The 112,764-nt window shown below is 71.3% G+C and carries 102 protein-coding genes, 1 tRNA gene and 12 pseudogenes (2 of these 115 cut by a window edge); 56 read left to right on the top strand and 59 right to left on the bottom strand.

The window, feature by feature from the left end; genetic code table 11:
- Positions 1 to 27, bottom strand: partial view of an NUDIX hydrolase gene (locus tag DNK56_RS18015; RefSeq protein ID WP_111335256.1) — the start only. 468 nt of this gene lie to the left of the window's left edge; 27 of the gene's 495 nt are visible here — the first part of the coding sequence; it begins with the start codon at positions 25 to 27; the stop codon falls past the left edge of the window.
- Positions 28 to 778: 751 nt separating this feature from the next.
- Here DNK56_RS18015 and DNK56_RS18010 point away from each other — a divergent pair.
- A complete protein-coding gene (locus tag DNK56_RS18010; protein WP_111335258.1) occupies positions 779 to 1,177 on the top strand; it encodes a hypothetical protein in 399 nt (132 codons plus the stop codon).
- Between the two features lie 596 nt (positions 1,178 to 1,773).
- Here the strand turns inward: DNK56_RS18010 and DNK56_RS18005 are convergent.
- Positions 1,774 to 2,286: pseudogene (locus DNK56_RS18005) on the bottom strand (IS5 family transposase); the annotation flags it as partial.
- A gap of 86 nt (positions 2,287 to 2,372) precedes the next feature.
- Between DNK56_RS18005 and DNK56_RS17995 the strand changes: the two are divergent.
- Positions 2,373 to 3,140 (top strand): transposase, encoded by a 768-nt coding sequence (locus DNK56_RS17995; protein WP_111334259.1) that lies wholly within the window; start codon positions 2,373 to 2,375, stop codon positions 3,138 to 3,140.
- A 553-nt stretch (positions 3,141 to 3,693) separates the two neighbouring features.
- Here DNK56_RS17995 and DNK56_RS17985 read toward each other — a convergent pair.
- A complete protein-coding gene (locus DNK56_RS17985) occupies positions 3,694 to 4,458 on the bottom strand; it encodes an IS630 family transposase (RefSeq protein WP_274543577.1) in 765 nt (254 codons plus the stop codon).
- A gap of 106 nt (positions 4,459 to 4,564) precedes the next feature.
- Between DNK56_RS17985 and DNK56_RS17980 the strand changes: the two genes are divergently transcribed.
- The gene (locus tag DNK56_RS17980) at positions 4,565 to 5,728 is read left to right on the top strand and encodes an IS4 family transposase (RefSeq protein WP_111329449.1); all 1,164 of its coding nucleotides are present in this window, start codon (positions 4,565 to 4,567) and stop codon (positions 5,726 to 5,728) included.
- A gap of 226 nt (positions 5,729 to 5,954) precedes the next feature.
- Here the strand turns inward: DNK56_RS17980 and DNK56_RS17975 are convergent, their stop codons facing one another.
- Together DNK56_RS17975 and DNK56_RS17970 are read right to left on the bottom strand one after the other, a co-directional pair.
- The gene (locus DNK56_RS17975) at positions 5,955 to 6,260 is read right to left on the bottom strand and encodes a helix-turn-helix domain-containing protein (RefSeq protein WP_158558450.1); all 306 of its coding nucleotides are present in this window, start codon (positions 6,258 to 6,260) and stop codon (positions 5,955 to 5,957) included.
- A gap of 551 nt (positions 6,261 to 6,811) precedes the next feature.
- Positions 6,812 to 7,975 (bottom strand): IS4 family transposase, encoded by a 1,164-nt coding sequence (locus DNK56_RS17970; protein WP_111329449.1) that lies wholly within the window; start codon positions 7,973 to 7,975, stop codon positions 6,812 to 6,814.
- Between the two features lie 106 nt (positions 7,976 to 8,081).
- Between DNK56_RS17970 and DNK56_RS17965 the strand changes: the two genes are divergently transcribed.
- Complete coding sequence (locus DNK56_RS17965) at positions 8,082 to 8,846, top strand: IS630 family transposase (RefSeq protein ID WP_274543577.1); 765 nt, start codon at positions 8,082 to 8,084, stop codon at positions 8,844 to 8,846.
- 553 nt (positions 8,847 to 9,399) lie between these two features.
- Here DNK56_RS17965 and DNK56_RS17955 read toward each other — a convergent pair.
- On the bottom strand, positions 9,400 to 10,167 hold the full coding sequence (locus DNK56_RS17955; RefSeq protein ID WP_111334259.1) for a transposase: 768 nt from the start codon (positions 10,165 to 10,167) through the stop codon (positions 9,400 to 9,402).
- Positions 10,168 to 10,253: 86 nt separating this feature from the next.
- Here DNK56_RS17955 and DNK56_RS17945 point away from each other — a divergent pair.
- Positions 10,254 to 10,766 (top strand): annotated as a pseudogene (locus DNK56_RS17945) (IS5 family transposase); the annotation flags it as partial.
- Positions 10,767 to 11,362: 596 nt separating this feature from the next.
- Here the strand turns inward: DNK56_RS17945 and DNK56_RS17940 are convergent.
- Positions 11,363 to 11,761 carry a hypothetical protein gene (locus DNK56_RS17940; protein WP_111335258.1) on the bottom strand — a complete coding sequence of 133 codons (399 nt, stop codon included), beginning with the start codon at positions 11,759 to 11,761 and terminating at the stop codon, positions 11,363 to 11,365.
- Positions 11,762 to 12,513: 752 nt separating this feature from the next.
- Between DNK56_RS17940 and DNK56_RS17935 the strand changes: the two genes are divergently transcribed.
- A complete protein-coding gene (locus DNK56_RS17935) occupies positions 12,514 to 13,008 on the top strand; it encodes an NUDIX hydrolase (RefSeq protein WP_111335256.1) in 495 nt (164 codons plus the stop codon).
- Between the two features lie 15 nt (positions 13,009 to 13,023).
- The gene (locus tag DNK56_RS36775; protein ID WP_446750462.1) at positions 13,024 to 13,578 is read left to right on the top strand and encodes a DUF6191 domain-containing protein; all 555 of its coding nucleotides are present in this window, start codon (positions 13,024 to 13,026) and stop codon (positions 13,576 to 13,578) included.
- A gap of 5 nt (positions 13,579 to 13,583) precedes the next feature.
- Here DNK56_RS36775 and DNK56_RS17930 read toward each other — a convergent pair whose 3' ends face one another.
- The gene (locus DNK56_RS17930) at positions 13,584 to 14,273 is read right to left on the bottom strand and encodes a TetR/AcrR family transcriptional regulator (RefSeq protein ID WP_241989923.1); all 690 of its coding nucleotides are present in this window, start codon (positions 14,271 to 14,273) and stop codon (positions 13,584 to 13,586) included.
- A gap of 260 nt (positions 14,274 to 14,533) precedes the next feature.
- Here DNK56_RS17930 and DNK56_RS17925 point away from each other — a divergent pair, with 260 nt between their 5' ends.
- Genes DNK56_RS17925 through dmpG form a run of 6 tightly spaced genes read left to right on the top strand, consistent with a single transcriptional unit; the run spans position 14,534 to position 20,788 of the window.
- The gene (locus DNK56_RS17925; protein ID WP_111335986.1) at positions 14,534 to 16,081 is read left to right on the top strand and encodes a bifunctional 3-(3-hydroxy-phenyl)propionate/3-hydroxycinnamic acid hydroxylase; all 1,548 of its coding nucleotides are present in this window, start codon (positions 14,534 to 14,536) and stop codon (positions 16,079 to 16,081) included.
- A 41-nt stretch (positions 16,082 to 16,122) separates the two neighbouring features.
- Positions 16,123 to 17,073: a VOC family protein gene (locus tag DNK56_RS17920; protein ID WP_111335252.1), complete on the top strand. Its 951-nt coding sequence runs from the start codon at positions 16,123 to 16,125 to the stop codon at positions 17,071 to 17,073.
- On the top strand, positions 17,073 to 17,930 hold the full coding sequence (locus DNK56_RS17915) for an alpha/beta fold hydrolase (RefSeq protein WP_111335250.1): 858 nt from the start codon (positions 17,073 to 17,075) through the stop codon (positions 17,928 to 17,930). Before DNK56_RS17920 ends, DNK56_RS17915 begins: the two co-directional genes overlap by 1 nt.
- The gene (locus DNK56_RS17910) at positions 17,923 to 18,771 is read left to right on the top strand and encodes a 2-keto-4-pentenoate hydratase (protein WP_111335248.1); all 849 of its coding nucleotides are present in this window, start codon (positions 17,923 to 17,925) and stop codon (positions 18,769 to 18,771) included. Before DNK56_RS17915 ends, DNK56_RS17910 begins: the two co-directional genes overlap by 8 nt.
- Complete coding sequence (locus DNK56_RS17905; protein WP_111335245.1) at positions 18,768 to 19,754, top strand: acetaldehyde dehydrogenase (acetylating); 987 nt, start codon at positions 18,768 to 18,770, stop codon at positions 19,752 to 19,754. The genes DNK56_RS17910 and DNK56_RS17905 overlap by 4 nt, the downstream gene beginning before the upstream one ends.
- Positions 19,751 to 20,788, top strand: coding sequence for a 4-hydroxy-2-oxovalerate aldolase (dmpG, locus tag DNK56_RS17900; protein ID WP_111335243.1), 1,038 nt, complete (start codon positions 19,751 to 19,753; stop codon positions 20,786 to 20,788). Before DNK56_RS17905 ends, dmpG begins: the two co-directional genes overlap by 4 nt.
- A gap of 58 nt (positions 20,789 to 20,846) precedes the next feature.
- Here dmpG and DNK56_RS17895 read toward each other — a convergent pair whose 3' ends face one another.
- Entirely contained in the window at positions 20,847 to 21,641 is a 795-nt protein-coding gene (locus DNK56_RS17895) for an IclR family transcriptional regulator (RefSeq protein WP_111335240.1), read from the bottom strand.
- Positions 21,642 to 21,708: 67 nt separating this feature from the next.
- Here DNK56_RS17895 and DNK56_RS17890 point away from each other — a divergent pair, with 67 nt between their 5' ends.
- Genes DNK56_RS17890 through DNK56_RS17875 form a run of 4 tightly spaced genes read left to right on the top strand, consistent with a single transcriptional unit; the run spans position 21,709 to position 25,584 of the window.
- Entirely contained in the window at positions 21,709 to 22,869 is a 1,161-nt protein-coding gene (locus tag DNK56_RS17890; protein WP_199563731.1) for a cupin domain-containing protein, read from the top strand.
- A 2-nt stretch (positions 22,870 to 22,871) separates the two neighbouring features.
- On the top strand, positions 22,872 to 23,699 hold the full coding sequence (locus DNK56_RS17885; RefSeq protein WP_111335235.1) for a fumarylacetoacetate hydrolase family protein: 828 nt from the start codon (positions 22,872 to 22,874) through the stop codon (positions 23,697 to 23,699).
- Complete coding sequence (locus tag DNK56_RS17880; RefSeq protein WP_111335232.1) at positions 23,696 to 24,334, top strand: maleylpyruvate isomerase N-terminal domain-containing protein; 639 nt, start codon at positions 23,696 to 23,698, stop codon at positions 24,332 to 24,334. Before DNK56_RS17885 ends, DNK56_RS17880 begins: the two co-directional genes overlap by 4 nt.
- 29 nt (positions 24,335 to 24,363) lie before the next feature.
- Positions 24,364 to 25,584 carry an FAD-dependent oxidoreductase gene (locus DNK56_RS17875; RefSeq protein WP_111335983.1) on the top strand — a complete coding sequence of 407 codons (1,221 nt, stop codon included), beginning with the start codon at positions 24,364 to 24,366 and terminating at the stop codon, positions 25,582 to 25,584.
- Positions 25,585 to 25,640: 56 nt separating this feature from the next.
- Here DNK56_RS17875 and DNK56_RS17870 read toward each other — a convergent pair whose 3' ends face one another.
- The 3 genes and pseudogenes from DNK56_RS17870 to DNK56_RS17860 all read right to left on the bottom strand — a co-directional run bounded on the left by DNK56_RS17870 (position 25,641) and on the right by DNK56_RS17860 (position 29,473).
- Positions 25,641 to 26,270: an SMI1/KNR4 family protein gene (locus tag DNK56_RS17870; protein ID WP_111335230.1), complete on the bottom strand. Its 630-nt coding sequence runs from the start codon at positions 26,268 to 26,270 to the stop codon at positions 25,641 to 25,643.
- Between the two features lie 1,319 nt (positions 26,271 to 27,589).
- Positions 27,590 to 28,231 (bottom strand): annotated as a pseudogene (locus DNK56_RS36770) (eCIS core domain-containing protein); the annotation flags it as partial.
- A gap of 252 nt (positions 28,232 to 28,483) precedes the next feature.
- Complete coding sequence (locus DNK56_RS17860) at positions 28,484 to 29,473, bottom strand: phosphotransferase family protein (RefSeq protein ID WP_111335225.1); 990 nt, start codon at positions 29,471 to 29,473, stop codon at positions 28,484 to 28,486.
- Positions 29,474 to 29,811: 338 nt separating this feature from the next.
- On the opposite strand from DNK56_RS17860, the pseudogene DNK56_RS17855 reads away from it, so the two are divergent.
- Both DNK56_RS17855 and DNK56_RS17850 read left to right on the top strand, forming a co-directional pair.
- Positions 29,812 to 29,951, top strand: a pseudogene (locus tag DNK56_RS17855) (DUF302 domain-containing protein); the annotation flags it as partial.
- 156 nt (positions 29,952 to 30,107) lie between these two features.
- A pseudogene (locus DNK56_RS17850) lies at positions 30,108 to 30,395 on the top strand (DUF302 domain-containing protein); the annotation flags it as partial.
- A 198-nt stretch (positions 30,396 to 30,593) separates the two neighbouring features.
- Here the strand turns inward: DNK56_RS17850 and DNK56_RS17845 are convergent.
- Entirely contained in the window at positions 30,594 to 31,184 is a 591-nt protein-coding gene (locus tag DNK56_RS17845) for a hypothetical protein (RefSeq protein WP_111335221.1), read from the bottom strand.
- Positions 31,185 to 31,926: 742 nt separating this feature from the next.
- On the opposite strand from DNK56_RS17845, the gene DNK56_RS17840 reads away from it, so the two are divergent.
- Positions 31,927 to 32,502, top strand: coding sequence for a hypothetical protein (locus tag DNK56_RS17840; protein WP_146610459.1), 576 nt, complete (start codon positions 31,927 to 31,929; stop codon positions 32,500 to 32,502).
- Positions 32,503 to 32,566: 64 nt separating this feature from the next.
- Here DNK56_RS17840 and DNK56_RS17835 read toward each other — a convergent pair whose 3' ends face one another.
- The gene (locus DNK56_RS17835) at positions 32,567 to 33,154 is read right to left on the bottom strand and encodes a TetR/AcrR family transcriptional regulator (protein WP_111335216.1); all 588 of its coding nucleotides are present in this window, start codon (positions 33,152 to 33,154) and stop codon (positions 32,567 to 32,569) included.
- Positions 33,155 to 33,226: 72 nt separating this feature from the next.
- Here DNK56_RS17835 and DNK56_RS17830 point away from each other — a divergent pair, with 72 nt between their 5' ends.
- Entirely contained in the window at positions 33,227 to 34,057 is an 831-nt protein-coding gene (locus DNK56_RS17830; protein ID WP_199563732.1) for a class I SAM-dependent methyltransferase, read from the top strand.
- Positions 34,058 to 34,138: 81 nt separating this feature from the next.
- On the opposite strand, the gene DNK56_RS17825 is transcribed toward DNK56_RS17830, so the two are convergent.
- The 4 genes from DNK56_RS17825 to DNK56_RS17810 all read right to left on the bottom strand — a co-directional run bounded on the left by DNK56_RS17825 (position 34,139) and on the right by DNK56_RS17810 (position 37,519).
- Entirely contained in the window at positions 34,139 to 34,615 is a 477-nt protein-coding gene (locus DNK56_RS17825; RefSeq protein ID WP_146610460.1) for a ricin-type beta-trefoil lectin domain protein, read from the bottom strand.
- Positions 34,605 to 35,267, bottom strand: coding sequence for a hypothetical protein (locus DNK56_RS17820; RefSeq protein WP_111335214.1), 663 nt, complete (start codon positions 35,265 to 35,267; stop codon positions 34,605 to 34,607). Before DNK56_RS17820 ends, DNK56_RS17825 begins: the two co-directional genes overlap by 11 nt.
- Positions 35,267 to 35,731 (bottom strand): DUF2199 domain-containing protein, encoded by a 465-nt coding sequence (locus tag DNK56_RS17815; RefSeq protein WP_241989973.1) that lies wholly within the window; start codon positions 35,729 to 35,731, stop codon positions 35,267 to 35,269. The genes DNK56_RS17820 and DNK56_RS17815 overlap by 1 nt, the downstream gene beginning before the upstream one ends.
- Positions 35,732 to 35,959: 228 nt before the next feature.
- The gene (locus DNK56_RS17810) at positions 35,960 to 37,519 is read right to left on the bottom strand and encodes an MFS transporter (RefSeq protein ID WP_111335211.1); all 1,560 of its coding nucleotides are present in this window, start codon (positions 37,517 to 37,519) and stop codon (positions 35,960 to 35,962) included.
- A 115-nt stretch (positions 37,520 to 37,634) separates the two neighbouring features.
- On the opposite strand from DNK56_RS17810, the gene DNK56_RS17805 reads away from it, so the two are divergent.
- The 6 genes and pseudogenes from DNK56_RS17805 (at position 37,635) to DNK56_RS17780 (ending at position 44,986) form a co-directional block, all read left to right on the top strand.
- The gene (locus tag DNK56_RS17805; protein WP_111335973.1) at positions 37,635 to 38,543 is read left to right on the top strand and encodes a TetR/AcrR family transcriptional regulator C-terminal domain-containing protein; all 909 of its coding nucleotides are present in this window, start codon (positions 37,635 to 37,637) and stop codon (positions 38,541 to 38,543) included.
- A 71-nt stretch (positions 38,544 to 38,614) separates the two neighbouring features.
- A complete protein-coding gene (locus tag DNK56_RS17800) occupies positions 38,615 to 39,139 on the top strand; it encodes a GNAT family N-acetyltransferase (RefSeq protein ID WP_111335208.1) in 525 nt (174 codons plus the stop codon).
- 119 nt (positions 39,140 to 39,258) lie between these two features.
- Positions 39,259 to 40,683, top strand: a complete 1,425-nt coding sequence (locus tag DNK56_RS17795) for a hypothetical protein (protein ID WP_241989922.1) — start codon at positions 39,259 to 39,261, stop codon at positions 40,681 to 40,683.
- A gap of 77 nt (positions 40,684 to 40,760) precedes the next feature.
- Positions 40,761 to 41,716: pseudogene (locus DNK56_RS17790) on the top strand (MerR family transcriptional regulator).
- Between the two features lie 385 nt (positions 41,717 to 42,101).
- Positions 42,102 to 43,163 (top strand): ATP-binding protein, encoded by a 1,062-nt coding sequence (locus DNK56_RS17785; RefSeq protein WP_111335205.1) that lies wholly within the window; start codon positions 42,102 to 42,104, stop codon positions 43,161 to 43,163.
- Positions 43,160 to 44,986, top strand: coding sequence for a vWA domain-containing protein (locus tag DNK56_RS17780; protein WP_111335203.1), 1,827 nt, complete (start codon positions 43,160 to 43,162; stop codon positions 44,984 to 44,986). Before DNK56_RS17785 ends, DNK56_RS17780 begins: the two co-directional genes overlap by 4 nt.
- Before the next feature lie 20 nt (positions 44,987 to 45,006).
- Here the strand turns inward: DNK56_RS17780 and DNK56_RS17775 are convergent, their stop codons facing one another.
- The 4 genes and pseudogenes from DNK56_RS17775 to DNK56_RS36020 form a co-directional block, all read right to left on the bottom strand.
- On the bottom strand, positions 45,007 to 45,852 hold the full coding sequence (locus DNK56_RS17775) for a helix-turn-helix transcriptional regulator (protein WP_111335200.1): 846 nt from the start codon (positions 45,850 to 45,852) through the stop codon (positions 45,007 to 45,009).
- Positions 45,853 to 45,944: 92 nt separating this feature from the next.
- Positions 45,945 to 46,700 (bottom strand): SDR family NAD(P)-dependent oxidoreductase, encoded by a 756-nt coding sequence (locus DNK56_RS17770; RefSeq protein ID WP_111335198.1) that lies wholly within the window; start codon positions 46,698 to 46,700, stop codon positions 45,945 to 45,947.
- Between the two features lie 221 nt (positions 46,701 to 46,921).
- Positions 46,922 to 47,221, bottom strand: a complete 300-nt coding sequence (locus tag DNK56_RS36025) for a hypothetical protein (RefSeq protein ID WP_241989975.1) — start codon at positions 47,219 to 47,221, stop codon at positions 46,922 to 46,924.
- A 139-nt stretch (positions 47,222 to 47,360) separates the two neighbouring features.
- Positions 47,361 to 47,774 (bottom strand): annotated as a pseudogene (locus DNK56_RS36020) (class I SAM-dependent methyltransferase); the annotation flags it as partial.
- A 116-nt stretch (positions 47,775 to 47,890) separates the two neighbouring features.
- Here DNK56_RS36020 and DNK56_RS17760 point away from each other — a divergent pair.
- Positions 47,891 to 48,478, top strand: a complete 588-nt coding sequence (locus DNK56_RS17760) for a TetR/AcrR family transcriptional regulator (protein ID WP_111335195.1) — start codon at positions 47,891 to 47,893, stop codon at positions 48,476 to 48,478.
- A gap of 173 nt (positions 48,479 to 48,651) precedes the next feature.
- On the opposite strand, the gene DNK56_RS17755 is transcribed toward DNK56_RS17760, so the two are convergent.
- A tRNA-Ala gene (locus tag DNK56_RS17755) sits at positions 48,652 to 48,725 on the bottom strand.
- A 101-nt stretch (positions 48,726 to 48,826) separates the two neighbouring features.
- Between DNK56_RS17755 and DNK56_RS17750 the strand changes: the two are divergent.
- A pseudogene (locus DNK56_RS17750) lies at positions 48,827 to 49,221 on the top strand (GNAT family N-acetyltransferase).
- A 108-nt stretch (positions 49,222 to 49,329) separates the two neighbouring features.
- On the opposite strand, the gene arsB reads toward DNK56_RS17750, so the two are convergent.
- The gene (arsB, locus tag DNK56_RS17745; protein ID WP_111335192.1) at positions 49,330 to 50,448 is read right to left on the bottom strand and encodes an ACR3 family arsenite efflux transporter; all 1,119 of its coding nucleotides are present in this window, start codon (positions 50,446 to 50,448) and stop codon (positions 49,330 to 49,332) included.
- A complete protein-coding gene (locus DNK56_RS17740; RefSeq protein WP_111335190.1) occupies positions 50,445 to 50,753 on the bottom strand; it encodes an ArsR/SmtB family transcription factor in 309 nt (102 codons plus the stop codon). The genes arsB and DNK56_RS17740 overlap by 4 nt, the downstream gene beginning before the upstream one ends.
- A 6-nt stretch (positions 50,754 to 50,759) precedes the next feature.
- Here DNK56_RS17740 and DNK56_RS34735 point away from each other — a divergent pair, with 6 nt between their 5' ends.
- Both DNK56_RS34735 and DNK56_RS17730 read left to right on the top strand, forming a co-directional pair.
- Positions 50,760 to 51,101: a hypothetical protein gene (locus tag DNK56_RS34735; RefSeq protein WP_146610461.1), complete on the top strand. Its 342-nt coding sequence runs from the start codon at positions 50,760 to 50,762 to the stop codon at positions 51,099 to 51,101.
- 815 nt (positions 51,102 to 51,916) lie between these two features.
- Positions 51,917 to 52,908 (top strand): annotated as a pseudogene (locus tag DNK56_RS17730) (IS5 family transposase).
- Here the strand turns inward: DNK56_RS17730 and DNK56_RS17725 are convergent.
- Positions 52,842 to 53,630, bottom strand: coding sequence for an acyl-CoA thioester hydrolase/BAAT C-terminal domain-containing protein (locus DNK56_RS17725; RefSeq protein WP_111335184.1), 789 nt, complete (start codon positions 53,628 to 53,630; stop codon positions 52,842 to 52,844). The pseudogene DNK56_RS17730 and the gene DNK56_RS17725 overlap by 67 nt on opposite strands.
- Positions 53,631 to 54,047: 417 nt before the next feature.
- Positions 54,048 to 54,728, bottom strand: coding sequence for an HAD family hydrolase (locus tag DNK56_RS17720; protein WP_111335181.1), 681 nt, complete (start codon positions 54,726 to 54,728; stop codon positions 54,048 to 54,050).
- Between the two features lie 533 nt (positions 54,729 to 55,261).
- Between DNK56_RS17720 and DNK56_RS17715 the strand changes: the two genes are divergently transcribed.
- The 10 genes from DNK56_RS17715 to DNK56_RS17670 all read left to right on the top strand — a co-directional run bounded on the left by DNK56_RS17715 (position 55,262) and on the right by DNK56_RS17670 (position 67,314).
- Positions 55,262 to 55,750 (top strand): Imm21 family immunity protein, encoded by a 489-nt coding sequence (locus DNK56_RS17715; protein WP_241989972.1) that lies wholly within the window; start codon positions 55,262 to 55,264, stop codon positions 55,748 to 55,750.
- Positions 55,751 to 56,272: 522 nt separating this feature from the next.
- Positions 56,273 to 58,273 carry an ABC transporter ATP-binding protein gene (locus DNK56_RS17710; protein WP_111335175.1) on the top strand — a complete coding sequence of 667 codons (2,001 nt, stop codon included), beginning with the start codon at positions 56,273 to 56,275 and terminating at the stop codon, positions 58,271 to 58,273.
- A gap of 148 nt (positions 58,274 to 58,421) precedes the next feature.
- The gene (locus DNK56_RS17705; protein WP_111335172.1) at positions 58,422 to 59,459 is read left to right on the top strand and encodes a phosphotransferase enzyme family protein; all 1,038 of its coding nucleotides are present in this window, start codon (positions 58,422 to 58,424) and stop codon (positions 59,457 to 59,459) included.
- Between the two features lie 212 nt (positions 59,460 to 59,671).
- Positions 59,672 to 61,186 carry an NUDIX domain-containing protein gene (locus tag DNK56_RS17700; RefSeq protein WP_111335170.1) on the top strand — a complete coding sequence of 505 codons (1,515 nt, stop codon included), beginning with the start codon at positions 59,672 to 59,674 and terminating at the stop codon, positions 61,184 to 61,186.
- A gap of 147 nt (positions 61,187 to 61,333) precedes the next feature.
- Positions 61,334 to 62,584 carry a protein-L-isoaspartate O-methyltransferase family protein gene (locus DNK56_RS17695; protein WP_241989921.1) on the top strand — a complete coding sequence of 417 codons (1,251 nt, stop codon included), beginning with the start codon at positions 61,334 to 61,336 and terminating at the stop codon, positions 62,582 to 62,584.
- Entirely contained in the window at positions 62,581 to 63,393 is an 813-nt protein-coding gene (locus DNK56_RS17690; protein ID WP_111335167.1) for a class I SAM-dependent methyltransferase, read from the top strand. The genes DNK56_RS17695 and DNK56_RS17690 overlap by 4 nt, the downstream gene beginning before the upstream one ends.
- Positions 63,390 to 64,775: a phosphotransferase gene (locus DNK56_RS17685; RefSeq protein WP_111335164.1), complete on the top strand. Its 1,386-nt coding sequence runs from the start codon at positions 63,390 to 63,392 to the stop codon at positions 64,773 to 64,775. Before DNK56_RS17690 ends, DNK56_RS17685 begins: the two co-directional genes overlap by 4 nt.
- Positions 64,776 to 64,845: 70 nt before the next feature.
- The gene (locus tag DNK56_RS17680; protein WP_241989920.1) at positions 64,846 to 65,490 is read left to right on the top strand and encodes a class I SAM-dependent methyltransferase; all 645 of its coding nucleotides are present in this window, start codon (positions 64,846 to 64,848) and stop codon (positions 65,488 to 65,490) included.
- A gap of 26 nt (positions 65,491 to 65,516) precedes the next feature.
- Positions 65,517 to 66,674 (top strand): NUDIX domain-containing protein, encoded by a 1,158-nt coding sequence (locus tag DNK56_RS17675; protein WP_241989919.1) that lies wholly within the window; start codon positions 65,517 to 65,519, stop codon positions 66,672 to 66,674.
- Positions 66,675 to 66,684: 10 nt separating this feature from the next.
- Positions 66,685 to 67,314, top strand: a complete 630-nt coding sequence (locus tag DNK56_RS17670; RefSeq protein ID WP_111335162.1) for a class I SAM-dependent methyltransferase — start codon at positions 66,685 to 66,687, stop codon at positions 67,312 to 67,314.
- Here the strand turns inward: DNK56_RS17670 and DNK56_RS17665 are convergent.
- Positions 67,294 to 68,433, bottom strand: a pseudogene (locus DNK56_RS17665) (flavoprotein). The gene DNK56_RS17670 and the pseudogene DNK56_RS17665 overlap by 21 nt on opposite strands.
- Before the next feature lie 28 nt (positions 68,434 to 68,461).
- Here DNK56_RS17665 and DNK56_RS17660 point away from each other — a divergent pair.
- Together DNK56_RS17660 and DNK56_RS17655 are read left to right on the top strand one after the other, a co-directional pair.
- The gene (locus DNK56_RS17660) at positions 68,462 to 68,836 is read left to right on the top strand and encodes an ArsR/SmtB family transcription factor (RefSeq protein ID WP_111335159.1); all 375 of its coding nucleotides are present in this window, start codon (positions 68,462 to 68,464) and stop codon (positions 68,834 to 68,836) included.
- A gap of 21 nt (positions 68,837 to 68,857) precedes the next feature.
- Entirely contained in the window at positions 68,858 to 69,367 is a 510-nt protein-coding gene (locus DNK56_RS17655; protein ID WP_111335156.1) for a GNAT family N-acetyltransferase, read from the top strand.
- On the opposite strand, the gene DNK56_RS17650 is transcribed toward DNK56_RS17655, so the two are convergent.
- From DNK56_RS17650 to DNK56_RS17630, 5 genes are all read right to left on the bottom strand, one after another.
- Positions 69,368 to 69,856: an NUDIX domain-containing protein gene (locus DNK56_RS17650; protein WP_111335154.1), complete on the bottom strand. Its 489-nt coding sequence runs from the start codon at positions 69,854 to 69,856 to the stop codon at positions 69,368 to 69,370.
- Positions 69,825 to 70,556: a hypothetical protein gene (locus DNK56_RS17645; RefSeq protein WP_241989918.1), complete on the bottom strand. Its 732-nt coding sequence runs from the start codon at positions 70,554 to 70,556 to the stop codon at positions 69,825 to 69,827. The genes DNK56_RS17650 and DNK56_RS17645 overlap by 32 nt, the downstream gene beginning before the upstream one ends.
- A gap of 311 nt (positions 70,557 to 70,867) precedes the next feature.
- On the bottom strand, positions 70,868 to 71,473 hold the full coding sequence (locus tag DNK56_RS17640) for a lytic polysaccharide monooxygenase auxiliary activity family 9 protein (RefSeq protein ID WP_111335151.1): 606 nt from the start codon (positions 71,471 to 71,473) through the stop codon (positions 70,868 to 70,870).
- Between the two features lie 236 nt (positions 71,474 to 71,709).
- On the bottom strand, positions 71,710 to 72,141 hold the full coding sequence (locus tag DNK56_RS17635) for an RNHCP domain-containing protein (protein WP_111335149.1): 432 nt from the start codon (positions 72,139 to 72,141) through the stop codon (positions 71,710 to 71,712).
- A gap of 19 nt (positions 72,142 to 72,160) precedes the next feature.
- Positions 72,161 to 72,541, bottom strand: a complete 381-nt coding sequence (locus DNK56_RS17630; protein ID WP_111335147.1) for an RNHCP domain-containing protein — start codon at positions 72,539 to 72,541, stop codon at positions 72,161 to 72,163.
- A gap of 556 nt (positions 72,542 to 73,097) precedes the next feature.
- Between DNK56_RS17630 and DNK56_RS17625 the strand changes: the two genes are divergently transcribed.
- Together DNK56_RS17625 and DNK56_RS17620 are read left to right on the top strand one after the other, a co-directional pair.
- Positions 73,098 to 74,330 carry an APC family permease gene (locus tag DNK56_RS17625; protein WP_111335145.1) on the top strand — a complete coding sequence of 411 codons (1,233 nt, stop codon included), beginning with the start codon at positions 73,098 to 73,100 and terminating at the stop codon, positions 74,328 to 74,330.
- A gap of 256 nt (positions 74,331 to 74,586) precedes the next feature.
- Positions 74,587 to 75,235, top strand: a pseudogene (locus DNK56_RS17620) (NAD(P)-dependent oxidoreductase).
- A 98-nt stretch (positions 75,236 to 75,333) separates the two neighbouring features.
- On the opposite strand, the gene DNK56_RS17615 reads toward DNK56_RS17620, so the two are convergent.
- From DNK56_RS17615 to DNK56_RS17575, 9 genes are all read right to left on the bottom strand, one after another.
- Positions 75,334 to 75,633: a DUF6342 family protein gene (locus DNK56_RS17615; RefSeq protein ID WP_111335142.1), complete on the bottom strand. Its 300-nt coding sequence runs from the start codon at positions 75,631 to 75,633 to the stop codon at positions 75,334 to 75,336.
- A gap of 203 nt (positions 75,634 to 75,836) precedes the next feature.
- On the bottom strand, positions 75,837 to 76,196 hold the full coding sequence (locus DNK56_RS17610) for a zinc ribbon domain-containing protein YjdM (RefSeq protein ID WP_111335139.1): 360 nt from the start codon (positions 76,194 to 76,196) through the stop codon (positions 75,837 to 75,839).
- A gap of 37 nt (positions 76,197 to 76,233) precedes the next feature.
- Positions 76,234 to 76,653, bottom strand: a complete 420-nt coding sequence (locus tag DNK56_RS17605; protein ID WP_111335137.1) for an ATP-binding protein — start codon at positions 76,651 to 76,653, stop codon at positions 76,234 to 76,236.
- Entirely contained in the window at positions 76,650 to 77,063 is a 414-nt protein-coding gene (locus DNK56_RS17600; RefSeq protein ID WP_241989917.1) for a pyridoxamine 5'-phosphate oxidase family protein, read from the bottom strand. The genes DNK56_RS17605 and DNK56_RS17600 overlap by 4 nt, the downstream gene beginning before the upstream one ends.
- The gene (locus tag DNK56_RS17595) at positions 77,060 to 78,703 is read right to left on the bottom strand and encodes a SulP family inorganic anion transporter (RefSeq protein ID WP_446750438.1); all 1,644 of its coding nucleotides are present in this window, start codon (positions 78,701 to 78,703) and stop codon (positions 77,060 to 77,062) included. Before DNK56_RS17595 ends, DNK56_RS17600 begins: the two co-directional genes overlap by 4 nt.
- Before the next feature lie 68 nt (positions 78,704 to 78,771).
- The gene (locus DNK56_RS17590; protein WP_111335955.1) at positions 78,772 to 79,113 is read right to left on the bottom strand and encodes an ArsR/SmtB family transcription factor; all 342 of its coding nucleotides are present in this window, start codon (positions 79,111 to 79,113) and stop codon (positions 78,772 to 78,774) included.
- Positions 79,114 to 79,336: 223 nt separating this feature from the next.
- Positions 79,337 to 79,993, bottom strand: coding sequence for a hypothetical protein (locus DNK56_RS17585; protein ID WP_111335132.1), 657 nt, complete (start codon positions 79,991 to 79,993; stop codon positions 79,337 to 79,339).
- A gap of 248 nt (positions 79,994 to 80,241) precedes the next feature.
- On the bottom strand, positions 80,242 to 80,664 hold the full coding sequence (locus DNK56_RS17580; RefSeq protein WP_146610462.1) for a hypothetical protein: 423 nt from the start codon (positions 80,662 to 80,664) through the stop codon (positions 80,242 to 80,244).
- A gap of 78 nt (positions 80,665 to 80,742) precedes the next feature.
- Entirely contained in the window at positions 80,743 to 81,582 is an 840-nt protein-coding gene (locus DNK56_RS17575; RefSeq protein ID WP_111335126.1) for a hypothetical protein, read from the bottom strand.
- 223 nt (positions 81,583 to 81,805) lie between these two features.
- On the opposite strand from DNK56_RS17575, the gene DNK56_RS17570 reads away from it, so the two are divergent.
- From DNK56_RS17570 to DNK56_RS17550, 5 genes are all read left to right on the top strand, one after another.
- The gene (locus DNK56_RS17570; protein ID WP_111335124.1) at positions 81,806 to 82,552 is read left to right on the top strand and encodes a phosphotransferase family protein; all 747 of its coding nucleotides are present in this window, start codon (positions 81,806 to 81,808) and stop codon (positions 82,550 to 82,552) included.
- A gap of 75 nt (positions 82,553 to 82,627) precedes the next feature.
- The gene (locus tag DNK56_RS17565; RefSeq protein WP_111335121.1) at positions 82,628 to 84,073 is read left to right on the top strand and encodes a hypothetical protein; all 1,446 of its coding nucleotides are present in this window, start codon (positions 82,628 to 82,630) and stop codon (positions 84,071 to 84,073) included.
- Between the two features lie 113 nt (positions 84,074 to 84,186).
- The gene (crtI, locus tag DNK56_RS17560; RefSeq protein ID WP_111335119.1) at positions 84,187 to 85,755 is read left to right on the top strand and encodes a phytoene desaturase family protein; all 1,569 of its coding nucleotides are present in this window, start codon (positions 84,187 to 84,189) and stop codon (positions 85,753 to 85,755) included.
- Positions 85,742 to 86,722 (top strand): phytoene/squalene synthase family protein, encoded by a 981-nt coding sequence (locus tag DNK56_RS17555; RefSeq protein WP_111335116.1) that lies wholly within the window; start codon positions 85,742 to 85,744, stop codon positions 86,720 to 86,722. The genes crtI and DNK56_RS17555 overlap by 14 nt, the downstream gene beginning before the upstream one ends.
- Entirely contained in the window at positions 86,719 to 87,753 is a 1,035-nt protein-coding gene (locus DNK56_RS17550) for a DUF5914 domain-containing protein (RefSeq protein ID WP_241989916.1), read from the top strand. Before DNK56_RS17555 ends, DNK56_RS17550 begins: the two co-directional genes overlap by 4 nt.
- Before the next feature lie 19 nt (positions 87,754 to 87,772).
- Here the strand turns inward: DNK56_RS17550 and DNK56_RS17545 are convergent, their stop codons facing one another.
- From DNK56_RS17545 to DNK56_RS17535, 3 genes are all read right to left on the bottom strand, one after another.
- A complete protein-coding gene (locus tag DNK56_RS17545; protein WP_111335111.1) occupies positions 87,773 to 89,323 on the bottom strand; it encodes an FAD-dependent oxidoreductase in 1,551 nt (516 codons plus the stop codon).
- Between the two features lie 109 nt (positions 89,324 to 89,432).
- Positions 89,433 to 90,665, bottom strand: coding sequence for a lycopene cyclase family protein (locus tag DNK56_RS17540; RefSeq protein ID WP_111335108.1), 1,233 nt, complete (start codon positions 90,663 to 90,665; stop codon positions 89,433 to 89,435).
- Between the two features lie 211 nt (positions 90,666 to 90,876).
- On the bottom strand, positions 90,877 to 93,003 hold the full coding sequence (locus DNK56_RS17535; RefSeq protein WP_111335105.1) for a cellulose binding domain-containing protein: 2,127 nt from the start codon (positions 93,001 to 93,003) through the stop codon (positions 90,877 to 90,879).
- Between the two features lie 464 nt (positions 93,004 to 93,467).
- Between DNK56_RS17535 and DNK56_RS17530 the strand changes: the two genes are divergently transcribed.
- Together DNK56_RS17530 and DNK56_RS17525 are read left to right on the top strand one after the other, a co-directional pair.
- Positions 93,468 to 94,565 (top strand): polyprenyl synthetase family protein, encoded by a 1,098-nt coding sequence (locus DNK56_RS17530; protein WP_241989915.1) that lies wholly within the window; start codon positions 93,468 to 93,470, stop codon positions 94,563 to 94,565.
- Positions 94,566 to 94,695: 130 nt separating this feature from the next.
- The gene (locus tag DNK56_RS17525) at positions 94,696 to 95,895 is read left to right on the top strand and encodes a geranylgeranyl reductase family protein (protein WP_111335102.1); all 1,200 of its coding nucleotides are present in this window, start codon (positions 94,696 to 94,698) and stop codon (positions 95,893 to 95,895) included.
- A gap of 10 nt (positions 95,896 to 95,905) precedes the next feature.
- Here the strand turns inward: DNK56_RS17525 and DNK56_RS17520 are convergent, their stop codons facing one another.
- Positions 95,906 to 96,532: a TetR/AcrR family transcriptional regulator C-terminal domain-containing protein gene (locus DNK56_RS17520; RefSeq protein WP_111335100.1), complete on the bottom strand. Its 627-nt coding sequence runs from the start codon at positions 96,530 to 96,532 to the stop codon at positions 95,906 to 95,908.
- 65 nt (positions 96,533 to 96,597) lie between these two features.
- Between DNK56_RS17520 and DNK56_RS17515 the strand changes: the two genes are divergently transcribed.
- Positions 96,598 to 97,827: a beta-ketoacyl-[acyl-carrier-protein] synthase family protein gene (locus DNK56_RS17515; RefSeq protein ID WP_111335097.1), complete on the top strand. Its 1,230-nt coding sequence runs from the start codon at positions 96,598 to 96,600 to the stop codon at positions 97,825 to 97,827.
- A 9-nt stretch (positions 97,828 to 97,836) separates the two neighbouring features.
- Here the strand turns inward: DNK56_RS17515 and DNK56_RS17510 are convergent, their stop codons facing one another.
- From DNK56_RS17510 to DNK56_RS17465, 11 genes and pseudogenes are all read right to left on the bottom strand, one after another.
- Positions 97,837 to 98,229, bottom strand: coding sequence for a VOC family protein (locus tag DNK56_RS17510; protein WP_111335094.1), 393 nt, complete (start codon positions 98,227 to 98,229; stop codon positions 97,837 to 97,839).
- 91 nt (positions 98,230 to 98,320) lie between these two features.
- Positions 98,321 to 98,467: pseudogene (locus DNK56_RS36015) on the bottom strand (hydrolase); the annotation flags it as partial.
- Between the two features lie 3 nt (positions 98,468 to 98,470).
- Entirely contained in the window at positions 98,471 to 99,031 is a 561-nt protein-coding gene (locus DNK56_RS17500; protein WP_111335092.1) for a putative immunity protein, read from the bottom strand.
- 4 nt (positions 99,032 to 99,035) lie between these two features.
- Positions 99,036 to 99,536 (bottom strand): hypothetical protein, encoded by a 501-nt coding sequence (locus DNK56_RS17495; RefSeq protein ID WP_111335089.1) that lies wholly within the window; start codon positions 99,534 to 99,536, stop codon positions 99,036 to 99,038.
- Between the two features lie 66 nt (positions 99,537 to 99,602).
- Positions 99,603 to 100,379: an alpha/beta hydrolase gene (locus DNK56_RS17490; RefSeq protein WP_111335086.1), complete on the bottom strand. Its 777-nt coding sequence runs from the start codon at positions 100,377 to 100,379 to the stop codon at positions 99,603 to 99,605.
- A 193-nt stretch (positions 100,380 to 100,572) separates the two neighbouring features.
- Positions 100,573 to 101,589, bottom strand: a complete 1,017-nt coding sequence (locus DNK56_RS17485) for a DUF3533 domain-containing protein (protein WP_111335084.1) — start codon at positions 101,587 to 101,589, stop codon at positions 100,573 to 100,575.
- Between the two features lie 231 nt (positions 101,590 to 101,820).
- A complete protein-coding gene (locus tag DNK56_RS17480; protein ID WP_111335082.1) occupies positions 101,821 to 102,675 on the bottom strand; it encodes an ABC transporter permease in 855 nt (284 codons plus the stop codon).
- Entirely contained in the window at positions 102,672 to 103,769 is a 1,098-nt protein-coding gene (locus DNK56_RS17475) for an ABC transporter ATP-binding protein (RefSeq protein ID WP_111335080.1), read from the bottom strand. Before DNK56_RS17475 ends, DNK56_RS17480 begins: the two co-directional genes overlap by 4 nt.
- Positions 103,770 to 103,858: 89 nt before the next feature.
- Positions 103,859 to 104,017 carry a VenA family class IV lanthipeptide gene (locus DNK56_RS35405; RefSeq protein WP_199563733.1) on the bottom strand — a complete coding sequence of 53 codons (159 nt, stop codon included), beginning with the start codon at positions 104,015 to 104,017 and terminating at the stop codon, positions 103,859 to 103,861.
- A gap of 46 nt (positions 104,018 to 104,063) precedes the next feature.
- Positions 104,064 to 106,721: a class IV lanthionine synthetase LanL gene (gene lanL, locus DNK56_RS17470; protein ID WP_111335078.1), complete on the bottom strand. Its 2,658-nt coding sequence runs from the start codon at positions 106,719 to 106,721 to the stop codon at positions 104,064 to 104,066.
- Positions 106,722 to 106,894: 173 nt separating this feature from the next.
- Positions 106,895 to 107,227 carry a helix-turn-helix transcriptional regulator gene (locus DNK56_RS17465; RefSeq protein ID WP_111335076.1) on the bottom strand — a complete coding sequence of 111 codons (333 nt, stop codon included), beginning with the start codon at positions 107,225 to 107,227 and terminating at the stop codon, positions 106,895 to 106,897.
- A gap of 97 nt (positions 107,228 to 107,324) precedes the next feature.
- Between DNK56_RS17465 and DNK56_RS17460 the strand changes: the two genes are divergently transcribed.
- On the top strand, positions 107,325 to 107,672 hold the full coding sequence (locus tag DNK56_RS17460) for an STAS domain-containing protein (RefSeq protein WP_241989913.1): 348 nt from the start codon (positions 107,325 to 107,327) through the stop codon (positions 107,670 to 107,672).
- 52 nt (positions 107,673 to 107,724) lie between these two features.
- Here DNK56_RS17460 and DNK56_RS17455 read toward each other — a convergent pair whose 3' ends face one another.
- Both DNK56_RS17455 and DNK56_RS17450 read right to left on the bottom strand, forming a co-directional pair.
- The gene (locus tag DNK56_RS17455; RefSeq protein WP_111335074.1) at positions 107,725 to 108,246 is read right to left on the bottom strand and encodes a hypothetical protein; all 522 of its coding nucleotides are present in this window, start codon (positions 108,244 to 108,246) and stop codon (positions 107,725 to 107,727) included.
- Between the two features lie 73 nt (positions 108,247 to 108,319).
- Entirely contained in the window at positions 108,320 to 109,711 is a 1,392-nt protein-coding gene (locus DNK56_RS17450; RefSeq protein ID WP_111335072.1) for a wax ester/triacylglycerol synthase domain-containing protein, read from the bottom strand.
- Between the two features lie 579 nt (positions 109,712 to 110,290).
- On the opposite strand from DNK56_RS17450, the gene DNK56_RS17445 reads away from it, so the two are divergent.
- Both DNK56_RS17445 and DNK56_RS17440 read left to right on the top strand, forming a co-directional pair.
- Positions 110,291 to 111,445: an SDR family oxidoreductase gene (locus tag DNK56_RS17445; protein ID WP_111335070.1), complete on the top strand. Its 1,155-nt coding sequence runs from the start codon at positions 110,291 to 110,293 to the stop codon at positions 111,443 to 111,445.
- Between the two features lie 67 nt (positions 111,446 to 111,512).
- Positions 111,513 to 112,764, top strand: the 5' portion of a protein-coding gene (locus DNK56_RS17440) for a PfaD family polyunsaturated fatty acid/polyketide biosynthesis protein (protein ID WP_111335068.1). It continues 332 nt past the right edge of the window; 1,252 of the gene's 1,584 nt are visible here — the first part of the coding sequence; its start codon is at positions 111,513 to 111,515; its stop codon lies beyond the right edge, outside the window.

Here is a 112,764-nt window from a genome sequence, read left to right as displayed (position 1 = left end):
TGAATGACGCAGTTTCACAGACGGCATCCGGACACGCTAGCGGGCGTGCAACCAGGCGCGATGTGATTGAACAGGCCCCAGCCCAGTAGCTCACCGATACCGACCAAGGAAGCTGAGCCAGAGCCCTAGCACCGCAGGGGGCTGCTCACCGCGTGCGTGTCAGCGGTCTGGGGATGTCGACTGTCTGTTCGCCGCGTACCCGCCAGCTGTGCGCACGATTGCTTCACATTTTCCACGTCACCAACGCGGCGCTCGGTGGCATGGTTGATCGACTGGCGAGCGCCGTGCCAGTACGTCTGCTTTTGGGGGGAATTTCTCATGCGTATCCGCACTGCTGTCGCTTCCACCGCCGTTGCTCTGCTCGTTCTGTTGGGTTCAACTGCGTGCTCAGCCTCTTCGGGCGACACGCCTGCATCCCCCAGTTCGGAGTCCACGAAGGACGGGGCCAAGCAGGAGCAGGTGTCCCAGAACGAGCCCGCAGTCGATCCTTCGAACTGTGCGGTTCCTTCCGAGGAGATGCCAGAGGAATGCGAGGTCCACCCGTCCTTCGCGGCGACCGAAGAGGGGGTCCCGGCCGAGGGGATGCCCACACCGGCGCCCAGCAACTAGGACACGACGGGCGGGCCGATTCATCGGTCCCCGCCCCTGCATCGGCTACACCCCACCTACGCTTCCGCCAGCTGCTTTCAGCCCTACGGCGATGTCTCTACGCGGCGGACCTGCTGGCCTCGACACGGGAGAGTGATACCAGCCTGTGGCATGGCCGGACTGGCTTCCGGTGGACGGTCAGCAGCAAGAGCGGAAACGCACGGAGCGGCTCAGCGACTTCGCCCCATCCCTGCGACGGCCTGGCCACCTCGAAGCTCTCGACGGCAAGCACAGGGGGGAGGAGGACGAGTGGGAGTTGTACTGGATACGGTTGCCGCTGATCGCCGCCCGCACGGGGGTCGACGAGGCGGTTGAACGGACCTGCGCCCACCCCGAAAGTGTTACGTGGTATGCGGCGGGGCACATCGCCGGGCTTCCTGCCGATGCCGGTCGCACAGAGGAAGCCGTCACCGTCCTTCAACGGCATGCCGACCGGAACAGTCATGACTTGGCTGGTTACCTCATCGGCCTCGGCCAGATCGACGAGGCCCTGACCGTTCTTCAGCAGCCCCGACCCCAACCGCCGTGATAGAGACGCCCCACCTGGGGTTGCAGGATCCCCCCATACTGAGGCCCTGCCCACCCGAGGCACGCCGGGGTAGCCACCCGTCGCCCGGCAAGATCGAGGATCGCGCGCGAGACCGCAGTTCTGACCAGGCCGGCATCTGTTGGCTCCCGCCATAGGAGGCAGCACATAGCGGAGCCCCATCTCAAATGGATCTCGCTGGGCTTGGTCCATCCACATCACCTGCCCCGGCAGGCCGAACCTTCGCATCCGTCACCCGCAGCACGACGGGCGTTCGCCGCCCGGGCAGAACCACCGAAGGACCCAGTCCCAGTTCTGTGCAAGGACAACGAGCCCCTGGACGCGCGGTGGCATTGGTAGCAGACTTCCAGCGCGACGGTCAGCAGCCGCTGAGACGTCAGAACGCCCGGTGTTACGGCCTGTCCGCTCAAAACATAGTAATGCCGCAGTCTGGGAACCCAGCGGCGGCATCTGTGCCCGCGATCAGGCGGGGGCGTCGGACTGTGACGACGTGGATTGCGGGTGGTCTGAGGCGTTTGGCGGCGGGCATCGGTTCCACGTGGATCGAGATGAACCCGGCTTAGGCCGTTTCTGTCGGATCATCGTGCTGACCAGATGAAGATGGCCACGACGTGGAGTTCGGCCAGGTAGACGGTGGCGGTCTTCTCGTAGCGGGTGTTGATTCCTCGCCACTGTTTGAGGCGGTTGATGCACCGCTCGACGGTGTTGCGCTGCTTGTATGCCTCACGGTCGAAGGCGGGTGGCCGGCCGCCGCAGCTGCCGCGACGGAGCCGGTGCCCCCGCTGGTCCGCTGGGACCGGGATGACTGTCCGGATTCCCCGTCGTCGCAGGTGCTCGTGGATGGCTCTGGAGGAGTACGCCATATCAGCAAGAACCACATCCGGCCTGGTGCAGGGACGTCCAATGCTACGGGGAATTCGGATCCGTGCCATCACGTCGATGAAGGCGGGCGCGTTATCGGCCTGCCCCGCTGTGACCAAGAAAGCCAGAGGCCGACAGTTGCCATCGGATGCAAGGTGGATCTTTGTTGCCCTTCCAAGAACCGAACTCCGCGGGTAGATCCATCCACGGAGATCCCGTGCGGTACTTCCAAGGGATGGCATTGGATGACCCGCCGTTGGTCACGCCACCTAAGGGTTGTCCCGTAACTGCTGGTCACGGGTGAGATGATCTTGCGGTGGCTGGTGTGATCACGGCGTCGGAGCCGTCCTGGATAGCCCCGTTCACCGGGCTGAGCCCTCGCCTGTTCGGCAAGCTGGTGACCGTACTGCGGCGCGAGGGTGCGGATGCGGTCCGCAGGGGCCGGCCGTGGAGCCTCCCGCTGGAGGACCGGGCTCTGCTGGTCGCGGCGTACTGGCGCACAAACTTGACGATGCGCCAGCTCGCCCCGCTCTTCGGGGTGTCCAAGTCGGCAGCGGACCGCATCATCGACCACCTCGGGCCGATGCTCGCGCTCCAGCCCCGCAAGCGGTTCGCCAAGGACACCGTCCTCATCGTGGACGGCACCCTGGTCCCCACCCGGGACCACACGGTGGCGGAGCAGTCCAAGAATTACCGGTACTCGACCAACCATCAGGTCGTCATCGACGCCGACACCCGCCTGGTCGTCGTGGTGGGCCGGCCGCTTGCCGGAAACCGCAACGACTGCAAGGCATGGGAGGAATCCGGCGCCAAAGCCGCCGTCGGCAGAACACTCACGATCGCCGACGGCGGCTATCCCGGCACCGGGCTCGTCATGCCCCACCGCCGACGCAAGGGCGAAGACCTTCCGGACTGGAAGGAAGCACACAACAAGTCCCACAAGCAGGTCCGCGCCCGCGTCGAGCACGTCTTCGCGCGCATGAAGACCTGGAAGATCCTCCGCGACTGCCGCCTCAAAGGCGACGGAGTCCACCACGCCATGCTCGGCATTGCCCGGATGCACAACCTCGCCCTCGCCGGATAGACGCACGGCCCGCACAACGGCCAACCACGCCCAAGGCGGCTCAGAGATCATTTACGGGACAGCCCTTACCACCTCTACGAGGAGTCCGGGCCGACAGCAAAGGCTCGATCCAGGCCCACTGGGCGTCAGTCAACACACCCGTACAACGCGGGCAGCCTTCGCCGCAACGCCTCAGAACCCGGCCACGGACTTGTCGAGCACGCCGCCCACGGCACCGTAGATGCTGCAGCGAACGGAGTGTCCGGCTCTGCGGCGGAGCCCGAACCCCACGAAGAACGACACTGTGAAGAGTCCGCCGAGGATCACCGCCACGACTGGGCCGTAGACGAAGTACACGACGCATGCGACGACAGCCCAGACCAAGAGAGGGAGGAGCGAACCACGCAACACTGCCCAGAACCTCACCTGCTCTGGGGCTCCAGGCAGGGTACGTTGACGCCACACCTCTATGTGGTTCCTGGTCGTACAGTTCTCACGCCGCATGGACCCATTACACCACTGGCTGGTCGCTGACCCGTAAGAAACGGCCTAGTGTCTTGTGATCCGGTTCGTGTCAGTTCGAGTTGTTATTGACGAGTTTCCTCACTCTGGTCGCGACGAGCCGGACCTTTGCGAGGATCTCGCCGGTGGTCGCGGTCCAGGTGAAGGGTTTCGGGTTCTGGTTCCAGGAGTTGATGTAGTCGCGGATCTGCTTGACCAGGACGTGGACACTGGAGAAGGTGCCGCGACGGATGGACTGCCGGGTGATGATCCCGAACCAGATCTCGATCTGGTTCAGCCAGGAAGAGCCGACGGGGGTGAAATGGAAGTGCACGTGAGGGTTCTTCTCCAGCCACGCCATCACGTCCGGGGTGGTGTGCGTGGACAGGTTGTCCAGCACGATATGGATCTCCTTGCCGGCGTGCGGTTTCACCACCTTCTTCAGGAAGGCCAGGAAGTTCGCCCCGTTCCGGTTCGGCTTGCATTCGCCGAGTACTTCGCCGGTGGCGATATTCAGCGCGGCGAACAGGTTCGTGGTGCCGTGCCGCACGTAGTCGTGGGTGCGCTTCTCGGTGGCGGCGAAGGCCACGGGCAGCACCGGCTGGGTCCTGTCCAACGCCTGCACCTGCGTCTTCTCGTCGACCGACAGGACGACAGCGCCCCCGGGCGGGTCCAGGTACAGACCGACGATATCGGCGACCTTCTCCGCGAACGCCGGGTCTTTCGACAGTTTGAAAGTGCCCGACCGGTGCGGCTTCAGGTTCTCCTCCCGCCAGACACGGGCGATGTAGTGGAAGGACACCTTGATGCCCTCGCGCCGCTTCAGGTGATCGGCCAGTGTGCGCGTGGACCCAACGTCGCTCGCTTAGTTCATGATCGCGTAGAGTCTCGGTCTTGTGCCGAGAGATCACATAGTTGGTGAGACGTACCCGGAGCGGGTCCGGATGGGGGTGCTGTCGCGTACGTTCACGCCCGAGCTGGTCGACTTCGTGGTCGATGAGGCGGGGGCGCGCGAGGAGCGGACCCGGTCGTTGCCGGCCCGGCTGATGGTGTATTTCGTCCTGACGATGTGGCTGTTCAGCGGTGACGGATACGGCCTGGTGCTGCGGGAGTTGGTGGAGCACTGGCCGCGCCGGGCGCGGGAGGTGTGGCGTCCGGCGCGCACGGGGTCTCTGACAACGGCGCGGGCCCGGCTGGGTGCGGGGCCGCTGCGACTGCTCTTCGACCGGGTCGCCGGTTGCACCGGCACTGCGGCCACGCCGGGGGCTTTCTGGCGCGGGCTGCGGCTGACCTCCATGGACGGCACACTGCTGGACGTTCCTGACAGCGAGGCGAACGCTGCCGCCTACACCCGTGCCTCCAACGGAAATCGGCCTGGACCGTACCCGCAGGTGAGGCTCCTCGCGCTGGTGGAGTGCGGCACGAAGGCGTTGATCGGTGCGGTCTTCGACTCCTTCGCCGTCGGCGAGCGCACCTTGGCCGCCCGCCTCCTGGTGCACCTGCGGGAAGGCATCCTGTTGATGGCCGACCGGGGCTTTCCAGCCTATGAGCTGTGGCGGGCAGCCGCGGTCACCGGGGCCGAACTCCTGTGGCGGGTCTCGGATTCCTTCACCCTGCGGCCGCATGAGGTTCTGGCCGACGGCACCTTCCTCACCCGCCTGAACGGGCCGCGCGGCGCCCGGATCACCGTGCGCGCCGTGGAGTACACCGTGGTCACCACCACGATCGGCGCGGACGGCGACAGTGAGGAGACCTCGGAGCTGTTCTGCCTGATCACCACGCTCCTGGACCCCGAGGCGGCACCCGCCGCAGAGCTGGCAGAGCTGTACACCGCCCGCTGGACCAGCGAGACGATCTTCAAGCACATCAAGATCGAACAGCGGGGAGGACGCACCGCGACCCTCCGGTCCAACAGTCCCGCCATGGTCGAGCAGGAACTGTGGGCCATGCTCTGCGTCTACCAGGCCGTACACGACCTGGCCGTGGACGCCGCCCACCACGCGAACCTCCCCGTCTCGCACATCAGCTTCAAGAACACCCTCGCCGCCGCCCGACGTTCCGTCGGCGCGGACTTTCCCCCCTCGGCAACTGGCCGCCAGGATCCGTGACATCCAGGCCGACCTGACCCGCGAGGCCGTCCGTCCCCGCCCCGGACGTGCCGCACCCCGCGCCACCAAACGCAGCACCACCGGATACCGCACCCTCAAACCGGACGAGCCCGCCACCACCAAGGTCACCCACACGATCAGCCTCTCGCTCTTCCCCGAAGAACGACGACCACGCAAGCCGCGGGCGAAGCCGAGACCCCTGCAACTCGCCCCGCAGGAAACGACGTCACCGACACTCAAAGACATGGCGACGGCCATCTAATAGAGTGACGTTGCGCGTGGACCAGTGCGACAGTCCCGATTCCGGTGGCGGAGTCATCCGCGTCAGCGCGATCACCCGGCTGCGGGTCTGCGGCGGCACCTGCTCCTTTCCGCCACCGCGCTTCCTTTCCACCAGGCCCGCCACACCGTTCTCCACGTACCGGGTCCTGGTGCGGTCCACCGTTCGGGCGGACACCCCCGCCAGTTCGGCGATGTCCTTACGGCGGCGGCCCTCGCCCGCCCACAACACGATGCGGGCTCGCAGAGCCACATCCGCAGTCACATGCCGGTCCGCCGCCAACGTCCGCAATTCCGCGGCCTGTTCCGAAGAGAGGTTCACACAGTGTCCAACGAACCAAAGAGCTTCAGGTGACATGAACCAGATCACAAGACACTAGGTCAAGACGTGTTTATGGATTACCGACGCATGGCGGTGCTTTCGCCGTCCGTGGATTTCGTGGGCACGTCGGCATCTGGGCTGCCCGGCATCGTTCACGACGTCCACAAGGCGCGTGAACACGCAAATCGTCGGTGCCCTCTCCGAGGCCAACGTCGCTCTATTAGATGGCCGTCGCCATGTCTTTGAGTGTCGGTGACGTCGTTTCCTGCGGGGCGAGTTGCAGGGGTCTCGGCTTCGCCCGCGGCTTGCGTGGTCGTCGTTCTTCGGGGAAGAGCGAGAGGCTGATCGTGTGGGTGACCTTGGTGGTGGCGGGCTCGTCCGGTTTGAGGGTGCGGTATCCGGTGGTGCTGCGTTTGGTGGCGCGGGGTGCGGCACGTCCGGGGCGGGGACGGACGGCCTCGCGGGTCAGGTCGGCCTGGATGTCACGGATCCTGGCGGCCAGTTGCCGAGGGGGGAAAGTCCGCGCCGACGGAACGTCGGGCGGCGGCGAGGGTGTTCTTGAAGCTGATGTGCGAGACGGGGAGGTTCGCGTGGTGGGCGGCGTCCACGGCCAGGTCGTGTACGGCCTGGTAGACGCAGAGCATGGCCCACAGTTCCTGCTCGACCATGGCGGGACTGTTGGACCGGAGGGTCGCGGTGCGTCCTCCCCGCTGTTCGATCTTGATGTGCTTGAAGATCGTCTCGCTGGTCCAGCGGGCGGTGTACAGCTCTGCCAGCTCTGCGGCGGGTGCCGCCTCGGGGTCCAGGAGCGTGGTGATCAGGCAGAACAGCTCCGAGGTCTCCTCACTGTCGCCGTCCGCGCCGATCGTGGTGGTGACCACGGTGTACTCCACGGCGCGCACGGTGATCCGGGCGCCGCGCGGCCCGTTCAGGCGGGTGAGGAAGGTGCCGTCGGCCAGAACCTCATGCGGCCGCAGGGTGAAGGAATCCGAGACCCGCCACAGGAGTTCGGCCCCGGTGACCGCGGCTGCCCGCCACAGCTCATAGGCTGGAAAGCCCCGGTCGGCCATCAACAGGATGCCTTCCCGCAGGTGCACCAGGAGGCGGGCGGCCAAGGTGCGCTCGCCGACGGCGAAGGAGTCGAAGACCGCACCGATCAACGCCTTCGTGCCGCACTCCACCAGCGCGAGGAGCCTCACCTGCGGGTACGGTCCAGGCCGATTTCCGTTGGAGGCACGGGTGTAGGCGGCAGCGTTCGCCTCGCTGTCAGGAACGTCCAGCAGTGTGCCGTCCATGGAGGTCAGCCGCAGCCCGCGCCAGAAAGCCCCCGGCGTGGCCGCAGTGCCGGTGCAACCGGCGACCCGGTCGAAGAGCAGTCGCAGCGGCCCCGCACCCAGCCGGGCCCGCGCCGTTGTCAGAGACCCCGTGCGCGCCGGACGCCACACCTCCCGCGCCCGGCGCGGCCAGTGCTCCACCAACTCCCGCAGCACCAGGCCGTATCCGTCACCGCTGAACAGCCACATCGTCAGGACGAAATACACCATCAGCCGGGCCGGCAACGACCGGGTCCGCTCCTCGCGCGCCCCCGCCTCATCGACCACGAAGTCGACCAGCTCGGGCGTGAACGTACGCGACAGCACCCCCATCCGGACCCGCTCCGGGTACGTCTCACCAACTATGTGATCTCTCGGCACAAGACCGAGACTCTACGCGATCATGAACTAAGCGAGCGACGTTGGGTCCACGCGCACACTGGCCGATCACCTGAAGCGGCGCGAGGGCATCAAGGTGTCCTTCCACTACATCGCCCGTGTCTGGCGGGAGGAGAACCTGAAGCCGCACCGGTCGGGCACTTTCAAACTGTCGAAAGACCCGGCGTTCGCGGAGAAGGTCGCCGATATCGTCGGTCTGTACCTGGACCCGCCCGGGGGCGCTGTCGTCCTGTCGGTCGACGAGAAGACGCAGGTGCAGGCGTTGGACAGGACCCAGCCGGTGCTGCCCGTGGCCTTCGCCGCCACCGAGAAGCGCACCCACGACTACGTGCGGCACGGCACCACGAACCTGTTCGCCGCGCTGAATATCGCCACCGGCGAAGTACTCGGCGAATGCAAGCCGAACCGGAACGGGGCGAACTTCCTGGCCTTCCTGAAGAAGGTGGTGAAACCGCACGCCGGCAAGGAGATCCATATCGTGCTGGACAACCTGTCCACGCACACCACCCCGGACGTGATGGCGTGGCTGGAGAAGAACCCTCACGTGCACTTCCATTTCACCCCCGTCGGCTCTTCCTGGCTGAACCAGATCGAGATCTGGTTCGGGATCATCACCCGGCAGTCCATCCGTCGCGGCACCTTCTCCAGTGTCCACGTCCTGGTCAAGCAGATCCGCGACTACATCAACTCCTGGAACCAGAACCCGAAACCCTTCACCTGGACCGCGACCACCGGCGAGATCCTCGCAAAGGTCCGGCTCGTCGCGACCAGAGTGAGGAAACTCGTCAATAACAACTCGAACTGACACGAACCGGATCACAAGACACTAGGCCGTTTCTTACGGGTCAGCGACCAGCCAGTGGTGTAATGGGTCCATGCGGCGTGAGAACTGTACGACCAGGAACCACATAGAGGTGTGGCGTCAACGTACCCTGCCTGGAGCCCCAGAGCAGGTGAGGTTCTGGGCAGTGTTGCGTGGTTCGCTCCTCCCTCTCTTGGTCTGGGCTGTCGTCGCATGCGTCGTGTACTTCGTCTACGGCCCAGTCGTGGCGGTGATCCTCGGCGGACTCTTCACAGTGTCGTTCTTCGTGGGGTTCGGGCTCCGCCGCAGAGCCGGACACTCCGTTCGCTGCAGCATCTACGGTGCCGTGGGCGGCGTGCTCGACAAGTCCGTGGCCGGGTTCTGAGGCGTTGCGGCGAAGGCTGCCCGCGTTGTACGGGTGTGTTGACTGACGCCCAGTGGGCCTGGATCGAGCCTTTGCTGTCGGCCCGGACTCCTCGTAGAGGTGGTAAGGGCTGTCCCGTAAATGATCTCTGAGCCGCCTTGGGCGTGGTTGGCCGTTGTGCGGGCCGTGCGTCTATCCGGCGAGGGCGAGGTTGTGCATCCGGGCAATGCCGAGCATGGCGTGGTGGACTCCGTCGCCTTTGAGGCGGCAGTCGCGGAGGATCTTCCAGGTCTTCATGCGCGCGAAGACGTGCTCGACGCGGGCGCGGACCTGCTTGTGGGACTTGTTGTGTGCTTCCTTCCAGTCCGGAAGGTCTTCGCCCTTGCGTCGGCGGTGGGGCATGACGAGCCCGGTGCCGGGATAGCCGCCGTCGGCGATCGTGAGTGTTCTGCCGACGGCGGCTTTGGCGCCGGATTCCTCCCATGCCTTGCAGTCGTTGCGGTTTCCGGCAAGCGGCCGGCCCACCACGACGACCAGGCGGGTGTCGGCGTCGATGACGACCTGATGGTTGGTCGAGTACCGGTAATTCTTGGACTGCTCCGCCACCGTGTGGTCCCGGGTGGGGACCAGGGTGCCGTCCACGATGAGGACGGTGTCCTTGGCGAACCGCTTGCGGGGCTGGAGCGCGAGCATCGGCCCGAGGTGGTCGATGATGCGGTCCGCTGCCGACTTGGACACCCCGAAGAGCGGGGCGAGCTGGCGCATCGTCAAGTTTGTGCGCCAGTACGCCGCGACCAGCAGAGCCCGGTCCTCCAGCGGGAGGCTCCACGGCCGGCCCCTGCGGACCGCATCCGCACCCTCGCGCCGCAGTACGGTCACCAGCTTGCCGAACAGGCGAGGGCTCAGCCCGGTGAACGGGGCTATCCAGGACGGCTCCGACGCCGTGATCACACCAGCCACCGCAAGATCATCTCACCCGTGACCAGCAGTTACGGGACAACCCTTAGGTGGCGTGACCAACGGCGGGTCATCCAATGCCATCCCTTGGAAGTACCGCACGGGATCTCCGTGGATGGATCTACCCGCGGAGTTCGGTTCTTGGAAGGGCAACAAAGATCCACCTTGCATCCGATGGCAACTGTCGGCCTCTGGCTTTCTTGGTCACAGCGGGGCAGGCCGATAACGCGCCCGCCTTCATCGACGTGATGGCACGGATCCGAATTCCCCGTAGCATTGGACGTCCCTGCACCAGGCCGGATGTGGTTCTTGCTGATATGGCGTACTCCTCCAGAGCCATCCACGAGCACCTGCGACGACGGGGAATCCGGACAGTCATCCCGGTCCCAGCGGACCAGCGGGGGCACCGGCTCCGTCGCGGCAGCTGCGGCGGCCGGCCACCCGCCTTCGACCGTGAGGCATACAAGCAGCGCAACACCGTCGAGCGGTGCATCAACCGCCTCAAACAGTGGCGAGGAATCAACACCCGCTACGAGAAGACCGCCACCGTCTACCTGGCCGAACTCCACGTCGTGGCCATCTTCATCTGGTCAGCACGATGATCCGACAGAAACGGCCTAAGCCGGGTTCATCTCGATCCACGTGGAACCGATGCCCGCCGCCAAACGCCTCAGACCACCCGCAATCCACGTCGTCACAGTCCGACGCCCCCGCCTGATCGCGGGCACAGATGCCGCCGCTGGGTTCCCAGACTGCGGCATTACTATGTTTTGAGCGGACAGGCCGTAACACCGGGCGTTCTGACGTCTCAGCGGCTGCTGACCGTCGCGCTGGAAGTCTGCTACCAATGCCACCGCGCGTCCAGGGGCTCGTTGTCCTTGCACAGAACTGGGACTGGGTCCTTCGGTGGTTCTGCCCGGGCGGCGAACGCCCGTCGTGCTGCGGGTGACGGATGCGAAGGTTCGGCCTGCCGGGGCAGGTGATGTGGATGGACCAAGCCCAGCGAGATCCATTTGAGATGGGGCTCCGCTATGTGCTGCCTCCTATGGCGGGAGCCAACAGATGCCGGCCTGGTCAGAACTGCGGTCTCGCGCGCGATCCTCGATCTTGCCGGGCGACGGGTGGCTACCCCGGCGTGCCTCGGGTGGGCAGGGCCTCAGTATGGGGGGATCCTGCAACCCCAGGTGGGGCGTCTCTATCACGGCGGTTGGGGTCGGGGCTGCTGAAGAACGGTCAGGGCCTCGTCGATCTGGCCGAGGCCGATGAGGTAACCAGCCAAGTCATGACTGTTCCGGTCGGCATGCCGTTGAAGGACGGTGACGGCTTCCTCTGTGCGACCGGCATCGGCAGGAAGCCCGGCGATGTGCCCCGCCGCATACCACGTAACACTTTCGGGGTGGGCGCAGGTCCGTTCAACCGCCTCGTCGACCCCCGTGCGGGCGGCGATCAGCGGCAACCGTATCCAGTACAACTCCCACTCGTCCTCCTCCCCCCTGTGCTTGCCGTCGAGAGCTTCGAGGTGGCCAGGCCGTCGCAGGGATGGGGCGAAGTCGCTGAGCCGCTCCGTGCGTTTCCGCTCTTGCTGCTGACCGTCCACCGGAAGCCAGTCCGGCCATGCCACAGGCTGGTATCACTCTCCCGTGTCGAGGCCAGCAGGTCCGCCGCGTAGAGACATCGCCGTAGGGCTGAAAGCAGCTGGCGGAAGCGTAGGTGGGGGTGTAGCCGATGCAGGGGCGGGGACCGATGAATCGGCCCGCCCGTCGTGTCCTAGTTGCTGGGCGCCGGTGTGGGCATCCCCTCGGCCGGGACCCCCTCTTCGGTCGCCGCGAAGGACGGGTGGACCTCGCATTCCTCTGGCATCTCCTCGGAAGGAACCGCACAGTTCGAAGGATCGACTGCGGGCTCGTTCTGGGACACCTGCTCCTGCTTGGCCCCGTCCTTCGTGGACTCCGAACTGGGGGATGCAGGCGTGTCGCCCGAAGAGGCTGAGCACGCAGTTGAACCCAACAGAACGAGCAGAGCAACGGCGGTGGAAGCGACAGCAGTGCGGATACGCATGAGAAATTCCCCCCAAAAGCAGACGTACTGGCACGGCGCTCGCCAGTCGATCAACCATGCCACCGAGCGCCGCGTTGGTGACGTGGAAAATGTGAAGCAATCGTGCGCACAGCTGGCGGGTACGCGGCGAACAGACAGTCGACATCCCCAGACCGCTGACACGCACGCGGTGAGCAGCCCCCTGCGGTGCTAGGGCTCTGGCTCAGCTTCCTTGGTCGGTATCGGTGAGCTACTGGGCTGGGGCCTGTTCAATCACATCGCGCCTGGTTGCACGCCCGCTAGCGTGTCCGGATGCCGTCTGTGAAACTGCGTCATTCAGTCCGCGCAATCATCCTCGACAAGGACGGGCGAGTCCTTCTCTGCCGGTTCGCGATTCCAGAGCCGACGGGAACCGTGGTGTGGGCCACTCCCGGCGGAGGGATCGAGCCGGGTGAAACGCCGCTTGCCGCGCTGAGCCGCGAACTGCAGGAGGAGGTCGGGCTTGCCGTCCCAGCCGATCCGCCGCACGTTTGGCACCAGGAAGTTGTGGCACCCGGACATGTCGAGGGATACGACGGCGTCATCAACGACTATTTCCTCGTACGCACTGCCGCATTCAAGCCGCGCGGAACCCTGTCCGACGACCAGCTCGCCGCAGAGTGCATCAGCGGTCTGAAGTGGTGGCGCCCTCACGAAATCGCGTCCTATGCCGGTTCGGACCTGTTCTCCCCGCGCGACCTCGCGTCTTCCCTGACGACGCTGATCACCGCCGGTACTCCGTCCCGGCCGATCCGGCTCGGCCTGTGAACAGGCACTTCCTGCATGGAGAGAGCTGGGCTCGCTTCCGCAGGGGCAAGGCGGCAACGTGAGGCGGCCTGCCTTCTAGAGACTTCGCCGTCACTGTGGTCGCGAGCTCCCGCACTATGGCCGGCGCTGGCAGGGATTCGCACTCACAGCGACGCGGCCGCCTCCGGGTATCGGACGAGTCTTCGTACCGGGCATCGGCTCGCATCGTTGGCCGGGTCATCGACAACGCTTCCCGGTGGTCGGCAGACTGTCGGGAAGACAGACGCCGACGCTGGGAGGCGACGTCCTTTGCTGTTGACGATCGGCGGTGTCGCCATCGCCCTGTGGCTTGTCCTCTTCATGTGGGTCGGCCGGCGTCGGCGCAAACATGGCGGTGGTGGAGCGTCGGCTGTGGAGACATGGGGCGAGCTCTTCCATCCATCGCAGCGTCATGTCCGACAAGAGCGGGAACGCCAACTCACCTGCCGAGACGACGCCGACTCCGGTGCGCCGCCCAACTCTGTCGACTTCGACTCCGGCAAGGCGTTCATCCGCCTCGGGCAGGGACGCGCGAGCAGGCCCGACGCGTAGTTAGGTCACCGGGTGGGCGCGCTGTCCAGGTTTGCCGTGTCCGGCGTTGTGCGTGCGAGGGATTCGCCGAGGGCCGCCACCGCGTCCGTGAGCTGGTCCATCGCATCGGTCAGGGAGCGGGACGGGTCGGCCTGCCAGGCGACGAACGCGCCGTCGAATCCGGCGATGGCGAAGTAGTCGAGGCGGTCGGCGACGGCCTGGGCGGTTTCGGGGCCGTAGGCGGCGAAGGAGTCGGCGATCATGCGGTTCATGTGGGCGCGGCCGTCACGCCGCACCCGCGCGATGATCGCCTCGACCTCGCCGGCCTCCGCCGCGTCCATGACCTCGGCGTTCATGACCAGGATCAGGTGCAGCCGCAGGAAGTCGGGGTGGGCGAGGAAGACCTCGCCGGTGCGCTGGAGGTACCAGCCGAGCCGCTCGCGGACGCCGCGCTCGCGCGGTGGGCGTTCCTGGGCCTTCGCCATGTGCTCGAAGAACGCGTGCGCGCCGCGCTCCATCACCGCGGACAGCAGCCCCGCCTTGGAGCGGAAGTGGTGGTAGACGGCGCTCTTGGGCACCCCTGAGACGCGGCTCAGTTCCGAGAGCGTCGTCGCCGCGAACCCGCGCTCGGCCATCAGGTGGGAGGCGGCCTCCAGGATCTCGTCCCGTGAGCGCCGTCCCCTGCGATTGCCGCTCTTGTCGCTCCTGGGTTCCACGCACCGAAGCATACCCAGGGGCGTGACCGGGGCAGTCCGGAGTCTTTGTCCGGGTATGCCGGGCGCTCGCGTGCCGTGGTTCCGCAGGGCTCGGCGGCCGGCCGAACCCTGAAGCCTAGGCGTCCGGGTTCGTTCCGCACGTTGATTCTGCTGTGCGGAATCCGTCCCGTATGCCCTTGACCGGGCTGTTTGGGGCGTGTGACAGTCCCCACTATTGGACTGAACGACCGGTCCAAAACTTGGACGGCAAGGAGGCCGCCATGCCCCAGAACTTCGACGCGGACGTCGCTGTCATCGGCTACGGCCCCACAGGGGTCGTCGGTGCTCTGACCCTCGCGCAGCAGGGCGCGAGCGTCCTCGCTCTTGAGCGCGACAGGGACATCTATCCGCGGGCCCGGGCCGTCACGGTCAACGACTGGACCATGCGGATCTTCCAGGGCCTCGGCATCGGCGCGCGCGTCGAGAAGGTCATCGACCCGCAGCGTGCGCTGCGCTGGGTGACCTATGACGGCGACGAGGTGATGCGCATCGAGCACCCGCCGTCGACGCTGGGGTCCGGCCCGCGCTTCTACAACATCTACCAGCCGACCATGGAGAGCGAGCTGCGCGCCTGCGCGCAGGACCGGAGCGAGCTGATCTCGGTACGCTACGGCGCCGAGGTGACGGAGATCGAGCAGGACGACTCCGGCGTCACGCTCACCACCACGGACACCGCGACCGGCGAGGTCACCCGCTACCGCACCCGGTACGCCGTCGCCGCCGACGGCGGCAGCAGCGCGACCCGGCAGCGGCTCGGCATCCCGCTGCTCGGCGACACCGGCGAGACGACCTGGGTGGTCATCGACTGCCGGGTCAAGCGCTGGTGGCCCGACCGCGACTTCCTCACCTTCTGGACGGACAAGGAACGCCCGGTCGTCGACATCGCCCTGTCGGCCGGCAACCACCGCTGGGAGATCCCGCTCAAGCCTCACGAGACCGAGGCCGACTTCCCGACCGCCGCCGAGGTGTGGCCGCTGCTGAAGGCGCTGGGGGTGAGTGAGGACGACGTCGAGATCCATCAGCACGCCTTCTACCGCCACCACGTGCGCATGGCCGAGACCTGGCGCTCGGGGCGCGTCTTCCTCGCCGGTGACGCCGCGCACCTGATGCCGCCGTGGGCGGGTGCCGGGATGCAGACCGGGATGCGCGACGCGCACAACCTGGGCTGGAAGCTGGGCCGCGTGCTCGCCGGACGGCTGCCCGAGTCCTGGCTCGACACCTACGAGGCGGAGCGCCGCCCGAACGCCGCGTTCTACACCTCGCTCGCGGTGCAGCTCGGCCGGGTGATCAAGCAGGAGATCTCCGACGACGAGCGCGCCGCGCTGTCCGCGCCGCCGCCGCAGGACCTGTGCACGCCGTTCGAGCCGCCGCTGACCGCACCGCCGGTCCTGGAGGCCGGCTGGCTGCGCGGCCCGCTCGGCGACACGAGCGTCGTCGGCCGGATGGTGCCCCAGCCGGTCGTCGGCGACACGGCGGGCCGGATGGCGCGCCTGGACGAGGTGCTGGGCGACGGGTTCGTGCTGTTGGGCGACGACGTCGACCCCTCGACGCTGCTGAGCGAGGAGGAGCGCCGGCAGTGGGACGCGCTCGGCGCTCGCTACCGGGCGGTGCGCCCGCGGAGCGCGTACACCGAGGGCCCCGACGAGCTGGTCGACCTGGAGGGCGTGCTCGGGCCCTGGCTGCGCCGGTACGGCGCCCGCGCGGTGGCCGTGCGCCCGGACCGCTTCGTCGCCGCCGCCGACGTCAGCGGGCTCGCCGTCCCGGCCTGAGCCCGCCACCACACCCCCGACTTTTCGAAGGAGAGCTCCCCATGAGCGGAGTCAAGGAACTCGCGTACGTGGTCTACGAGGTCAGTGACCTCGCGGAGTGGGAACACTTCGGTGTCGACCTGCTCGGCATGCAGCTCGGTGAACGCGGCACGGACCACTTCACCCTGCGTCTGGACGAGAAGGCGCACCGCTGGATCGTCACCCGGGGCCCGGCCGACGACCTGGTCGTCAGCGGCTACGAGGTCGAGGACGACGCCGGACTCGACGCGCTCGTCGCCCGCCTGCGCGCGGCCGGGCTCCGGGTCGAGGAGGGCGGTGCCGCGCTGGCCGCCGCCCGCCGGGTCGAGCGGGTCTTCACCACCACCGACCCGATGGGCAACCGTCTGGAGCTGGTCACGGGCCTCGCCGACGCCGCAACGCCCTTCGTCTCCGCCTCGCTGCTCGGAGAGTTCGTCACGGGCGCGGGCGGCGCCGGACACCAGGTGCTGCTGGCCCACGGGGTGAGCCGCGAGGAGTATCTGGCGTTCTACCGCGACCTGCTCGGCTTCCGGATCAGCGACATCATCGTGGAGGAAGTGTCCCCCGGCGTCGTCGCGGACCTGATCTTCCTGCACTGCAACGGCCGTCACCACTCGGTCGCGTTCGGTGACATGCCCTCCCCCAAGCGCACCCACCACTTCATGGTCGAGGTCACCGACATCCGGGACGTGGGCCTGGCCTACGACCGCTGCATGGACGCCAAGCAGCCGTTCGAGATGACGCTGGGGATGCACCCCAACGACGAGATGTTCAGCTTCTACGTCTTCACGCCGTCCGGGTTCTCCGTCGAGTACGGCTGGGGCGGGCTCATCATCGACGACGCGACCTGGCAGGTGCGCACCCTCGACCGGCTGCACAGCTGGGGCCACCGCCCGCCGGGTGTGGTGGCGGACCTCCTGGCCGCGGCCCCGCCCGCGCCGGGCACCGACGTACACGAAGGAGAACAGGGCTGATGGCACTCGTCAAGGAAGACATCGCTCGCAGCGTCAGGACCCCTGACTGGACGCTGCGCTACTACGAGGCAGGCTCCGGCCACCCGCTGGTCCTCCTGCACGGCAGCGGGCCGGGCGCGACCGGCTGGAGCAACTTCAGCGGCAACATCGAGGCGCTGGCCGAGCACTTCCACGTCTACGCCGTCGACATGCCGGGCTGGGGCGAGTCGGACCCGGCGACGGTGGACCGGCTGGACCATGTGGAGGCCGCGATCCAGTTCCTGGACGCGCTGGGCATCTCCCGGGCCGCGTTCGTCGGCAACTCCATGGGCGGCCAGACCTCGCTTCGCCTCGCCACCGAACACCCCGACCGGATCAGCCATCTGGTGACCATGGGCCCGCCGGTCGGCCGTATGCCGAGCCTGTTCGGCGCGGGCGGCGGTCCCTCCGAGGGCCTGAAGATCCTCATCGAGGCGTATCAGGACGCGAGCCCCGAGAACATGCGCCGGCTCGTCGAGATCATGTGCTACGACACGGCCCGCTTCGCCACCCCCGAACTGTGCGAGGCCCGTTCGCAGGCCGCGCTCGCCCGGCCCGAGCACCTGTCCAACTACGTGGCGGGGCTGCCGCACGGCGCGCCCCTGCCGCGCTGGGTGGACCCGGCCCTGCTGTCCGGAATCACGGTGCCGACGCTGCTCATACACGGCCGCGACGACCGGGTGGTGTCCTTCGAGAGCTCCCTCTTCCTGCTGGCGAACATTCCCGACTCGCGGCTCGTGCTGCTCAACCGCTGCGGGCACTGGGCGATGATCGAGCACGCCGAGGAGTTCAACCGGCTCGTCATCGACTTCGTGCGGGGGAACCCCGGCGATGAATGACATCCAGCAGATCCGGGACGCGGCCGCGCCGCCGCATCCGGGCGTCGTGGCCGCGGCCCGGCGGCTGACCCTGGCCGCCGCGAGCGGGGTGCCGTGCGCGCCGGTGCGGGACCTGATCGGCACGGCCGACACCGCGGTCGCGTACGCCGTGCAGCAGCGGATCGTCGCGGCCCGCCGCGCGGCCGGCGCCCGTGTCGTCGGCCACAAGATCGGGCTCACGTCCACGGCTGTGCAGCGGCAACTCGGCGTCGATCAGCCGGACTTCGGTCTGCTCCTCGACGACATGGCCTACGAGGACGGGGCGGTCCTGCCCGCGGCCGCGGTGCTCCAGCCGCGCGTCGAGGCGGAGATCGCGTTCGTCCTCGGCGCCGACCTCGCCGACGGCGACCTGACGCCCGAACGGGTGCGCGCAGCCGTGGCGTACGCGGTGCCCGCGCTGGAGATCTGCGGCAGCCGGATCACGGGCTGGGACATCACCCTGTCCGACACGGTCGCCGACAACGCGTCCGCCGGCGCCTTCGTCCTCGGCCGCGAACGTGTCGCGCCGGACGCGTTCGAGCCCCGTACGGCCGTGATGACGATGTCCGTCGACGGCCGGACGGTGTCCGAGGGCACCGGGGCCGACTGCCTCGGCGACCCGCTCGCGGCCGTGTCGTGGCTCGCCCGCACCGCGCGCGACCTGGGAGATCCGCTGCGGGCCGGCCATGTGGTGCTGTCCGGCGCGCTCGGCCCCATGCACCCGCTCACGCCGGGCGCGCGGGTCACCGCGGTGATCCGGGGACTCGGCACGGTCACCGCCGCCCTCGCAGAGGGAACGGCGTCCAGGGAAGGAACGGCATGACGACGCACACGAGCGGGGCCTCCCGCGCCAAGGTCGCGATCATCGGCTCGGGCAACATCGGCACGGACCTGATGATCAAGGTGCTGCGCACGTCGGAGCACCTGGAGATGGGTGCGCTCGTCGGCATCGACCCGGACTCCGACGGGCTGGCGCGCGCCCGGCGCATGGGTGTGCCGGTCACGCACGAGGGCGTGGACGGGCTGATCGCGCTGCCCGGCTTCGACGAGATCGGCATCGTCTTCGACGCCACGTCGGCGGGCGCCCACCGGGCCAACGCGGCGAAGCTGACGCCGCTCGGCAAGCACCTGATCGATCTGACGCCGGCGGCGCTCGGCCCGTACGTCGTCCCGGCGGTCAACCTGGACGCGTATCCGGACGCCCTGAACGTGAACATGGTGACCTGCGGCGGCCAGGCGACCATTCCGGTGGTCGCGGCGATCTCCCGCGTGGTCCCGGTGCGGTACGCCGAGATCGTCGCCTCGATCGCGTCCAGGTCGGCGGGGCCCGGTACCCGTGCCAACATCGACGAGTTCACGGAGACGACCTCGCGGGCGCTCGTCGAGGTCGGCGGCGCGGACCGGGGCAAGGCGATCATCGTCCTCAACCCGGCGGAGCCGCCGCTGATCATGCGGGACACCGTGCTGTGCCTCGTGGAGGCGCCCGATCCGGGTCTGCTCGCGAAGATCGAGGAGAGCGTCACCGCGATGGCCGCCGAGGTGGCCGCGTACGTCCCCGGCTATCGGCTCAAGCAGCGGGTCCAGATCACCCCGGTGCCGGCGGGCCAGCCGGTCGGGACGCTGCTGGCCGACGGCACGGCCGGCCGGCCCACCCATCAGGTGTCCGTGTTCCTGGAGGTCGAGGGCGCCGCCCACTACCTGCCGGCGTACGCGGGCAACCTCGACATCATGACCTCGGCGGCCCTCCGGGTGGCCGAGCGGATCGCCGCGCGAGCGGCACGCACCGGTGAGGTGACGACGCCATGAGTACCAGCATCTTCGTCCAGGACGTAACCCTGCGGGACGGCATGCACGCCGTCCGGCACCGCATCGCCCCCGCGGACGTACGCCGCATCGTCGCCGCTCTGGACGCGGCCGGCGTCGACGCCATCGAGGTCGCCCACGGCGACGGTCTGGCGGGCGGTTCCCTCAACTACGGTCCCGGTTCGCACACCGACTGGGAGTGGATCGAGGCCGCGGCCTCGGTCCTGGAGCGGGCCCGCCTCACCACGCTGCTGCTGCCCGGGGTCGGCACGATCCACGACCTGCGGACCGCGTACTCGCTCGGCGTGCGCTCGGTGCGGGTGGCGACCCACTGCACCGAGGCCGACATCTCGGCGCAGCACATCGCGGCGGCCCGTGAGATGGGCATGGACGTCTCCGGTTTCCTGATGCTCTCGCACCGCGCGGAACCGGCCGAACTCGCCGCGCAGGCCAAGCTGATGGAGTCGTACGGCGCGCACTGCGTCTACGTCACCGACTCCGGTGGCCGGCTCACGATGAAGGACGTGGCCGAGCGGGTGCGGGCCTACCGCGACGTCCTGGACGACGCCACCGAGATCGGTATCCACGCCCACGAGAACCTCTCCCTGTCGGTGGCGAACAGCATCGTCGCCGTGGAGAACGGGGTGCGCCGCGTCGACGCCTCGCTCGCCGGCCACGGCGCGGGCGCGGGCAACTGCCCCCTGGAGGCGTTCATCGCGGTGGCGAACCTGTCGGACCTGCGGCACGGATGCGACCTGTTCCGGTTGCAGGACGCCGCCGACGACCTGGTGCGCCCGCTCCAGGACCGGCCGGTCCGCGTCGACCGGGAAACCCTGACGCTGGGCTACGCGGGCGTCTACTCCTCCTTCCTGCGCCACGCGGAGATCGCCTCGGAGCGCTACGGCGTCGATGTCCGCGCCCTCCTGATGGAGTGCGGGCGCCGGGGCCTGGTCGGGGGTCAGGAGGACATGCTCGTCGATGTGGCGCTGACGCTGGCGGGGGACGGAGCGCCGGAGGCGGGGGCGGCCGGGATCTGAGGGTGCTCGACGCGGCACTCTCGTACGCCCCCTCGAACCCCGGCGCCCGTTCTGCGGGTCAGGCGTGCGCGGGGCCCGGGGGCGGATCGGCGAGCTCTCTCTCGACGGCGTGCGCCGCGGCCTCCAGGGTGGTGACCAGGGAGCGCAGGTGCTGCGGGTCGTAGCGCACGCTCGGCATCGAGACGGAGAGGCCGGCCAGCGCGGTGCCGTCCGGGCCGTGCACCGGGACGCCGACGGCGACGAGCCCGCGTTCGGAGCGTTCCCGGTTGACGGCGAAGCCGTTGCGGCGCAGGCGTTCCAGATCCTTGCGCAGTTGTTCCGGGTCCGGGCGGTCCGCCGGGTGGTCGCGTTCACCCTCGGAGCCGTAAACCGCCGTCAATTCCTCGTCGGTCAGTTCGGCGAGCAGCAGGAGGCCGGCCGTGGTGCGGTGCGCGGGGAAGACCATTCCCTCCCGTGACCCGACCCGGAGGGCCTGGCGGCACTCGACGCCGGCGATGAACCGCACGGTCTCGCCGGTGCGCACGATCAGGTGGGCCGTCTCGTCGAGCAGATCGACGAGGCGGCGCAGATGCGGGAGGCCCACCGTGCGCAATCGGGACACCAGCGACTGCGAGTGGCTGGCCAGTTCCAGTACCGGTCCCGCGCGGTAGACGCGGTCCTCGCCCTGCACGGCGAAGTCCCGGTAGACGAGCATGGCCAGGATGCGGTGGGCCGTCGACCGGGCGACCTGGAGGCGTTCGGCGAGCTGTGCCACGGTCGCGCCGCCTTCCAGTTGCAGGATGGTCGCGGCGCGCAGGGCGTGGTCCACGCTGGCGATCGGATAGGGCGGGGGCGTCTTCAGCGGCTTGTCCACGGCTCCTCCAGATTCTGTAGGGCAGAATCTACATGTTCTCTCAGCAGACATGGCGCAGGCTGAGGCTGTGACTGAGTCCTCTTCTCCCCCAGACATCGCCGAGGGCTCCCCGGTGCGGCTCCACGTCGTCGACACCGAGGGACAGCCCGAGGTCACCCCGGCGCTCCAGGAGCTGTACCGCGGCTTCGAGCAGGAACTGCTCGTCCCGCTGTGGACCGAGATCGGTGACCTGATGCCGGCCCACCCGCGCTCACGCGCCGTCCCGCACCGCTGGCGCTGGACCAAACTGCGGGAGCTCGCCGCGCAGGCCGGTGACCTGGTCCCGGTGGGTCGCGGCGGTGAGCGCCGGGCCATCGCCCTGGCCAACCCCTCCCTCGACGGGCGTCCCTTCGCCACGCCGACGCTGTGGGCGGCGATCCAGTACCTCATGCCCGGCGAGGACGCCCCCGAGCACCGCCACACCCAGCACGCCTTCCGCTTCGTCGTGGAGGGCTCCGGGGTCTGGACGGTCGTCGGCGGCGACCCGGTGCCGATGAACCGCGGTGACTTCCTGCCGCAGGCCGGCTGGAACTGGCACGCCCACCACAACGCCACCGCCGAGCCGATGGCCTGGATCGACGGCCTGGACATCCCGTTCCAGTACATCACCGAGGCGCAGTTCTTCGAGTTCGGCCGCGAGGAGATCGGTGACGCCGAGCGGATCACGCCCGACCGGTCCCGCTCCGAGCGGCTGTGGGGCCACCCCGGGCTGCGTCCGGTGTCGGCCGCGCCCGTCACGCCGGGCAGCCCGCTGCTGTCCTACAAGTGGCAGTACACCGACGCGGCCCTGCGCGACCAGCTGCTGCTGGAGAGGGAGGGCTTCGGCGGCACCGTGGAGCCCGGCCACGCCGCGGTGCGCTACACCAACCCGCACGACGGCTCGGACGTCCTGCCGACCATCCGCGCCGAGTTCCACCGGGTCGCACGCGGCGCCGAGACCGCGCCGGTGCGCGAGACCGGCTCGTCCGTCTACCAGGTCTTCGACGGCTCCGGCACGGTGACCGTGGGGTCGCGGTCCTGGAGCGTCACCCGCGGCGACCTCTTCGTCGTGCCGTCCTGGGAGCCGTTCTCCGCGAAGTCCGAGGCGGGCGACACCGACTCCGACTCCGGCGCCCTCGATCTGTTCCGTTTCTCCGACGCGCCCGTCTTCGAGGCGCTCAAGCTCCACCGCACCCGGAAGGACGCCTGACCATGAAGCTCGCCACCCTCCGCACCGCCGACGGCACCAGGGCCGTCCGCCTCGACGGCGACACCCTCGTCGACCTCGGCCACACCGACCTGGGCGGGTTGTTCGCCGAGGACGGCTGGCGGGAGAAGGCCGCCGCCGCGTCCGGCACCAGCTACCCGGTGGACGGCGCCGACTTCGCGCCGGTCGTCCCGAACCCCTCCAAGGTCGTCTGCGTCGGCCACAACTACACCAACCACATCAAGGAGATGGGCCGGGACCTGCCCGAGTACCCGACCCTGTTCCCGAAGTTCGCGGACACCCTGATCGGCGCGTACGACGACATCGTCAAGCCGCCCGAGACCGACGCGCTCGACTGGGAGGTCGAGTTGGCCGTCGTGATCGGGAAGCAGGTCCGCCGCGCCGACGAGCGGCAGGCCGCCGACGCCATCGCCGGCTTCACCGTCATGAACGACGTCTCGGCCCGCGACTGGCAGTTCCGCACCATCGAGTGGACCCAGGGCAAGATCTGGGAGGCGTCCACCCCGGTCGGCCCCTACGTCGTCACCCCGGACGAGGTCGGCGGTGTCCGCCCCGCCCTCGCGGTGAAGACGGTCGTCGGCGGCGAGGTCATGCAGCAGGACGACACCGGCACGCTGCTGTTCGACCCGGTGTTCCTGGTGCGCTACATCTCCACCGTCATCACCCTGCGGCCCGGCGACATCATCGCCACCGGCACCCCGGCCGGGGTCGGCAACGCCCGCGACCCGAAGGTCTTCCTGCTGCCCGGCCAGTCCGTGGTCACCGAGATCGCGGGGCTGGGCGCCTGCGCCAACAAGGTGGTCGGCGGATGAGCGCCACCACTGCCCGGACCCTCGCGGAAGCGCGCGCCTGGGCCCGTACCGGCACGGAGTTGATGCTCGACGCCGTCGCCGGCCTCGACGAGGCCGCCTTCGCCGCCCCCGGCCTGCTGCCGGACTGGACGCGCAAGCACATCGTGGCGCACACCGCCGCCAACGCCGATGCCCTGGGCAACCTGGTCCACTGGGCGGCGACCGGCGAGGAGACCCCCATGTACGCCTCCGCCGAAGAGCGCGCCGCCGGCATCGCGAAGGGCGCCGGCATGACGGGCGACGAACTGCGCTCCTGGCTGACGGCCTCCGCGCAGAGGCTGGCGGCGGGCCTGGACGGGCTCACCGAGGAGCAGTGGCGGCGCGCGGTCGTCACCGCGCAGGGTCGCACCGTCCCCGCCACCGAGCTGCCCTGGATGCGCGCCCGTGAGGTGTGCGTCCACGCCGTCGACCTCGGTACCGGTGTCGTCACCTTCGCCGACCTGCCGAAGGGTTTCCTGGCCGCGCTCGTGGACGAGGTCCGCGCCCGGCGCGAACTGCCCGAACTGCCCGCGGGCCCTCTTCCCGAGGTCGCCGCCTGGCTCACCGGCCGCCCCCACGCGCTCACCGGCGCCCCCGAACTCGGCCCCTGGCTCTGAGAGAGGTACACCCCATGTCCCAACCCGATGTGCTCGTCGTCGGCGGCGGCCTCGGCGGCCTGAGCGCGGCGTTCTCGCTGTCCCGCCAGGGCCTCGCCGTCCGCCTGCTGGAGAGCGCCCCCGCCTTCGGCGAGGTCGGCGCCGGTATCCAGCTCGCCCCCAACTGCACCCGCATCCTCGACGACTACGACCTCCTGGACGAGGCCGTGACCCTCGGCGTCGTCCCGGACGCGATGGTCATGCGCGACGCCGTCGACGGCGACGAGCTGACCCGCCTCGACCTGCGCCACCTGGAGAAGCGCTACGGCTACCCCTACCTCGTCATCCACCGCAGCGATCTGCACGGCCTGCTCCTGCGCGCCTGCGAACGCGCCGGGGTCGAGCTGATCAACGACGCCCACGTCACCTCGTACGAGAACACTCCGGACGGCGCCCGCGTGACCCTCGCCTCCGGCGCGACCCACGAGGCCGGCACGGTGATCGCCGCCGATGGCCTGCACTCCGTCGCCCGCAAGCTGTTCGTCGACGACCGGCCCGTCTCCTCCGCGTACGTGGCCTACCGCGGCACCGTCCCGGCCGAGCAGCCGCGCGTGCGGGCCGCCGACCTGGGCGAGGTCGTCGTGTACGTCGGCCCACGCTGCCACTTCGTCCACTACGGGCTGCGCGGCGGCGAACTGCTCAACCAGGTCGCCGTCTTCGAGTCGCCCAAGGCGCTGGCCGGGCAGGACGACTGGGGCACGCCCGACGAACTGGACGCCGCCTTCGCCGAGACGTGCGACTTCGTCCGGGACGGGCTGCCGTTCATGTGGCGTGACAAGTGGTGGCGGATGTTCGACCGCGACCCGCTGATGAAGTGGGTCCACGGCCGGATCGCCCTGCTCGGCGACTCCGCGCACCCGCCGCTCCAGTACATCGCCCAGGGCGCGATCATGGCCATCGAGGACGGCTGGGTGCTGGGCGAGCACGTGGCCCGCAACCGGGCAGCCGACGGCACGGTCGACTGGAACGCCGCGCTGGCCGCGTACGAGGCCGTACGCCCCGAACACTGCCGCCGGGTGCTGACCACGTCCCGGGCGTGGGGCGAGCTGTGGCATCTCGACGGTGCCGACCGCGAGCGGCGCAACGTCCTGCTGCGCGCCCGCGACACCTACGACTACTCCTTCACCGACTGGCTCTACGGCCCGACCGCCCTGACCCCGGACCAGGAACCGGAGATGTTCACACCCCTCCCGCTGCCCCCGGCGGAGTAGGAAGTCGCCGGCCGGGCCCCGCACCGTACGGAGAGAGCCGATCTCAGGCGCCGATCTCAGGCTGGGCCGGGCCGGAACATCGACAGGTCGACGTCGGGGAACAGGGTTTCCAGGGTGTGGCGGAAGGCGGCCACCTCGTCGTCGTCCTGGTTCTCGGCGCACAGCGAGCTGACCCATGACCAGCAGCCGCGTGCGGCGAAGGCACGGTCGAGGTATGCCGCGAAGCCGTATCCGGTGCGGAGGCTCCCTTCGCCGAAGATGTGCAGATACGTCTCGTCGGGTACGGACCCGTCCGGCTCCCTCATGAGGGCGCCGCAGGACTCGGGCACGAAGATGTCGAAGGGGAGGACGTGCCGGAACCGGGGGTCGGCGTCGAGGAAGCCGCGCGCGGGGCCCTGCAGGAACACTTCGCCGATGGGCTGGATGCTGATGGTCCCCGTGTCGCGGTCCCCGCGTGGCCCGTCCGGATTCAGGGTGTGCGCCCATTCCAGGTAGCAGCCGTCCATCTCCGCGTAGAACCGTGCCAGGTCCGGCGGGAGCGAGCCGCCGCAGGCGGTGGCCGCCGCTTGGAGGTCCGCCTCGGTGGCCGGGTCGGCGAGGCTCGTGTATCTGACCTCGATGCGCGGGTGTTCCCGCAATCCGTCGAGCATGGTGTGGAACCGCTCCCGGTATCCTGCTCCGGCCATCGGAAACCACCTCCTTCGTTCAGTGTTGCCTATCGGCGGCCGCTGGTGCGAATGGTGCCGGCGGCCACGCCCCGTGCTCGCTCCTCTTCCCGCAGTCCGGGGCTGATGAATTTGCAGTAGCTGGTGTACATGGCCGGAGTCAGCTGGTTCGCGTCGCGCCTCGCGCGGACGAATACCTCGCGCTCGCCGGCAGTCGGGCCGCCCCGCTGCATGGCCCATTCATCGATGTATCGGCTCCGGTTCTGGTCGGCGAACAAGCCCTGGAATCCGGCGGCATCCATGCCGTCCATGGCCTCGATCCTTTGCAGAGGATCACAGAGCTTGAAAATCTGCATGTTGGTGCGGGCGAGTTCCAGGCCGATGTCACCGAGATGGGCCAGGCAGTCCGAACCGGCCGCCAGGACGACGGTGTCCCAGTCCTGTCGGGGAACCAGGCGCATGATTGCCTGCAGGTGCGGTTGCGTCGGGACGGAGTAGAGCGGAGACATGATCATCTCCGCGAAGTCGCGCGGAGCGGTCAAGTATCCATGGTGGTTCGCCAATTGGAGAACGTCGACCGGCGCGAGTTGGCAGAGCACACTCGCCCGGGCCGCCGTGTCGAAGCTCTGGTAGATGCTGGGATAGTTGATCAGCATGTGCGGCTTCAGGGCTGCCGGGACAAGCTCGTAGGCCTGAGCCTGTTCCTGCTTGCTGGCATGCGGCTGGCCAACGGGTTTGAGCAGTGCGTCCAGGGCCGCCGGGGTCGCCACATTCTGCAGTACCTGCTGTTGCGCGGGGGTGAGCGCACCGGCGGGCTGGTCGATCCGTTCGTGCCACTGCTCTTTCCGCGGCCCGGGGGTCGTCGAGTTCTGCATGAGGCCCCATTCCATCCACATGTCGCTGGGGATGACGGAGGCGAAGTCGTTCGCGACGTTCGAACTGTTCCGGTACTGCACCCAGGTGTGCAGCCAGATCGTCTCGCCCTGCTCGACCGCGTTCTTCGCGCTCATCTCCGGGCCGGCCGACATGGAACTGTTGACGACCGCCGGCCCGGGGGCGAGGTTGTACGTCTTGTCCCCGGGCCCGCCGAGCCGCCCGTTCCACAAGTGCATGCGCACGGCGTTGTAGTGCGAGTTCTGCACCCCGGGGATGCGGTTCCCCAGCGTGTGCCCGGCCTGTCGCAGCTCCTGCCAGCCGAATGTGTCGACCGTCGGCTGGTTCGCGCTCGGGCCCAGGGGCTTCCCCGCGATGTTGTGCACCTCCACCGACTGCGCCCGGTGGTCCGAGTTCACGATCGGGTGATCGTGGGTGACCGCGCGCTGGACGGTCGGCGCACCGGCGGGCGTCGGCCCGGTCGCCCGCTGGACCGGCGCCTGCGCCGCCTGCCGCGGTGACGCCGAGCCGTCTTCGCGTCCTTGCGCCGTCGGCACCGGCCCCGCCAGGACCCGGTGCGCGTTCGCTTCCGCCTCCCGCTCGAATCGGTCGTTCGGGTCGCTCACTTTCAGCCCCGCGCCGTTGGTCGTGCCGGCGACCGGTCCGGAGCGCTGCTGGATGACATGGGTGAGTTCGTGGGCGAGGGTGTGTTTGTCCGCCCCGCCTTCGCCGATGACGACGTGGCTGCCGCTGGTGTAGGCGCGGGCGCCGACTTCGGCCGCGGATGCCCGCGCGGCGCTGTCGGTGTGGATACGGACGTCGGAGAAGTCGGCGCCGAGCCGGGCCTCCATCTCGCTGCGTATTGCGGAGCCCAGGGGGCTGCCGCCGCTGCGCAGTACGGCGTGGACGGCTGAACGCTGGACCGCGGGCCCACCGGGGACGCTGTGCTGATGGCCGCAATCAGCCCCGTGGGCATGCTGCTCCTGAGCCTGGCCCGTGCGCTGGACGGAGGGCGACTGGGCATAGGGGTAGCCGGAGAGCCGCAGCATTTGCACGACGGCGGCGTTGCCCGAGGTGCTCTGGAGCGCGAGGAGCCGGGTCGCGTCCATGAGCTCGGGTTTACGGGCTTGGGAGGCTCGGGACTCGGTGGTCCGGTCCGGGTGCTGCTTGTGCTGTGCCAACGGAGTACCTTTCAGGGGGCTGACACAACCCACGAGACCCGCCTTCGGCTTCTCGCCGCCAGGTCCGTGAGGGCACCGCTGAGGCACTGATCCTTGCCTGATTGTGTCGGTCGCTGGACGGCCCGAACGACTGGGTGTACGGCTGTCCCGTGTTCCTGGCTGCGGGCAGCCGATCGGGCTTCAGGCGTAGCGGGCGAAAAGTGCCTGGAGGTACCCCTCCAGACGCCTGGTCAGCAGGGCGGGGGTCAGATCGGTGCGGCCCACCTCGCGCCACGGTACGGCGACCTTCTCCGCGTCCGGAGCGAAGGCCAAGGCGTCCAGCAGACGCCAGTAGAGATGAGAAGCGTGGTCCTCGGCCAGCGTTCCTCCCGCCGCGACGTAGAGGTCGGAGAACCGCATGCCGGCGGAAACCCCGTGAAGGAGGGCGAGGGCTGTCGAGCAATGGGCCACGTCCAGGTCGGCCGGTCCCCACGAGGTCTCCACCCAGTCGACGACGCCGCTGATCCGCAGCCCGTCGCCGTCGCCGTCGCCGGTGAAGAGGACATTGCCGGGATGGAAGTCCCGGTGCAGGAAACAGGCCCGGTAGTCCGGCGGCTCCCGGCGGATCACATCCACGGCCCGTTGCCACAGCTCGGGCCGCTCGGTGTCCGCGGGCGGGCGCACCCGCTCGGGAGAGGTCCACGCCTGATAGGCGCGAGGCCGTTCCTGTGCGGTCACGGGCAGCCTGTGGATGCGTAGCAACTGGTGGGCGAGCAGTTCGGCACGCTGCTCGGCGCCCTCTTCGCCCAGGCGCACGGTCCCCGGCAGCATCGACATCAGCAGGGACGGACGGTCGCAGTACTGTGCCGTCGGGTCCACGGCCACCAGGGTGGCCGCAGGGACGTCCGTGCTGCCGAGCCGGCGCAGAACCGCTGCCTCGCGGATCAGCAGGCCCTCCGCGTGGCGAACGTAGAAGGGCTTGACGAAAGACCGCAGGACCAGCGACCGCCGACCGCCCGGCCCCCCGATGTCCAGCCGGCGCATTTCCGACGTCCAGCCGCCACGTAACCGCGTGACATCCTCGATGCGTTCTGCCTCGGAGAGCCCCTTCTCGACCCAGGCACGCGTCGCGCCCCAGACCTGGTCATCAAGATTGCTACCGGTGTGCTCGGTTCCCTCGCCCGCAGCCATGGGGGCGAGGCTACTCAATTGTTCGGCAGATGCCCTGGTCACCTCCCGTGGCCAACTCGCGGATCGGGCAAGGTCGAAGGCGCGTTGTTCGTGGAACGGCTGCCTGGTTCGAAGGCGGCGGGGGCTGTCCGGGGAAGCGGTTGGGGCGGGTGGCGTTGTGCGGCTGCCGGGCGCGGATCGACACCTCGACCGTGACGTTTCGCGCCGCTGTCAATGCCAAGCTCAAGCTGTGCCGAGCCTTACCCTCCGGGGGTAAGTACTGGAAGTCGTGACTGTCACGGCGCCGGGGGCCCTCGGGCTCGGAGGCACGCGTGGCAGAAGACGGAGGAGGCGCCCTGATGCCGTACGACCGCACAGTGACCGTCGAGGGACCTTTCGATCAGGTGCAGCAGAACGTCCGCAGCGCCTTGGCCGACCAGGGTTTCGGCGTCCTGACCGAGATCGACGTGAAGGCGACCCTCAAGGCGAAGCTAAGGGCTGTCCCGTAATCCCCGGTGGATCAGCGCGCGGCGTCAGATGCGGTGCATCGCAAGGCGGAGGGGCGTTCGCATACTGGACGTATTCGGACGTTCCGACAACGCAGCGAGGTGCCGTAGCTGTCGTCGTGCGCCCGCCGGGGATTACGGGACAGCCCTTAGATCACGACATGGAGCCCTATCTGATCCTCGGCGCCTGCAACCCTCCCCTGGCTCACCGGGCTCTGGAGGTAGACCGGTCCATCGGGCTGCTGCTGCCCTGCAACGTCGTCGTGCGAGCCGATGGCGACGAGGTGGTCGTCCAGGCCTTCGACCCCGAGGCCATGCTCACCCTCACCGGCCTCGACGCCGTCGCGCCCGTAGCCGAGGAGGCCGCCGGCCGGCTCGACGCCACCCTCGCCGCCGTAGAGGCCGCCGGGCGAAACCGCCAGGACGGCTCTGCTTGACGGTTCGACATGCGTACGCCGTACCAGGAGCCGTCCGAGCGCTGCGCCCGGTTCGGGACCAGGCAGTGGTCGTTGAGCAAGGGAAAGCCGCTCCGGTTGTCCACGCGCTGAGGGCCCGACGCACACGCTGTGAAGCCCCAGGCGCTGCTGGTCTGGGGCTTCCGGCACTGCATCTGCCGTGTGTTGCGGGGTGCGGCGTCAGGGGTGGACGTAGCCGACGACCTTGGCGGTGACGTCGGTGATCAGCGGACCGCATCCATCCGGTGCGCGTCCGGCGAACTCCAGAGTGAAGTGGTCTTCGCCGGCGATGAACTGGAGGCTCTTGTTGACGGCGGCGAAGCGGGGGCCGATGGGGGTGTAGGAGTCGCCGATGGGGTCGGAGGTGGGCGGGGGAATCACCTGGGCGCTGTAGGACTGGTCTCCCATGTCCCTGGCGCATGCGGGGTCGGTGTTGCGGGCGTGCTTCCAGGTGACGCTGACGACGGAGCCCTCATCCGCTTCGAAGTCCTGGGAGAGGGTTCCGGGGCCGATGTCGACGGCCTGGTAGGTGTACTGGGTGAGGGCGCGGCTGTAGAGCGTCACTCCGCCGTGCGGGGTGGAGGCGCCGACCTGCCAGGCGCCGAGGTTCTCGCCGTCCTCGTACTCCACGTAGCCCCCGGCCGGGGCGCTGGGGTCGGAGAAGGTGCCGTTCTTGATGAGGCTCCCGGCTGCTGCCGCGGGGGTGGAGGCGGTCGCCATGGCCAGGATGACGGCGCCCAGCAGGACGCCGAAGGATGTGTGCTTGTTCATGCGTGTCTTTCGTGTTCGGGAGGAAGGGACCGCGCCGCCGCGTCGGTGCGGCGGCCGTGGGGCGGGGTGCGCCCAGCCGGCCGGGAGCGGTGGCCGCGCTGGTGCTGCGGGCGATTGCCGGGCGGTCCCAGGTGACCAGGTCGTGGCAGCCGTTCAGTGGGTCATGCGGGCTGGGCTGGTGTGTCGCCGGACGTGATTGGCTTCCGGCGCCCGAGCGGGGCCGTGGTCAGTACGTCGGCGGGTCTCGGGCAGGCAGGTGGGGGCACCGGCCCTGCGGGCGTACGTCGTTGACGCCGCCGTGGTCCGCGCGAAGGGCCTGCGGCGGATGCCTGGCTTCCCGGCCGGCATCCGCCGCGCCGGGGTTGTTCAGCTGATACCGAAGACCGGGACGACCCGGCCGTGCCCCTCCGAGGGAAGGAACTCTTCGTTGCCGAGGTACTTGGCGGAGTACCCGCCGATCTCACCGGTGATGGAGGTGCCGATATCGCTGATGCTGCCTCCCTCGATGGTGGCGATTCCCCGTCCGTCTGTCTGCGACGTGCCGAGGTGCTCACCCGCGGCGCCGGCGTACCAGTCGATGTCCTGGTAAGGGCAGGACCCTTCGAGAAGCTCTGGCCCCGCTCGACGACTGGGCCTCCGGGTGGCAGCCCGAGGCGGCGGACTGACGGTACGAGCCGCCGGCTCGGACTGCGCCGGATGGCCCGTGCCGAGGTCGCCGGATCGAACGCTTGCCGGGCTCCCCGTGCGAGCCACACCGCGGGACGTCGCCGTGATGCCGATCGACTGGGAGCGCCTGTGGCCCACCCAGGACGCCGGAAGCCTGCCCTGGTTCTCCGGGGACGTCGGGACCTGGGCGGTGGGCAGTGCCGCCTTGAACCCGTTCCAGGGCGCTGACGCCTTCCGGCACGGTTTGCGGCAGCGCGAGGGGGGCGCGGCCTGGCCGTGGATCGGCCTGTTCAAGGCCCATGTCGTGGAGGCGGCGTTGCCCACGGGCTGGGAGCAGAAGGCCGCCGGCGCCGGAGTGCCCGCCTTCCCCGACCCGGCCACCGCCCGGGCGCTGGTCGCCAAGGCCGACGACGGGGGCTGGATCTATCGGGTCTCCTCCCGCGCCCACGGCTTCCGTGCCGATCTGCTGGAGAAGCCCACGAAGGACCCGGTCCCGGAGCGGCCCACCGAGATTTCGTACGTGGGCGGGGTCCGCGGCGACCTGCTTCTGGAGGCCTGCCACTACCCCGAGCACAGCACGACTCCCGACCAGTGCATCCCGAACCCCGACGCGGCCGCGGACACCTCCCGCTCCCCCGCACTCGCCTCCTGACTCCCCCCGGGGCGCCAGGTCCACCGCCGTACGCCGACCTGGCGGGCGCGGTGACGGGCCCGGCCTACGGCTGAGGGGGCCGCAGCACGCCCGCGATCACGGTGGCCACCATCTTGCGGACGGCTGCGGTCTGCGGCGGGGCACTCGTCCGGTCGGCGAACAGCAGATACCCGGCCCCGACGAGGGTGGGGGCGAGGGTGTCGATGTCCGCGTCACCGGCCACGCGCCCCAACTCCCGCTCGGCCGTGAGATAGGCGGCGATCATGGCGGCGCCCTGCACAGCCAGTGGAATGCCGGTCAGCCCGTCCTCGCGCAGCCGGGCGCGGAGGCCGTCACGGAAGGTGATGAGCGCGACGATGGCCACCGTGACCGGCCCGAACAGGTCCTGAAGCGCGTCGGCGAGGTTGTCCACCACGTTCCCGGAGCCGGCGCACGCGCGCAGGGTCGTGGTCCGTTCCTCGATGCCGCGGACGCGGTCGCGGACGAGTTCTGCCAGGAACGCGTCGAAGTCGGTGAAGTGCCGGTGCAGCACGCCCTTGGCGCAGTTCGCCTCATCCGTGACCGCACGGCTGGTCAACGCGTCGGGCCCATCCCGAAGCAGCACGCGCTCAGCGGCTTCGAACAACTGGCCGCGCACGTTGTGAATGTGCACCCCTGACGGCATCGTCTTCCCTTCCGCGCCGCCCGCCTTAACAAGTGGGCACTCGCCCACTAGGGTGGGCACATGCCCACTCTATCGCAGGAGCAGCCGGACGAGTCCGTTCCCGAGCCTCACCTCCACCGGCGGACGGCCGAGTCCTTCGGCGTGGACGCCGAACGCTACGACCGCGCCCGACCGTCGTATCCGCAGGCCCTGGTGGACAGGATCGTCGCGGCAAGCCCCGGTCGGCGCGTCCTCGACGTCGGAGCGGGGACCGGCATCGAGGCCCGCCAATTCCGGGCGGCCGGGTGCTCGGTGCTCGGCGTCGAGCCCGACGAACGGATGGCCGCCTTCGCGCGGCAGAGCCGTATCGAGGTCGAGGTCGCCAGGTTCGAGGACTGGCAGCCGGCGGGGCGGAAGTTCGACGTGGTCATCGCCGGCACCGCCTGGCACTGGGTCGACCCCGTCGCCGGTGCGGCCAAGGCGGCCCAGGTGCTCCGGCCCGGCGGCCGGCTCGCCCCCTTCCACCACGTCCCCCAGCTCCCGGCCGAGATGATCGACGCGCTTGCCGAAGCACTTCAGCGAGTCGCCCCCGGTTCCCCGTTCAACCCCGGCCTGCTGAAGGGTGCGGCCGTGGACGCCTACCAGCCGCTGTTCGCGAAGATCGCCGACGGAATCCGCCGGACCGGCAACTTCAGCGAGCCCGAACAATGGCACTTCGCCTGGGAGCGCACCTACTCCCGGGAGGAGTGGCTCGACCAGCTCCCCACCTTCGGCGGCCTCACGCAACTCCCCCCGGACAAGATGGCCGAGGTCCTGAAGAGCGCCGGGGCCGCGATCGACAGGCTCGGCGGCCACGTCACGATGCCGTACACATCCGTGGTGATCACCTCGACCCGCTCCACCACGGCCTGACCGCCGCAAACGTCGGGCGTCGCCGGGCGCCGGTAGACCGCTGCGCTCGGCGACGCCCCAAGAAGGCGGGGCCGTAGCCTGTCAGGCGAGGGCGAGGCTGATCTGGTCGTTGAAGACGACCCAGTGCTGCCCCGGGTCGGCGCTGTCGCACGGCTTGGTGGCGACGGTCGGCGTACCCCAGGCGTTGGCCAGGCAGTAGGCGGAGGCGAAGTTGAGAGAAATCTGTTGACCCGCCACGTCCCAGTACTGGCCCTGGTCGCGGGGGTCGCAGGGCTTGGTGGAGACGTCCGCCGTTCCCCACGTGTTGGCGAGGCAGTAGGCGCGGGCGTTGGCCAGGGCGATCTGGTTGCCCGAGACCACCCAGTGCTGGCCCTGGTCACCGGCATCGCACGGTTTCACGGACACCTGGGGTGTGCCCCAACTGTTCGCGAGGCAGTAGGCACCGGCCGCCTTCGTGTCCGGCTGGGCGGCGCCGGCGGAACCGGCCCCCGTGAGCACGGACACGCCCAGCACAGCGGCGCCGGCCCAGACAGCAGTCTTCTTCAGGTCAGCCGCCATGGAGCCCCCACTCGTCGAGGCCCGCGTAGATGTGCGCTTCGAGGCATTGCGGGGCGTCGAGGCCCACGGCCTCACCCCGGTACACGGCGATGAGGGAGTCCTCGCCCCGCCACCAGGAGTCGGTCACACCCCGTACTTCGGGCACCGGCTCGAATGCGCCGAGGTCCAGCGCATCGACGGCCTCGCGCGTGACCCTTGTGACGGTTGTGGCCCAGCGGCGGGCATGAGCCGCGAGCGCCAGGGATTCGACCCATCCGTCCGTACTGGCATGCAGGGGCGTCCAACGAGAGGCGTCGATACCGAACGCACCGTCGGGGCCGATCGCGAAGCCGTACGCCATGGACACCCGGCAGTCCCCTGCTCGGAACGACCAGCCTTCCGCAGCCACCTCCTTGGGGCAGCCGGCGCTCAGGACACGCGGACCGCCCTCGTAGAACGGGGCCGACGGGAGGGCGAGGCCGCCCCAGCGGTCCTGGAAAGCAGTGGCGCGTTCGATCTCCGAAGCGGGCACCCCGTGCTCGATCCACACGTCGCGGTGTCGCCGTACGTCCTGCCGGTGAACGCGGATACCCTGCGTTTCGACAAACCACTGGGCCCTGCGGCTCAGGCCGGCCGGCGCGATCGGGACGGTTGATACGGGCCGGTCAGCCACTACTGCGGCTCACCGTCTCCGGCGTGGAGCACGGCCGATGCGATCTCCCGTACGCGCTCCGGGCTGGTTCCCGTGCGCTGTTCGACGGCGAGGGGGTGGTCCGTGGGCTCCAGCTCGACGAAGGGGCGCTCGCCCACCGGGCGGGTATGGACGTGCGTCTTCAGGTTGAGCGTCGTCGCCGGGTACACCGGGAGATCGGTGGTGAGCCAGCCGAAGTACGGGGTCTCGGCCTCGCGGCCGGGCTTGTCCCACAGGTCCAAGGCCCGGGAGAAGTTCTCGCGGCTGAGCGAGACCCAGACGCCCCAGGAGAACACCTCGTCGACGCCGATGACCGGTATCTCGATCAGGCCCTTGACGAAGTAGTGCTGCCCGCGAACCACACACTGGTCCGCAGACAGCAAGCAGTCCTCGGCGTCGGCGAAGGCCGGCTCCCACACAGCGGGGGCCTCGGCCGTGTAGTTCATCGGCAGCTCGGAGTGGTGGGTCCCGCAGCACCCGCAGGTGAACCCCAAATCACTGGTCATGGGCCTGGAGCCTAGCGACGGCCTGCCGATGTAGCCGAATCCCCCGAAGGACAGGCGATGGTCCTTGCTCCGGAGCGGTGCGTACGGCCCGCTGTCAACCCAGTCCAAGCCCCACTCCGAGCCCCGAGCGCGATCCTGCCCAGGGCCTACACAGGGCCTACACAGGGCCTACGCAGGTGTCGCGGGCCGCGAGTCGGCAGGTGACTCCGCCGGGCGCCTCGTCCTGCCCGCACCCCTCAGCCATGTGAACGAGAAGAGGCCGGCACCGGCCATGACGACGGCCGCGCCGACGGCCGCGATGCTCATCCCGTGTGTGAAGGCGCCTCGCGCGGCCACCAGTACGGCTTCCGAGGTGTCGTACGGCAGTTGGGCCGCGGCGGCCGTGGCACCACCCAGCGTTTCCCGCACGGCCTCGGCCTGCGGCACTCCCGAGGGAAGCGCGCCGGCCACGTCCCGGCTGTAGACCGCCGCTCCGATGGTTCCGAGGATCGCCATGCCCAGCGCTCCGCCGAGTTCCTGGCCCGACTCCAGCACGGCCGCTGCTGATCCCGCGCGATCCGGCGGGGCCGCGCCGAGGGCGAGTTCGTTGGCGAGCGTCATGGCGGCGACCAGACCGCCCGCGTACACGGACGCGCCGACCAGGGTGAACGAGAGCGCCGAGTCGGTGCGTACCTGGGCCAGCCAGAGGAACCCGCAAGCGGAGAGGAGGAAGCCGCCGCCCATGACGTACGCGCGGTCCATACGCTGCGCGAGCGCGGCTGCGGCCGGGGCCATGATGGCGACTCCGGCGGCCGGCACCAGGCTCCACAGCGCGGCGTCGAACGGGCTCAGGCCGAGGACGGACTGCAGGTACTGCGTGAAGAAGACGGCCATCCCGACCGTGGCGAACATCGCGAGGAGGTTGGCGACCACCGGGCCGCCGAAGGTGCGCCGGCCGAGCAGACCGAGGTCGATCAGCGGATGCGGAAGGCGCTGCTGTCGGCGTACGAAGACGAAGCCGAGCACCAGGCCCGAGCTGATGGCGAGGGCGGGCACCGGCTCGTACCCGTGCCTGGCCCATTCCTTGATCCCGTAGGTGACCAGGAGTACAGCGCTCAGTGACAGCAACGCGCTCAGCAGGTCGAAGGGCTCGCCCTTCGGTGACTTGAACTCAGGCACCAGGAACGGCACCAGCACGAACAGCAGCAGCATCGCGGGCAGGTTGATCAGGAAGACGGAGCCCCACCAGAAGTGTTCCAGCAACAGGCCGCTGACCACGGGCCCCAGTGAGATGCCGGTGGTCATGACGGCAGTCCACAGGGTCACCGCCTTGCCGCGCTGCTTGTCGTCGTGGAAGAGGTTGCGGATCAGGGCGAGGGTCGAAGGGATCAGGGCGGCGCCGCCGACACCCAGCAACGCGCGTACGGCGATGAGCAGTTCAGCCGTGTGCGCGTACGCGGCGGCGACGGAGGCCGCTCCGAACAGGGCCGCTCCCGCGAGCACCAGCGAGCGTCGGCCGATCCGGTCGCCGAGCGCACCCATCGTAATGAGCAGCCCGGCGAGGACGAAGCCGTACATGTCGAGAATCCACAACTGCTGTGTGGCGCTGGGTTGCAGGTCCTGGCTGATGTAGGGAATCGCGAAGTACAGGACCGAGACGTCCATCGATACGAGGGCCAGGGGCAGCATGAGGACGGCGAGCGCGGTCCACTCCTTGCGTCCCGCGCGGTGGCGGGGTGTGTTCTCCATGCCCGGCAGGGAACCGAGAACGTTGCGTACGCCGCAAGCACAGACCTAGTGCACCCCATGTTCCGCGGCATTGAGCGGGATGAATGCCCGGTGGGTGCACTAGTACAGTGTGGTCATGGCCGAGGAACCGCCCTACCTCCGTATCGCTGCTGACATCCGTCGACGCATCGCCTCGGGCGAACTCGCCCCCGGTGCGCGCGTCCCCTCCACACGGGGCATCACCCAGGAGTGGGGCGTCGCCATGGCGACCGCGACGAAGGCTCTCGCCACCTTGAACCAGGAGGGTCTGGTGCGGGCCGTGCCTGGTGTCGGCACCGTGGTGGCCGAGTCGGGACGGGAACGGCCCCCGACGCCCCGCCACGGACTGAACCGGGACCGCGTCGTCCGCGCCGCGATCGCCCTCGTCGACGCCGAAGGGCTCGCCGCACTCTCCATGCGCCGGGTCGCGACCGATTTCGGTGTGTCCACCATGGCGCTCTACCGCCATGTGTCGAGCAAGGGCGAACTCGTACGGCTGATGTCGGAGACCGTGTTCAACGGGGAGCCACCGGGAGTGCGGCCGCCCGGCTGGCGAGCACAACTGGAGAGGGAGATCCGGTGGGTGTGGGGCCTGTACCGGCGTCACCCCTGGTTGGCGCGAGCCATGTCCGCTCTCACCCGGCCGATGGCCTCGCCCCACGCGATGCGCTACGCCGAGCGGGTCCTCAGCGCCCTGCAGGGTGTGGGGCTGACGCCGACCCAGGTCATCCACACCCACCTCGCTCTTCTCGGGTATGCCCAAGGCATCGCGGCGGCCGTCGAGTTGGAGACGCGGGCGTGGCAGGAGACGGGAATGACGCCCGAGGAGTGGATGGCCTCCAACGAGGCGCGGATGGAAATGATCCAGACCACCGGGTCCTATCCGATCTTGTCCACTCTCTTCGCCCAGGAGGATTTCGACCTCGAACTCGACGCACTCTTCGAGTTCGGACTCGCACGGATGCTGGACGGAGTCGCCTCGCTCATCGAGCAATCCAGAGGCTAGATCCGTGGCACCTACATCCGGGGTCCGGGCTTGGACACTCAACCGCAGGACACCCGTGCGAAGATCGCGACGTGAACGCTCCGCGCTTCCGTCTCGCTGACGACACCGACCTCGCCGCCGTCGTACGTCTGCGCGACGACGCCGCCCGCTGGATGCTCGCCCGAGGGGTCACCGGTCAGTGGCTGCCCGGCGAGCTCGACGTGGACCACTTCCGCCGGGTCATGGAGCATGGGGAGGTTTGGCTCGCGGAGTCGGCCGATCGTGTGGTCGGGGCCTGGGAGCTGTGGTGGGAGGACGAGGACGCCTGGGGCCCGCAGCCGTCGACAGCCGGCTATGTGCACCGGCTGATGGTGAACCACAGCAGCGCTCCGCCCGGGACGGGGCGGCAGCTCCTACGAGTCGCCGAGCGCCGCGTGGCCGAGACCGGCCGGCCGCTGGTCCGTCTGGACTGCCTGGCCGACAACGCGCCCCTGAACGCGTACTACCTCAGCGCCGGCTATCAGGTTGTGGGACGTAAGGAGGGCAAGCCGCAGCCCGGCGGCAGGCCCAAGTCGTTCACGCTCTTCGAGAAGTCCCTGCCGGGCGGAGGAGAGTAGAAACCCCGCGCGCAGGCTTCGTTCGGGTTGGCCCGGGAGGTTTGCGGAGGGCCTCAGCGGCTGATGCCCAGGGGCCGAGTCCGTACGATCACCTGGTACGACCGATGGAGGGGGCGGACATGCTGGAGAACGTCGAGGGTGGGGCGGCGGCAGCACAGCGGCTCGCCGATGGTGCGCCGCTTCGCAGCGCGCTGGATGTCGCTGACCCGGCCGACTGGCTCGCGTTGGACGCGGGAGTACGTGAGGTGGCCTGGTACCGCCCGCAGTCCCTGCCGGGTTGGGAGCATGCCGCGCCGCTGCCCCCCGACCTGACCCAGGTCGGCGAGTCCGGGCTCGCGCTTGCCCTCTGCCACCGCAACGGCCGAATCCGTCAGGAAGCGGTACGTCAGTCGGAGCGGTACCCCGCTCTGCTGCCGTTGGTCGTGATCCGTTGCGCCGACTGGGTCGGCCCGGTGCGCGAGCAGGCGCGGCAGTCGCTGTGCGCGGCCTTGAATGTGGGTTCTTCCCTCGGCCTCGCGTCGCTCATCCTTCGGGTCGGCCGCCGCGACAGAGGTGCGTTCGGCGTGGATCTGCTCAGTCAGATCCTGCGCCAGGCGGCCGTCGGTCAGCTCGCTGTTCTCTTCGCTGACCGCGACCGCGTCGTCCGGCGGTTCGCGTACCGGCTGGCCGTCGAGGGCAAGCTGCTCCGTCCCGCAGAGCTGGCCCGCGTGGCCGCCGGGGACCAGGACACCGTGATCCAGGACCTGTGTGCCACAGCGGCGCTCACCGCTCTGGTGAATGAGGAAGACTACGAGGGTGTGCTGCCCTCGCTGTTGTCCGCACGCAACCCTCGTGTCCGTTCGGCCGGCGTCACCGCGCTGAGGCGGGCAGGACGACCACCTCAGCAGGCTGAGCCGTTTCTCAGCGACCGCTCCGCGCTTGTGCGTGCCTGCGCCCGGTATGTCGTACGACAGCAGGGTGGTGACCCGGTGGCCTGGTATCGGGAACGGTGCGCGGTGGCCGACGACCCCGAGTTGCCGCCCGGTGCGGCGATCGGGCTGGCCGAGTGCGGGGACCGCGCGGACGCCGGGTTGCTGTGGCCGCTGCTGGCGCACCCCGAGGCCGGGGTGCGGGCGCGGGCGGTGGCAGGGTTGCGGGCGCTGGACTGCGCGGATGCGAAGCGGTTGCGGCCGCTCCTCGACGACCCTGCCTCCGGGGTCGTCCGCGAGACCGTTGCCGCCCTGCTGCCCTCCGCCGAGGAACTGCCCGCCGATTGGCTACTGGAGCGCACCGGCTCCGAGCGGCCGCGGCACGTCCGCCTCGGCGCGTTCCGGCTGCTCGCCGCACACGGTGGCATCGTGGCGCTGCGGGCGGCGGTCGGGCTGTTCGAGGACCCGGATGTGAAGCTGCGCACCTGGGCCGCGCAGTCGGTGCAGCGCTGGCGCCCGTCCCCGGACGGGCGGCGCGGCGACCCGGAGGTGGGTGAACTGCTCGGCCGGAGCCGCCATCTCTTCAGCGACTACGTGCTGCGCCGACGTCTGTGGGAAGCCGGGCTGGACATCTGAGGCCGCTCCAGGGCGGCTGCGGACGGTCGGAGAGAGTGGCTTGAGTCTCCTGTAGGGGGAGGCGTGAGAGTGAGGGCATGAACGGCGACACGCTCTTCACGATCGGTGACCTGGCCCGGCGGACCGGGCTGACGGTCAAGACCATCCGGTTCTACTCGGACACCGGGATCGTGCCGCCGACCGACCGCAGCCCGGCCGGCTACCGGCTCTACGACATCGGCGCGCTCACGCGTCTTGATCTGGTGCGCACCTTGCGTGACCTGGGACTCGACCTCGCCGTCATCCGGCGGGTGCTGGACCGGGAGGTCTCGGTGCCCGAGGTCGCGGCCGCGCACGCCGATGCCCTGGAGGCGCAGATCCGCACCCTGCGACTGCGACGCGCCGTGCTGCGCGCGGTGGCCAAACGTGGCTCCAGCCCCGAGGAGATGGACCTCATGCACAAGCTCGCGAAGCTTTCCGACGACGAACGCCGACGCCTGATCACCGACTTCATCGACGACACGTTCGGTGGGTTCGACGCCAACGCCGACTTCGTCGACATGATGCGCGCGGCCATGCCCGAACTGCCGGACGACCCCGAACCCGAGCAGGTCGACGCATGGGTGGAACTCGCCGAGCTCGCCCAGGACCCCGACTTCCGCGCTGCCGTACGCCGCATGGCCCAGTACCAGGCGGACGAGCGCGCCCGGGGCGACCACACCGGCTTGCACCACGAGCTCACCGAGGCGGTCCGGGACAGCGTCGGCCGCGCGCTCGACTCGGGCATCGACCCGGCCTCGGCCGAGGCCGCACCCGTCATCGACGCCCTCACCGTCCTCTACGCCCAGACCTTCGGCCGCGCGCCGACGACACCGAACTGCGCCGCTGGCTGCTGACCCGCCTGGAGGTGGCCGGCGACCCCCGCGCGGAACGCTACTGGCGCCTGCTCGCCGTCATCAACGGCTGGCCCGTCCCGCCCAGCCTGGCCCCGGTGTTCACGTGGTTCACGCACGCGTTGCGCGCCCATACCGGGCAGCCGTCCCCGGTGGAGTAGTCCCGCGCCTGGCGGCCGGCCGCCAGGAGAAGGGCCCCGCGTCCGGCAGAGGTCGTCGGGGCGGTGGGGCCGGGTCGGTCGCCGCGCTCGTCCGGCGCGCCGCCGGCGCCGACCTTCTCGTCGGTCACACGACCGGTTCCGCCAGCTCCTGCGCTACCGCCCCGGCGGCACCGGACCATCCCGCCGTAGGCGAACTGCTGGAGCGGATGGAGGAGACGGCCGGCACGAAACCCAAGGCGCAGCCGGAGGGTTCGGGCTCCCGGTCGGACACGCAGCCCGATGAGGTGGACCCGGCGGAGTAGGCGATTAATTGGGCTGCGCGTGGCTTTGTGCCTCCGCATACTGGCGGTTCGCGACTCCGAGAATCCCGAAGGAACGTTTGCGCGTGCAGGCCGCCGTCACCGTCACCCCCGCCCAGATCCCCGAACTGCTGCTGGGTCTCGCCACCGTGCGGCCCGTCTTCCTGTGGGGTGCGCCCGGAATCGGCAAGTCGTCGCTCGTACGGAAGTTCGCCGAGTCCCTGGGGTTGGAGTGCGTCAGCCTGCTCGGAACCCAGCTCGCGCCGGAGGATCTCATCGGCGTGCCGCAGATCCGTGACGGCCGGTCCGTGTTCTGTCCGCCCGAGTCCATCGCCCGTGACGAGCCGTACTGCCTGTTCCTCGACGAGCTCAACGCGGCGACGCCCGATGTGCAGAAGGCGTTCTACTCGCTGATCCTGGACCGCCGCATCGGTGCCTACGAGCTGCCCGCCGGCTCGATCGTCATCGGGGCCGGCAACCGTGCCACGGACAACGCGCTGGCGCGGCCCATCGCCTCCGCGCTCGTCAACCGGCTCACCCATGTCCACCTCCGGGCCTCGGCGGCGGACTGGCTGGTGTGGGCGGCCGAGAACGGTGTCCACCCGTGGGTGACGGACTACCTCACCGACCGGCCCGACCACCTGTGGTCGCAGCCGCCCAAGACCGAGGAGCCGTTCTCCACCCCCCGGTCCTGGCACATGCTGTCGGACGCCCTGCACTCCTTCGGGCCGGAGATCGACGAGGAGACGCTGAAGGTCGTCGTGCACGGCACGCTGACACCCGCTCACGCGGTCTCGTTCAGCGGCTACGCGAAGATCGTCCGTCACACCTTCGGCCTCGATGCGATCCTCAAGGGCGACGCCTCCTGGCCGGGGCGGCCCGAGGACCGCGACCTGCTCTACTACCTGGCCGACGCGTTCCGGGGGCACCTGGTCAAGGAGCTGCCGCGCCAGAAGGAGCACGTCTCGCCGTCCCTGCGGCAGACCGCCTACCGGGCCAAGTCGCTGCTCGTGCGGCTCGCCGAGATCTCGGTCGAGGTCGCCCAGACCGTCATCGCGGACGACGCCGACGGGCTGCCCGTACTGCCCGCGTGGTTCCTCGTGGAAGCCGCGCGGGACATGCCCCGGCTGGTCGAGGCCCGACGGTGACGGCGGCCGGCGGGCGCCGGGGCAGCGGCAGGGACGGGCAGAAGAAGACCGACCCCGCCACCGAGGCGTTCGCCGCCGGGCTCGCCCTCGTCAAGCGCAATCCGGCGTTCGCGGCGCTGGAGGCGTCGGTGTGCCGCCAGGACGCGTGCGCGCTGGCCCCGGCCGGTGGGCTGGCCGCCGTCACCTCGAACGGCACCATCCACGCACACCCCACCAAACGGGCCGACCCGGCGGAGTGGGCATGGGCGCTCGCCCACTGTCTGCTGCACCTCGGTTTCGGCCATGTGCCCGCATCGGCGGACGAACCGCGCGAACAGCCCGACCGCTTCGACGTCGCGGCACGCTGCACGGTCGTCAACCGCTTCCTGGTGAGCCATCCGGTGGGCCGGGCGCCCATCGCCCTGCCGGGGTCGTTCCCGGGTGGCGACGAGGAGCTGCTCGCCGCCCGGTGGCGCCGCGACGGCATTCCCGCCGCGTACGAACACTGCGGCACGGCGGGCAAGCGCCCGGACCAGGTCCTCGCCACCTGGAGTTCCTGGAATTCCGCGGTCCCGGACTGGGAGACCGCCTTCGCGCACGCGCTGACCCGTAGCGTGTCCGCCGCGATGGATGTGGCCGGTGGCCGCCGCGACCGGGCCACCGGAGAGCTCGCACCCCAGCGGCCCTGGGACCGTGCCCTGAACTGGTTCATCTCCTCCTATCCCCTGCTGGGCGGGCTCGCCGCGGGCTTGAAGATCGTGGCCGACGCCGAGCTGGCCCGGTCGCAGGGCATCGCCATCGCGGCGGTGAGTCCGGTCGCGGGCGAGATCTACATCAACCCTCTGCGCGCGTTCACCGACGAGGAATGGCGCTTCGTCCTCGCGCACGAGATGCTGCACGCCGCGCTGCGGCACGGCGAACGCCGTGGAGGCCGCGACCCGTTTCTCTTCAACGTGGCCGCCGACTACGTCGTCAACGACTGGCTGGTCCAGATGCGCGTCGGCGACATGCCCGAGGGGCTGCTGTACGACCCGGGCCTGCGGGGCCTGTCCGCCGAGGAGGTGTACGACCGCATCGCGCACGATCTGCGCCGCCACCGCAGGCTTGCGACCCTGCGGGGCAAGGGTGCCGGGGACATCCTCGGCGAGCCGCTGCCGCATGCGGGTGCCCGGCCGTACACCGACCTGGACGAGTTCTACCGGCGCGGTCTGGTGCAGGGTTTCGACCTGCACCAGTACGGGCGGCGCGGCCTCCTGCCCGCAGGGCTGATCGAGGAGATCCGCGCCCTGTCGCACCCGCCCGTGCCGTGGGACGCGCGGCTGGCCCGCTGGTTCGACGAGTACGTTCCCCGGCCGGAGCCCGTACGCTCGTACGCGCGTCCGGCACGGCGGCAGGCCGCGACGCCCGGCATCCCGCGCGCCGGCCGGTACTTCCCGCCCCAGGAGACGGCCCGCTGCACGTTCGGCGTCGTGCTGGACACCTCCGGCTCGATGAACAGCACCCTGCTCGGCAAGGCTCTCGGTGCCATCGCCTCGTACGCCGCAGCCCGGGACGTGCCCGCGGCACGCGTGGTCTTCTGCGACGCCGCCCCCTACGACGCCGGCTACCTGCCGCCCGCCGAGATCGCCGGCCGGGTGCGGATACGTGGCCGCGGGGGTACCGAACTCCAGCCCGGTATCGATCTGTTGCAGCGGGCGGACGACTTCCCGCCGACCGCGCCCGTCCTCGTCATCACCGACGGCTGGTGCGACGTCCTGCGGATTCGCCGTGAGCACGCCTACCTGATACCGCAAGGCGCGTCGCTGCCGTTCACCCCGCGCGGCCCGGTGTTCCGGCTGACCTAGGTGGAGTGGGGCCGAGGCCGTCAGGTGCCTGCCGTACGTGCCCCGAGTACCGGTAGCAGCCGCAGTTTCTCGTCGTCCGGCGAACCCGGGGTCGCGGTGTACACCAGCAGTGTCTGGTTCTGCTCCGGGTCCAGGAGGACCTGGCACTGGAGGGTGAGGACGCCCAGCTCGGGGTGGCGTACGAGTTTGGGGTCCACCCTTGGTACGTCGATCTCGTGCGCGCTCCACAGGGTGGCGAACTCCGGGCTGCGTTCCAGCAGGAGGTCGCGCAGGTGCTCGGCGCGGCCCCCTGTCCCCTGCCGTGAGTAGGCGGCGCGCAGGCCGGATGCGAAGAAGCGGCTGTGCAGCGGGTGGTCCTGCTCCGGGTACAGCAGCCGGGCGGTGGGGTCGGTGAACCAGCGGTAGGTGAGGCTGCGTTCAGGCCCGGTGAACTGTGTCTGGTCACCGAGGAGCGCGATGGCCGCCGGTGTCTGGGCGAGCGTTTCCGCCACATCGCTGACGACCTGCGCCGGAGTGTCGTCCAGCCGTCCCAGGATGCGCATCAGGCCGGGCGTGATGTGGTCGGAGCGCAGGTTCCCGGGGCGGGACGGAGTGTTGTGTCCGGCGATGCGGAACAGGTGGTCGCGTTCGGCGAGCGAGAGGCGCAGGCCGCGGGCGATGGCGGCGAGCATCGGCTCGGACGGCTGCGGGCCGCGCTGTTGCTCCAGCCGGCTGTAGTAGTCGGTCGACATGCCGCTCAGCGCCGCTGCCTCCTCCCGGCGCAGGCCGCGGGTGCGGCGGCGCGGCCCGCGGGGCAGTCCCACGTCCTCCGGTTGCAGGGCTTCGCGGCGGGTGCGGAGGAAGTCCGCGAGTTGTGCTCGGTCCACGGTTCCAGTCTCCCTCGTGGTTCCGGTGCCTGATGTCCGGGGCCGGTGGGTGGAGGGTGCACGGGTCGCCGGTCCGGGCGGCCCGGGTCCCTTCAGAGCAGCATGCCGCCCGATGCCTCGATGCGCTGCCCGGTGACCCAGGACGTGCCCTCGGCGAGCAGCGCGGCAGCGGCGGTGCCGATGTCGTCGGGTTCGCCGGGGCGGCCCATCGCGGTGACACCGCTCAGCATGGCGCGCATGTCGTGGTCGTCGCGGACGCCGCCACCGCCGAAGTCGGTGCCGGTGGCCCCCGGCGCGAGGGCGTTGACCGCGATGCCGCGCGGTCCCAGTTCCTTGGCGAGGTAGCGGGTGAGGATTTCCACGGCGCCCTTGGCCGCGGCGTACGCGGCGGTCTGGGCGGCGATGAAGCGGGTCAGGCCGGTGGAGACGTTGAGGATGCGGCCGCCGTCCTTGATCAGGGGCAGCAGGGCCTGGGTGAGGAAGAAGACGCCCTTGACGTGAACGTCCATCAGCCCGTCGAACTGCTCCTCGGTGGTCTCCGCGAACGACGCGTGTACTCCGTGTCCGGCGTTGTTGACGAGGATGTCGAGGTCGTCGCGGCCCCATTCCCGGGCCAGGGCCTGACGCACCTCGGCGGTGAAGGCGGGGATCGCGGCGGTGTCCCCGGTGTCCAGTCGCAGGGCGATTGCCGTACGGCCCAGTTTCCTGGCCTCCTCCACGACGGCCTCGGCCTCGTCGGCGTGCGAGCGGTAGGTGAGGATCAGGTCGGTGCCGGACTCGGCGAGGTGCAGGGCGGTGCTGCGGCCGAGGCCCCGGTTGGCGCCGGTGATCAGGGCGATGCGGGTCATGATGGCTCCGTCGGGTTCGAGGTGCGGGCGGACCGGCCGGTCCGTCGCCGCCTTCCACTCAACGATCGCGCGGGCCCGGGGCCGGATGAAGGCCGCGGTTGTCCAGGGATCGCGAGTCCCCCTTTCAGCATCCGTCCCGCCGGGCGGTGGCCGTAGCGTGAGCGTGCCGGCCCCGGGCAGGGGCACGGCCGCTGAGACCACATCTGCCGGCAGCCAGTGGCTCAGTCGTGTGCCGGATGAATGGCGGTGACCAGCCAGGAGCTGCTGTGCAGCCACACCCCGCTGTCCGTCTCGTAGGGGTGCAGGGCGGCTGTCAGTGCCTGCCGCGCCGCCGTCCGCGAGGCCGGCGTTGCCTGGTCGAGCAGGTGGCGTACGGGGCCGGAGTCCAGCATGAACGCTGTGGCGTCCTCGGTGTCGGCTCCCCACTTCCCCGCCACTCGAATGTGCTGCACCTGCACCTTCTGGAACCCGGCGGCGGCGAGCAGATCCTGAATGTGACCGGGGTCGGTGAGGGAGAACATGCCGGGGGGCGCCGGCCTTCCCGAACCCGCCGAGCGGCAGGATGTCCTTGAGCGGGGCCAGGGCGGCGAACCACTCGTTGCCCTCTGGCTCGGCCGCACAGATGAACGCCAGCCGGCCGCCGGGGCGCAGTGCGCGGTGCAAGTTGGCGAATGCGGCGGCCGGGTCGGTGAAGAAGGTCATGCCGTACCGGCTGATGATCGCGTCGAACGTTCCGTTCCCCAGGGGGTGGACCTGCGCGTCGCCCTGCACGAAGTCCGCGTTCGCCACTCCTTCGCGTACGGCGCTCTCCCGAGCCTTGTTCAGCATCGGTTCCGACAGGTCCAGGCCGAGCGCCCGGCCGCGTACGGCATGACGAGCGGCGAGGCGGGTCGTACGGCCGGCTCCGCAGCCGACGTCCAGCACGGTGTCGGACTCGAGGATGCCCGCAGCGTCCAGAAGTGGCTGGTTGAAGCCGTCGTTGACGGCGTCCCACCGCTCCTGGCTGCGGGCCCACTGCGCGCCCTCGTATCCGTTCCATGCCTCGGCCTGCGCGGTGTTGGCGAACTGCGCCATGGTTGCGCTCCCTCCCGCCGGGCGCGACGAGGCGTCCCGGCCCTAGAATGGGCAAGTGCCCAAAATAGTATGGGCGTCCGCCCATACTTGCAACGACCAGGACGACAGGGGAAGTTGTGTCACCTCGTGGAGTAGCGATTCCGGATCTGCGCGAGCGGCTGTTCGCGGCGGCGGAACGGGTGGCGGCCCGCGATGGTGCCGCCGCGTTGACCAGCCGCGCGATCACCGCGGAGGCGGGCTGCGCCAAGGGCGTGCTGCACACGCATTTCGCCGGCCTGGACGGGTTCGTCGCCGAACTGGTCCTGGACCGCTTCGCCCGCAGTGCCCGCCAGGCCCAGGCCCTGGAGGCCAAAGTGGGCCACGCCACGGTCGCGGAGAACCTCCAGGACGTTGTCGGGGCTCTGCTGGACTCTCTTCCGCCCGCGGTGGTGGGCCTGGCGATCACCCGCCCAGCGGCCGCGGCGCACACCCGCGACGGCCTCCAGTCCGGCGCGCCCGCCTTCGACGCGATCCAGCACGCCGTCGCTTCGTACCTCCAGGCGGAACAGCACGCCGGCCGGATTCCCGCCGACAGCGACGCCGCCACCATCGCGCTCGCCCTCGTCGGCACAACCCACCACTTGCTGATGACCGGCAGCCCTGAACAAACCACCGACAGTACGGCGACCGTAGAACGGCTGCTGGCCGCACTCCTCCCACGCTGAGGCCCTGCCGACAAGCCCCCTGTTGCGTCTGGCGGCGGCGTACCAGGGGGCAGGAGTGAGCCGTGCCGCCGGCATCTTCCGGGACGCGGAGCAGGGAGCCGACAGCTGCGGCCGAAGCCGGTGACGGGTCCGTACGCGGTTGCGGTGAAGAGTCTGGGCGAGCCAAGGCGGGATGGGGCTGACCGGATTCGAACCGGTGTCCTCCCACATGCCGTGAGGGCGCGACAACCGCTGCGCTACGAGCCCCATCCCGCCACGATCATACGACTCACTCGCGCCCACCGCTCCGACATTTAGATGGGCGCCCGGTCCTCGGGTCCGGCTCTGGTGATCGTTAGGTTCGGGGCCATGACGATCACGTATGAGTGGCGGGGCGACGTCGACAACTCAGCGGTCAACCAGCTGCATGCCGAAGGGTTCGGTCATCCAGTCGAGCAGACCGACTGGCGTGCAAGGCTTCAACGTCACAGCCTCGGCTGGGTCTGCGCCCGGGAAGGTGATCGTTTGGTCGGCTTCGTCAACTCGCCTGGGACGGCGGTGTCCATGCGTTTGTCCTGGACACGGTCGTAGCTCAGTCCAATCGTGCGAACGGGGTGGGAGCCGCGCTGGTCAAGGCGGCTGCTCAGGGGTGCCGCGCCGCGGGGTGCGAGTGGCTGCATGTCGACTTCGAAGGGCACTTGCGATCGTTCTACTTCGATGCCTGCGGATTCAGAGAGACGGCTGCAGGACTGCTCGCCCTGTGACCTCGGCCTCCCGCCTTGGGGGCCGGGGCCGGGTGTACGGCTGCGCAACTCCACCCGCGCCGCCGGCAGTCGTCCGGTCGGGGGCGGCCACACCATGGGTCGGTTGTCTCACGGGGCCGGCGTCGTCGCGTTGTCGGTGAACCTCTTGCGCCAGGCGAGTGCGACGTAGACCAGGCCGATCAGCACCGGCACTTCGATGAGGGGGCCGACAACCCCGGACAGGGCCTGGCCGGAGGTGACGCCGAAGGTGGCGATGGCGACCGCGATGGCCAGCTCGAAGTTGTTGCCCGCAGCGGTGAAGGCGAGGGTTGCGGTGCGGTCGTAGGCCAGGCCCAGCCCCTTGCCCAGGAGGAAGGTCCCGAAGAACATCAGGGCGAAGTAGGCCAGCAGCGGTAGCGCCATCCGGGCGACGTCCAGCGGCTGGGAGGTGATGGTCCTGCCCTGGAGGGCGAAGAGGATGACGATCGTGAACAGCAGCCCGTACAGCGCCCACGGACCGACCTTCGGAAGGAACCTGGCCTCGTAGTCGGCGCGGCCGAGTCTCCTCTCGCCCAGACGGCGAGTGAGGAACCCGGCGGCAAGTGGAATGCCGAGGAAGATGACGACGTTCAGTGCGATCTTCCCCATGGAGATGTCGAGATGCTCGCCGTCACCGAGGCCGAGCCAGCCGGGCAGGAGGTCGAGATACAGCCAGCCGAGCAGGCCGAACGCCAGGACCTGGAAGACGGAGTTCAATGCGACGAGAACGGCGGCGGCCTCGCGGTCGCCGCAGGCCAGGTCGTTCCAGATGATGACCATGGCGATGCACCGGGCAAGGCCCACGATGATCAGGCCGGTGCGGTACTCGGGCAGGTCCGGCAGAAAGATCCACGCCAGCGCGAACATGACCGCAGGTCCCACGAGCCAGTTGATGACCAGCGACGAAACCATGAGTTTCTTGTCGCCGGTCACGCGGTCGAACCGGTCGTAGCGGACCTTCGCCAGCACCGGATACATCATGACCAGTAGGCCGAGCGCGATCGGCAGCGAGACTCCGCCGATCTCCACCTTCACCAGCACGTCGTCAAGGCCGGGGACGAGTCGGCCGAGCCCCAGGCCAGCGGCCATGGCAAGCAGAATCCACACCGCGAGGTAGCGGTCGAGCGTGGAGAGCCTTCTGACGATCGAATCGTCCCCGGCCCCGTCAGCGCTCGCGGCGCGAGCGGTGGTGGGCTCGGTGGCGGTCATGAGCAGGCCCTCTTGTTCTCGGCGGCGGCACGGGCGGACGCGGCGAGTTCGGCGAACTGCTCGGAGAGCCCGGCCAGGACGTCGGGCTTGAGCTTGTAATAGGTGAAGCGGCCGCACGGCTCGGTCTCCACCAGCCCGGCCTCACGCAACACCTTCATGTGATTCGACAGGTTGGTCTGCCGGGCCCGGGTCTCCTCCACCAGGTGCGTGGTGCACAGCGTCTCGTGCGCCAGCAAGGTCACGATCCGCATCCGGAGCGGGTCACCCAGCGCCCGGATCACATCAGCGTCGACTGAAGTCAGCATGCGCTGATGATTTCACATCAGTATCTGCTGACACCAGCAGATACTGATGTGATGGTTGACGCGCAGCCGCCGCGAGTCAGGAGGAAACGTCCTTCACGCCTCCAGAGCCCCGAGGCGAAGCCGTCCGTACTGCCCATCTGCGTCCACAACGCGGACCGCTCTCAGATGGCCGCCGCCGCGATGACCGAGGCCAGCATCAACTCGGGATACGTTGCCGGTTCAAAACTGGCAGGCCTCCTCAGTGAAGCCCGTATCGCGGACGTCGTGCAGGGCCTCGATCTTCCGGTGGTCGCGGACCGTTTGCGCACATCGGGCGGGCGCGTCGCTGATCGATGGTCAGGCTGGTGACGGCATAGACAGCGGGAGGGCCCTCCTGCCCGCCTCACGGTCGATCGGGTGGCGCTCGATCTGCACGGCCTGCTGGGAACCGGTGAGGCACGGATGCTCCACTGCGGCGACCTTGTGTACACCGGATCTCGGCGCGGCCGTTTCCGATGTCACGAGTCCGGCCCAGGAGCGGGTTGTCCGTCCAAGGCAGGGACATCATCTGCCTGCACGGCTTCTTCTGGTGGACCTTGGCGATGGCGATGCAGTGGGCGCGGCGGCGTAGGAGGTAGTCGGCGTGCTCGCGCTGGGTGCGGAGTGCGGCATTGGTGACCTCGGTTCCGGCGAGACGAGCTGCAGTGTCCAGCAGCGGCCGGAAGCGGCGAGATCGCCGTGGGCCCGCACGGGCTATCGAGAAGCGTCAACCGGTGTCAGCGGAGCGGGCTGGCGCCGTGCAGGGCATGCAAGATGTGCGGCCAGGCGGCGGCCCCCAGCGCTGCGTCGTCGGCGTCGGTCCCCCCGTAGCGCAGATGCGTCGACGGAGTGGCTGGTCCTTCACCTGGAAGGCGGGGACGGTGGCCGGCAGCGCACCGTTCGACTAAGGGCTGTCCCGTAATCCCCGGTGGATCAGCGCGCGGCGTCAGATGCGGTGCATCGCAAGGCGGAGGGGCGTTCGCATACTGGACGTATTCGGACGTTCCGACAACGCAGCGAGGTGCCGTAGCTGTCGTCGTGCGCCCGCCGGGGATTACGGGACAGCCCTTAGGGCGCGTATTCGGTCGTGATCAATTTGCGGGTTTCGCCCTCGTGGTTGCCCCTGATCCGGTAGACCGTGGTGCGTGACCCGTGTGCAACTGACCGACAGTGAGTGGGAGTTCATCGAGCCGTACTTGCCGATCGGCGAGTACGGCCCCTACCCCGAACGGCTGCGCCAGCAGTTCGAGGGCGTGATCTGGCACTTCAGGACCGGCAGCCAGTGGCGCGAGATTCCCCGGGAGTTCGGTTCCTGGTCGGCCGTCCACAACCGTTTCCGGCAGTGGAGGGACGCCGGCGTCTTCGAAGCCCTGCTGGAGGGCGCGATCGCGGAAGCCGCCAAGCGGGGCGAGGTGGACTTGTCCCTGGTCAGCGTGGACTCCACCACCGTCCGGGCCCACCATGACGCCGCCGGGATGCACCTGGAGCCCGATGCCATGGCGGCCCTGGAGAAAGCCGCTGACGAAGCGGAGAAGGCCCGGCAAAAGGGGGCGGCCCGCAGGAACAGGACGGGCAGGACGACCCGGGACGGGAAGAACGGCGACGCATCCGACGCCGCCGAAAGCTCCGTTTGAAAGCCGCCCTGCTCGGACGCTCCAGAGGCGGGCAGACCAGCAAGGTCCACGTCGCCGGGGAGCGCAGGTGCCGCCCCGTGGCGTTCGTCCTGACCGAGGGCCAGGCCGCCGACAGCCCGCAGTTCATCACCGTGCTGCGGAAGGTCCGGGTCCCCGGACCGGTCGGACGCCCTCGCACCCGGCCCGACGCGGTCGCCGGGGATAAGGCCTACTCGTCCAGGGGAAACCGCAACCACCTGCGCAAACGCCACATCAAGGCCGTCATCCCGGAGAAAATCGACCAAGCCGCCAGCCGCAGGAAGAAGGGCGGCAAGGGCGGCAGGCCCGTCAGCCATGATGCCGAACTCTACAAGGACCGGAACACCGTCGAGCGCCTGATCAACAAGCTGAAGGCATGGCGGGGCATCGCCACACGCTATGACAAGACCCCGGAGAGCTACCTCGCCGGCCTCCACCTTCGTGGCGCGATGATCTGGATCAAGGACCTCACCAGAGCCGCTTGATCACGACCAAATACGCGCCCTAGTACCGTGGGCAACCCAACCGCAGCCCGGCGGTCCCTCAGCGCCCGTGCGGCGGGCAGGCAGGGCCAGGTCCGATCGTCTCCGCCGGCTACCAGGACAAGCTCGGCTGCGGTGCTCTCCACGGGGATGGCCGCAGTTTCATACTGCTCGGGGTAGAGCTCGCGACTGCGCTCGTACCAGCCACGAAGGGACACCAGTCCGTCCTCGTCGTGTGCTTCCGGCTTCCATGCCTCGTCCAGCGGCACGAACGGGAGCGGCTCTCCGCGCCAGGTCCATGACGAGCGCCAGGGCCGACTCCGACCGTCCGTGCCGGGGCCCAGGTTTGGCCATGTCACTGAGGTCGGCGACAGTGCGACGACGGCGTCGATACGCTGGTCGAGGACGGACAGCCACAGCGCGGCCTCGGCTCCCTTGGACAGGCCGAGCACGCCAAGACGCTCGATGCCTTGGGAGTGCAGAAGATCCAGGGCGTGCGTGAACGTCTCGATCGGGATCTCGCAGATTCCAGGCGGCTGACCCTCGCCGCCGTACCAGCGGAGCCCCAAGGCCACCAACCCGCTACGCGCGAGCGATCGGCATCGCTGCTCGGCGCCGGGGCCGTAGGAGCCGTGCAGAACGAGCACCCCGATCCGACCTCCTGCGGCTGGCCTCACCAGCACGCCCTCGACGGGTCCGGCGATTTCCTGCTTGATGATGTCCATGGTCCCCCGTAGAACGTTCCGGAGGATTCTGCCACCAGGCGACGGTAGGTCTCACCATCGACCAGCGCGGCGGAGCGACCCCATGCATACGCTCCGACTCAGCATGAACCGGATGTCGCTCCGGCGACATCGGACGACGTCCTGCGGGCCGTCAACATCAACACGAGCGTCGCCATCAGTCTGCACGGTATGGGACCACCATCGCGGCCTTCAACCGGCCATGTATTTATCAGCCCAGTTCATCGCACTGCTCTGCTCGGCATCAAAGGTCTACTACGACAGGAAGCGCACGGAGGGCCATCAACTTCGAGGGGCGAAGCCGGGTAGTAGATGACGCCACGTGCAAGAAGAATCTGGGCCGCAGGGGCTTCTACGTCGGTGGTCCAGATACGCGGCAGGCAGACCGTCGCACCCGTGTCAGAAGAGGTCCAGCAGCTCTGTCAGGGACGCGATGGACGGTGTCTCCGTCGTGAGCGCTCCCCTGCAGATTGCGCGCCCCGCGTAACCGAGTCCGATCGCGGCGTCGACCAGATCTGGATCGTCATCGACGAACAGACATTGCGCGGGCCGGAGATCCAGCGTGGTGCTGGCATGGTGGTACATGCGTGGATCCGGCTTGTTGCAACCGAGCACCGCAGAAATCGCATACGCCTCGAAGAACCGTCTGATCCCTAACCCTGCGTGAAGGTCAGGCAGATTGGGCCAGGCATCCGACACCACCGCCATCCGCACTCCCCGGCGGCGGAGCTCCTCCAGGGTGTCCGCGACATCCGGGTAGAGCTCCAAGAGCGTGGCCGGCGGCACCTCGCGGCGCAAGTCGCTGAGGAGTTCCGGGGTCGGGTCCACCCCCATGTGCCGGAGCATCAGCCGGTGGTACTCGTCGGGTTCAGGCTCGGGGAACGAGGAAGCGAGGCAGCGGTCGCCCGCGGCGATGGCTGCCACGAACTGTTCCGGCGCGATAGAAGGCACATGGGCAAGGACGGTCTGCTCGAAGTCCGCTCGTGGGTTCCATCGGCTACCGATCGGCTGCATCAGCACACCGCCGGAGTCGAAGAGAACAGCGCGAAGGTCATCCTGCGGAGAGGGGCGTGTCGCCATTCGGCTCAGTCTGGCTCAGCGGGCTTCCTTTGGTCGACCCTGAAGCGACCAGCCGGTCAGGGCGGTGGTCCGGCATCGGCGCGGCGACCGGGAAGTACTGGGCGCGATCATCTTCGGGCGACGTCGGGTTGTACGTGGCAGCAGCTGCCGTCGGCGTCGTTCGGGTCCGTCCAGAACGCCTGCTCACCAGCGGTTCTCTCAGTGGTCAAAGGCCAGGGTGTGAGCCGCTCGCTACTGCGGCCTCAGCCGTCCTGCACTTCGCTGCGCCTACCATGCTGGGTGAGGAGCTAGTACTCCAGCAGGATTTTGGTGTCTGACCTGGTCTTTCGCCGGGTGGCGGGAGTGTAGCGGTATGTCGGTCGTGCAGGGGCGGTCTTACGGGGACCGCCCCTCGATCGTGCGACAACGCCGCTGGTAGTGACAGCGGCGGGCGACTGCTTGGCGTCGGCGGCGCCAGTTCGACCAGTTCAGCGCGTGGTGCAGGCCGCGGTGTCCGCTCAGGTGCGGGGGCCGGGGAAGACAAGCTCTCGGCCCTGACCTGCTGGGGCGGGTGCACGGAGAGTGGCTCGGTGGCGGGCGACGCCACCGCACCGGACGACTACGACCGGGCATGCGCGGTGGACGATCTGGCGGGTGTGATTCCCATCGGCGAGAACGGGGCGCAGGCCCTGGTGCTGGCTGACGAGCCGGCGACCAGTTGTTACCTGCCCCGGCACCGCGTGTTCCTGCGGTGGCTCGCTGCCGACTCCGAGGCCGGGCTGCGAACTGCGGCGGACCTCGTCCTCGCAGATCCGGCCACGATGTGGGAGGAGTGCGGCACCTGGGTCTCGGACGGGCCGGCAGTCCTCATGGACTCAGCCGAAGCGGGTTCCGACCTGGGCGTCGAGTACCCCGGCGGCGGGATGCCCTCCGAGGCATCGGTTCCGCTGCCCGCCGGCCACTGGAGGGTCCGCGCTGCGCAGGCCGAGGTGGACGAGGAGAACTGGGTCGGCCTGGTCCAGCTCCTGCCCGTCGAATCCTGAACGGGCGGCGCTTCGGCCGGGTGCGGTCTGTCGCGGCGTGCAAGGTTGCGCTGAAAGGCGAGGACGAGCAGCGCGTGGTGCACGCGATCGCTCGGTAGCTCGGTAGCCTCCGTCGTCGTTCAACGTGACCTCCCTGATGGGGGACCTTCGTCCCCGAACAGCTCCCATGCCATGCGGGCGTCCACGGCGGGGCCTTCGCCGCGACTCGTCCCAACCACTCGAACGTGTGAGTTCAAAAGCGACCAGGCAGGCGGCCCTTACCCAAGAGGGCGTAATCGCAATTATGTGCGAGATGTTCGCCCATTCGAGGCCGTTACGGCTTCGAATTCGGCGCGTTATTAGAGCACCAGTACCACCCATCCACCCGGACGGAGGACACACCATGAACACCGCGTCCGCACCTCTCCCTCGCCCCGCATTCGAACAGCGGAGGCGGCCCCCGCTCGCCTCCCCCGCCCGCAGGGCCCGGCCGTCCGACATCGACGCGCGCAGCGCCGCACGACCGGAAACGGGGTGGGGGGCATGAGCGGCGGCGGTGATGCAGACGGCGTCCAGCGGGGTACGGTCCCCGCACCGCGCGGTGCGGAACTTCCGCTGCCGCCCGCCACCGTGCCGGGCGGCCCTCATGACGGTGACGTCGCCGACGGTCTGGAGGAGGCGTACTGGTCCGTGTACGACGGCGCCGCGTCCCAGGCGACGGTGGGGCAGATCCTCGCGCGGCTGCCACGGATCGTCCGGCAGATCGGCCGGCTGGCCTGGGCCGCGGACCGGTCCGCGACGCTCGCGGTGGTGATTCTGCAGCTGGCGTCGGCCGCGATGACGGCGTTCGGGCTCATGGCGTCGGTCGCGGTCCTGCGTGAGCTGTTCGCCGAGGGGCCGACGCCGGACCGGGTACGGTCGGCCGTCCCTCAACTCCTCGTCGTGGTGGGCCTGCTGTCCGCGCGGGCGCTCCTGGAGGCGGGCGTGGCCGTCGCGCAGGCCAGGGTGACGCCGAAGATCCGGACCGCGTTGGAGTGCGAGTTCCTCACGCTGACCGCCCATGTGCGGCTGGAGGTCGTCGACGACGCGGACTGGCACGACGAGGCATACCGGGCCAACGACCGCGGCCTGTTCTACGCCCGGCAGATCGTGGGGCAGGTCGTGTCCCTGGCTGCGGCGCTGCTCGGGCTCGTGGGCACCGCCGGTGTTCTGGGTGTCCTCCACCCTGCCCTGCTGCCTCTGCTCCTGCTGTCCGTGCTACCGGTCGGCGCCGCCGCCGTTCGTACCGCTCGGGCCCGTTTCCACAGTTTCAAGCGGTGGAACACCTTGCAGCGCAGGGTGCGGGTCTTCTCCTGGCTGCTGCTGGAGAGGGATGCCGCCGCCGAGCTCCGCTCCGATACGGCCCAGGGTGCGCTGCTGGAGGAGCACCGGCGGCTGACGAGCCGGATCGCTGAGGAAGACACCCGCCTGGGCGTGAGCTCGGCCGGGCTGACCCTGGTGGGGCGGGCAGTCGGCGGCATCGGCACCGGGATCACCTACACGGCGCTCGGCGCCATGCTGATCGCGGGCTGGCTGCCCCTGGCCGCCGGCGCGGGCGCGGTCCTCGCCATCCAGACGGCCCAGTCCTCGCTGACCCGGCTCGTCGACGTATCGCACCTGGTCTACGAGCACGCCATGTGGGTGGACGACCTCCTCGCCTTCCAGGAACGCTGCCGCACCCTCCAACCACGGCACAGCGGGCTGCCCGCGCCGGAGGCGGTGCAGACCATCACCCTGGACGACGTGTCCTTCACCTATCCGGGCAAGGACACCCCGGCGCTCAACGGCATCTCCATGAGCTTGCACGCTGGTCAGACGGTGGCGTTCGTCGGCGTCAACGGCTCCGGCAAGTCCACCTGTGCCCGTCTGCTCGCAGGACTGTACGAGCCCCAGGACGGGGGCGCGGTCCGCTGGGACGGCGTGAACGTGCTCGACATGGATGCCGAGTCGTTGCAGGCCCGGGTGGGCTGCGTGCTCCAGGACCCGGTGCGCTTCCCGTTCAGCGCGCTGGCCAACCTGACGGTCTCCCGAGGCACCCTCACCCGGGCCGACCCGCAACGGGCACTGGACGCCGCGCGGGCCTCCGGCGCCGAGCAGGTCATCGCCGGACTTCCCGGCCGGTGGGAGGCGCTGCTGTCCAAGCGGTTCCGCGGCGGGCAGGAACTGTCCGGCGGCCAGTGGGCGAAGGTCGCCGTCGCGCGCGGCCTGTACAAGGACGCCCCGGTCCTGCTGCTGGACGAACCAACCGCGAGCATGGACCCCCGGGCCGAGCACGCCGTGTACGAGGCGGTCCTGCGGGACAACCCGCGCCCCGATCGGATCACGGTGTTGATCTCGCATCGTCTGGCCAGCGTCGTCGCCTGCGACCGCATCTTCGTCTTCGACGGCGGCCGCATCATCGAGAGCGGCACGCACCAGGAGTTGATGGACCTCGGTGGCGAGTACGCCGCCATGTTCACCCTCCAGGCCGACGGCTACCGCGCCGAGGCAGGGGAGGCGGCGTGATGCCCGACCCCGTACACCGGCACGGTGCTCCACGCCGCAGGATCGGGGCGGACCCGGCGCCGGGCGGGGCGCAGCCCTTCGCGGCACTCGGCCTCGGCTGCCGGCCGGTTCGTCCGGTTCGGCCGAACGGCCGGTCGGGGGTACGGCGATGAGCAACGCCGAGCCGGACGTGAGGGTCGTGGCGAGGATCTTGCCGCTGTGCTACGGGATCATCCCGACCGCGGTCGACGCGGGCCCTGCGGGTACCGCGACCCGCAATTTCGTGGCCCGGGACGGCGAGGGCGGCCGGTGGTTCGTGAAGGGCTACCCGGCGGGCACCGATCTGGCTGCGGAGCGGCGGGCGTTGGAGCTCGGCCAGTTCGCGCGGCGCGGCCGTATTCCGGTGCCGGTGGTACGGCGGGCCCTGGACGGGGGTCTGATCGCGGCCGTCGACGGGACGGCGGTGTCGGTCGCGGCGTTCGTCGAGAACGCGGAGACGGCGGAGGGCGGTCTGCGCGGCGACCGTTGGGCTGCGGTGGGCGGGATGGTCGGACGTCTTCACCGGACCCTGGCCCGGCACCCGGCTGGGCCTCCGCGCCGGGTGCCGGCCCGGGAGGTCTGCGATGTGCAGCGGGCTCGGCAGCGCCTGGAACGGCTGCTCGCCCGCCTCACCAGAAATCGGCTCGTGTCGGGGTTTCCCGCCTGGGCGCGGGAGATCGCCGCACAGCGGCTCGACGCCTTACCTGCCGTGGCCGCCATGGTCGGGGAGCTACCGGCTTCCTTGACCGTGCAGACCGTCCACGGCGATCTCGCCTCGCCCAATCTCCTCCTGCGCGGGCAGAAGGTTGCGGCACTGATCGACTTCCGGCCGCCCGGCCACCGTAGCCCCGCCTGGGAACTCGGACGGATCGCTCTCGATCCGCGCACGGTCCTCGCAGCACCGGACTGGCCCACCGGCCTGGCCGAGGCGATCGTTGCCTACCGGGCGGCCAACCCGGAGCTGCCCGCCGACGAGCTGCTTGCCGTACCCCGGATCGCCGTCGGGTACCTGGCCTGCTCGGCGTATCCCCTGTCCGAGGCCGTCGACGCCCCGGACGGACTCACCCCGGAACTTGAGGCGTACGCCCGCAACCGGCATGCGGCCATGAACGAGTTGCGCGACCGCCTGACGGAGGCCGAGGAGGTGCTGCGTGACCGCCTCCGCTGACTCCTCCCCCTCCCCCGGCGGCCGGCCGGCACGTCCGCGAGCCGCGCACACATGGCTGGGCCCGGACCCGCGCCACCGGGGGACACATGGCACGACCGCTCGCCGGAAGGATTCCCGTAAGCCCAGACTCGGGCCCGTCCCGTACGCCACGATGCATGCCGCTCGTCCCGCACCACGCCCAGGCCCTGCCCCGTACTTCCCGAGGTGATCACATGCCGCCTTCCCGCTCCCACATCCGCGCGACCGCCGAGACCTATCTCGCCCGGCATACCGGGGAACTCGACGCGTTGAACGGCCTGTTCGCCCTGCTCGACGCTCCCGGCGAGCCGTCCAGTCGCGCCACGCTGCCCACGCACGTCACCTGCAGCGCGGTGGTCATCGACCGCGAGCGCCGCGTGCTGCACATCCGCCACCCCGCGACTGGACTGCTCGTCACGCCGGGCGGTCATGTGGAGGCGGGCGACCGTACACTGCTTGACACAGCCCTGCGGGAAGTGTGCGAAGGGGCCGGTATCCGTCCCGGCGATCTCTGCCTGACCCCCCAGTTCCTCGACGCGCCGATCGACGTGGAGCTGCACGACATCGGCCCCGATCCGGCCAATGCGGCCAATGCGGCCAATGCGGCCAATGGCGAACCCGCCCACCGGCACGTCGATTTCCGCTTCGTCTTCTACCTCGCGGCCGCGCAGCCACCGACGCCGACACCGGCACCGGCACCGGCACTGCGGAACGCGGAATCCGCCGACGCCCGGTGGCTCCCGTTCGCCGATGTACGCTCCCCCACGCTGCGGGCCAAACTCCTGGACGCCGAGACTCACGGCCTCGACGGACAGCCCGAGCCCGTCAACGCCGGCGCCTTGATCCACGACGGAGTCGGCCGGTACCTGCTCCATCTGCGCGATGACCGGGACGGCATCTGGGAGCCGTGGACGCTCGCCCTGCTCGGTGGTGGACGTGAACCGGGAGACTCCAGTCTGGAAGCGACGTTACGCCGTGAGCTCGCCGAGGAAGCGCCCGGCCTGCGACCGGTCGGTTTGACGCCGTACGCCGTGGAGGAGGCCACCGGCGTCGACGGCCTGGCGGTGTCCCTCCAGGTCTTCGAGGGTTTCTGGAACGGGGACCCGGAGGCGGTGGACCTCCGCGAAGGCGTCCTGCTGAAGTGGTTCGCCGTCGACGCCCTCGACCGGCTCCGGCTCAGCCCCGGACTCGGAGATCTGATCCGCCGGCACGCGGCCGAACACCCCCTCGGGGGACAGCAGCGTCCCGTGCCCGGCGGGGCTCCGGCCGGGACCGTGCTGCACGTCGTCGGCGTCCACCTCTACCTGGAACACGAGGGCAGAGTCCTGCTGGGGCTGCGGCATCCGGACTCGGCGTACGCGGGCGAACTGTGGCACACGCTGGCCGGACACCTGGAGGCGGAGGCGGCGACCGCCGGTCTGGCCCGCGAGGCGTTCGAGGAGGCCGGGCTCGTCATCGATCCGGCCGATCTCGAACTCGTCCACACCGTGCACACGGTGGACCGGCCCGGTGCCCGGCCCAGAATCCAGCTCTTCTTCCGCCCCCGTCACTGGGAGGGCACGCCCGAGGTACGCGAACCCGACCGGTGTCTCGCCTGGGAGTGGTGGGACGCGAAGGATCTGCCGGAGCCGATCGTCCCCTACACCCGTGTCGCGATCGAGGGCATCCGGGCGGGCCGCTCCTACAGCGAGCTGGGGTGGGAGCGCTGAGCGGCTTCGCGACGGTCGGCGCCCTCGGCGCCGCCCCTTCGCGCGGCGCGCGGGGCCGTCTGCCGCAGGCGCCGGAAGGCCGCTGTCCGACCGTCATGCACGCAGCGTCGATGCGCTGTTGTCCACCACGCCAGGAGGAGGGCTGCCATGTCCGCTGACCTGTCTGTCACGACAGGTGCCCGCCGCGCCGCGATGGTGGAGCGTCTTGAGGCCGGGGGCGTACTGCCCGATGCCCGGCTGCGCGAAGCCCTGCTGTCGGTGCCGCGGGAGGTGCTGCTTCCCCACGCGTACGTACGGGCGAGCGATCCGGGCGTCGAACCGATCGCGTGGCGCCTGCTCGACGGCGCGCATCCGGACGACCGGGCCGAGTGGCTCGACCTGATCCACAGCGGTGAGTCGGTCCTGCTCCAGCGCGACGGGGAACGGCTCGATGCGCTCGGACGCGGGCCGGTGACCGGCGGGCACATGACGTCGATGTCGACCTACGGCCGGGCCACCGTGGATGCTCTCCAGACGCTGCGGCTGGGCCCGGGGCAGCGGTACCTGGAGCTCGGGCCGGGCCCAGGAGTGTCCCTCGCGCTCGCCGCCGCCGTCACCGGCCCCCGCCTCGCCGCCGGCGTCGAACGGGACGGTCACATGGCCGCGTTCGCCCGGCGCAACCTTGACCGGCTCGGTTCGGGCGCGACGGTCGTGGCGGGCGACGCTCTCGACGGGCACCCGGCAGGCGGACCGTTCGACCGTATCCACTCCGGCATCGGCGTGCCCTGCGTCCCGCCGGCGTGGGTGGAGCAACTCGCGCCCGGCGGGCGGCTGCTGACGACGCTCACCACCCGTACCCCGAGCTGGCCCGGACAGCTCCTGGCCACCCGTACCCGCGCCGGCGAGATCGAGGCCGTGCTGCGAGGTCGGCCGCGCGGATACCGGCCCATGCTCGGCTACCGGTGGCTCGACGCCGTACCGATGCGATCCCGGATCAAGGCCGACCCCGGTGTACCGCGCCCGACCCGGCTCGCGCCGCCGCCGGACGACGCGTACGGCTTCTGGCTCGCCGCCGCGTACCTGGCTCCCGGGCTCGTCCGCGACTTCCAGGCCGAGACGATGACGATCGCCGCCCCCGACGACGAGTCCTGGGCGGTCGCCGACCCCGGCGGGACGACCGTACGCGTCCACGGGCCCCGGGACGTGTGGGCCGAGTTCGAGGACGTGCACGCCCGCTGGGTCCTGGCCGGACAGCCCGACACGTACCGGGTGGCCGTGCCGGAAGACGGCCGGCCGCAGTACGTCGCCTCCGGCAGCGATCCGCGCGCCCTGACGTGGGTGCTGCCTCCGCTCACGCCGGAGTCCCAGCGCCCTTCCACCCCTGCCCGACCGAACACCGCACGGAGAAAAGCCCTGTGAGCCTCTTCCACGCCACGGCGGACGCCTACGAGCGCCACCGCCCCGGCCTCCCCGACGCAGTCGTCCACCTGCTCGCCGCCAGACTGCGCGGCATCCGCCGTCCGGCTCTGCTCGATCTGGGTGCCGGGACCGGCCAGGTGCCGGCCGCCCTGCTGCCCGTCCTGCCACAGCTCGCCCGCCTGGACCTGGTGGACGCCGACCGGGACATGCTCCGCCGCGCCGATCTCGCGCTCCGCCCTCTTCTCGCGGGCCGGACCGCCGCCTTCCATCCCGTACGGGCCGAGGAGTTCACCGCACCCGGGGCGGGCTACCGGGCCGATCTGGTCACCTGCGCGCGAGCCTTCCACTGGATGGACCGCCCAGCCGTCCTGGCCATGGCCGACCGCGTCACCTCCCCCGGCGCAACCCTGGCGATCATGGGCGACGGCAGCCTCTGGACCCACCCGGCGCCGTGGACCGCCGCGCTGCGAGAGCTGATCCAGTCCCATCTCGGCGCCGAGCGCCGCGCCGGAACCACCGGGGCCTACGTGGAGCCGGGCCGCCGGTACGAAGACGACCTGGCCGACTCCCCGTTCAGCGACATCGAGGAGCACCACTTCCCGCTGCGCCGCGTGTGGACCCCGGACAAGGTGGTCGGCTACCTGCGCAGCACCAGCTTCGCCCGCCCCGGCCTCTTCGGCGACCGGCATCCCCGGTTCGAGGCCGAGGCCCTGGCCCTGCTGGAGCGGCACGCGGCGCAGGACGACAGGCTCGCCGAGGACACGGTGTTCGACGTCCTGCTCGCCCGCCGGCCGGGAGGTGCCCGGTGAGCGGCGGCCAGCGGCACACGGTGCCGGTGGACGTACACCTGATCGCCGTCCGCGAGGGGGAGAAGGGGCCGAAGGTACTGCTGTCGCGGCGGGCCGGCACCGTCTATGCGGCGGGGCACTGGCACTTCCCCTCCGGGCATGTCGACGGGCCCTTCGAGGACGTCGTCACCGCGCTCGTGCGCGAGACGTACGAGGAGACGGGCCTGGTGGTGGAACCGGGCGACGTACGTGCCGCGGTCACCGTCCATCAGCGGGCGCCGGGCGGTAACGCGCGGGTCGGGTTCTTCTTCGAGGTCCGCCGCTGGTCCGGGACGCCGGACGTCAGGGAGCCCGAGGTGTGCGACGCCATGGACTGGTTCGCGTTCGACGCCCTGCCGGAGCCCATGATCGCCTACTGCCGCGCGGGGCTGAACGCGTACCGGGCCGGTGTCCCCATAGCACTCCACTTCCAGGAGCCGGGCGATCCGATCGGGCACGACGCGGCCGTCGACCGGCTCCACCTCGTGCCCGCCCCGGACGGCGGTGAGCCGCGTCCCGGTCTGGAGGTACGGGAGTTCACCGAGCGGGCGGTCGGCCGGATCACCGCCTGGACGGACGTGTCCTGGGCCCGGACCGCCAGCCAGGTGTGGCGCGCGCAGAACGCGTCGGGCGGGGTGTGGTTCGTCAAGATCCACCAGAACGACCGTTTCCACGGCCGGGAGGTCGGGGCCCTGCGCGACTGGGTGCCGGGGCTCGGGGGCGCCGGTCCCCGGCTGGTGGCGGCCGACGCGGCGCTACGGGCGATCGTCCTGACCGCCGTCGAGGGCCGCCCGCTGCACGGGATGGTGCTGCCGCCGGACGAGGAGCGGCGGGTGTTCCGGGCGATCGGGGAGCTCACGGCCCGCGTTCACGCGAGCCCCCTGCCGGCGGCGGCACCCGGGACGGCGCCGGTCGTCCCGTACGCGAAACTGGAACGGCACCTGGAAGGGGCGCGGGCGCATCTGCGGCCGGGGGACGAGGAGTTCGTACGGTCGGTCGTACACGGTGCCGTACGGCTGCCGGCGGTCGAAGCGGTGGTGACCCACGGCGATCTGCAGCTCCGCAACCTGCTCCGGGCCGGTGACGGCACCCTTCGGATCATCGACTTCGAGCGCAGCGAACCCCAGTCCGCCGTACGGGATCTGGTCCGGCTCCTCGACTGCTTCGACGGCCGGGCAGACCTCGACGAGGCGTTCTTCGACGGGTACGGGCGGCGGCTCACGGAGGCGGAAGAGGCGCGCCTGCGGGTAGAGGCGGTCCTGGACGCGGTGTCCGGCATCGACTTCGGGAACAGGACCGGCGATCCGGAACTGGTCGAACGCGGGCACCGCACCCTGGTGCGCTGCCGCGCCGTCGCGGGATAGCGGCCTACGTCGGCACTCGGCATTGCGGTACCGAACCGCCCGATCCACTCCCACACGCCAAGGAGGCAGCATGATGATCAAGGCAGCAGCACCAGGGCGGGACGACGGCCGTTCCCTGCCCGCCGCGTACTGGGAGCCGCTCTGGGCAGGCGGCCGCCGCTACCGGTCGGTGTGCACGGCCGAGAAGCGGCTGATGGCCGAGCACCTCGCCCCCGGCAACGGCCGCCTTGCCCTCGACATCGGCAGCGGCGACGGCGCCCTGGCCCGCCACCTCCACCACGAGCTCGGCTACCGCACGACCGGCGTCGACTGCTCCCCCAGCGCGGTCGAACTCGCCGCCGCCCACGACATCTCCCCCGAGCCCGGGTCCGAGCCCGAGCCCGGGCCGGGCGACGGGCCGGCCTGGCAGTGCCTGGACGTCACCACCGCCGGCCTCACCGCCCTTGCGCACCCCGCCTTCGCGCTCATCACCTGCCGTCTGGTCTACCGATGGGTCGACGACAAGCCGGCCTTCCTCGACCAGATCCGGCGCATCCTCGCGCCCGGCGGAGTGCTCTGGGTCGTCACCGAGATCGCCGGCCGCCGCACGACCACCGACCCTGCCCTCCAGCACCTCGGGATCTCCCCCTTGGACACCGAACTGCTGACGGCTGGCTGGTCCTGCGTACGGACCGCCGATCTCGACGTCCTGCGCGGCTACGCCCTGCGGCCTTGACCCCCGTAACCAGAAAGAAGCACCCGGTGCCAGACATCGAGAACCGCACCACGCGGGCGATCGGAGACGAGATGACCACCATGCCCTCCCCTGACGCGCAGCCCAGCACGAAGATGACCGACGAGGAGTACGGGGTCCTACGTGCCTCGGCCGCCTTGTGGGCCGGAACGTCCGTACTGATCACCGACGCATACGGCCGGGTCCTCGTCCAGCACGTCGACTACCGGGCGACCTGCCTCCTGCCCGGCGGCGCCGTCGACGCGAACGAGGCCCCCGCCCAGGGCGCCGCGCGGGAACTGCGCGAGGAACTCGGTGTCACCATGCCCGTCGATCGAGGGCTCGCCGTCGACTGGGTCAGCGCCGGCAGCCTCAACGCGCCGGCCGACATGCGCTTCCCCGGCGAGATCCTGCACGTCTACGACGGCGGCACGTGGGACGACGAGCGGATCGCCGCGATCCGGCTGCCCGACCATGAGATCGACTCCGTCGAGTTCGTCGAACCCGCCCGGCTGCCGGACCTGATGTCCCCCGGTGACGCCCGACGCGCCCTGTCCGCCCTGCGTGCTCGCATCAACTCCGCCGGCCCGGCCCTGCTGGAGAACGGCCTCCCCATCGCCCCGAGCGTCCTGGACCGGGCCGGTGCCCTTCGCGCCGCCCGTGCCCGGCATCACCTGCCTTTCCACACCGGGCCCGCCCCGGATCAGCTCTCGGTGGTCCAGGTATGGGGCTGGCTCTTCGGTTCCGATGGTCGCGTCCTAGTGCTCCTCGAACCGGACACCGGTGCGGCGCTCCTGCCGGGCGGCTCCCCTGAACTCCCCGACCGTGGCGACCCGCTGGCCACATTGCGCCGGGAGGCACACGAGGAAGCCGCGGCCGAATTCGGCGAACCACTGCTTCTCGGCCACCTCCGCGACCCCGACAAGCCGTACGCCCGCCTCCGCTACGCCGCGCCCCTCACCCGTCTGGGCCCGCCACCCGTCGACCCGGCCACCGGCCGCACCCACATCCGGCTCCTCGCCACGCCCGAACAGGCTTTGGAGCTGTTCGACTGGGAGCTTCCGGCCGCCGATCAGCTCGCCGCGGTCCACCGGGCCCGCGCACAGCTCGGCATCCCCCGCGCCGCGCGGCAGCCCCTCACCGAACTGCCCGACGCCACCGACCGCTTTGGCCTGCACGGGTGTTAGCTTCCTTCCCGTGTCGAAACACCAGGATGAGACCAGGGCGGGCTACGACGGAGTCGTCGAACTGTACGCGTCGATGTTCGCCAATCGGTTGGAGACGCAGCCGTTCGCACGGAACATGATCGGCACCTTCGCCGAACTCGTACGTGGCACAGGGAACCTACGGGCAGCAGACGTGGGGTGCGGCCCCGGCCACTTGACGGCCATGCTGCACGACTTGGGATTGGACGCCTTCGGGCTTGACCTCTCCCCGGCTATGGTCGCCCACGCCCGGGGAGCTCATCCGGAGCTGCGGTTCGACGAAGCGCGGATGGAGGCCCTGCCGGTCGAGGACGGCGCGCTCGGCGGCGTGCTGGCCCACTACTCGATGATCCACACCCCACCGGAGGAATTGCCGGCGCTGCTCGCCGAGCAGGTGCGTGTGCTGGCGTCAGGGGGCGTGCTCATGGCGTCCTTCTTCGGAGCCGAGGGGCCGGAGCCTGTCCGCTTCGACCACAAGGTGGCGCCCGCCTACAGCTGGCCGCCCGACCGGTTTGCCGAGTTGCTGACCGGGGCCGGACTCGTCGTGATCGCTCGGTTGCTCTACGACCCGGCGTCCGAGCGGGGCTTCCTCGACACCCACCTACTGGCTCGCCGGCCGTAGAGCCGGGGCACAGCAGCCGCCGCTCCACTCGGGTTCGGGGGCGTCGAAGAGGCCGGCGCCGCCGCACACCCCGGATTCGGGGAGGGTGAGTTCGACGCGGTCGGCGGCGTCGAGGTCGCCTGCGAGGGCGGCCGCGACGGAGCGGACCTGTTCGTAGCCGGTCAGGGCGAGGAAGCTCGGGGCGGAAGCCGGTCAGGACGATCACCTCGTCGACCGCTTCCGTGCGGCGGCCGTCTTCGCCGACCAGGACCAGGCGGCCGTCGCTGTCGCGCTCGATCGCCCGCGTACGGAAGCCGGTGATCGCGTCCGCGTGCCCCTGGTCGACGGCGGCCTTGGCAGCCAGGCCCAGGGCTCCGCGCGCGGGGAGTTGGTCGGCCGTGCCGCCGCCGAAGGTGGCGCCGGAGATGCCCCGGCGCAGAATCCACACGCCCTTGGTGCCCGTACCGTCGTCGGACTCGGCGAGCGCGGCGAGGTGGGCGAGGGCGGTGAAGGCGGAGGCGCGGAGCCGATGACGGCGGTGCGCCTGCCCGCGTATCGGGTGCGGACGGCGGGGTCGTTCAGGTCGGGGACGCGGTAGGTGATCCTGTCCGTGGCGGCCTTCTCGCCGAGGGCGGGCAGCCCGCTGCCGCCGGCCGGTGACGGGGTGTCCCAGGTGCCGGAGGCGTCGATGACGGCGCGGGCGAGAAGGCGCTCCTCGTGGCCATCGGTGTGGGTGGTGTGCACGACGAACGGCTGCTGCTCGCGGTCGGCGTCCACGATCCGGTCCCGGCCAGCCCGGGAGACTCCGGTGACGCGCACTCCGGTGCGTACGCGGTCCCCGAGGGCGGCGGCGAGCGGCCGCAGGTACAGGTCGGCCCAGTCGCCGCCGGAGGGATAGGTGGCCGGGTCCGGCCTCGTCCATCCGGTGAGAGCGAGAAGCTTCTCGGCTACGGGGTCGACGACCTCGCCCCAGGTGGAGAACAGCCGCACGTGTGACCACTCGCGTACGGCGGCACCGGCGGTGGGCCCGGCTTCCAGGACCAGGGGCTCGATACCCCGGTCGACCAGGTGTGCGGCGGCGGCCAGGCAGGTGGGGCCGGCACCCCCTCCCCCGCAACCTGCGGAACAGGCACCCCTCATCTGATTCGACATGTGTCAACATAGAGGTATGTCGAATGCGAAGGTGCTGCCGCTGCTCGAACCCGCCGATGGCCAGGGCGTGGTGCCGTGCTGCCCTCCGCTCACCGAGCGGCCGATGAACGCCGAGGAGGCCGAGGGGGCGGCGCGGATGTTCAAGGCGCTCGGCGACCCGGTCCGGCTGCGGCTGTTCTCCGCCGTCGCCTCGCACGAGGGCGGCGAGGCATGTGTCTGCGACATCTCCGACGTGGGCGTCTCCCAGCCGACCGTCTCCCACCATCTGAAGAAGCTGAAGGAGGCCGGGCTGCTCACCTCCGAGCGGCGCGGCACCTGGGTCTACTACCGCGTCGAGCCGTCCGTACTGGCCGCGATGGGGCGGTTGCTGGCCCTGCCGGGCTCGGCCTGACCGGAAGGAAGAGGAGGCATCGTGGTCGGCGGATCTTCCGGCGCGGTGATCGTTCCGCTGGTGCCGGAGCACGCGGGGCAGGTGCTGGCCGTCTACCGGGCGGGGATCAACGAGGGGAACGCCACCTTCGAGACGGCCGCGCCCACCTGGGAAGCCTTCGACGAGGCGAAGTTGCCCGAGCACCGCTTCGCCGCTCTCGACCCGGCGGGGACCGTGCTGGGCTGGGTGGCCGCGAGCCCTGTCTCCGACCGATGTGCGTACGCGGGCGTGGTCGAGCACTCCGTCTACGTACACCCGGCCGCGCGCGGCCGGGGCATCGCCTCCGCCCTGCTGGAGGCGCTGATCGAGTCCACGGAACGGGCTGGGATCTGGACGATCCAGTCGGGGATCTTCCCCGAGAGCACCGCCAGCCTCGTCGTTCACCGGCGGGCCGGCTTCCGTGTCATCGGCACGCGGGAGCGGATCGGCCGTCATCAGGGCGTCTGGCGCGACGTCGTCCTCGTCGAGCGCCGCAGCCCTGCCGTCGGCTGATCAGACCGTTCGCTTCGGGGTGGTGGCCGACCATCCGAGGCGGGAGAAGGCCGGGCCGCCTGCCCTGTACGCGGAGAGGGCTTGTGAGGCGGTCGGGAACGCCGGTTCGGGGAGGCTGTCGGCCGCGAGCCACTGGACCGCCGGGTGCTTCTCCGGTTCGGCGTTGGTCAGTTCACCGGTCCATGTGTCGGTGGCGAAGGCGAAGAGCACGAACTGCCCGGCACGGTCCCCGCCCTGCTCGACGTGCACGACGTGGACGAGTGAGAGGTCGGCCGGGTCGACGAGTAGGCCGGTCTCCTCCTTGAGTTCGCGGGCAGCGGCTTCATCGAGGGGCTCGCCGGGATCGGCCTTGCCACCGGGCAGGGTCCACACCGGCCGCGGGGACCAGTCACGGGTGCCGTAGAGCACCGCGGCGACCAGGTCCCGGTCCTTGTCGTGGACGATCACGCAGACCGTGTTACGGCTGTTCATCTGGCTGGTGTCGCTCACCATGTCCGCTCTTTGATGACGCGCTCGGAGATTTCGTCCCACCGGTTGGCTCGCGGGGCCAGTGCGGGTTCGGTGTGCCGTCGTCGCTCATGTGCGCCCGCCGCCAGATGCCCGGCCAACCGAACGGCGCGTCCGGGGCGGCCCGGTGTCGCTGCCCGCACGCACATGGTGTGGCCAGCCACGCGCAGCCACGGCACAGCTCCGCCCACCCGTGCCCGGTCGCGTGCGACACCGGCGGTCTCCCGTCCCCGCAGGCGGGGCAGCCGGGGAGGTCTGCGCCGTCCAGAAGCGCGTTCTGTCGCCGGACGTACTCGGGCAGGGCCAGCGACGGATGGCGAAACGGGTCTTCGTACCAGGCGCGGTGCGGGCCCTCCCACCGGTTCCGCAGCCACCACGGTCGCGGGTTCGTCACGGCCCGCCGCCCCGCGCGCTTCTCCTCGCGGCGTTGCGCGGCGTACTCCTCTGCTCGTACGAGCCACAGCGCCCGCGCCTCGTGCAGTTCCTCCACCGCCCGCACCAGCGCGTCCGGGTCCGCGTCCAGCCTTCGGGGGATCGCGGCGTTCAGCGTGAGGTGGTGGTACGTCGCCCGGAGGCCGTACGGGGCGAAAAGGGTGAGGCAGGTACGCAACGCGCTGTGCCGCCGGTACGGCGGGAGGTGTGCGTCGTGCACGCGCGCCCGGTGCGTCAGGAAGCTGGTCATCGCGCGGGCGCCCGGCCCAGACCCACCGACCGGCCCAGGCCCACCAACCGGCCCAGACCCACCGACCGGCCGGGGCGCGGAGTCGGCGGCGGAGAGATCTTCGGAGCGGTTCGCGTCACCATCACACGGGGATGATGCCGGACTCCTCGCCGCGCCACCACGGACTTTGCCGCCTTGGGGGCCGCGGGCGGCCTGGTGCGCGGGGAGCCCTGCCGGGGCAAGGTGTTCCTTGTCCCGACAGGGCTCGGTCGGCCGGGCGGCGGCTCAGCGGCGCCCGGTGGGGGCGGGTGCCGGGTGTGGCGCTCCTCGGCTCAGCCGAAGTTCACGTCGCTGCACCACATGTAGGCCTGGTCGAGGTGGGACGCCTGCCAGATCACGAACAGGACGTGGTGTCCGGAGTAGCCGGAGGTCTGCACGGGGAACGTGATGTCGTTCGCCGGCGCGTAGCTGCCGGTCTGCGTGATGAAGTCGAGGTTGCCCCAGCCCAGCGTCTGGGTCGTGGGGTCGAAGCCCTGCTTGCTCACGTAGACCTTGAAGTAGTCGGCGCCGTGGGCGGCCTGGTCGCGCAGGTGCACCGAGAAGTTGTTGCCGACCGTGGTGGTCTTCCACGCCCCCGGCTTGTCCAGGCCGGCGTTCCGGGACAGGTTGTTGCTGCAGAGCGTGCCGTCGGGGGTCTTCGCCTGGAACTGGCCGCCGAGTCCGTCGCGCAGAGCGCTCATCCAGTTCCACATGGTGTCGCTGTTGGCCTGCCATGCCTGCCAGCACATGGGGTCCTGCGTCTGCATGGCCGGGTCCATGTGGTGGCTGCCCCACGTCTCCCAGCACTGGTACGCGCGGGAGGCGGGGCCGACGATCGTGCCGTGGGCCTGGGCGGGGGTCGACCAGGCCAGCGCGCCGGCGACGACGGCGAACGCCATGACGAGTGCCTGGAGGGGGCGGCGGAAGTACGACCTCGAACGCCCGGTTAACGGGATTCTGGTGTGCATGTGGGGGGAACTCCTTCCAGTGACAAAGCTGCTATGGGAGCGCTCCCAACGGTACGGTCTTCGCGTGAAGTGTCAATAAAGCGAACCAAGTCGACCAAAGAAGGGGGGGCGGCGTACGGGCACGTTCATGCCCGTACGCCGCCCCCCTTCGCGTGGCCCCGGTCAGGTCAGAGCTGGAGCAGCGTCCGGCGGGCGACGCTGCTGTCCCGCAGCGGTTTCAGCGCGAGCCGCACCAGGGCCAGCGCGTTGTCGTCGCCGGCGATGCGGTTGGCGCTGAGTTCGTCGCAGGACTGGCACTGGTGAATGATCATCCACTCACCGTCGGGCCGTACGGACATGCTCAGTGCTTCCATCCGCCCCCGGCAGACCGCCGCCCGGTCACCCGGAATCCGGCGGTCGACGTGCAGGCTGGCCAGGCAGTTGGGGCAGTGATTGCGGTGGGTGGTGCCGGGCGCGTCCAAGGACACGTCCAGTCGGCATCCCACGCACCTGAAATCGTTGCGCCGGTGCCCTCCCTGGCGGTGCAGGACGTCCTTGTGCCGCTGGGGCCGCCGCGTTTTCTGCGTACGTCTGCTGGAGTTGTTCGCTCGTCTCGGCACGGGTTCTTCTCCTTCCGGTCTACAGGTCGCCGAATGCTTCGAGCGGGAACGGTGGTTGTGCCAGCGGCCGTACGGCCATGCGCATGAGGATGAGCTGGTTGTCGTCGGTGCAGATGGGGTTGGAGGTCAGTTCGTCGCAGCGCACGCAACGGTGGATGACCATCCAGTCGCCGGTACGCAGCACGGCGACGGAGATCGGCGACATCCGGCCGTGGCACTCGCTGGGGCCGCCCTCGGCATGGTCGAGGACGTGCTGCGAGTGCAGGCACGACGGGCAGTGGTTGCGCCGTGTGCCGTCGCCACTGACGGCGGACACGGTCAGGCCGCACCACGCGCAGACGAAGGTGCCGGCCAGAACGGTGTTCTGGGCGTGGGAGGAAGTCTTGTCGGAATTGGACACCCGGAGGGCTCCTTGCTGAGAAGTCGGTCATGACAGCAAGAGCAGGCCGAGCGGCCTCGCCGAAGACACACCGCCGTATCCCGCGGCGCGCGGGAATGACGGGCGTGTGGGCAGGTCACAGCATCGGAATGCCGCATCCGGTAGTCGTCCGAGCGGGACGGGTCAGGAGGACGTGGCAGCTGGGGCCGTGCAGCGAGGCGCGCGCGGCGAGGGCCGTGGGCACAAAATTCACTCCCTTGAGGGGCGCAGCAGGCCCGGTGGTCCGACAGAACGCCTCACCGTAGCAATCGCCCTTCGGCGGGCGTCAACCGATTATCGGGCTCGTCACCGCGGTGAACAGCGGAGATGTCCTGGGTCCTGCGCGCGCGCCGTTTCGGCACGGCGCGTTCACGTCCGTGGCCTATCGTGCGCGCGGAACACGGACCCGCCGGTCCGCGCCCGCCGTTGAGGCCGTCGTTGAAGCCTTCGTTGCGGCCGTCGTTGAGGGAGCACCAGGTTGAGCAAGGCATCCAGGCCCGCCCCGAGGGTTCCGGACGAGCTCCAGCGGAGGCTGGGGATGGCGGACGCGGTACTGATCGGGCTGGGTTCGATGATCGGTGCGGGGATCTTCGCCTCGCTGGCGCCGGCGGCGCGCGCGGCCGGTTCCGGTCTGCTGCTCGGCCTCGCGCTGGCCGCGGTCGTGGCCTACTGCAACGCCACTTCCTCCGCCCGGCTCGCGGCGCTCTACCCGGCCTCCGGCGGCACCTACGTGTATGGGCGCGAGCGCTTGGGCGAGTTCTGGGGCTATCTGGCCGGCTGGGCGTTCGTGGTGGGCAAGACGGCCTCCTGCGCGGCCATGGCCCTCACCGTGGGCGCCTACCTCTGGCCCGGCCGGACCCACGCGGTCGCGGTGGCCGCCGTGGTGGTCCTGACGGCGGTCAACTACGCGGGGGTTCAGAAGTCGGCCCTGCTCACCCGGGCCATCGTGACCGTCGTCCTGACGGTCCTCGCCGTCATCGTGGTCGTCTTCCTGACCTCCGGCAGCGTGGAGACGGTGCGTCTGGACGTCGGTGCGGACGTGACGGCGGGCGGGGTGCTCCAGGCGGCCGGGCTGTTGTTCTTCGCGTTCGCCGGTTACGCCCGCATCGCCACCCTCGGCGAAGAGGTGCGCGACCCGGCGCGCACGATCCCGCGCGCCATTCCGATCGCCCTGGGCATCACCGTCGGCGTCTACGCCCTCGTCGCCGTGTCGGTCCTGCTGGTCCTGGGCCCGGACGGCCTCGCCGCGGCCGGAGCGCCGCTGACGGAGGCCGCGCGCGCCGCCGGTGCCGACCTGCTCGTCCCCGTCGTGGGTGCCGGCGCGGCCGTCGCGGCTCTCGGGTCTCTGCTCGCCCTGATCCTCGGTGTCTCCCGCACCACCCTGGCTATGGCCCGGGACCACCATCTCCCCCATGCCCTGGCCGCCGTGCACCCGCGCTTCAAGGTCCCCCACCGTGCCGAACTCGTCGTCGGGGCGGTCGTCGCCGTGGCCGCCGCGACCACGGACATCCGGGGCGTGATCGGGTTCTCGTCCTTCGGCGTCCTCGCCTACTACGCCATCGCCAACGCCTCCGCCTGGACCCTCCGCCCGGCGGAGGGCCGCCCGGCCCGGATCATCCCCGTCGTCGGCCTCGCGGGCTGCCTCGTACTGGCCTTCGCCCTTCCCCTGTCCGCCGTGCTCACGGGCGGCGCCGTCCTGCTCGCCGGGGCCGTCGCGTACCGGGTGCGCCGTGTGCTGACCGGCTCGTCACGGTGGCGCCGCCCTCGCTGAACCGCTGGTGCGTGGTGGATGCGCGCCTCGCGGCAGCGCGAGCGCGGTCTGATTTTCTACGCTTCGGAGTGAATCCCCGGCACGTCGGCCCGCCCGGACGCGGCCGGACCGCTACGAAGATCACGATCCGGTCTGTCGACCTCCGGAAGGATCGTGTGGTGTGTGTTCTCGTCCGCTGGGCGGGCTTCCCTGCCGCGTGCGCCCGTGGACTCCGTGCCGCCGGTCCCCCACTCCCCCGTACTGTGAGGAGCCCCTCGTGGCAAAGATCGCTCTCTTCGGCGCCAACGGCACGATCGGCAGCTGTGTGCTGCGCGAGGCCCTGGACCGCGGCCATCTGGTCACCGCCGTCGTCCGTGACCCCGCCAAGGTCACCGTGTCGCACCCCCATCTGACCGTCGTCCAGGGCGATGTCCTCGACCCGCGGTCCGTGACGGCGGGTCGAGGGGCAGGACGTCGTCGTCAGCGCCGTCGGCGGCGGGGACGGGCCCGGCCACCTCGCCACCATCGAGCCCGCCGCGAAGTCCCTCGTCGCCGGGCTCCGCCCGCTCGGCGCCGACGCCCCACGGCTCATCACGGTCGGCGGGGCCGGGTCACTCCGCACCCCCGACGGCAAGCAGGTCTGGGACGCCGAAGGGCTGCCGGAATTCCTCTTGCAGATCATGCACGCCCACGGTGACGCGCTCGACTACTACCGCACCGTCACCGACATCCGCTGGACCAACCTCAGCCCCGCCGCCACCATCCAGCCCGGCGAACGCACCGGTGACTACCGCACCGGCCTCGATGACCTGGTCACCGACGCCGAGGGCCGGAGCCACATCTCCACCGAGGACTACGCCGTCGCCCTCGTCGACGAGATCGAGAACCCGCAGCACATCCTCGAACGCTTCAACGTCGCCGACTAGGGGGTGGCCGACAGATCCCCGTGACGGAAGGGCCCGCCGGCTTGATTGGCCGAGCGGGCCCCGTGCTGTGCCGAGTGGTTGCCCCGGGCGGGGATTCCTCAGTACTGCAGGTCCTTCTGGTCGGTGATCAGCCGGCCGGCTATGTGCAGGTTGCCGTCGGAGTCGAGCACCGCGATGATCTTCTTCGTCGAGCCGTGGTGGGTCGTGAAGTAGATCTTGTCGGCCTCCTGTGAACTGGAGTAGTTCGTGTTCACCGACAGCTCGATGCTCACCGGGGAGCTGATGAGGACGTCCTTCTTGGGCGACCCCGGATAGACCTGGTTCTGGCGCAGTTGAACGCGCCCGTGCGTCTCTCCCTCTTCCCAGTCCGTCGCCAATCCGAGATCGATGTCAGCCATGTGACTTTCCCCTTCAGATTCGATGGATGAGCCTTCGGCCCGGACCACGACAGCCGCCCGAAACCACCGCAGAACTTATACACAGCGCCCACGGGTCGTGACGCAGAGTCTTTCGGGTGACTGGATTTCTACGCGGAAAGTCCGGAATTGAAGTTCAAGGCACCTAGAAGGGGAGATGACCGAAAATTGCGGTTCAAGGCGGGTCAGGCCTTCTTGACCACGCTGGACTTGAGCTGCATGGAGCCGAATCCGTCGATCTTGCAGTCGATGTCGTGGCCGTCCACGCCGTCGACCAGGCGGATGTTGCGCACCTTCGTTCCGGCCTTGATGCCGGAGGGGCTGCCCTTGACCTTCAGTGTCCTGACCACGGTGACGGTGTCGCCGTCGGCGAGTACGTTGCCGACCGCGTCCCTGATCACCCCGTCGTCGCCGCCGGTGCCTTCGGCCGGCGCGGGCGACCACTCGTGGCCGCACTCCGGGCAGACCAGGAGGGCGCCCATCTCGTAGGTGTACGCGCTGGAGCACTCGGGGCACGGCGGCAGCGGCTGGGTGTCGTCGCTCATGAGGTTGTTGCTTCCTTGCCTTGTTTCTGACGGGCTTCTACAGGGGGAGGGTGATCCAGATGCTCTTGCCCTTGCCGTCCGCGTCGCCGCGGATGACAGCCGTACCGCCCAGCCCCAGGGTCAGTTCCATCACCGTGCCCAGGCCGCCGGTCTCGGTGAGCGAGGAGCGGAGGGCGGGCTGATGGGGGTGTCGGTCGTGGACGCCGAAGGCGAACGTGTGCGCGCCGGCCGCGTAGATGACCGTGAGGTTCGGCGACAGGGCGGCGGCGTGCTGGACGCCGTTGGCCACCAGTTCGGACAGGATCAGCAGGGCAGGATCGACGGCGGGGTGGCCTCGGTTGATGCCCCACTCGGCCAGAACCTGTTCCGTGGTCTCGCGGGCGATGCGGACCGCCGCGCCCATCGTGGGCAGCGTCAGCACATGGCGCAGCGGAAGGGTCTCCAGTCGGGGGTTCACCGGCCCGCCTCCGTACGCTCCAGGCGGAAGCCGCTCACGGTCTGCGGGCGGATGCGGAGCAGGGTGTCGTGCGGGCCGTACGTCCAGCCGGGCAGCGTACGGCGGTAGTGCGCCGCCTCGTCCGGGTCGGTGATGAGCCCGGCCGGGCCGGTGGCGGTGACGTTCCAGCCCTGGCCGCCCGGCGCCCCGACCGTCTGCGCGTGGTACGTGAGCACGGGGCGGCGCTCCAGGGCGGAGGCCTGCGCGGGCGTACGGATGACGAGCTGCCCGTACTCCAGGACGTGCACGGCCGGGCGGAGGACGGGCGTCTCGTGCTGGACGAACACCAGGCTGCCGTGGCCGCAGCCGCCGAGCAGCCACAGTGCTTCGCTTCCGGGTACGTCGATCATGCTGCGGACGGGGTCGTTCATCGGCCGGCCCCTTCGCACACGGGGCCGGCGGACAGCAGCCCCTCCCGGTGGAGGTGGGTGCGGGCCCCGGCGACGGCCTCCGCCGGGGTGGCGTACTCCCGGCCGTCGCGCCGCAGCAGGTCGAGCGCGCCGACCGACTCCAGGGCCCGGCGCTGACCGGGGCGTACGCCGGACACGAGTACGGCGATGCCGCGCCGGTTCAGCTTCTGCACCGCGTCCTTGAGGACCAGGGCCCCGGTGGCGTCCATCGTCGAGACCCGCGACATCCGCAGGATCACGACCCGTACGCCGGACACCTCGGACAGCTCCAGCAGGAAGCGGTGGGCGCCGGCGAAGAACAGCGGGCCGTCGATCCGGTAGGCCACTATGTGCTCGGCCAGCAGGGCGTGTTCCTCGTCGCTGTGCCCGGCGGGCAGGTCCGCGCGGAAGTCGACCCGGTCCATGCGCGCCTGGCCGGCCACCGCCCGCAGCGCCAGCGCCCCGGCCACGGCCAGGCCGATGATGACCGCGTAGACGAGGTCCAGGGCGAGCGTGGCGAGGGCGGTCAGGATGAGCACGGCGGCGTCCGAGCGGGTGGCCCGCGCCATCGCCCGCAGCGCTCCGACCTCCACCATGCGGATCGCGGTGGCCAGCAGCACCCCGGCCAGCGCGGCGAGCGGGATCTTGGAGACGAGGGGCGCGGCGGCGAAGACGATGACGGCCAGCACGGCGGCGTGGGTGAGCGCGGCCAGCCGCGAGCCCGCGCCGGTGCGCACGTTGACGGCGGTCCGGGCGATCGCCGCGGTGGCGGGCACACCGCCGAACAGCGGCGCGGCCAGGTTCGCGATGCCTTGGCCGAACAGTTCCTTGTCCGGGTCGTGCTGCTGGCCCACCGTCATGCCGTCCGCGACGGTCGCCGACAGCAGCGACTCCAGCGCCGCCAGGGCGGCGACCGCGATGGCAGGTGCGAGGAGCGAGCCCAGCGTGGACAGGTCGAGGAAGGCGAGCGAGGGTGCGGGCAGTCCGGAGGGCAACGCGCCGATCGGGGCGGCGTCGTCCAGGTCGAAGAGCTGGGCCGCCGACGTGGCGGCGATCACCGCGAGGATGGAGAACGGGACGGCGGGGCGCAGGCGGGCGCCGATCAGCATGACCGCCGCCACGCCCAGCGCGAGGGTCACGGCCGTCCAGTTGGGGGTGCGGGCGAACTCGCCGGCCGCGTGCCAGGCGGCCACCAGGACCTTGTCGTCCTCCGGTTCGGCCACGCCCAGCGCGTTCGGCACCTGTTGCAGGCCGATGATGCACGCGATGCCCAGGGTGAAGCCCTCGACCACCGGGGCCGGGATGTACTTCATGTATCGGCCGGCCCTCAGCAGCGCCAGGCCGATGAGCAGGAGTCCGGCCATGAGTCCGACCGTCAGAACCCCGCCGGGGCCGTACTGGGCGACGATCGGCACCAGCACCACCGTCATCGCGCCGGTCGGCCCGGAGACCTGGAGGTTGGAGCCGCCGAAGAGGGCGGCGAGCGCGCCCGCCACCACGGCGGTCGCCAGCCCGGCCTCCGCGCCCAGGCCGGAGGAGACGCCGAAGCCCAGCGCGAGCGGCAGTGCCACGATGGCGACGGTGAGTCCGGCGAGCAGGTCGCGGCGCGGGGTGCGGGCCATGACGGCGAAGTCGGCGCGGGCGGGGAGCAGGGCGGAGACCCGGTGCCAGGACCGGGCGACGAACGTATTCACCGCGCGGCGTCCTCGGCTCCCCGCAGTTCCTCCAGGAGCTCGGTCTGGCCGGCCAGCATTTCGGTGAGGATGCGCCGTGCGGCCCGCATCAGATCGGCCACGTCGCCGCCCGCCAGTTTGTAGACCACGGTCGAGCCCTCCCGCGTGGAGACCACGATGCCCGACCGGCGCAGCACCGCCAGCTGCTGGGAGAGCGCCGAGGGTTCCACCTCGATCGCGGTGAGCAGATCGCGTACCGGCATCGGCCCGTCCTGCAGCAGCTCCAGCACGCGGATGCGGACCGGGTGCCCGAGCATCCGGAAGAACTCGGCCTTGGCCTGATACAGCGGAACCGGCACGGTCGCGGTCACTCCTCACCACCCCGGACGCCTGGGGCGTCGCCCGAAGCCGTGCCCGCGGCTACCTACGGACACGGCTAGCACATCATGTAGCGAATTGAAGAATTTTGCAATTCGTGGATTGAGGACACCAAAAAGGGATGAAATTACCGCAGGCCGGGCATTCCGTCGATGACGGAATGCCCGGCCTGCGGTGGTCCGGCCCGCGTGACGCGGAAGGGAATCAGTTGCTCCAGAGGACCGGGTTGTCGCGGTATTCGTCGCCCTCCTCGAACGAGGCGACGTCGATGGGGCCGGTCTTCGTGGCGCTGAGCGAGCAGGTCTCGTACGAGGCGCCCTTGGTGTTGAAGTCGCGGGGGGCCGATTCGCTGTCGCACTTGCCCGGCAGGTCGCCGATCAGGATGACGCCCGTGGGGCCGCCGCCCGCCAGCTTGCCGCGCAGCCTCAGCGACGAGTAGGACAGGTCGGTGCCGCCGACGTTCTCCACCTTCATGCGGATGTAGTAGGGCGTCATGCCCTTCGCCTTGTCACCGAAGGGGGCCATGTCGGCCTCGGCGCCCTTCTCGATGGCCGTGACCGTGACGGCGACGGTGCCCTTCTTGGAGGTGCCGTACTTGAACGGCAGGATCGCGCGCTCGCCGACCTTGAGCTTCGCGCCCGGCGCGGCCACGTCACCGCTGGGCGCGGGGGTGGATTCCTCGCTCGGCTCCGCGGACGGGCTGCTCTCGCTGCTCGGAGAAGCCGAGGCCGAGGCCGGGGCGGAGGCGGAGGGCGATTCCTTCACCGACGCCGAGTCGTCGCCGTCGTTGCAGGCCGTGAGCCCGAGGCTCAGGGCGGTGAGGGCGGCGGCTGCGAAGACTATGCGTCCCTTGTGTGTCATGTTGGCCTAACTCGCGTGGGGCTGTGCTGAGCGACAGCCGGAACGTACGAAAACTGGACGAAGCCCCCGGCCTTGCGACCGAGCGCGTCGGGGAGACCCGGTGACGGTGGTCCGACAACGAGGCGTTCCCCGGCGCCCACCTCAGACTATGGAGTGCGAATGACACAGGATCGTCCCAGGCGGGGCACAGGCACGCGACGGGTCGGGGCGGCCGGGAGCGGTTTCCGCCTTTCCCGCATCAGGGGTCGTCAGGACGTGCGGCCGGCGCTCCGGAGGCGTTGCCACCGGTTCGGGACCAGGAGGGCGGCGGCGAGGGCGTACGGAAGCCCGACCTGGGCGATCGATACGAATCCACCGCTCGGGCCGACGCGGCCGAGCAGCGTCGCGCCGGCGTAGAGCCCGAGTGAGCCGAGGACCAGCACCAGCACCGACCAGCTCAGCCGCCGCGGGGCGGAGCCGCTCAACGGAACCACTCCGTCCACCAGCAGACCGATCAGGTTCAGCAGGCCGAGGACCACGGCCAGCATGACGAGAAGGACCATGAACGCGGCCGCTCCCCCGTCCCATGCGATGCCCAGCAGGACCAGGCCGAGAATCGGCGCCGCGAACGTCATCAGCACCCAGATCAGGAAGAGATGCAGGGCTACGAGTGTCGCTTTGCTCGATTTCATGGCCCCGAGCTTTCCGGTCATGTACAGGATGTGCATGAGTACGCGTACTCAGCGGCGCGGTACCGCGACGGCCGGTGCTCAGCGGCGCCACCACGGTTCGCGTACGTAGAGGCTCTCCTCGCCCGTGCACGCGTCGCCGTTGGTGATCTCGTCGGTGTCCAGGTTCCAGCCGACGATTCCGTTGCCCTTGCGGCTGAGTTCGATGAGACGGTAGCTCGCGGTCTGCGTGCCGGCGGTGACCTGGCACCGGACGATCGAGGTCCAGGCCCGGCCGTCCAGGGCGGCGACGAAGAACAGGACCGGGAGTACGACGGTTGTCAGGACGAGGGCCGCCCACTGCTCCAGGGCCGCCGCCCGGCGCAATGCCGGCGACGGCCGGTAGCGGCGGGCCTCCCGGTGCGATCCCGAGGCGGGCGTACGCCGGTGCCCGGGGTGTGCGTGCGGGTGGCGTCTGCCGGTGCGGTACTCCACCACGACACCCTTGCGCAGCGCGTACGCGGCGAGCGCCGTACCGAGCCCCCACCAGGGGCCGAAGAAGCCGGCGACCACCACTCCCATCGCGGCCGGGCTGACGGCCGTGAGCGCCACCCGCTGGAGCGCACGGAGGAACCCTCCCTGGACGGGAATGGCGCCGCGTGCCGCGAAGAGGGCGAAGACGACGCGGGAGACGACAACGGCCAGTACGGAGGCGAGCAGCGGGTCGGTGAGGACCATGCCGATCAGGACGTCGGGCCAGTTGGCGGGCTCCATGCCGACGAACACGTCACGGGCGGCGGCGCCGCCTCCGACCGTGTACGCGACCTTCGTGACCGGCACCGCGAGGGCCACCGCCACCAGCACCGTGTGCCCGGGACCGCCTCTGCGGTCGGCCGACCGGGCGTCGTGCTCGTCGTCCCGTTCCGTGCCCGTCTCCGCCACGGCGCCTACCCGCGGCCGCGCACGGCGGCTCGTCCCGCCCCGCTGTCGGGGGAGAGTACGGACGGCATGGGCGATCCCCCGCTTCCGGGACGGCTGGGACGACGGCACGGAATCGCCGCGCCTGCGCAGCAGCCTCGCCCCCCGGACCCGGCCGGGCGACCGGCGTTGGGCCGGTTGGTGCAACGCGCGAACGGGTCGATCGGCTCGGGGATACTGGTCGGCCATGGATGAAGTCACAGTCGTCGTCGCTCATTCCGAACGTGCGACGCTGCGTGTCGGGGACGTGTTCCTGAAGGTGGACGCCGACCGGGAACGCATCGACGTCGAGGTCGAGGCGATGGCCCTGGCGCCGGTGCCGACCCCGGAGGTTCTGTGGCGCAGGCCGCCCGTGCTCGCGATCTCCGCGGTGCCGGGAACCACGCTCGGACGGCTCGGTGAGCCGGCGACCGGGTCGCCGGCGGCGTGGCGCGCGGCGGGCGCCGCCATCCGGAAGCTGCACGACGCGCCGCCGCCGTCCTGGACCGGGCGGGCCGGCCGGAGCGTCGACGCGCTGGAGGCGGAACTCGACGCGGAGTGCGGGTTGCTCGTGGCGAACGGCCTGCTGCCCGCCGACCTGGTCGCCCGCAACCGTCAGGTCGCCGCGGCCGCGCTGCGGCCGTGGACACCGGCGTTCACACACGGCGACCTGCAGATCGCGCACGTCTTCTTCGACGGTGACGAGGTCACCGGCATCATCGACTGGTCCGAGGCCGGCCGGGGCGACGCGTTGTACGACCTCGCCACCTTCGCACTCGGTCACGAGGAACACCTCGACGACCTCCTTGCCGGTTACGGCACGGACGTCGATTTGGACGTCATCCGCGCCTGGTGGTCGTTGCGCAGCCTGCTGGCGGTTCGCTGGCTGGTCGAGCACGGCTTCGATCCGTTCGCGCCGGGCTGCGAGGTCGACGTACTCAGGTCCCGGATGTGAGAGCGGATGTGAGAGCGGGCGGCCGCCCGAACCGGCCGCCGGTCCACCGCCCTTGTCCCGTGCGACGATCGGCGTATGACCACGCCTGTGGAGTTTCCGGCCATGTCTGTGCTGGCGGTGCTGCTGGATCGGTCCGTGGTGCAGATCGCGGAGGCCGCGGCGGATGTGCGCCGGTACGACCGGGAGACGATCCACTCTGTCGCGAATGTGTGGGACAACAACCTCTTCCCCCTCTTCTGGGCCGCCCATTCCGCCGACGCCGATGAGCGTGAGCGGCGGGCGCGGACGGTGCTGGAGTGGATGGCGGGATGGGGCGAGCGCCGGCGCGGGTGGATGCGTGAGCAGGCGGGCGTCGCCGGGTACGGGGTGGAGTCGTTGCTGTCCGCCGTGGAGCCGCCGCGGCCGGGCCGCGACTATCTCGGACACGTCATGGCTCCGCTGTACCCGGTGACGAGGCGGACCGTGGACGAGTTGCTGCCCGACTACGATCTGGGGGCAGCCGCTGTTCGCTCTCTTCGGGTGGAGCGGGCGGGAGCGGGTCTGTACGGCTTCCTCGAACTGGCGGTCCCCCGCAGATTCGACGTCGCCGAGGAGGCTCCCGTAAGCCCCGCGCTGCTGAACGTTCGGCTGGATGGTGTCACCGATGTGGTCTTCGACTCCTCCGATGCGCACGGTGTCGCCCTGGGGCCGCTGGTGGACGGCGTCGAGGTGCGCATCGGCGCGGGTGGTCGGCTGCGTGCGGCGAGCGGTGAGTGCCGGTGGGACGACCGGTGCTGGCATCTGTCGGCCGCCGGCCGGCGAGCCGACGCCGTTGTCCCGCCCCGTGACGGCCGGTCGAAGCGGTCGGAGCCGCCGGGCGGGGAGTTGGGAGCCGACGCGCGCGTCGCCGCCCTTCTGCTGCGTGACGCGATATGGGCGATCCGGTCCGTCCGGTACCCCGACCGGGCCGACCGCGTACCCGTGCTCGATCTCTGCCGGGTCTTCGAGGGGGCCGGATCGGCGATCGTGGCCGCGGGGTCCACGCCCGGCGTCCGTGCCAGGGAGGCGACCTTCCGTGACCTCGTACGCGGCTGGGCCGACCGGGGCGGGCCCGGGCTTGCCCGCTGGTGCGCCGCGGTACTTCAGAGGTCGGGCGGTTCGGATCTCATCGACGCTCCGCCGGCTCCCGCAGCCTCGCCTCCGCCGCTCACCGGGGACCGCCCCTCCGATCCACCGGCGCAGGCGGTACTCGTCATGGCGGCCTGGGCGGCTGCCCACTCCGACCCGGCCCGCGACCGACCGGCCACGGCACAGCTCCAACTCGCCCTGCCGCCCCGGCATGAGGCAGGCCCCTCGTCGCCGTGGAGGCTGCGCACCGTCGGCTGCGACGAGCCCGGCGCCTTCCGGCTGCGCTCGGCCGCGTTCGCGGGGCCGGGGGCGCTCAGCCTGACGGGCCGGGCCACGGCCGCCTCCGGTGTCGGCCTGCACGACGGGGCGTTGTTCGTCACTTCCGGCGAGGGCTGGAGTGCGTCGGTGAGCTGATCCGGGCGTACGCCGACAGGAGGACTCCGGGGGCGACACGCCGTCAGGGACTGGGTGCCCGGCGGGCGGCGGGGTGAGATCGGCGCGCGTGCTGACGGAAGCGAGGGCGTCGTGTGAGGTGTGTGCCGGGTTCGGTGGAGCATGTCGTTGTCGTGGGGGCCGGGTTGTCCGGGCTGGCGTGTGCTCTGCACCTGCTGGGCGCGGGCCGCCGGGTCACCCTCGTGGAGCGGGATGCGGGGCCCGGAGGCCGGGCGGGACGGGTGGGGCTCGGCGGGTTCGAGATCGACACCGGGCCCACGGTGCTGACCATGCCCGAGCTGGCCGACGAGGCGTTCGCCGCGGTCGGGGACAGCCTGTACCGCCGCGTCGAGCTGACGGCTCTGAGTCCGGCGTACCGGGCCTGCTTCGCGGACGGGTCCTCGCTCGACGTACACACCGACGGCGAGGCGATGGAAGCGGAGGTGCGGCGGTTCGCCGGGGCGGGGCAGGCTGCCGGCTACCGCGAGCTGCGGCGGTGGCTGGAGCGGGTGTACCGGGCGCAGATGGGCCGCTTCATCGACGCGAACTTCGATTCCCCGCTCGGGTTGCTGTGTCCGGATCTGGCCCGGCTGGCGGCGCTGGGCGGGTTCGGGCGGCTGGATCGCCGGATCGGCCGCTTCCTGTCGGACGAGCGGCTGCGCCGGGTGTTCTCGTTCCAGTCGCTGTACGCGGGCGTGGCCCCGGCGCGGGCGCTCGCGGCGTATGCGGTGATCGCGTACATGGACACGGTGGCGGGCGTCTGGTTCCCGAAGGGCGGCATATACGCCCTGCCGCGTGCCATGGCCGACGCGGCGGCGGACGCGGGTGCCGAGCTGCGCTGGTCGGCCGAGGTAAGTGGGCTGGAGCGGTCGGGTGACCGGGTGCGCGCCGTGCGGCTGGCCTCCGGCGAGCGGCTGGCCTGCGACGCGGTGGTGCTGACCTGTGAACTGCCCGCCGCCCACCGGCTGCTGGGGCGGCGGCCCCGGCGTCCCGTACCGGTCCGGCACTCGCCGTCCGCCGTGGTGCTGCACGCCGGAACGGACCGCACCTGGCCGCAGCTCGCGCACCACACGATCTCGTTCGGCGCCGCGTGGGAGCGGACCTTCGACGAGCTGATGCGCCGGGGCGAGCTGATGAGCGACCCCTCGCTGCTGATCACCCGGCCCACCGCGCACGATCCGTCGCTGGCGCCGCCGGGCCACCATCTGCACTACGTCCTGGCGCCGTGCCCCAACACCGTCACCGGTCCCCCGGCCGCCGCGTGGCGCGATCTCGGTCCGCGCTACCGCGACCGGCTGGTGCGCGAGCTCGAACGCCGGGGGCTGGACGGGTTCGCCGCCGGTGTGCGGCAGGAGCTGCTGGTCACCCCGCTGGACTGGACGGCTCGGGGCCATGCCGCCGGCACCCCCTTCTCGCTCGCCCACTCGTTCGCCCAGACCGGCCCGTTCCGTCCGCGCAATCTCGTGCGGGGAACGGAGAACGTGGTGCTCGCGGGGTGCGGGACCACCCCCGGCGTCGGTGTGCCGACCGTCCTCATCAGCGGCAAGCTGGCCGCCGCGCGCATCACCGGCGGCGGGCAGCGACCCCGTCGGGGACGCCCGCCCTCGGCCGCGCACCGGGAGCCCGTCCTGCTGACCGGGGCGGGTGCCGATGACCCGGCGTGAACTGGACGCGGCCGGGATCACCGATGCGGAGCTGCGCCTCGCCTACGCCCGGTGCCGCCGGCTCAACGCCCGGCACGGGCGCACCTACTTCCTGGCCACCCGGCTGCTGCCGCCCGAGCGGCGCTGCGCCGTGCACGCCCTGTACGGCTTCGCGCGCTGGGCGGACGACATCGTCGACGACCTCGGCCGGCACCGGGTGCCCGAGGAGCGCGACCGGCTGCTGCTCCGGCTGGAGCGCGATCTCGTACGCGGGCTGCGCACCGGCACGGGTGACGAGCCGGTGGTGCGGGCGGTCGCCGACACCGCCGCCCGCTACGGCATCGGGCACGAGTTGTTCGCCGACTTCCTGTCCTCGATACGGGCCGACCTGACCGTCACCGACTACCCCACCTATGCCGACCTGCAGAGATATGTGCACGGTTCGGCCGCGGTGATCGGTCTGCAGATGCTGCCGGTGCTCGGCACGGTGGTGCCGCGGCGGGAGGCCGAACCGCATGCGGCGGCGCTCGGGGTGGCGTTCCAGCTCACCAACTTCGTACGCGATGTGGGCGAGGACCTCGACCGGGGCCGGGTCTACCTGCCCGCCGATCTGCTGGCCTCGCACGGGGTGGACCGGCCGCTGCTGGAGTGGAGCCGGCGCACCGGACGGGCGGACGCGCGCATCCGGGCGGCTCTGGTGGACGCGTCGGAGCTGACGCGGGGTGTGTACCGGACGGCGGAGCCGGGCATCGGCATGCTCGATCCGCGGGTGCGTCCGTGCATCCGCGCCGCGTTCACCCTGTACGGCGGGATTCTCGACGCGGTCGCCGAGCAGGACTACCGGGTGCTGCACCGGCGTGCGGTGGTGTCCGGACGGCGGCGCGCCGTCACCGCCGCCGCCGGGGTGCTGGGTGTGGCGGGGGCCCGGTGGCGTGCGCGGGGCCGACGGCGCGGGCCGGCGGCCGGGCGGAAGGGACGGGTGCGGTGAGCCGGAGGCGCTGGGTATCGCCGGCGCGGCGGCCGTTCTCGCCGGGCTGGACGCCCCCGTTGCGGCTGCGGGGTTCCGGGCCCGGCTGGTCGGCGCAGGCGCCGACGTGGCGCGAGGCGCGGCCGGTGCTGATCGCGCGGACGCTGGAGCGGGCCACCGCGCGCCCGTCCGGCAACTGGTACGTGGTGGGCGCCTCCCGCGCGATGCGCCGAGGTGGGGGCCCGTACGGCAGGACGGTCGGCGGGGTGGAGGTCGTGCTGTGGCGGACGGCGGACGGGGAGTTGCGGGCCGGTCCCGGTGTGTGCCCGCACCTCGGTGCCCCGTTGCGGGAGAGCCGGGTGGTGTGCGGCACGCTGGTGTGCCACTGGCACGGACTGGCCCTGGACGGTGGCCCGTTCGCCGGGTGGCGGCCGTTTCCGGTGTACGACGACGGTGTGCTGGTGTGGGTGCGGCTGGACGGGGTGGGGGGCGAGGACCCCGGTGAGCGGCCGGTGGTGCCGGTGCGGCCCGAGCCGGCGGGGGCGGTGGACGCGGTGTTCACGGCGATGGGGCGGTGCGAGCCGCAGGACGTGGTGGCCAACCGGCTGGACCCGTGGCACGGTTCGTGGTTCCACCCGTACTCGTTCATCGATCTGTCGGTGGTGCGCGAGCCGGACGGCGAGGGCGACGACGCGTTCGCCGTCGATGTGTCCTTCCGGGTGGCGGGGCGGCTGGTGGTGCCGGTGCGGGCCGCGTTCACGGCGCCTGAGCCGCGTACGGTCGTCATGCGCATCACCGATGGTGAGGGGGCGTCGTCCGTGGTGGAGACGCATGCGACTCCGCTGACCGGGCCGGGCCATCCGCGGCCGCGCACGGCCGTGGTCGAGGCGACGATCGCCGCGTCGGACCGGCCGGGCTTCGCGCCGGCCCGGATGGCGGCGCTGCTGCTGCGTCCGCTGATGCGGCGTACGGCGGCCCGGCTGTGGCGGGACGACCTGGCGTACGCCGAACGGCGCTGGGCGCTGCGCAGCACCGGGCGGTTCCCGGGCTGAGCGGGCCGGGGCACCGGCTTCAGTCGCGTCGCAGCCCGGCGAGGGCCCGCAGGGTGCGGGAGCGGCCCGTCCGGGGCACCGTCCACAGCGTCTGTCCCCGGACGCCCCGGTCGGCGAGCAGGGCGTTCGCGGCGAGGAAGCCGGTGGTGGCCGCGCGTTCCATGAGGGCGACGGGCAGGTCGCAGCGGATGGCGTCGCCGGCGAGCACCAGCCAGGGGTGGGGGGTGCGTACGGTGGGGCGGCGGCGGTGAGAGCCGGGCTCGAAGAGGGGGCAGTCGGAGCGCCACTCGTGCCTGCTGTCGACGATCCGCGCGTCGCGCGTCTCCGGGTACACGCGGTGCAGCCGGTCGACGAGCGTCTCCTGGACGTCCTTGTGCTCGGCGCCGGGATCGACGGCGTACGCGTGGAGTTCCACGACGGAGCCCTGGGTGCGCGCGGCCCAGCGGGCGGCCTCGCCCTCGTACCGTTCGAGGACGCTGATGTTGTCGAGGCCGCCGTAGCCGCTGGTGCCGAGGAAGCCGGGCCGGTCCGGGCGGACGGGGTGGTCGAGCCAGAGCCGGGAGACGAGGAAGGGCGGTGCGGTGCGCAGGGCGGCGACGTCGTCGCGCCAGCGGCCTGTGTCGAGGCCGGGTGAGGCGGCGACGAGGCCGCGCAGGCCGCCGGTGTCGAGGGCGAGGACCACGGCCCGGTGGTGGTCGGTGCCGGCGTCGGTGTGTACGTGGGCCCCGTCGTCGCCGGGGGTGACGCGGTGTACGGGGGTGCCGGTGCGGATGTCCGCGCGGTGGCCCCGCAGGTAGTCGGCGAGCGGGTCCCAGAGGGCCTGGGGGAAGGGTTCGGCCGGTACGTCGAAGAGCAGGCCCTCCGCCGAGCCGAGGAAGTAGATGTGGAACATCAGCAGGAGTTCGGCGGCGGACAGGTGGCGCGGGTCGGCGAAGAAGCTGCGCGAGAACACCTCGAACGCCAGGTGGTGGGCGGCTTCGGGGAAGCGGACGCCGTCCAGGAAGCCGGTCGCGGTGACGTGGTCGTAGCGTTCGTACACCTCGGGGACGCGTACGTCGAGGAGCGGGAGTGCCGCGCGGGCGTCCATGGCGGCCAGGTCGCGCCAGCCGAAGGTGGGGCTCAGCGCGACGAATCCGAGGGCGCTGAGGGGCGGGGTCCTGGGGACGCGGGCGAAGCTGTCGGTCAGGCCGCCGCTGTGCCGGAGGGGGTAGTCGGGCAGCGGGGCGAGGCGGGTGAGGCCGGGGTCCGTACGGCGCAACAGGCCGCGCAGGTTGTAGTACTGGCGGAAGAAGGCGTGGAAGCCGCGGCTCATGGTCGCCGGGGAGCCGTCGGCGAGCAGGGTGCGGTGGCCCGAGAGCCGGCCGCCGAGGGCGTCGTCCCGTTCGTAGAGGGTGACGCGGGCGCCGCGTTCGGACAGCAGGGTGGCTGCGGACAGGCCGGCGATGCCGCCGCCGATGACGGCGACCGACGGGGTGTCACCGGCGGCGAAGCGTGGGGCGCCGGGGGCGGGCAGCAGGATGTCGGCCTTGCGGTCGCGGCCCCGGCGGGGGGTGGCGGTGCGGGTGGTCATGGAGGGCGCTTCCGTGTCGTGGCGGGGCTTCTGTTGTGGGGGATTTTGTTGCGGGCGGGGGCGGGGCGGGGAGGTGTGCTCGGTGCCGGTCTGCCATCCGGCGACGGGCTCATCGGTGGGGTGCTCCGGCTTCGGTGAGGGGCCGGGTCCGGCGTGGCAGGAAGGGCAGTTCGGCCGCCGTGGCGAGCATCGGCCGCACGGGGGTGCGCAGCCCGATGCCCCAGTCCTCGCGGAGGGATGCCGTGCCGTCGAGGAAGCGCAGCAGGCGTTCGGCCGGGACGTGGCGGAACAGGCCGGTGAAGAAGGCGGGGCCGTCGATGCGTCCGGTGTCCAGGGCGCGGAGCATGATGGCGTCCATGGCCAGCGCCCGGCGCCCGTGGGGTGCGGGGACGGTGCCGCGTCCGGCGCGGAGGGCGGCGGCGATGGCGCGGCTCTGCCGCTGGACGGCGGCGAAGGTGTATCCGGTGGCCGGCCGGGTGGCGCCGCCCGCGGTGCCGATGCGGAACACGGAGGCTCCGGCGCGGTGGCGGAAGCGGGCGTCGGTCATGGGGATCAGCCCCTGTTCGGTCCGTTCCACGGTGAACGGGCCGAGGCGCAGCACGTCGCGGCAGTAGTGCCCGAGCGCCGATTCGTACGCCGGGGTGGTGAGCGTGCGGCGGGAGAACTCGGTGTACTCCACGAGCGCGCGGTCCGGGGCCAGCGGAAGGACGTAGCCGAAGGCGAGTCCGTGGGAGGGCTGGGGGACGCGGAAGTCCATCAGGTCGGCGATGCCGGGGTCGAAGCGGGCGGTGGCGGTACGGACGAACCAGCCGCGGAAGTGCTGGAGGAGCTGGGTGCGGGCGGGGGGCAGGGCGGGCAGGGGCCGTGAGTCGAACACGCGGCGGCTGCGCAGGGTCGTCGTGCGGCCCCCGGGCAGGGTGCAGCGGACTTCCGCGCCGCCGGGCACGCTGCGTACCGCGTCGGCCGTCGCCCGCAGGAGGCGGTTCCGGTCCGAGCCGGCCAGCCGGCCGCGTACCAGGTTCTCGAAGTCGGTGGAGCGGAGCATGCGGTAGGTGAAGGGGGCCGGGTCGACGGTGACCGGGCGGCCGTCCGCGCCGTGCACGCGCAGGAGGGGCCAGGTCGTGGTGACGGCGTCCTCCAGGCCGTCGGTGCCGGCGTGCCAGTAGCACCAGGTGCGCTCGGCGGGGCGCAGCGGCCCGTCCGGGGGCTCGATCACGGTGACGGTGGCGGCGCCGGTCTCCGTCAGGCGGTGCGCGAGGCTGAGTCCGGCCGCGCCGCCGCCGACGACGGTGACGTCACTGTGTGCGGGTGGCCCGGGGTGTGCGGCCCGCCCCGGTGTCATGCCCGGCGCGCCGGGTCGGCCGCCACCTCGCGGGCGGGCCGGTGGTGGGGCCGGGGGTGTTCGTCGTTCATGGTGCTCCTCGGGGCCGGCCGTCGCTCCAGCGGACCACGTTCCGCCGGGCGAAGCCAGGAGCCACGACGGGGCGGACCGGGAAACGCGGCGGACCCGGCCCACGCCCCGGGCCGGGTCCGCGCTCCCCCGTGTGCCGGGGTCAGCCGCCGGAGCAGACGGCGCCGTTCAGGCGGAAGGCCGCCGGGTCGGGGTTGGGCCCGTCGTTGGCGCCGACGAACCCGAAGGAGGCGGTCGAGCCGCCGTCCGCCGCCAGCGGTCCCGCGCCTTCGGGGGCGGTCACGCGGACATGGGTGCCGGTCTGGTGGAACGTGGCGTTCCACCAGGAGGACACCGACTGGCCCGCGGTCGGCCAGTCCCAGTCCACCGTCCAGCCGGTGATCGGGGTCTCCCCGAGGTTGCTGACGGTCACCGTGGTCACGAAGCCGTTGCCCCAGCTCGTGTCACGGTGGTAGGTCACCGAGCAGGCCGCGTCCTCGGGCGTCCCTGTGGTGAAGGTGAGGGGCGCGGACGGGCCGGAGATCCGCCCCGAGGAGTCGGAGGCCAGCACGTTGACGGTGTGGGTGGTGCCGGGCGGCAGGTTGCGCAGGGTCACGGAGGTGCCGGTGCTCTCGCCGACGACGCGGGTGTACGAGCCGTCGCGTTCCTGGACGAGGTAGCGGGCGGCGCCCGTCGCGCCGTTCCAGGACAGCCGTGCGGTGGTGTCGGTGACGGCGTCCAGCCGGGGCGTGCCGGGTGTGCCGGCGGCGGAGGCGGCCGGTCCTGTTCCGGCCTCCGGTTCGAGGGTGACGGTGAGCAGGGCGTACGGGGGCACTGTGACCCGGAATGCGGACGCGTCGCCGTCGGTGACCTCGATGATGTCGCTGTCGCCGCGGGCGTAGCGGCTGACCCCGGGCGCGGTGGCGGCGGGGGTGAAGCCCGCGTAGTCGAGGGCCACGGTGCGCGCGGAGTCGGGGTTCTTGTTGACGAGCATGACGGCGAGCCGTCCGTCGCGGCGGAGCACGGCGTGGGCGGAGACGTCCTGCGCGGAGGACTCGGCGGCGACCATGGTGTCGCCCGCGGTGCCGAGTTCGCTGGTCATCTTCATTCCGTAGTAGGGAGGGAAGGGGGTGTTGACCGCCGGTTCGCAGACCTCGCCGGAGCACGCGCCGCTGGAGAGCATGCCCATGTCGCCGTAGTCGGTCTCGCCGTCGACGGTGGTGATCCGGTCGATGCCGTTGTGGGTGTTCCACCAGTCGACGTTGAACACACCGTTCTCCAGCGCGGTCATGAACGCGTCGGCGGCGAACAGGCCGTTGGGGCGGGCGGTGAGGCGGGCGCCTCCGGTGTTGGTGTTGATCTCGGTGAGGGCGATCTCGATGTCCGGTGAGTCGGCGCCCGCCACCCGGTCGATCTGGTTGCGCACCTCGCGCAGTTCGCCGGGCAGTTTGGCCAGCCGGGCCAGGGCGTCGTCGGCGGTGGTGTCGCCGCCTCCGGCGTACCAGTGGACGCTCACGAAGTCGATGACGTCGGCCACGGCGGGGAGCACGGTGTGGTTCCAGTCGGCGGCGTCGCCGGTGCCGACGACGCCGTCCGGCCACTCGCCCGGACTGGTGAGGACGGCGCCGATCCTGACCGTGGGGTCGACGGCCTTCATGGCCGCCGCGTAGGCGCGCACCTGGCGCGCGTACTCCCGGGGGCTCTTGTCCTCGTGGTCGTCGTGTTCCCAGCCGCTGCCGTAGTGGCCGTTGCCGTAGATCTCGTTGCCGATCTCCCAGTACTTCGCGCCGTACTTCTTGGTGACGTTGGCGTACCTGACCCAGCCGGCCGCCTCCTCGGGGGTGCCGGAGCCGTAGTTGGCGATGAGCATCGGCTGCGCCCCGGTGGCGCGGACGGTGCCCATGAACGCGTCGAAGCCGGTGCCGGGGGCGACGTATCCGCCGGGCGCGGTGTGTGTCTCCCAGTGGTAGATGTCCGCGTACGAACCGCCGGGGTAGCGCATCATCCCGACGTCGGCCGCCTTCATCAGGTCCGCCACTTCGGGGTCGTTCATGTGCGCGTCCCAAATGGCGGTGTTGACCCCGCGGGCCTCGCCGGTCAGCGTGCCGAGCGAGGCCCGGGCGTTCACCCGGACGTCGACGTCCGCGCCGTCCGCCGCCCGGGGTGCGGCGGGGGCCGCGCCGGCCGTGGTGGACAGCAGGGCCAGCGAGGCGGCCAGGACGGCGGCGGCGCGCGCGAGGGAGCGCAAGCCGCCCCGAGCCGGGTGCGGGGATCTGTGCGATGGCGCCATGGGTGATCCTCCCTGGGGATCTCGGCGACAGTCGGGGTGCGGCGGAGCAGGTGATCGGACCTCACGCGTGGGAGCGCTCCCATAATGGGAGGGGCGCCCCGCCGTGTCAACGGCCGTACGCGCGGGAGCCGCTGGGCGTACGCGGGGTCACGGCGGCGCGCGACGCGCACTCGCGCCGCTCATGGGCGCACAGGGGGCCGCCAGGAGCGGGGGCACGCGCTCACCCCTCTTTTGCGCAACTCTGCGCACTCGAAAGAACGCGTAGAGTCACGCGACTTGGGAAGGCTGATCGTGTCGGAAGCAGCCCCGGGGGCAATGTCTTCAGCCCCTCGGACCTGGCCCTCCAGGTCCGGTCCACACTCACCCGCAGCGTCGCCCCGGTCGGGGGACGCGGGGCTTCCCCTCGCGCCGGCAGGCGCCGCCCCCGCTCCCCCCGGCTCGTTCGCCCAGCCGAGAGGACCCCCATGCGTCCGCAGGCCATGAGGGCCGGTGCGCTCGATCTCGCCGATCTGCGCGAGTCGATCGACACCGCACTCGCCGCCTTCCTGTGCAGCCCCTCGTCCCGCGTCCCCGCTCAGCGCCGTCGCGTGGGCGGCGGGCGCGATCCCGACCGTACGCTCGCCTCCTATGTGCTCGCTCCGGGCGAGCGCGTCGGACCGCTGCTCTGTCTCCTCGGCTGGTACGCCGCCGGCGGCGGCCGCGACGGCAAGGGCGAGGAGGCCGCCGTCCGGCTGGCCGCGTCACTGGAGCTGTTGCACGCGTTCACCCTGATCCACGACGACATCGCGGACGAGAACGACGGCCGCCGGGGAGCGCCCGGCGCGCACCGGACGTTCGCCGTCCGCCACCGGGAGCGCGCCGCCCCGGACACGTCCGGCCGGAACCCCGCCGTGCTGCTGGGCGATCTGGCGCTCGTACGGTGCGACGAGATGCTGCACTCCGCAGGGTTCACGCACCGTCAGTACCGGGTGCTGCTGCCGCTGGTCGACACCCTGCGCAACGAGGTCGTGCTCGGCCAGTACCTGGATGCGCGCACCGCGGGGCCGCCCGGTGCGGACATCGCCCTCGCCTCCCGGGTGGTCCGGCTGAGGACGGCCCGGTACGCCGTCGAGCGGCCGCTGCGTCTGGGCGCGGTGCTCGCCGGGGCGGGCGCCAGGACGCTGGAGGCGTGTTCGGCGTACGCGCTGCCTCTGGGCGAGGCGTTCCGGCTCCGCGACGACCTGCGCGGGACCTTCGGCGACCCGGCCGTCACCGGGCAGCCGGTCACGGAGGACCTGCGGTCGGGCAGGGCGACCGTACTCATGGCGCTGGCCGTCCGCAGGGCGTCGCGGTCGCAGGCCCGGCTGCTGCGCAGGTTCGTCGGGGACCCCGGCCTGGACGCACGGGGGGCGGCGGCGGTGCGCCGGGTCCTGGAGGAGACGGGTGCCCGCGAGACCGTCGAGAAGATGATCACTGCCCGCTACGAGGCGGCCCTCGCGGCCCTGGAGCGGGCGCCGTTCGTCCCCCGCGCGGCGGACGCCCTGCGCCGCGTCGCCGCCGAGGCGGCCGCCCGCACGGCATGACGGCCTCACCGCATGACGGCCTCACCGCATGACGGCCGCGCGGTCCGGTCGGTGACCGGCGTATCCGAAGAGGCGTTCCGTGAACAGCGACCCCGCCACCCCCGCCCCGCACAACTCCTAGGTGCCCGCCATGACTTCTCACTCTTCCTCCGTCCGCCGGCCCGCGGTCTGGGACGTGATCGTCGTCGGCGCCGGGCCGGCCGGTGCCACGGCCGCCCGGGTCGCCGCGCAGAGCGGCCGCAGGACGCTCCTGCTGGAACGTGCCTCGATCCCCCGTTACAAGACCTGCGGGGGCGGCCTGATCGGGGCCTCCCTCGCCGCGCTGCCGCCCGGCCTGCCGCTGAACGTCCGGGACACGGCCGACCGGTTCACCTTCACCCTCAACGGCCGCGCCGAGCACACCCTGGGCTGTCGCACCCCGACCTGCGCCATGGTGTACCGCAGCGAATTCGACGCCGCGCTGACCGAGGCCGCCGCGGCGGCCGGGGCCCGGGTGGACGACTGCACCGCGGTCACCTCGCTGGAGCACGAGGGCGACACGGTCACGGTCCGGACCGGGCGCGGCGACACCCTGCGGGCGCGGGCCGTCGTCGGCGCGGACGGCAGCGCCGGCCGGGTCTCCCGGTACGTCGGCGTGCGGTGCGCCCAGGTCGACCTCGCGCTGGAGGTGGAGGTGCCGGTGGGCGGCGCGGCGGCCGCCCGGTGGCAGGGGCGGGCGCTGATGGAGTGGGGTCCGCTGCCGGGCTCCTTCGGCTGGGTGTTCCCGAAGGGGGACGTGTGCACCGCCGGAGTGGTCGCGGCGCGCGGGAACCCGGCCGCGCTGCGCGCGTACGAGGAGGACTTCCTGAGCCGTCAGGGTCTGACCGGCTCCCAGCCGCTCCACGACACCGGGCATCTGACACGGTGCCGTCGCCCGGACTCACCGCTGGCCCGGGGCCGGGTGCTCGTCGCGGGCGACGCCGCCGCGCTCCTGGACCACTGGTCGCGGGAGGGCATCTCGTACGCGCTGGGTTCGGGCGAGCTGGCCGGGCGGGCCGCCGCCCGGCTCGTGGACGTCGGCCGGGAGCGGGTGGACGCCGTCACCGCTGCCTACCGGCGGCAGGTCGTGCAGACCCTGGGCGCCGAGATGCGGGCCAGCAGCGCCCTGATGGACCTGTTCAGCCGCAATCCCCGGCTCGTGCACACGGCCCTGACCCGGCTGCCCCCGGCCTGGCGCCGGCTGGACTCCTACATCGCGGGGGACACCAGCGTCGCCCACATCATGGCCGCCCCGTTCGTCGGCACGGCCACCACCCTCGCAACCCGCCTCTCCCCACACCGGCGCGGGTGACGGGCCGCGCTCACGACGGCCCGGCCGGGTCCGGGCCGTCGTGGAGGGTCAGCGAGCCGGCGAGGTCGAGGTCGGCGGAGGTGCCGTGGGCCCCGGCGCGGACGAGCAGGACCGCCCCGAGCGCGGTGCTCCAAAACGTCCTGACCTCGGCGGCAAGGGGGCGGCCCGTACGCCAGCCGCGTGCTTCGAGGAGCCGTCCCGTGAAACGTTCGGACTGCCGGAACAGCAGCTGGAGGTGCTGGTCGACCACGGGGGCGAGTTCGGGCCGGGCGATCCCGGTGGCCAGCGCCCGCGCGACGAAGGGCAGCGAGGGCATGGCCAGGACGGCGCGGGCGATGTTGCGCCGGAAGGCCGCCGCGTCCGGGGCCTGGCGGCCGACGCGCTCGACGCGGCGGGTGTCGTGGAGCAGGCCGAGGAAGGCGGCGTGCACGAGGAGCGAGTCCTTGGAGCCGAAGTAGTACGTCACCTGGTTGGGGAACGCTCCGGCCGCGCTCGCGATCTCCGCCACGCTCACCTCGGTGCCGGGCCGCTCCTCGCAGAGCCGCGCGGCCGCTTCGATCAGGCGGCGTTTCGTCGCGCGACCGCGGTCGCGCGAGCGTGCGGACGGCGGTCCCGTCTCGGTTCGCTTCTTCTCCACGTCCGAATTGTATGTGATACAACAACCCTCGTTCGTTTGTATCGCATACAAGAAAGGTGCGGAGCATGGACGGGAACGAGGTCGTCGTGACCGGAATGGGCGCGATCACCCCCCTGGGCGGGGATGTGGCGACCACCTGGGAGGCGCTGCTGGCCGGCGAGTCGGGCATCCGGGCCCTGGCACCGGCCGGCCGTGAGGACAGCGGCCTCGTGGGCACGGCCGCCGGGACGATGGCCGCCGACCCCGCCGCCTCGCTGCCGCCGGTACGGGCCAGGCGGCTCGACCGCGCCCAGCAGGCGGCGCTCGTCGCGGCGGCCGAGGCCTGGGCCGACGCGGGCGCGCCCGAGGTGGACCCGGACCGGCTCGCATCGGCGATCGGGACGGGCATCGGGGGCGTGGGGACGCTGCTGCGGGAGGACGACGTCCTGGAGCGGTCCGGCACCCGGCGGGTCTCCCCCCGTACGGTCCCGATGCTCATGCCCAACGCGGCGGCGGCCCTGATCAGCATCGAGTACGGAGCACGGGCCGGGGCCTACACCCCCGTCTCCGCCTGTTCGTCCGGGGCCGAGGCCGTCGCCCTGGGGGCCTGGCTCATCCGGGCGGGCGAGGCGGACCTGGTCATCGCGGGTGGCGCGGAGGCGGCGATCACGCCCGTCACCGTGGCCGGCTTCGTCCAGGCGCAGGCGCTGTCACGGCACCCGGGCGATCCGGCCTCCGCCTCCCGGCCGTTCGCCGCGGACCGCAGCGGGTTCGTGCTCAGCGAGGGCGCCGCCGTCCTGGTCCTGGAAAGTGCCGCGCACGCCGCCGCGCGCGGCGCCCGCGTCCGCGCGGTGCTCGCCGGAGCGGGCATCACCGCCGACGCCCACCACATCACCGCCCCGGCGCCGGACGGCTCCGGTCAGATCTCCGCGATGCGCAAGGCCCTCGCCCGTGCCGGGATCGCGCCCGGCGGGATCGGCCACGTCAACGCCCACGCCACCGGTACCCCGGTCGGCGACGCCGCCGAGGCGCGCGCGATCCGGGAAGTCTTCGGGCGCGCCGCCGTGACCGCACCCAAGGCGTCGCTCGGGCACCTCTTCGGCGCGGCGGGGGCGATCGAGGCCGTCATCGCCGTCCTGAGCGTGGCGCACGGCATCGTCCCGCCGACCCGCAACCTGGCCGCGGCCGGCGTCGGCCCGGACATCGGCCTGGACGTGGTGGCGGAGCGGCGGGACGCGCCTCAGCGGGCGGTGCTCAGCAACTCGTTCGGCTTCGGCGGGCAGAACGTGTCGCTCGTGGTCGCGGCCGCGCGGTGACCGGGAGCGTCAGCTCGGCTCGGTGGCGATCTGGATCAGGTTGCCGCAGGTGTCGTCGAAGACGGCGGTGGTGACCGCGCCCATCTCCGTGGGCCCCTGGAGGAAGTCGACGCCGAGGCCGCGCAGCCGCTCGTACTCCGCCTCCACGTCGTCGACGGCGAACTGGGCGAGCGGGATGCCGTCCCTGACGAGCGCGTCGCGGTAGGGGGCGACGGCCGGGTGACCGGCGGGCTCCAGGAGGAGCTGGGTCCCGTCGGGGTCGTCGGGTCCGACGACGGTCAGCCAGCGGGCCCCGCCGCCCACCGGCACGTCGTACTTCTTCACGAAGCCGAGGATCTCGGTGTAAAAGCGCTCGGCCTTGGCCTGGTCGTCGACGAAGATGCTGGTCAGGTGAATTTTCACGGCGCGCTCTTCTCTGGTCCGAATGGGTCGGGCGGCGGCCACCGTTCGGCCGTCCGCCGCAGGCGTGCGGCGGACGGACCCCCGGCGCGGCTCAGCCGTACATCGCCACGCGGCACAGCGATGCCAGTGCACGGTCGATGGGGTGGGGCCGCGGCCTGCCGGAGGCGTCGAGAGTGTTCCACCTCTGCATGTTCACCGCGACCACCACGTGCCGCTCGCCGTCCGCGCGGGTCGGAGCCGGCTAGGCCGTGTCCGGGTGCGGCCTGCGGAGTCCGGTGTCCAGGTTTCGGAGGAGTTCGCCGGTGCGGCCGCCGCCTTCGGGGGCGGCCGGGTAGCGGGCGAGTACGTCGGTGACGGCGGGGGGCGCGTGCCGTGCCGACCGGGCCAGGTGCGCTTCGCCCGCCGTGCGGTCGCCGGCGACGAGTTCGGCCGCCCTGGCGGCGTGGGCGGCGGAGCCGAGGATGTGTCCGACCTGGGTGGCCTGTGCGAGGGGGTGCAGATAGGCGGCTCCCGCCGCGGCCATCGCCGCCCGCGCGGCCTCGCGTGCCGCCTCCGTGTCCGCGTCCTTGGCGGCCTTGAGGGCGGCCCAGGCGGTGTCCCGCAGCGCCTTGCCCCGTTCGCCGCCGCGCGCGAAGGCCCGGGCGGTCTCGACGGCCTCGCGGGGGCGCGGGTCGTCCGGGTGGGCGGACTCGAACACGTCGAGCACCGTTTCCGCGCAGGCGGCGGCGAATGCGGTGACCGCGCGGAGGTCGTCCTTGCTGAGGGCGACCTCGCCCGCCTCCCTGGCCTGTGGGCGCGGCACGGGCTCAGGCCTCGATCGTGACGTCGGTGACCTGGTTGTCCGCGTCGAAGCGGACCGCCGGCCAGTAGCCCTCCATCATGATGTGCTCGCCGCAGGAGTCGTCCAGGTGCAGGACGACCTCCGATGCGGAGTCCACCACGACGGTGTGGAGCAGCAGGTCGGCGTGGGCGTCCGTCAGCTCGCGCCGGGTCGGCGGGGTTTCGCTGAACGCGTGGACCACGGCCTCCACCGCGCGTGCGCGCAGGAGCGCGCCGTCCGCCACGGCCCGGCGCATCCGGGGCAGCAGCCGGCGGGCCCGCGCCTCGTCGGTGGTGTCCAGGAGGAGGGCTACGGTGCGGTCGCCGATCCGGTGGCTCGCGGTGAAGTGCGGGGCGTCCAGACGCGTGCCGCCGGGCAGGGTCTGCGAGGTTCGGACGAAGGCGCCGAGCACGTCGTCGTCCACCGCGGCTATGAGGGCCCCGTCCTCGTCGGACGGCTCGGGGCTGGTGCGGGAGGCTTCGGTCACGGGCTCACCCTAGCCAGTGGCGCACCCCGGTGGTGCGGCTCGGGGCCGTACCACCGGGGTGCCGTGTCAGGCCGCCCGGCGCTTCAGGTGGCGGGTGAAGAAGTCGACCGCGCCGGCCCCCGCGTGCCGGGGGACGCCGGTGTGGCCGCCCAGGTGGGCGTGCAGGGACTTCTCCGTGGAGCCGAACGCGTCGAACAGGTCGAGCCCGGCCTGCCGGTGGCCTCCTTCGTCGTCCCACTGGAGCAGGACGTGGAGCGGGATGGTGACCTGGCGGGCTTCCTCGAAGATGCCGCGGGGGACGAAGCTGCCGGCGAAGAGTCCGGCGGCCGCCACGCGGGGCTCGATCCGTGCGAGGCGTACGCCGATGGAGATCACCCCGCCCGAGTAGCCGACCGGCCCTCCGATGCCGGGCAGCGTCAGGAGGGCGTCCAGGGCGGTCTGCCATTCCGGGACGGCACGGTCCACCAGCGGGAGGACCAGCGCGTCGACGATCTCGTCGCCGACGGGTTCGCCGGCCCTCATGGTCCGGCGCAGGTCGGCGCGAGCCCGGTCGAGGACGGGCAGGCGGGGCCGGTCGCCGCTGCCGGGGAGCTCGACGGTGGCGGTGGCGAAGCCGGCCGCCGCCGAGTGCCGGGCCCGGTCGGCGAGACGCGGGTACATCGCGTCGAGGCCGAGCGGCGGGTGGCCGAGGAGGATCAGCGGCACCGGTGCGGACGCCGAGGCGGACGCGGGGGTCCACACGATGCCGGGGATGTCGCCGAGGAGGAAGGTGCGTTCGAGTACGTCGTCGCCGGGGCCCTGCGCGGAGGGGGTGGCGAGGCGCCGCTCGGAGGTGACATGCATGGTCGTGTCCTTCGGGAGTGCGTGGAACGGCGCTCCCGGACGATCTGCCTACCGCCCGACCGTGACCCCGGAGGGGAGCACCCATGTCGATACTGCGTTCACGGGTACCACCTCCTCGTTCCGGTCCACGGCCGGGAGGAATGTATCAGCGCCGTCCCCCGTACGCCCAGCGGGTTTCGTACGGGGGTCCGGGTCAGACCGCCGGAGCGGCCGGCGTCGCGGGGCGCGGCCGGGCCTGCCGCCCGCGCAGGCCTGCGGCCAGCAGCGCCACGACGATGCCGCCGAATGCCCAGGCGCCGAGAATCCACAGCGCCCCGGTGGTGTTGTTCCCGTCGAAGTAGACGGTGTTGCGGACGACGGTCGTGCCGGCTCCGGGTGGCAGGGCCTGGCCGATCGCGGCCCAGAACGGCGGCAGCAGGGACGACGGGTAGACGCCGCCGGAGCTGGGGTTGCCGAGGATGGTGAAGATGAGGATGGTCAGGCCGAGGCCGACGGTCCCGGCGACCGACTGCAGGGCCACGCCCACGGCTCCGGAGGCGAAGACGACCAGGGTGCCGATGCCGACGAGTTCCCAGAAGGAGCCCGGCAGGCAGTCCAGTACTGGGCCGACGATGATGGCGCCGCCGATTCCGGAGAGGAAGCCGTAGGGCAGCATCGCGGCGAGGCGCACGATGGAGCGCCGGAGGGTGGGGCGCTTCGATCCGGCCGCCATGTTCAGCGCCGACGCGGCGAGGTAGCCGCCGATGGTCCAGCTGAGCACCAGGTAGAAGGAGGACAGTCCGCGGGTGTCGCCCTCGGCGGGCGGGCGGATGTCCCGGACGGTCACGGTGCGGTTCTGCGTACGCTCCACGGTCGCGACGACCTTCGCGGCGGCGTCGGCCGCCGAGGGGCCGCCCGCCGACGCGACCAGCAGGGTGTCGGCGCGTCCGGTGACGGCCACGATCAGCGCGGCGTCGGTCCTCCGCTCCATGAGCCGGGCCCTGGCCTGCTCGCGGTCCTCGACGGCGGTGACGTGGACCGGTTCGCCGGGCAGTGAGTTGAGCCGGGCGACGAGGTCGGCCTCCATGACCTGCGGCGCGACCAGGGTGAGCGGGATGCGGTGCGGTTTGGGCGCGTGGAAGGCCCCCATGTAGGAGAGGGCGAAGCCCAGTTGGAGCAGCAGCACGCCCAGCATCACGAGCACCGCTCTGGTGGTGATCGCGTCGCGCATCTCCGTCCACGCGTCGATCCTCGTCGTCGAGCCCCTTGCATCCGCCACGTGACGTACCCGCTCTCAGCCGTGATGGACCGGCGCTCCCGGTCCGCGGACATCCTCACGCCCGGTCCGCGCCGCGCGGTGAGAACACGCATGGCCGGTGCCATACCCACTCGTTCGGCGTAGGCGCGGTGCCGGTGCGGCTGTGTATGTGGGAGGCGGTCCGCCGCGCGGGGCGGGCCCCGGTTACTCCTGGCGTTCGAACCGGCGGGCGGCCCACAGCAGGGAGGCCGTGCCGATGAGCAGCAGCAGGCCGGCCTCCGCGATGAACGGGAGCGGGTGGCCGGCCCAGGTGACGCCGCCGGTGGCCGCCCCGTCCGGGACGCGCAGGGCGATGCCCTGGCGGAGCATGTCCACGCCGTAGGCGAGCGGGTTCACGGCGGCGAAGGCACGGATCGCGCCGGGGAGGGTGTGCAGCGGGAAGAAGCCGCCGGAGAGGAACAGCAGGGGCATCATCAGCACGCCGAGCAGGGTGTGGAACGCCTCGGGCCTGCTCAGGCTCACGGCCAGGGTCAGGGCGAGCGCGGTGATGGTGAAGGAGATCAGGGTCATGGCGGCGAGGAGCAGTACCAGCAGGACCGGGTCGTAGGGCAGGCCCACGAGGCCGGCGAGGGCGAGCAGGATGGTGCCCTGGATGGTGGCGACGAGGGTGCCGCCCGCGCAGCTGCCGAGGAGCAGGGTGGAGCGGGCGACCGGGGCCATGAGGAGTTCGCGCAGATAGCCGCTCTGCCGGTCGGTGATCAGCCGGATGCCGACCAGGATGGCCGGTGTCTGCACGGTCATCATCAGCATGCCGGGGAAGAGGTAGGTCTGGTATCCGACGCCGAGCGAGGAGTCGGGGATGAGCGCGGCGAGTCCGCCGCCGAGGATCACCAGGTACAGCAGCGGGTGGAGCAGCATCAGCCCGGTGTGGGTGCGCTGGCCGGCCAGGCGCAGCAGGTCCCGGTGGACGAGGGCGTGGACCGCGCGCAGTTCGTGGCGCAGCCGGCCGGGCCGTTCGCGGTCGCGGGGGTGGACGGTGTCGAGCCGGATCACGGTCATCGGCGGCCGCCCGTGGCCGTGGCGGGGCCGGGTTCGGGGGGTGCGGCGGAGGCCGGTCCCGGCGGTGCGGTGTGGATGCTGCGTCCGGTGTGGTGGAAGAAGACGTCGTCGAGGGTGGGCGGGGTGGCGGAGGCGGCGCGGACGGCGATGCCGTGGTTCTGCAGGGCGGCGCAGAGGCGGGGAATCCAGGAGCTGCCGTCGGGCAGGCGGAGGGTGATTCCGTCGGTGTCCGCGGTGACGGGGTGTCCGGGCGGTACGGCGCGGCGGACGACGCGGCGGGCTTTCGCGTCGTCGCTGGTGCGCAGGGCGACCCGGTCGTCGCCGATGGCGGCTTTCAGGGCGGTCGGGGTGCCCTGGGCCACCAGCCGGCCGTGGTCGATGATGGCGACGCGGTCGCAGTTGGCGGCCTCTTCGAGCTGGTGGGTGGTGATGAAGAGGGTGCTGCCGTGCCGTTCCCGCAGGGCGTAGAGGTGGTCCCAGATCTGGGCGCGGGCGTGCGGGTCCAGTCCGGTGGTGGGTTCGTCGAGGAAGAGCACGCCGGGTTCGTGGAGGAGTTGCCGGGCGATTTCGAGGCGGCGGCGCATGCCTCCGGACAGGGTGCGTACGGGTGAGGTGCGCCGGTCGGTGAGGCCGGCCACGTCCAGCACTTCGGCGGTGCGGTGCCGGATGCGGGTGCGGCGCATGCCGTAGAGGCGTGCGTGGATGCGCAGGTTCTGTTCGGCGGTCAGGTCCGGGTCGAGGGCGCTGTGCTGGAACAGCATGCCGACGCGCTGTCTGACCTGGTGGGGCTGGGTGCGTACGTCGGCGCCGGCGACCGTGGCGTGGCCGGCGGTGGGGCGGGCGAGGGCGCAGAGCATGGCGATGGTGGTGGACTTTCCGGCGCCGTTGGGTCCGAGGAAGGCGAAGGTCTCGCCCTGCCGGACGTCCAGGTCCAGGCCGTTGACGGCGTGGGTGGTGGTCCCCCGGGGGCCGGGGTAGCTCTTGACCAGGCCGCGTGCGCTGATGGCGGAGGCGGCGTCGGGCGGGTCGGGGGTGGCGTGCGGGCCGGGGGTGGGCTCCTGGGCGATTTCCTCGTCGCCGGTGTGCAGTCGCATGGGTCCGGTCCTCACCTCGGGTTGGCCGGTCGGGATTCCGGCCGGCGGCTGTCTCCGGAGACAGCCGCCGGCCGGAGGCTATGCCGGTCTTAGGCGCAGCTGATGCCGATGCAGACCGTGTTGAGGACCGTCAGCAGGCCGATGCACTCGCAGGTGCCGGAGAAGGCCGCCTCGGCGCCGACCGGGTCGGTCTCGGGGAGGGCGTGGAGGTGGGCGAGGAGTTCGAGGTCCTGGGTCTGGGTTTCCATGGTTCTCTCCTTCTTCTTTGTGGTGGAGCGGCAGGGTTTGTGCCGCTCAGCCCGGCAGCTGGGCCAGCCAGTGCCGGGAGTCCGTGTGGCCGAGGCGCAGGAGGAAGGCCAGGATTCCGGCCGATCCGTCGCTCCAGCTGGTCGAGACGTCTCCGTACTCGTTGGGGAAGACGAGGTGCCCGTGGCGGCGGGCGCCCTCGGTGAGGGCGAGGCGGCCCAGGTCGTGCGCCATGGCGCGGTACGCGGGGTCGCCGGTCGCGGCGCTCAGGTCGAGGAGGAAGTCGCCGTTGCCGGCGAGTCCGTGGCATTGCGAGAGCGGGGCGCGGGAGGCCCGTTCGGTGACGGCCAGGGCGCTGCGGCGGGCGAGGTCGCCGAATCTGTCGTCGCCGGTGGCCTGCCACAGCCGTACGAGGAAGGTGCCGATCCCGGCGGCGCCGTGGCACCAGTACGGGGCGGTGGGTTCGTCGCCGGCCTGGGCGGGCCATTGGGCCGTCTCACCGATGCGTACGGCGCTGTGCACGAGGTGTTCGCCGACGTCGACGGCGAGGCCGAGGTGGTCGCGGTGTCCGGAGGCGGTGGCGGCGGCGAGGAGGAAGCAGCCGATGCCGGCGGAGCCGTGGGCGAAGCCGAGGTAGCGTTTGCCGGCCTCGCCGGAGAGGGCTTCGGCGGGAACGGGCCAGCTGACGGCCGGGGGTTCACGGCGGGCGGCTGCGGCGAGCCGGTCGGCGGCGGCGTCGGCGAGGGCGGCGAAGCGGCGGTCTCCGGTGCGGTGCCACAGGTGGACGGCGGCCATGCCGCTGCCGGCGGTGCCGTGGGTGATGTCGTGGTGGAGGGTGGGTTCCTGCGGGGTGAGTGCCAGGGTGAGCGCGTGGTCGACGAGGGCCCGGTCGCCGATGGCCCGGCCCGCTTCGTACAGCGCCCAGGCGGTTCCGCTGTCCCCGAAGTGCAGTCCGGGACGGGTGGCGGCGGGGCGGGCGCGGTCGGCGATCCAGTGTCCGGCCGTGGCGAGCAGGTCGGGCAGGCGGGGGTCCTCGGTGAGCGTGAAGTACTGGGTCAGTACGGCGAGGGGTCCGGCCGCGCCCTGCTGCACGGTGCAGGGGTTGGTTTCGCCGGAGGCGGTGGAGACGGGCCACAGGCGGCGGTCGTCCTCGGGGTCCATGGTGTCCACGAGGTGGTCCACGACCGCGGCGACGGCGTCGCGCAGTTCGTCGTCGCGGGCCGGGGCGGGGCGCGCGACGGCCGGGCGGGCCGGGTCCGGCCGGTGGAGGGCCTCGCGTGCGCGGTGGGTGTCCCAGCGGGCGGCGGGCTCGTCCCTCATCAGGCCGGTGATCATGTCCGTCACGCGGTCCGGGGGCCTGGCGTGGCCGGTACAGGCGTCGAGCCAGGCGGCAAGCCGTTCCTCATCGGTTCTGGTGGGGGGTTCCTCGGGCAGGAGGTTGGGCACCTTGCCGGTCAGGACGAAGCAGGCGGTGGCGCCGAGGCTGTAGTAGTCGGCCGTCACGGAGACGGGGGCGTCGGCCAGGCGTTCGGGGGCGCTGAATCCCGGTGTGCCGACCCGGGTGGGCAGGCTGGTGCCGGTGTCGTCGGTGGCCAGTTCCAGGTCGATCAGGCGCAGTTGGCCGTCCGGGCGGACCATGACGTTGCCGGGGGTGAAGTCGCGCAGGACGCAGCCGTGGGCGTGGGCGGCCTCGACGAGGTCGACGAGCCGGGCGACGAGGGCCAGGGCCTGGCGGCGGTAGTGCTCGGCGCCGAGGTCGCGGAAGCGTTCGGCGACCCAGGTGCGCAGGCTGTCGCCCGGTACCTCGCTCTGGGCCAGGAAGAGGTGGTGGCCGTGTTCGAAGAGGGCGAGGGCGTCGGGGGCGAGCCCCGTGTCCTTCAGCTTGTCGAGCATGCGGGCCTCGGCGCGCAGCCAGTCGCGGACGTCGCGGCCGGAGGCGTCGCCCTCCACGTGGGGGCGGGTCTCCTTGATGATCACGGGCGCGCCGGTGCGGGTGTCGGTGCCCCGGTAGACGCCGCCCTTGTTGGTGTGCCGGATCGCTTCCCGTACCGCGAAGCGGCCGCCGAGCAGGACCGGGGCGCTCTCGGTCCGCGCCGGGGGCGGGAGGGGCACGGTCTCGGGGAAGGGGCAGACGGCCCAGGGGGGCGGGGCGTAGCGGCCGGTGCGCTCGTCCTCGACGGGGTTGCCGTCGGGGTCCTCGATGTACCAGATCAGCAGGCCCTGTTCGGAGAGCCGCTGCCGTCCGGTGAAGGCGCCGTAGCGGTAGTGCAGCAGGCTGTCGGGGGCGTAGGGCTGGTCGGAGAGGATGCGGGGGCCGGGCAGTCCGGCCGTCGCCTCGTGCAGGGCGTGCGCGAGGCGGACCGCGTCGGCGTCGGAGCGGGGGTAGACGGTGATGAACTTGCCGGAGCTGCCGCGCGGCGTGGCGCGGGAGTTGAGGGTGCTGACCTGGTCGAGCGAGCGGGCGAACTTGAACGGCGACGTGTCGGGCAGCAGGACGTCCAGGGCCCTCACGAGGACGGTCGGCGCGGAGGCGGCCGTCGCCGACAGGTGCAGCTTCCAGCCCTGGTCCCGGCGCGTGCCGGGGCGGGCGGCGACGTGGCACCAGGTGGCGTCGCTGGAGGTCGTCCAGCGGGCGGTGGTGCGGGTGGCTTCCAGGGCTCGGCCGAGAAGGCTTTCGAGGTCGACTTCGGTGGCGTGACTCGTCATGTGGGGTGTCCCTCTCAACGGTGAGGACCGCTGATCGGAATTTGCCCATGACACGTGAGCCCGGAACGCGCCCGAGCCGGAATCACCTGCTCCAGCGAGCGCGCGGGGGTCGCGTCAGCCGGTTCGGCGCCGCCTGGCGCGAGTTGCGGCGCACTTCGCCGGTGCGGTGGGCCTCACTGGGTCCGCAGGGGCTCCCTGGCGCGGTCGGTCTCGTCCTGGACGAGGAGACTGAGCAGCGAGGCGACGGGGAGGCCCGCTTCCGCGGGGTGGCGCAGGACCTTGTCAGGCTCGATGCGGTACGTGTTGGCGCGTCCCTCGCGGGTGTGGGAGAGATATCCGTCGCGTTCGAGGTCGGAGATGATCCGCTGGACCGCGCGCTCGGTGAGCCGGCAGTGTGCGGCGATGTCGCGAATCCGGACGCTCGAGTCGTCGGCGATGGCCGCCAGCACGCGCGCGTGGTTGGTGAGGAACGTCCATCCGGCGTGGGCTTCGGGTACTCCAGGCATGTTTCCCATCTAAACGCCAATGCTTGCCCGTACTCAACTACGTGACATACTTTTCCTGTAATTTCTGACAGGGTGAGAGTCACGGGAGGGCCTCGGGGTGTCGTACGGCGAAGCCGCGCCCGGTCCGGTACGGACGACGGTCGTGGAGTACGAACAGCACGGCGTGTGGGTGGTCATGGCGTGCGGCGCCTGCGACCTGCAGTCCATCGCAGGACTGGAGGAGGCGCTGACGACCGCGGCCTGGAAGCACCCGAAGGTTGTGCTGGACGCGTCCGGAATCACCTTCGCGGACTCGTCGCTGCTCAATCTGCTGATCATGGCCCACCGGGCCGGGGCGCTGCGCATCACCGCGCCGAGACCGCAGTTGCAGCGTCTGCTGGGCCTGACCGGGCTCGACGCGGTCCTGTACGTACGGGCGACGGTCGAGGAGGCCGCCGCCTGTTGATCACCGGGCCGGTCCCGTCTCCCGTGCGGGACGCGGGACCGGCCCGGTGCGTCTACCAGCCGGCCTCGGCGGTGTTGTAGGCGGCGCGGCAGTCGGCGTTGTTGGCGTCGGCGGCGAGCTTCGCCATGGAGTCCTTCCAGATCCGCTTGGCCAGCTTCTCCAGGTCGCGGGTCGCGGCGGGCACGTCCGGCGCGTACTGCTTGATCGTGGCCAGGGACGACTTCGCGAACTTGTTGCACACGGGGGCCGCCGCCTTGCGGTAGCGCTTGTCCAGGTCGGCCGCGACGGCCCGGCCGTTCGCGGTCGCCCAGTTGTTCCAGGCCGCGCAGGCCTTCTCGGTGAAGACCTGCTGGTCGGCCTCGCTCAGTCCGAGGACCTGGCCGAGCGCGGTGTTCTTGACCTTGTCCGGCACCGTGAAGTCGACGACGGGGAACTTGTCGAAGGTCTCCAGCAGCGCTTCCTGGCACGCGGGCGGCAGGGACGCGGCCCGGGCCGGCGAGGGAGCCGCCAGCGCGGACACGGACAGGAGGGCGACGGCGAGAACGGTGCCGCGGGCGGTACGCGTGGAGGTCATGGCGGTGGTACTCCTCGAACAGACGGGGGTGTTGTCGCAGACGCGGTGTCGGCGCCCGACGGCTGCAGAACGATCACTCGTGTGCGGAGGTCACGCCTACGTCCGTCCGGATCGGCGGCGCGTCGCCCGCGGTCTCCGCCAGTGCCGCCAGTTCCGCCACGGCCCGCTCCCACAGTTCGGGCAGTTGTTCGGCCTGCGGCAGGCCGGTGTCGGTGACGAAGGACACCTCGGCCCACTCGCCGAAGTAGGAGAGGGCGACCGCGACGAGGTGGCCGGGCACGAGCAGTGGCAGCAGGGCGGTGCCGGTCACCTGGGTGTCGCCGAGGCTGCCCCGCTCGGCGAGCGGCATCGAGGTGGCCATGACGTTGGTGACGCGCGGGGAGAGCACCCGGCGGGTGTACCAGGCGGTGGGTCCGGCGGGCATGTGGCGGACCAGGTCGCCGATGGCCTGCCGCCGGGCGCCGCCGCGCAGTCCGCGCGTCGCCGCCAGGACGTGGTCGAGCCGCCGCCGGGCCGCGTCCGGCTGCCCGGCGCCCACGCCCACGGGCAGTTCCAGGGGTACGGCGAAGCAGCGGTTGCCCCAGGTCTGTTCCTCGTCGGGGCGCCGTGCGTCGATCGGGAGCACCGCCGTGGCCCTGGGCAGGGGTACGCCCGACCGCGCGGCCCACTCGCCCAGCGCGCCCGCGAGGGCGGCGAGATGGGCGTCGTGCGCCGAGCCGCCCCGAGCCGCGCCGACGCGCCGGAGGGTGTCCACCGGCACGCGTCCCCGGCTCAGCCGCCGCTCCCCGGTCGCCTCGTATCCGGCGCCGGGGCGGTATCCGCGTACGACGAGGGTGCCGGCCGCGAACTTCGCGGCGAGGCCGACGGCGGCGGCGACGCGCCGGGGGATCGCGGTCCGGCGCCCAGGTGCCGGTACGGGGCGGCCGGACGGGTCGCCCTCGCCGAGCACCGCCCGGAACGTCATGGCCGCAGCCGCGCCGTCCTGGCAGGCGTGGCGGAAGCGGTAGCACACGGCGTACGCGTCGTCGGCGTGGCCGTGGATCAGCCAGACGCCCCAGTAGGCGCCGGGCGCGAAGGGGGCGTTGAGGGCGGTGTGCAGGGCGGCGTCCCAGCCCTCGGGCCCGTCCGCGACGACCTCGTCGACATGCCGGTCCACCGCGAAGTCCGGGTCCGGCCGCCAGCGCGGCCTGCGCCCCGCAGTGACCCGGCTGGTCAGCAGCGGCAGCCCGGCCAGCCGGTAGCCGATGTACGCGCGCAGGTCGGCGAGTCCGGGGGCCGGGCCGCTCAGGTACGCGATGCCGCCGGCGTCCCAGCGGACGTCGGGGCGGGCCCGTTCCAGTGCCAGGAAGGCCCGGTCCACGGCGTGGACGGGCACCGGGGCGGGGGCGGCGGAGTCGTCGGGCGGCGCGGTCCCGGCGGACGGGGCGGCGGCGGTGGACGGCGCTGACCGGGCGGAAGCGGCCATGGGTTCTCGGCTCCAATGCGTGACGGGACGGCGAGCGGGCGATCGGGCGGAAGGGGACAACGAGCGAACGGGCGGGGACGGCGAGCGGACGGGCGGCGCGGCGCGGGGTCCACCGCGCCGGGACGCACACCCGGACGCGGCCGACGACACCCTCGTCCGCGCCTTTCAGGATGGCCACCGGCCGGGCCGGCCCCGCCCCGTACCGCGTGGCCCGGTCCCGGCCGCGGCGGCGGCCCGGCGGGGCTCCCGCCCGTACCGCCGCTGCGGTTCCCGGCCCGGCACCGGCTTCGCGGGCGGTCCGGAAGATCCCCCGAAGGGAGGACGGGCCGCGGATGCCGCCCCTCTGTCGGGTGCCGGTCCGTACTGGCGTACGCGGCCCCCGCCGCCCGGGTACTTCGTTCGGGTGAGGGGCCCGGATCGGGCTCTTCCGGTTCGCCCGCCGTCTGCCATGGTGTGCCGTGCGCCGACGACCGACGTACCCGGCGACGGCGCGGGAGCCGCCGACGCGGTCGGCGCCGTCCGAAGACGCGGCGCGTCCCTGCGGTACGCGGGGCTGTCCCTTCCGTAGCCCTTGGAGCCATGGCCGTGCACGTAGCCCTCACCGGCGCGACCGGATTCCTCGGTCTGCGCCTGCTGCGCCGGCTGCTCGAAACCCACCGGTCGGTAACGGTCCTGGCCCACGCGGGCTCCGGCGACGCCCTGCACCGCATCGTCCGCTTCTTCGAACTGACCGGCGCGACGCCGGAGTTCACCGCCGCACTCGCCGGCCGGGTGCGGGTGGTGGAGATCGATCTCGCACTGCCCCGGCTGGGACTCCCCCAGCGGAGGTTCGAGGAGCTGGCCGACGGCGTGGGCGCGCTCTGGCACAGCGCGGGCAGCATCAACCTGGAGGGCGACCTCCCCGAGCTGCGCCGCGTCAACGTCGAGGGAACGCGGCACGTCCTGGAGCTGGCCGCGGCGAGCCGGCTGCGGCCCCGCGTGCACCATGTGAGCACCGCGTTCGTCGCGGGGGCCCGGCGCGAGGGCGTGGCGTACGAGGACGAGCTGGACGCCGGCTGCGGCTTCGAGAACGCCTACGAACGCTCCAAGTACGAGGCCGAGTCGCTGGTGCACGCATGGGCGCGGCGGCACGGCCGGCCCGTGCTGGTGCTGCGGCCGAGCGTGCTGGTCACCGATCTGCCGCCGCATCCCGAGCTTCCCTCGCATCCGCTCCAGGTCGTCGAGCGGATTCTGCGCGACGCGTGCCGCTCCGGCGGGGCGGGTCCGCAGGCCCGGCCCCGGGTCCGGATCGTGGGGCATCCGCACGGGCGGCTCAACCTGCTCCAGGTGGAGCACGCGGCCGATGTGATGGTGCGGCTGGCCGGGCGGCCCTCTTCGGGCGGAGTCGACACGTATCACGTGGTCCATGACCGCGATGTGCCCGTGGCGACCGTCGTCGAGGTGCTGGAACGGCTGGTCCCGCTGACGGTCGAGCTGGTGTCCGGCCGGCCCGCCGCGCCCTCGCCCCTGGAGGCGATGCTGGACTTCTACCCCGGCATGACGGCCTATCTCGCGCACCGGCGGCGGTTCGACGACACCCGTGTACGGGCGCAGTTGGGGCCGGCGGCCGTGTCCGCCCCGGTGGACGCCGACCAGTTGTGGGCGGGTCTCGCTCCCCGCGCCTGGACCGTGCCAGGTCCGCCCGGTCCGCCGGGCACGCCGGCGACCGTCCCGCCGCCCGTCCGCTGCGTTTGACCGCGCCCCCGACCCCCTTCTCACCGGCCGGCCCCGCCCGTTCCGCCCGTCCCGTTGGAGCCTCCTCGTGTCCGTCCTCACCGCCTCCGGGTCCTCCGTGGTGCCCCCGGACGCCTTCTCCCCCGACGCCATCGCCGCCTGCGCGCGGCACATCCGCGAGCCCGTCCATCTGGTCGCGGGACCGGACGGCCGGGAGCTGGGGCTCGTGCGGGGGCCGGTGCCGTCCGGCCGGGTGCTGGGGACGCTGCCGCCGCTGTATCCGGAGTGGCTGGGCGGCCGCACCTTCTGCGAGGCGCACGGGGTGCGCTTCCCGTACGTGGCCGGGGAGATGGCGAACGGGATCGCGACGACGGCGATGGTGGCGGCGATGGCCCGCGCGGAGATGCTGGGCTTCTTCGGCGCGGGCGGCCTGGGGTACGCGCAGGTGGAGCGGGCCGTGGACACGCTCGTCCGGGAACTGGGCGAGCGGCGCAACTGGGGGGTCAACCTCATCCACTCGCCGGCCGAGCCGGAGCTGGAGTCACGGGTGGCCGAACTGCTGGTGCGCCGCGGTGTGCCGTGCGTGTCCGCGTCGGCGTACATGGAGCTGACGCCGGCCGTCGTGTGGTGTGCGGCGCGGGGGCTGCGCCGGGGCCCGGACGGCGAGGTGGTCCGGCGTACCCGGATGCTGGCGAAGGTGTCCCGGCCCGAGATGGCGGAACGGTTCCTGTCGCCCGCCCCGGCCGCGCTGCTGGACACCCTGGTGGCGGGCGGCCGGCTGACCCGCGAGGAGGCGGACCTGGCGGCGCGGGTGCCGGTGGCCGAGGACGTCACCGTGGAGGCGGACAGCGGCGGGCACACCGACAACCGGCCGCTGCCGGTCCTGCTGCCGAGGATCGCGGCGCTGCGCGACACGCTCTGTGCCCGGTTCGGCTATCGGCGGCCGGTCAGGGTCGGCGCGGCGGGCGGGCTGGGGACGCCGGACGCGGTGGCCGCCGCGTTCGCGCTCGGCGCGTCGTACGTGGTCGTGGGCTCGGTGAACCAGACCGCCGTCGAGGCGGGTCTGTCGGACGAGGCCAAGGCGATGCTGTGCGAGGCGGACATCGCGGATGTGGCGATGGCTCCGGCGGCCGACATGTTCGAGCTGGGTGTGAAGTTGCAGGTGCTGTCGCGCGGGACGATGTTCGCGCGGCGGGCCGGGCGGCTCTACGCCGCGTACCGGGCGCACGGCTCGCTGGAGGAGATCCCGGGCGCGGTACGGGCCACGCTCGAACGCGACGTGCTGCACGCCTCGTTCGACGAGGTGTGGCGGCGCACCCGGGCGTTCTGGGAGCAGCGCG

The organism is Streptomyces sp. AC1-42W (assembly GCF_003248355.1).
In the GTDB taxonomy this organism is placed as follows: domain Bacteria; phylum Actinomycetota; class Actinomycetes; order Streptomycetales; family Streptomycetaceae; genus Streptomyces.
This window is presented reverse-complemented; position numbering and strand designations above follow the sequence as displayed.

Coding starts and splice junctions, on each gene's coding strand:
- DNK56_RS17980 (WP_111329449.1), top strand. CDS start 4,565: ATGGGGGTGCTGTCGCGTACGTTCACGCCCGAGCTGGTCGACTTCGTG.
- DNK56_RS17970 (WP_111329449.1), bottom strand. CDS start 7,975: ATGGGGGTGCTGTCGCGTACGTTCACGCCCGAGCTGGTCGACTTCGTG.
- DNK56_RS17935 (WP_111335256.1), top strand. CDS start 12,514: ATGCCGTCTGTGAAACTGCGTCATTCAGTCCGCGCAATCATCCTCGAC.
- DNK56_RS36775 (WP_446750462.1), top strand. CDS start 13,024: ATGGAGAGAGCTGGGCTCGCTTCCGCAGGGGCAAGGCGGCAACGTGAG.
- DNK56_RS17925 (WP_111335986.1), top strand. CDS start 14,534: ATGCCCCAGAACTTCGACGCGGACGTCGCTGTCATCGGCTACGGCCCC.
- DNK56_RS17920 (WP_111335252.1), top strand. CDS start 16,123: ATGAGCGGAGTCAAGGAACTCGCGTACGTGGTCTACGAGGTCAGTGAC.
- DNK56_RS17915 (WP_111335250.1), top strand. CDS start 17,073: ATGGCACTCGTCAAGGAAGACATCGCTCGCAGCGTCAGGACCCCTGAC.
- DNK56_RS17910 (WP_111335248.1), top strand. CDS start 17,923: ATGAATGACATCCAGCAGATCCGGGACGCGGCCGCGCCGCCGCATCCG.
- DNK56_RS17905 (WP_111335245.1), top strand. CDS start 18,768: ATGACGACGCACACGAGCGGGGCCTCCCGCGCCAAGGTCGCGATCATC.
- dmpG (WP_111335243.1), top strand. CDS start 19,751: ATGAGTACCAGCATCTTCGTCCAGGACGTAACCCTGCGGGACGGCATG.
- DNK56_RS17885 (WP_111335235.1), top strand. CDS start 22,872: ATGAAGCTCGCCACCCTCCGCACCGCCGACGGCACCAGGGCCGTCCGC.
- DNK56_RS17880 (WP_111335232.1), top strand. CDS start 23,696: ATGAGCGCCACCACTGCCCGGACCCTCGCGGAAGCGCGCGCCTGGGCC.
- DNK56_RS17870 (WP_111335230.1), bottom strand. CDS start 26,270: ATGGCCGGAGCAGGATACCGGGAGCGGTTCCACACCATGCTCGACGGA.
- DNK56_RS17860 (WP_111335225.1), bottom strand. CDS start 29,473: ATGGCTGCGGGCGAGGGAACCGAGCACACCGGTAGCAATCTTGATGAC.
- DNK56_RS17845 (WP_111335221.1), bottom strand. CDS start 31,184: ATGAACAAGCACACATCCTTCGGCGTCCTGCTGGGCGCCGTCATCCTG.
- DNK56_RS17830 (WP_199563732.1), top strand. CDS start 33,227: ATGCCCACTCTATCGCAGGAGCAGCCGGACGAGTCCGTTCCCGAGCCT.
- DNK56_RS17825 (WP_146610460.1), bottom strand. CDS start 34,615: ATGGCGGCTGACCTGAAGAAGACTGCTGTCTGGGCCGGCGCCGCTGTG.
- DNK56_RS17815 (WP_241989973.1), bottom strand. CDS start 35,731: ATGAACTACACGGCCGAGGCCCCCGCTGTGTGGGAGCCGGCCTTCGCC.
- DNK56_RS17810 (WP_111335211.1), bottom strand. CDS start 37,519: ATGGAGAACACACCCCGCCACCGCGCGGGACGCAAGGAGTGGACCGCG.
- DNK56_RS17805 (WP_111335973.1), top strand. CDS start 37,635: ATGGCCGAGGAACCGCCCTACCTCCGTATCGCTGCTGACATCCGTCGA.
- DNK56_RS17795 (WP_241989922.1), top strand. CDS start 39,259: ATGCTGGAGAACGTCGAGGGTGGGGCGGCGGCAGCACAGCGGCTCGCC.
- DNK56_RS17770 (WP_111335198.1), bottom strand. CDS start 46,700: ATGACCCGCATCGCCCTGATCACCGGCGCCAACCGGGGCCTCGGCCGC.
- DNK56_RS36025 (WP_241989975.1), bottom strand. CDS start 47,221: ATGTTCTCCCTCACCGACCCCGGTCACATTCAGGATCTGCTCGCCGCC.
- arsB (WP_111335192.1), bottom strand. CDS start 50,448: ATGACCGCCACCGAGCCCACCACCGCTCGCGCCGCGAGCGCTGACGGG.
- DNK56_RS17740 (WP_111335190.1), bottom strand. CDS start 50,753: ATGCTGACTTCAGTCGACGCTGATGTGATCCGGGCGCTGGGTGACCCG.
- DNK56_RS34735 (WP_146610461.1), top strand. CDS start 50,760: ATGATTTCACATCAGTATCTGCTGACACCAGCAGATACTGATGTGATG.
- DNK56_RS17725 (WP_111335184.1), bottom strand. CDS start 53,630: ATGGACATCATCAAGCAGGAAATCGCCGGACCCGTCGAGGGCGTGCTG.
- DNK56_RS17720 (WP_111335181.1), bottom strand. CDS start 54,728: ATGGCGACACGCCCCTCTCCGCAGGATGACCTTCGCGCTGTTCTCTTC.
- DNK56_RS17710 (WP_111335175.1), top strand. CDS start 56,273: ATGAGCGGCGGCGGTGATGCAGACGGCGTCCAGCGGGGTACGGTCCCC.
- DNK56_RS17705 (WP_111335172.1), top strand. CDS start 58,422: ATGAGCAACGCCGAGCCGGACGTGAGGGTCGTGGCGAGGATCTTGCCG.
- DNK56_RS17700 (WP_111335170.1), top strand. CDS start 59,672: ATGCCGCCTTCCCGCTCCCACATCCGCGCGACCGCCGAGACCTATCTC.
- DNK56_RS17695 (WP_241989921.1), top strand. CDS start 61,334: ATGTCCGCTGACCTGTCTGTCACGACAGGTGCCCGCCGCGCCGCGATG.
- DNK56_RS17680 (WP_241989920.1), top strand. CDS start 64,846: ATGATGATCAAGGCAGCAGCACCAGGGCGGGACGACGGCCGTTCCCTG.
- DNK56_RS17660 (WP_111335159.1), top strand. CDS start 68,462: ATGTCGAATGCGAAGGTGCTGCCGCTGCTCGAACCCGCCGATGGCCAG.
- DNK56_RS17645 (WP_241989918.1), bottom strand. CDS start 70,556: ATGACCAGCTTCCTGACGCACCGGGCGCGCGTGCACGACGCACACCTC.
- DNK56_RS17640 (WP_111335151.1), bottom strand. CDS start 71,473: ATGGCGTTCGCCGTCGTCGCCGGCGCGCTGGCCTGGTCGACCCCCGCC.
- DNK56_RS17625 (WP_111335145.1), top strand. CDS start 73,098: ATGGCGGACGCGGTACTGATCGGGCTGGGTTCGATGATCGGTGCGGGG.
- DNK56_RS17615 (WP_111335142.1), bottom strand. CDS start 75,633: ATGGCTGACATCGATCTCGGATTGGCGACGGACTGGGAAGAGGGAGAG.
- DNK56_RS17610 (WP_111335139.1), bottom strand. CDS start 76,196: ATGAGCGACGACACCCAGCCGCTGCCGCCGTGCCCCGAGTGCTCCAGC.
- DNK56_RS17600 (WP_241989917.1), bottom strand. CDS start 77,063: ATGAACGACCCCGTCCGCAGCATGATCGACGTACCCGGAAGCGAAGCA.
- DNK56_RS17595 (WP_446750438.1), bottom strand. CDS start 78,703: ATGGCCCGCACCCCGCGCCGCGACCTGCTCGCCGGACTCACCGTCGCC.
- DNK56_RS17585 (WP_111335132.1), bottom strand. CDS start 79,993: ATGACACACAAGGGACGCATAGTCTTCGCAGCCGCCGCCCTCACCGCC.
- DNK56_RS17580 (WP_146610462.1), bottom strand. CDS start 80,664: ATGAAATCGAGCAAAGCGACACTCGTAGCCCTGCATCTCTTCCTGATC.
- DNK56_RS17570 (WP_111335124.1), top strand. CDS start 81,806: ATGGATGAAGTCACAGTCGTCGTCGCTCATTCCGAACGTGCGACGCTG.
- DNK56_RS17565 (WP_111335121.1), top strand. CDS start 82,628: ATGACCACGCCTGTGGAGTTTCCGGCCATGTCTGTGCTGGCGGTGCTG.
- DNK56_RS17555 (WP_111335116.1), top strand. CDS start 85,742: ATGACCCGGCGTGAACTGGACGCGGCCGGGATCACCGATGCGGAGCTG.
- DNK56_RS17545 (WP_111335111.1), bottom strand. CDS start 89,323: ATGACCACCCGCACCGCCACCCCCCGCCGGGGCCGCGACCGCAAGGCC.
- DNK56_RS17540 (WP_111335108.1), bottom strand. CDS start 90,665: ATGACACCGGGGCGGGCCGCACACCCCGGGCCACCCGCACACAGTGAC.
- DNK56_RS17535 (WP_111335105.1), bottom strand. CDS start 93,003: ATGGCGCCATCGCACAGATCCCCGCACCCGGCTCGGGGCGGCTTGCGC.
- DNK56_RS17530 (WP_241989915.1), top strand. CDS start 93,468: ATGCGTCCGCAGGCCATGAGGGCCGGTGCGCTCGATCTCGCCGATCTG.
- DNK56_RS17525 (WP_111335102.1), top strand. CDS start 94,696: ATGACTTCTCACTCTTCCTCCGTCCGCCGGCCCGCGGTCTGGGACGTG.
- DNK56_RS17515 (WP_111335097.1), top strand. CDS start 96,598: ATGGACGGGAACGAGGTCGTCGTGACCGGAATGGGCGCGATCACCCCC.
- DNK56_RS17490 (WP_111335086.1), bottom strand. CDS start 100,379: ATGCATGTCACCTCCGAGCGGCGCCTCGCCACCCCCTCCGCGCAGGGC.
- DNK56_RS17485 (WP_111335084.1), bottom strand. CDS start 101,589: ATGCGCGACGCGATCACCACCAGAGCGGTGCTCGTGATGCTGGGCGTG.
- DNK56_RS17480 (WP_111335082.1), bottom strand. CDS start 102,675: ATGACCGTGATCCGGCTCGACACCGTCCACCCCCGCGACCGCGAACGG.
- DNK56_RS17475 (WP_111335080.1), bottom strand. CDS start 103,769: ATGCGACTGCACACCGGCGACGAGGAAATCGCCCAGGAGCCCACCCCC.
- DNK56_RS35405 (WP_199563733.1), bottom strand. CDS start 104,017: ATGGAAACCCAGACCCAGGACCTCGAACTCCTCGCCCACCTCCACGCC.
- lanL (WP_111335078.1), bottom strand. CDS start 106,721: ATGACGAGTCACGCCACCGAAGTCGACCTCGAAAGCCTTCTCGGCCGA.
- DNK56_RS17465 (WP_111335076.1), bottom strand. CDS start 107,227: ATGCCTGGAGTACCCGAAGCCCACGCCGGATGGACGTTCCTCACCAAC.
- DNK56_RS17455 (WP_111335074.1), bottom strand. CDS start 108,246: ATGACCTCCACGCGTACCGCCCGCGGCACCGTTCTCGCCGTCGCCCTC.
- DNK56_RS17450 (WP_111335072.1), bottom strand. CDS start 109,711: ATGGCCGCTTCCGCCCGGTCAGCGCCGTCCACCGCCGCCGCCCCGTCC.
- DNK56_RS17445 (WP_111335070.1), top strand. CDS start 110,291: ATGGCCGTGCACGTAGCCCTCACCGGCGCGACCGGATTCCTCGGTCTG.